The following is a 115,343-nucleotide window of genomic DNA, read 5'->3' as shown; positions in this document are numbered from 1 at the left end:
GAAAGATTAGGGTGTGGTCCCCGGTCGTATTCAGTTTTAATTCATAAAAACCTTCAGCATTTGTGGTCGTGCCTATGTTTCCATTTTCGGTATAAATATTAACGTAGGGAAGTGGTTCACCTTCTTCGTTACTTACCTTTCCCGTAACCTGGGAAAAGCTTTGAAAATTAATAACAAGAAAGAGAATGCAAAAAAAGTTTTTAAACATAGAGGGGGTTTAATATTAAGAGGTACAGGGCCTATTTTATATGAAATTCAACATATAAGGTGGCATTTACCCGTACATTTCCAGTATTGATTGAAATAGAATTGCCTGCTGATTGTTCGGCAACCTCAGCCATAGCGGCATCACTACTCGCACCGCGATTATTGGGAAGTGATGAGGTTATAGAAACATTCCCGATTTTTAATAGTTCCAAATCTTCTTCAGGAATTTCAGCTATTAATTTTTTAGCCAGCACTTCGGCTTTGTGAAAAGCTTTGATATAAGCTTTATTTTCAAGGCTATCCAGTTTGGAATGAGAATAGCTCAATCCGTTTAAATTAAGATTTCTATTTTCTAACAATTCCGAATAAATTTCATCCAGTTTATCCAGGTCTTTCACCTTTACATTAATAGAGGTAGCACTGTTATACCCCTGGAAAACCTGAGAATTATTTGCCCATCTATAACTTTTATTCATGGAGATCGCGGTGGTTAAAAGATCTTCCTTATCAATTCCATAATCCAATAAGCTTTGCGTTAAAGCATTTGATTCATCAACAAGACATTGTTTGGCCCCTTTCACCGTAGGTTTCAAACAATTAAGATAAATAGTGAATTCCGCCATGTCTGGAGTGGTCTCAATTTCTCCTGAACTTTTGATCATCATGGTTTTAAAATTGGCATTCGACTCGATACGGTCATGAGCACACGAGGAAAGTAATATCAAAAGGCCCAATCCAATTATTCTATTCATAGCGCGGTTTTATTGCTAAATAACGTAAAAATGTAAATATTACTTATACTCCTTCTTGATTCTATCCATTCTACGCTTATTATCACGGTCTTTAATCGTTTCGCGTTTATCAAATACTTTTTTTCCTTTGGCCAGGGTGATCTGCATTTTGGCTAAACCACGGTCATTGATGAATACTTTAAGCGGAATAATGGTTAATCCTGAATTGGTAACTTCTTTTTCCAGCTTTCTTAATTCTCGTTTTTGAAGCAGAAGCTTGCGTTCACTTTTGGGATTGTGGTTAAAATGGGTAGCATGGGAATATTCTTCGATATGCATATTGATCACGAAAAGTTCCCCATTATGGAATTCACAAAAGCTTTCGGTAATACTGGCTTTTCCCTGACGGATCGCTTTAATTTCGGTTCCGGCAAGTTTTATCCCGGCAATATATTTATCTAAAAATTCGAAATTGAACTTCGCTTTCCTATTCCTAATATTAATGGCATTCTTCATACGCCCACAAAAATACAAGCTTTCGTCTAAAAATTTCCTAATGCGAATTTAAAACTTCTCTGAATAGGGCTTAAATTTCTATATTTGTGCTCCGAGATCGTATTTTATGAAAAAGTTATTCCCCCTGTTTTTACTTTTAGCTTTTATAGCCTGCTCAAAAAAATCTAAAGATCCAAGTGCACAGGAAATTGTTAACAAAGCAATTGAAAATACCGGCGGGGATCTTTATTCCAACGCTGAAATTTCCTTCACCTTTAGAAATAGAAATTACCGAAGTATCCGCAGAGGCGGAAAGTTTTTATACGAGCGAACCATGATCGATTCTATTGGAGATACGATAGTAGATAAATTGAGCAATGTTGGTTTGGAAAGGATGGTAAATGATTCTGTGGTAGAAGTAGCAGATTCTCTGGTAATGCCTATAAGCAATTCGGTAAATTCCGTGCATTATTTTGTACTGATTCCATTTGGATTGGATGCTCCCGCGGCGAATAAAAAATTGTTGGGGAAAGACAGTATTTTTGATAAGGAATATTACGAAATTGAAGTTACCTTTTCAGAGAAGGGTGGTGGTACAGATCATGAGGATGAATATGTTTACTGGATCGATACGCAGGATTATAGTATCGATTATCTTGCTTATAATTTTGAGGTTAATGACGGCGGAATACGGTTCAGAAAAGCGGTAAATCCAAGAATAATTGAAGGAATTAAATTTGTTGATTACGAAAATTATAAATATCGTAAACTGGAAACCCCATTAAAGGCCCTGGATAGTCTTTTTGAAACCAATGATCTTGATAAGGTTTCAGATATTATAACTGAAGATATTAAAGTAAAAATTGGCCGCTAATTAATGTACAAGACTTTATGTGTCTTTTTCCCGTCAGGAAGTATCTCCACGATAAATAAAGCGCCATTCTGCGAATCGTCTATATTTTCATAAACGGAATCTCCTAAAATAGCATTTACAAACATGGGAGTGGTATTACTATGACCTACCACCAGGATCGTTTTCCCTTTAGTCCCAGCTTCAAAATCCTGATCAAATAATTTATTCGGGTCATAACCCAAATTTTTTAATTTTTTTGAATTAGCTGTGGGCATAGCGGTTTGCATGGTTCTTTTATAGGGAGTACTATAAATGGCGTCAAATTTTACCGCATCAAAAACTTCGGCCCATTTATTCGCTCTTTCCATACCTTCAGCATTTAATTCCGGATCTTCATTTGTAGGATCACTGCGATCCTTTTCCGCATGCCTGATCAAATAGTAGGTGGTGATCTCTTCGGAAGCTTCTTTCTGGACATTTGTACATGAACTGAAGGCAACGAGTAAAATTAAGAGGAGCTTTTTCATATTATTTTTTGAATTTTATCTGAAGTAATATAAACTGGTTCAATTGCTTCACAAAGGAATTAAAGTTATTATCGGAAACCAATATCAAACTTTGTTGGCCATTCTCAAGTTTTGGCCCCAGCGTCATCCCTTCAATATTATCGATTATTTTATTGGTAAGTTGCTTTTTTACCTTTTTAAAATTAAACCGAAGTTGCTTCTCTGCAAACCTGTATTTTTCTCCTTTCAATTGTTCCAGGTTGAGAATATTGGTAGCATTTTCGGCATTTACGCTAAAGATTTTTATGGTGTTTCCGTGAGAACCATAACCTGCGGAATAGGACCTTTCCATGATTAGAAATTGATCCGGTTCATATTCAATAATCTCAACCGCTCCATTTACGGCGAAGTAATTAATGGGCAATTTGGCAATCCCGTCAAGGTTATAGGCAAATTCCTTGACCGCATTTCCTTCCAGATCATATTTGGTAATTCTAACAGGCGTTTTTGTGGGGAACACCTTAGATTTGGAACCATCTTTTTCCAGGACGGTTTCAGTAGCCACCCAGTATCCCAATCCATCAGCGCTTTTCGATAATCCTTCAAAAACACCGTTATTTCTTGGATGTTGTTTACCTTCGGCGGTAAAATGAGCAGGAATTTTGAACTGATTTTCAATCTTACCTTCTGTAGAAATAATATAGATTCCCGGATCATTTTGGTTGGAAATTAGACCCTCGCTGCTCACGATAAAATTGCCGTTTTCCAACACACGAATCCCTTCAAGGTCTAAAACCCGATGCGTTGTTTTTTCAATTTTTAACACTTCGGAAAATCTTATGATATCTATCTTATTATTGAAAATGTCAATCTGTAATTTATAAATTCGTGGAAGGGAGGAATCATCACAAACTAAATAATAATTGCCCTGAAAATAGTCAATTCCGGAAAGTCCGCCAATTTTGGTTTCTTCAAATTGAACTTCCGTAGGCTTGAGTACATATTCATCCAGAAATTTAATTTCAATATCTTCCGTATGAACTTTCCTGGAAACCCCACAGCCTGAAAGCGATACCAATAAAATTATTAAAAGATATATTTTCATAAATTCAAAAATAACAATTGTTTAAGATAATTATGTGAGATTCTTAGGAATGCTTAAAGTTTGATAATAGTAATTTAGGATACAACAATAAATCAAAAGTTATGAATGATGATCAATTAGAAGGTAAGTGGAAACAAATTAAAGGAGAATTCAAACAGAAATACGGAAGTATTACTGATGATGATTTCACTTATGCCGAAGGAAAATTTGACGAAATGCTCGGTCGTATGCAGGAAAAAACCGGTAAGACCAAAGAAGAGTTAAAAAGGGAAATAGATAGATGGTAGTTGAAACCCATCATATATTAAAAAAGGCGATCAAAATTTTGATCGCCTTTTTTATTGAATAAAAAATTTCTTGAAATCGACTATCCCCGAGGCAGAGCCGTCGGGGAATTATTTAAATTAAAACTAAAATTATTTCTTTTCTTCTAACTGCTCCTGATTTCTAAAAACCAGTTCATCATTAAATTCATCCAGCAGAATAATACTGTCAGTTGTAATGTCCCCGGAAAGGATTTCTTTGGAAAGTTTATTCAATACTTCCCGCTGAACCACCCTTTTTACCGGTCTTGCGCCAAATTGTGGATCGAATCCCCTCGCAGCAAGAAAATTGATAGCCTCTTCAGTAGCATCTAAAACAATTCCCTGTTTCCCCAGCATTTTCTGTACACCTTTAATCTGAAGTTTTACGATCTGTCTTATGTTTTTGTGAGAAAGCGGACTAAACATCACGATATCGTCGATCCTATTGATAAATTCCGGACGCACTGTTTGTTTTAAGAGCCCCAGTACTTCAACTTTGGCCGCTTCCATTGCAGTATCGGCATCCTTAATCGTTTCATATTTCTCCTGAATAATATGGCTTCCCATATTCGAAGTCATTATGATGATGGTATTCTTAAAATCGGCTACACGACCTTTATTATCGGTTAAGCGACCTTCATCCAGCACTTGTAACAAAATATTAAAAGTATCTGGATGTGCTTTTTCTATCTCATCTAATAAAACCACAGAATAGGGTTTTCTTCGAACGGCTTCCGTAAGTTGTCCCCCTTCATCATAACCCACATATCCCGGAGGTGCGCCTACCAATCTACTCACGGCATGCCGCTCCTGGTATTCACTCATATCGATCCTGGTCATCGCAGACTCATCATCAAATAAATATTCAGCAAGCGCTTTGGCTAACTCGGTTTTACCAACTCCGGTAGTACCAAGGAATAAAAAAGAACCAATTGGCCTGTTTTGATCCTGTAGTCCGGCACGGCTTCTGCGCACCGCATCACTCACGGCGATGATCGCTTCTTCCTGTCCAACCACACGTTTATGTAAATCCTGTTCCAAATGCAGCAATTTCTCGCGATCGCTTTGCAACATTTTGGTTACCGGAATTCCGGTCCATTTTGCCACCACTTCGGCAATATCTTCATTAGTAACTTCTTCCTGAATTAAGGATTTTCCATCTTTCTGTTCCGCTACCTGTTTTTGAAGTTGCTCCAGTTTTTCCTGGGCTTCTTTAATTTTTCCGTAGCGAATTTCCGCAACTTTACCATAATCTCCTTCACGCTCTGCTCTTTCAGCTTCAAGCTTGAAATTTTCGATATCCGACTTTGTATTCTGAATATTATCTACAATTTCTTTTTCACTCATCCAGCGCGCATGCAAATCGTTTCGCTCTTCCTTGAGATTAGCAAGATCTGCTCGTAAAGACTTTAATTTAGATTCGTCTTTTTCACGTTTAATCGCCTCGATTTCTATTTCCAGCTGCATGATCTTTCGATCCAAAACATCAAGTTCTTCTGGTTTGGAATTGATTTCCATTCTTAATTTGGAAGCGGCCTCATCCATCAGGTCAATCGCTTTATCTGGCAGAAATCTATTCGTTATGTAGCGTTGCGATAATTCTACCGCGGCGATAATCGCTTCATCTTTGATCCTTACTTTATGATGAGTTTCATATTTTTCCTTGATTCCGCGGAGGATAGAAATAGCACTTTCCACATCTGGTTCTTCCACGATCACTTTTTGAAAACGTCGCTCCAAGGCTTTATCTTTTTCAAAATATTTCTGATATTCATCCAGTGTGGTCGCTCCAATCGCTCTCAGCTCACCTCTGGCCAATGCTGGTTTTAAAATGTTGGCTGCATCCATTGCGCCCTGGCCGCCTCCGGCACCCACCAGAGTATGGATCTCATCAATAAAAAGAACAATATTTCCGTCGCTGCCGGTTACTTCTTTAATCACGGCTTTCAATCGTTCCTCAAATTCACCTTTGTATTTAGCCCCGGCGATAAGTGCCCCCATATCCAGGGAATAAATCCTCTTATCTTTTAGGTTTTCCGGAATATCCCCATCTACAATTCTATGGGCCAATCCTTCAGCAATGGCAGTTTTCCCGGTTCCGGGTTCACCAACCAGCATGGGATTATTTTTAGTCCTTCTGGAGAGGATTTGTAAAATTCTGCGAATCTCTTCATCCCGACCAATTACGGGGTCCAGTTTTCCTTCCTCCGCAAGTTTATTCAGGTTACGTGCATATTTATCCAGGGAATTGTAAGTTTCTTCTGCGCTTTGGGAAGTCACCCTATCCCCCTGGCGTAACTCATCTATTGCAGCTCGCAAACCTTTCTCAGTAGCGCCCTGATCTTTTAAAACCTGTGCTACTTTACTGGAAGATTTGAAGATTGCCAGGACTAAATGCTCTATGGAAACATATTCATCGTTCATCTTTTTGGCAATAGTAGAAGCTTCATTTACCGTTTTGGAAGCTTCCCGGGAAAGCATGATATCGCCTCCGCTCACCTTCGGAAAACTTTCTAAATTCCTATCGAGAATTTGAGAAAAAAGATTTACGTTAATGTTCAGTTTTTTCAGCAAAAATGGGATCACATTTTCATCTACCATCATCATGGCTTTGAAAATATGCTCGTTTTCTATTTGCTGGTGGCCCATCTCCTGCGCAAGCTGCTGTGCCTGCTGAATAGCCTCCTGTGATTTTATAGTAAAATTATTAAAGTTCATTTTCTAAATTTTTAATTCCATAATTCAATTTATATACCAGCTCCTTAAAATGCCATAAAGTCAGACACGATGCGGTTTTTAAAGACAAAAAGGCAGTTTATATTAATTTAATGAGAATAATGCTAATTTGATTATAAGCTCGATTTTAAGATGGGGAATAGCATCCTATAAAGAACCTGTATAGATCATTATCATTAAACTAATTGCATAAATAATATATGGAATAAAATGGAAATGAATTTAAATCCATGGTCACAATTCTTTCTAAAAATTAATGAAGCATTTATTTCATTTCAATATTCGTGATTAAACTTTTATCTTCGCAAAAAAAGAAATGGGATTATTTGATAAAATGTTCAATGCTGAAAAGAAAGATAACCAGGAAATGAAGAACAAAACTCCGTGGATTGATCTTAATTCTATAGATCAGTTGGATGAGATTGAGAACAGGTCTGAAGAAAGGACCGTAGCTATTTTGAAACATTCCACTACCTGTGGGATTAGCAGAATGGTTTTAAAAATGTTCGAATCAGATTATGATCTGGATAAGGACGAAGCTATAGATCTTTACTTTTTAGACTTAAAATCTCACAGAGATATTTCCAACGCCATTGCAGAAAAATTTAGGGTAAGACATGAAAGTCCGCAGTTGATCGTTCTAAAAAATAGGGAAGTAGTGCACCATTCTTCTCACCAGGCTATTTCAGCAAATAAATTGAAAGAACTGGTTTAATTTCCGAGTTGTCATCCTGAACTTGTGTCAGGATCTACAAAGATGTAAAATAAAAAATCAAGAAGCTGAAACAAGTTCAGCCTGACTCAAAATATTGAAGATAAAAAGCCCGGTTTTCTACCGGGCTTTTTATCAAATAAATTATTTCTTTTTCGGTTGAAATACAGGGAGGAGTTTGGTGCTTACTTCTCCAAAGCCTATACGCCTGTCTTTTCCTTTACAGTATCCACGCATGATTACTGTATCATTATCCTGAATAAATTTTCGTTCCGAGCCATCTTTCAATTTTATGGGTTTTTCACCGCGCCAGGAAAGTTCCAGCATCGATCCATATGTGTCTGGGGTAGGTCCTGAAATTGTTCCTGAACCCATCATATCCCCTGAATTTACCGGGCAACCATTAATGGTATGATGCGCAAGTTGCTGACTCATATTCCAGTACATATGTTTGAAATTAGATTTACTCACCACCGTTTCTTCTTTGTCCTCCGGCTGAATGGAAACTTCTAAATGAATATCAAAACTTTTCTTTCCTGAAAATTTTAGGTATGGCAATAATTCTTTTTCCGGCTCGGGGCTTTTAATTCTGAAGGGTTCCAAAGCATCCATAGTGACAATCCATGGAGAAATGGATGAGGCAAAATTCTTTGCTAAAAATGGCCCTAAGGGCACATACTCCCATTTTTGGATATCCCTGGCACTCCAGTCATTAAACAATACCATCCCGAAAATATACTCTTCAGCCTCATCAACCGGAATAGGTTCACCAAGATGATTGGCATCTGTGGTGATAAAGGCCATTTCCAGTTCAAAATCCACTAATTTGGAAGGGCCAAAGACAGGTTCAGTAGCACCAGCAGGCATGGTTTGTCCTTGTGGTCTATGCACCGGAATTCCGCTGGGAATAATGGAAGAACTTCTTCCGTGATAACCTACCGGAATATGAAGCCAGTTTGGCAACAAGGCATTATCGGGATCACGGAACATGGTTCCTACATTCGTGGCGTGTTCTTTAGAAGAATAAAAATCGGTATAATCTCCTACCTGTACAGGCAGTTGCATTTCAATTTCATCTAAAGTAAAAAGCACGGTATTACGATGATCTTTATGGTCTTTTAGCTTTGTGTTTTTTTCGTCAAAAATTTCAGCAATTCTATTTCTAACCAGGCGCCAGGTCTTTTTTCCGTCAGAAATAAAATCATTCAGGGTATCCTGTAAAAAAATATCATCGGTTAAAGGAATTCCTTCGAAATAACCCAGTTGATGGAGAGCCCCAAGGTCTATGGCGTAATCGCCAATTCTGGTTCCTATAGTTATTACATCATCACGGGTAAGGAATACCCCAAAAGGAATGTTTTGGATAGGAAAATCGGTGTCTTCCGGAATTTCCAGCCAGGTTTTTCTTTTTGGATCGTTTGCTGTAATAGGCATATGAAATGTTGGTTTTTTGTTAAAATCTATTCATCCAAATATATTATTTTAATGTAATTAACCGAATGTATTTGCTACTTTTGTCGAATATTTAACGTAAAAAATAGTGATGCAACGAGACTCTCAGATTTTTGATCTAATTGCGCAGGAGAAAGAGCGCCAACTAAATGGATTAGAACTTATTGCAAGTGAAAATTTTGTAAGTGATGCTGTGCTTGAAGCAGCAGGATCTGTCTTAACCAATAAATATGCTGAAGGCTACCCCGGAAAGCGCTACTATGGTGGTTGTGAGGTGGTAGATAAGGTTGAACAACTTGCCATTGATAGATTAAAGGAATTATTTGGAGCAGAATATGCGAATGTGCAACCACATTCCGGTTCACAGGCAAATACGGCAGTTTTCCATACCTGCTTGAAGCCGGGGGACAAATTCCTTGGTTTTGATCTGGCGCATGGCGGACATTTAACACATGGTTCCCCGGTGAATTTCTCAGGGAGATTGTACAATCCTGTTTTTTACGGGGTAGAGAAGGAGACCGGTAGGCTGGATTATGATAAAATTGCAGAACTGGCCAAAAAAGAAAAACCAAAAATGATTATCGCGGGAGCTTCAGCTTATTCGCGTGAGATCGATTATAAAAGATTTAGGGAAATCGCAGATAGCGTTGGAGCAATATTATTTGCTGATATTGCCCATCCTGCGGGCTTGATCGCCAAGGGTCTATTAAGTGATCCTTTACCACATTGCCATATTGTTTCATCAACTACACATAAAACCTTACGTGGGCCAAGAGGAGGAATTATCTTAATGGGCAAGGATTTTGAAAATCCCTTTGGTGAAAAATTGAAAAATGGAAATCCAAAAATGATGTCCGCAATGCTGAATTCAGGGATTTTTCCCGGAAATCAGGGAGGACCCCTCGAGCATATTATCGCGGCTAAAGCGGTGGCTTTTGGCGAAGCGCTTACGGAAGAATTTTTGCATTACACCGTACAGGTAAAGAAAAATGCGGAAGTCATGGCCAAAGAATTTGTGGACAAAGGCTATGATATCATATCCGGCGGAACCGATAATCATATGATGCTGATCGATCTTCGGAATAAAAATGTGAGTGGAAAAGAAGCGGAGGAAGCTTTAGGTAAAGCTGAAATTACCGTGAATAAAAACATGGTTCCTTTTGATGATAAATCACCTTTTGTGACTTCAGGAATTCGCATTGGCACGGCGGCAATCACCACCCGTGGTTTAAAAGCAGCTGATATGAAAACCGTGGTAGATCTTATCGATCGCGTGATCCAAAATATCGACAATGAAACGGAACTGGAAGCAGTAAAAGAAGAAGTTCATAGTTTGATGGAGGGAAGGCCACTTTTTAAGATGTAGGGTAATTTAAAGTTCAAAGTTCAAAGTTTCAGATTTTGAATTTTGAATTCGAAATTTTCCAGCATCTAGCCTCTAACTTCCAACTTATTTCTGAAACAGGCTGATCATTTCTGCTGAAATCTTTGCGGGTTTTTTAGTTCCAGCATGCATTAAGCACCAAATCGTTTTTGCTTCCAAGATCACCTGCCCATTTTCTATATTTTTAATGATCACATGTCTTTGTGAAGTCACATGCGTGGTTTCATCAACATAGGTTTGCATGGAAAGCTGGTCAGTTAGAAAAGCCTGTTTTTTATAATCGATCTCATGTTTTACCACGATCCAGAAAAAATCTTTTTTTTGCTCTTCCGTAGCGCGCGATTCCCAATCTTCTTCTGCAACATCCTGTACCCATTGCACAAACTGTACATTATTCACATGCTGCTGATTATCTAAATGTGATTTTTCGACAGTAAGGGTCTTTTCGTAAATATCGGGATTTACCTCCATTATTTTTCGATAAGTCTAATTTCGAAAACTGTATCCCACCTTTTTCCGGTGACAAAGATCTGATCGGTTTCCGGTTTATAAGCGATTCCGTTTAAAACATCATTATTGGTATCGAGGCTGGATTTATTGCCAATTTCATCTATAAGACCTTTAAAATTGATCAAGCCTTCTATCGCCCCATTTTTAGGATTGATGATGGCTACGCTTGGGAATTGGTAGGTATTTGCATAAATTTTCCCCTGGATCCATTCCAGCTCGTTGAATTTAGATTTTACTGAAGTATTGGTGGTTGGCTGGATATAATAGGTTTCCGTCATGTTTTCTGGATTAAGGATCCAGATCTTTTCTGTGCCGTCACTTTTATAGATTTTTTGGCCATCATTGCATAAACCCCATCCTTCTTCACTTTGATTATAGGCGAAACTGCCGGTTTTTTTGAAATCATTCAGATTATAAATAAATCCTATACCTTCTTTCCAGGTAAGCTGATACAATTTGTCATTCAAGATCGTGAGGCCTTCTGCAAAATACTGCTCATCTATTTTTATCTCCTCCAGCACTTTCCCGTCTTTAAGCTGTACTTTTCTCAATTTAGATTTTCCATATTGCCCAATACTTTCATAAAGGGTGTCACCATGAAATTCAAATCCCTGCGTATACGCTTCAACATCATGCGGATAAGTATTTATAATTTCGTAGGTGTAAATTTTAGGAGCAACATTGTTTAAAATTTTTAGATCCTTTTTTAAACTATCTTTTTTCCCTTCATAATAAACTATTGCAGTTAAGGATTGATTTCCAAGTTTCGCTTTATTAAGGTCTAACTGAATGTGATCCAACTTTCTTGAAGAAGACATATAATCCTTGCCAATAAATACCGCTACAGAATCTACTGTTTTTTGCTGATCATTTTTGATGGAAAAAGTTAGGGTTTCGTTATTGACAATAGTTGTTTTTCCATCGATTTTTAAAGAAAAATCAGATTTATTCTTACCGGAATTACTTCCGCAGGAAAAAATAAAAAGGTTTAAAATTAAGAGTAACAGGAAGTTAAAAAATTTCTTCATCACATGGGATTAATTAGGTCGCTAAAATAGCCAATTCACCTAAAAAAATCCTTGCCTAAACATACAAAGATTGTATATTTGCACCGGCAAGTCCCACACAACCAGCTCCTGCTGAATCCCCCAGGGCGGGAACGCAGCAAGGGTAGGCGGTCGTAGCGGTGTGATGTGGGTCGCTTGCCATTTTTTGTTTCTACACAATTCCTAAATTTATTGCATATTTGTGCGATATGGCTCAAGGAAAATCTTCAAAAAAGGTAGTTTTTATAACTGGTGCTTCTTCAGGGATTGGTAAATCTATTGCCAACTATTTAGCTGAAAAAGGATTTATGGTTTATGGAACCAGCCGAAACCCAAAACCCGATACTTCGTTACATTTTAGTCTTATACCACTGGATGTTACGGAAGAGAACACCATAAAATCAGCAATTTCTAGCATAGTCGAAAAAGAAGGGCAAATTGATGTTTTGATCAATAACGCCGGGGTTGGCATTACTGGCCCTATCGAAGAAACTCCTGAAGATGAAATCAAAAAAGCTTTTGAGACCAATTATTTCGGTCCACTTAATATGATCAAACATGTTTTACCGGTAATGCGTAATCAAAATGTAGGATTGATCATTAATATTACTTCTATTGCCGGATATATGGGTCTTCCATACCGCGGAATTTATTCGGCCACGAAAGGTGCTTTGGCTATCACCACAGAGGCTTATCGTATGGAGTTAAAACAATTCAACATCAAAATGACCAATATCGCTCCAGGAGATTTTGCTACCAATATTGCTGCCGGAAGATATCATGCGCCATTGCTGAATTCTTCGCCATATAAAAAAGATTACGGTAAAACCCTGGAGATCATGAATGAGCATGTGGATGCGGGAAAGGATCCTGATATTATGGCCAAAGCAGTTTACGAAGTTATTCAAACTGAAGAGCCGGCAGTACATTATAAAGTAGGGGAGTGGCTTCAGAAATTCTCCGTAAGGCTTAAGGGGATTCTTCCCGATAAAATGTATGAGAAAATGTTGTTGAAACACTATAAATTGTAATTTTGAATTTTACGAAATAAAAACTTAAAATAAACTTATTATGAAATTTTTTATAGATACCGCAAATCTTGATCAAATTAAAGAAGCCCAGGATTTAGGTGTATTAGATGGCGTTACCACAAATCCTTCTCTAATGGCGAAAGAAGGGATTACCGGGAAAGACAACATTTTTAAGCATTACACCAAAATTTGTGAACTGGTAGATGGGGATGTGAGTGCTGAAGTTATTGCGACAGATTTTGATGGTATTGTAAGGGAAGGTGAAGAGCTTGCTGAACTACACGAGCAAATCATCGTGAAAGTTCCTATGATCAAGGAAGGGGTAAAGGCCTTAAAATATTTCAGTGATAAAGAAATCAAGACGAATTGTACGCTTGTTTTTTCAGCGGGTCAAGCCTTACTGGCAGCTAAGGCAGGTGCCACATATGTATCACCATTTATTGGAAGACTGGATGATATTTCCACAGATGGTTTAAACCTAATTGCAGATATTCGTTTGATCTATGATAATTATGGTTTTGAAACCCAAATCCTGGCCGCTTCCATAAGACATACCATGCATGTTATCGAATGTGCCAAATTAGGTGCAGATGTGATGACCGGGCCGCTTTCTTCTATAGAAGGATTGCTAAATCACCCTTTAACCGATAGTGGTTTGGAGAAATTCCTGGCAGATTATAAAAAAGGCAATCAATAAAAAATATCAACTTCAGAAAAGAAAAGCCACTTACATGTGGCTTTTTTGTTCTTTAATAAATTTTTGAAGTTCAATCTCGAACTCCGGAGTTCCAAACTGTGTGTCTCCAACGGCAATAGTTCCGTCAGGATTCACCAGAAGAACTTTATTGAGGTATTTTTTATAAGATACTTTGCTATTTAAGCGGTTAGAAATCTGGTATTCCGATGCCTTATCATAGTCGAAAGTTTCTAAAGTCCTTAACCATTCTTCCCGCTCTCCCATATCCAGATTGATACCATTAAATTCAATCTCCGGATATTTGATCCTTAGATCTCGAATAATTTTATGTTGCCAGCGATGGTGGGCAGGCGAATATAAAGACCACGCATAATTTACGGTAGGTTTGTTTATCACTTCCCCCCAACTTGTTAATTCCCCCTGAGCATTAGTTATCTTGATTTCGCTTAGACTTGAACCTTTAAAATAGCTCTTTTGCATATCAGCCAGATCTACCGCCTCCTGATATTTAGAATATTCTATCCTTTTTAATAATTGAAGAATGGAGTCTATACGGTTATCATTTTCAGCTTTGGTAATACTTTGTTGGGCAAGCCGGTCTATAAACTCATTTTTTAATGTGCGTAGGGTAGAGATGGAATCTATTAATTCCATTCTCCTGGCCATATTCTTGAAACTGTTCAAATTAAAACAATCGGGATGATCGTTTTCATCTTTCGTACAACGCTGGATCGATTTATTCTTCAGATAATCATCGATAAGATTCGTATAAACGTAGTAATCTTCCAATTTGGAATCACTGAAATTGATATCTTCTCTATATTTAAAGAAGGAATCAGGAAAATCATCAGCCAGTCTTTTATAATATTTATGGATCAAAAGGCTATAGCGCTCTCTCAGGTCATAATATTCATAGTCAATGGTTGATCTTGCAATCTCAAAAAATTCTTCTGAAAAGTCTGCACGATCACTTAGTTCTTCTAAGTCTTTAATTCTTTTTTCTTTAATAGAATCGGTTATAACAGCGAAGTCTTCTGGGGGGATTTTATAATATTTAAGAATAAGATTATTATCCTTCTGATTCTTCAAAAACATATCCAGTAAAAAACTGCTTTTTTCTGAACCTTTTCCACTAAAGTTTAAGGTGTTGTCGAAATCGATCGTATTAACATAAATAAGGACACTATCGCCTGGTTCAAGGTACATGATCTGACTTTCAGGCATATGTTTAAATGCATAAATACCTTCAGAAAGGGTGTCGTAACGTTTGCCGAATTGATTTCTGCGGTTTAAATATAAAGTATCAAAAGACTTATTCGAACGACTTAATACGATATAATCGGTTTCAGGATTTTGAATTTGCCCACCTATGTAGATGGAATCATCATTGGAATTTGAATGATTGCATCCACAAATTAGGAGAAATATACCCAGAAATGTGAGAAATCGATAGATCATAAAATGTATTGGGACCGAAGCCTGTCGGAATAGACTTCGAATTATGCCAAATATATTGGTAGGTTATAAATTGCCATGTTAATCGACCGTTAAAACATATTTTTAAAACGTTAATATTTCGCTTTAAGCTTGATTATAATTACTTTTGCAAAAAAATTACTTTTATGCTTTCAGTTTCTAATCTTTCAGTACAATTCGGTAAAAGAATTTTATTTGATGAAGTGAATACTGCCTTTACACAGGGCAATTGTTATGGGATAATAGGAGCCAACGGTGCCGGAAAATCTACCTTTCTGAAAATCCTTTCAGGAAAATCTGATCCTACTTCGGGTCATGTACATTTGGAACCAGGAAAAAGAATGTCGGTTCTGGAACAGGACCATAATGTGTATGATGATTATCCGGTTTTAGAAACAGTGCTTCGTGGGAACCAACCGCTTTTCAAGGTTAAAAGTGAAATGGATGCGCTGTATGCCGATTATTCCGATGAAAATGCAGACAGGATTGGGGAACTTCAGGTAAATTTTGAAGAAATGGACGGCTGGAATGCTGAAAGTAATGCGGCAGCCATGCTTTCTAATTTAGGGATAAAAGAAAATGTTCATTATACTCTGATGAAAGACCTGGACGGGAAACAGAAAGTGAGGGTACTTCTAGCGCAGGCCTTATTTGGAACGCCAGATGTGTTGATCATGGATGAGCCTACGAACGACCTGGATTATGAAACCATCTCCTGGCTGGAAAATTTCCTGGCAAATTATGATAATACCGTAATTGTGGTTTCCCATGACCGGCACTTTTTAGATTCAGTTTGTACACATATTTCTGATATCGACTTCGGGAAGATCAATAACTACAGTGGAAATTATACCTTTTGGTATGAGTCTTCCCAACTTGCCGCAAGACAAAGAGCTCAGCAAAATAAAAAAGCTGAAGAAAAGAAAAAGGAACTTCAGGAATTTATTTTAAGATTTAGCGCCAACGTTGCGAAAAGTAAACAGGCCACTTCCAGAAAGAAAATGATCGAAAAACTAAATATTGAAGATATCAAGCCTTCCAGCCGAAGATATCCGGCAATTATTTTCGATAGGGATAGGGAAGCCGGGGATCAAATCCTGAATATTGAAAATCTAAGCGCAAGCTTAGAAGGGGAAACACTTTTTAAAAATATAAATATTAACCTGGCCAAGGGTGATAAAGTAGTAGTGTATTCTAAAGATTCCAGAGCAACTTCTGCTTTTTATCAAATTATAAGCGGAAACGAAAAACCTGAAGGGGGGAAATTCTCCTGGGGGGTTACCACCTCACAATCTTATTTACCAGCAGATAATTCAGAATTTTTTAATAGTGATTTAACCCTGGTAGACTGGTTACGGCAATGGGCAAAAACTGAAGAAGAAAGGGAAGAAGTCTATATTCGTGGCTTTCTTGGAAAAATGTTGTTTAGTGGGGAAGAAGCCTTGAAAACCTGCCGGGTACTTTCCGGAGGTGAAAAAGTAAGGTGTATGCTAAGCCGAATGATGATGACTCGTGCCAATGTGCTCATGCTGGACGAACCTACCAACCATTTAGATCTGGAATCTATTACCGCATTCAACAATTCTTTGAAGAATTTTAAGGGAACTGTGCTTTTTACCACGCATGACCATGAATTTGCGCAAACCGTGGCCAATCGTGTGATCGAATTAACGCCGGGTGGGGTAATTGATCGTTATTTATCTTTCGATGAATATATGAGTGATAAATCTATTAAAGAGCAAAGAGAAAAAATGTATGCCGTAACGGCATAATTGTTTTATTCTGATATAAAAGCCTGAAGTTGACTTCAGGCTTTTTTTATAGAAAACCTTCCAGCAGCCAGTATTTATTTCAATTCAAAAAAACCTGCATCCCGGTGAGGAAATGCAGGCAATAACAGTATTATCCCAGTTAACACTAACCATCAAAGCTAACGGCACAATACTGTAAGTTCCGGAACTCAATTTAAAGACCTGAAGTTGGCAGAATTGTTACACTTTTTTTTATTTACATTTATATAATGAAAAAGAAAACACTTGTTTTAGGGGCTTCCCTAAATCCTGCAAGGTATTCCTACCTGGCCATTGAAAGGCTTACGCGGTACAACCAGCCCGTTGTGGCAGTTGGTTTAAGAAAAGGAGAAATTTTTGATGTAGCTATTGAAAATGAACAGATTGATTTTAAAGATGTTCATACAATTACGCTATATCTCAATGCAAAGAGGCAAACCGAATATTATGATTACATCCTTTCCTTAAATCCAAAAAGGATCATTTTTAACCCGGGAACTGAAAATCCTGAGCTTTATAATTTGCTGCGGAAAAACAACATCAAATTCGAAAATGCCTGTACATTAGTGATGCTTTCTTGTAATCAATACTAATCCCAGAAAGGTTAGAAAACCATTCAGAATTAAAATAAAGAAACCAAATTCAAAGCCAAACCAGGCCAGGCTGTGCATGCTTATAAAATAAGATAAAACTGGGGCAGCGATGGCAACCAGTGGCACAAGTTTGTCTTTTACCTGCAGTTTTGTGAACAACCCAAAACTATACAGGCCTAACAATGGACCATACGTATAACCGGCAAACTGGAATAATTTATTGATCACACTTTTATCGGCAATGGCATATTTGAAGATGAGCATCACGATGATTAATAAAAGTGAAATAGCAATATGAATTTGTTTTCTGACTCTAATTTGTTTTTTCTCATCATACTTTTTTTCAATATCCAAAATATCGATACTAAAGGAAGTTGTTAAGGCAGTAAGAGCACTATCTGCACTGGAATAAGCCGCGGCAATAAGTCCCAGGATAAAAAATATAGCCACCGCCAGTCCTAGTTCCCCGCTCGCGGCGATAGCAGGAAAAAGGTCATCTTTCTTCTCGATAACCCCATTAATTTCAGCATAATCTGTAAGTAATAAACCTAGTGCCAGGAAGAGAAAATTGGCAAAAACAAGCACAATGGTAAACCAAAGCATGTTCTTCTGGGCATCTTTTAACGAGCGGCAGGTTAGGTTTTTTTGCATCATATCCTGATCCAGCCCGGTCATCACAATGGCTATAAATGCACCCGATAAGAATTGTTTCACGAAATGATCCTTACTTTTCCAGTCGTCAAAGAAAAAGATTTTGGAATGCTCGCTTTCGCTTAGGTAATTGAAGAAACTTCCCAGGGTGATCCCCAGGTTTTCAGAAATAAAATAAATGGAAATTCCCAGAGCCATTAACATAAACAGCGTTTGCAGGGTATCTGTCCATATAATTGTTTTAATTCCGCTCCTAAAAGTGTATAGCCAAATAAGTAATATAGTAAGAGTAACAGTTACATAATAGGGTACACCCATCGCATCGAACACGATTAATTGCAAAACATTCGCTACAAGGAATAACCTAAAACTCGCCCCAACAACCCTTGATAAAAGGAAAAATGAAGCCCCGGTTTTATAAGAAGCATTCCCAAACCTACTTTCCAGATAGGTATAAATCGAGGTAAGGTTCATCTTATAATAGAGCGGAAGAAGCACCTGGCCAATGACAGCGTAACCCACAGTATAACCAAGGACTACCTGGAAGTAACTAAACGAATCTGCTTCCACCGTGCCGGGAATCGAAATAAAGGTAACGCCGCTTAAAGTAGCGCCAATCATTCCAAATGCAACCAGGTACCATGGAGCCTGTTTATTCGCCTTGAAGAATTCAGCATTACTTCCTCCCCTACCTGTGAAAAATGAGATAGTAATTAAGACAATAAAATAGAGGGCGATAAGGATTAATACTTGATACGGCTGCATGCAAAAAAGTTAGAGTGGGCAATTTACAAATTATGTACAAAGTAAATTCATGAGTCAAAAAAATCATAAATTCGCGTATGGATTTTTCTTCAAAATTATTGGAGCAGGCAGTAGATGAGGTTTCTCAATTGCCAGGGATTGGGAAAAGAACTGCTTTAAGATTGGTACTCCATCTTCTGAAACAACCGGAAAGCCAGACTGTCCAACTTTCAGAAGCCCTGCTGAATTTGCGAAAAAACATCAAACTCTGTGAAAATTGTTTCAATATAAGTGATACACAGCTTTGCGAGATTTGCGCGAACACTTCCCGAAATTCAGAAATTGTATGCGTGGTAGAGGATATTCGCGACGTGATGGCTATAGAAAACACCAATCAGTATAGAGGATTGTATCACGTTTTGGGTGGAAAAATTAGTCCCATGGATGGCATTGGGCCTTCGCAATTAACCATAAAGCCACTTATCGATAAGGTGCAGGCAGGGAAAGTGGAGGAGCTCATTTTTGCTTTAAGTAGTACGCTGGAAGGTGACACGACCAATTTTTATATTTTCAAACAAATAGAAAGATTGGAAGTGAAAACATCGACCATTGCCCGCGGAATTTCGGTGGGTGATGAACTGGAATATGCTGATGAGATCACGCTGGGTAGAAGTATTACCAACCGCATTCCATTTGAAAATTCACTAAAGAATTAGCTGCTTTTTAAATTTTTTAGATTCTGGAAATTCCTAAAAACATTTTAATATGGACTTTTGAAATCGTAATTTTAGGAGAATTCGTAAGGGATTCTTAATGAAAGATTATCATTAAAAATTAAATTTATTGAATTTTTAATATTTTAAAATTCTTTATTTCATTAAATTCGCAATTGGAGAGCTTAAAATCAATCTTGATTTAACAATATGGCAAAATTTGAATTGAAATTACCCAAAATGGGTGAAAGTGTAGCTGAAGCTACCATTACAAACTGGTTAAAAGAAGTTGGGGATACTATAGAAATGGACGAACCTGTTCTTGAGATCGCTACAGATAAGGTAGATAGTGAAGTGCCCAGTGAAGTTGATGGAAAGCTCATAGAAAAACTCTTTGAAGCTAACGATGTGGTAAAAGTTGGTGATACCATTGCCATTATTGAAATTGAAGGAGATGCGCCGGAGGATAATGATGATTTTGAAGATTCTTCAGATGAACAGAATGATGAGGCTGTAGCTGAAGTAGCATCTTCAGTAGAAAATGCAAAAACCCATACCGCTGCGCCTTCAAAATCTGACTTTTCCGAATCAGATAAATTCTATTCACCTTTAGTAAAAAATATTGCTAAAGAAGAAGGGATCAGTATTGAACAGCTTGAAAAGATTCAGGGATCTGGTAAGGATGGGCGGGTGACCAAAAATGATATTTTTGATTATATAAAGAATAAAGGAACTGAACCAAAGTCTGTAGCGACATCTTCTCAAGCTAATGGCGAATCAATCGATACGAAAAGATTGGAGAAAACGGTGGCGAAGCAGGAAGAAATTATTATTTCAGGAGAAGACCAGATTATTGAAATGAGCAGAATGGGCAAAATGATCGCCCATCACATGCAGGAAAGTATTAAGACTTCAGCACATGTTCAGTCTTTTATAGAAGTTGATGTAACCAATGTCTGGAATTGGAGAAATAAACATAAGAATGAATTTCAGAAGAGGGAAGGAGAGAAATTAACCTTTACGCCAATCTTTATGGAAGCGATCGCTAAGGCGATACGGGATTTCCCCTTGATCAACATTTCCGTAAATCCCGAAGGTACTAAAGTCATTAAAAAGAAAGATATTAATATCGGGATGGCTGCGGCTTTGCCCGATGGTAATTTAATTGTGCCGGTTATCAAAAATGCCGACAGGTTAAATCTTGTGGGGATGGCAAAAGCGGTAAATGATCTTGCCAGCCGTTCCAGAATGAATAAATTAAAACCAGATGAAATCCAGGGTGGGACTTATACCGTAACCAATGTGGGAACTTTTGGAAGTATTATGGGAACTCCCATTATCAATCAGCCGCAGGTGGCAATTTTAGCACTGGGAGCGATTAGAAAAATGCCGGCCGTAATTGAAACCCCGGAAGGTGATTTTATAGGGATTAGATATAAAATGATCCTGTCGCATAGTTATGATCATCGTGTGGTAAACGGCGCAATGGGCGGACAGTTTGTTCAGCGGGTCGCACAATATCTTGAAGGATTTGATAAAGACCGGGAAATTTAAATTTCCGTATAAATAAGAAAAAGTCACTTTTTAGTGGCTTTTTTCTTTTTCCGGAGAATTATTTTAAAAGCGATGCTTCCAAAAATATCCAAAGTTTCAAATTATAGTAACTTTGTATAAAATCAATTAAAATGGAGCTTAAGCTTATCAAACCCATCTGCTTTTTCGATCTTGAAACTACAGGTACCAATATTTCAAAAGACCGCATCGTTGAAATTGCGGTTTTAAAGGTTTATCCTAATGGAAATAAAGAAAGTTATCGCTGGCTGGTAAATCCTGAAATGCCCATCCCCAAAGAAGTAGTGGCAATTCACAAAATCACTGATGAGATGGTGGCCAATGAACCCACTTTTAATCAGCTGGCTTCAAAAGTTCATGATTTGATCAAAGGCTGTGACCTTGGTGGTTATAATTCCAATAGGTTCGATATCCCTTTACTGGCAGAAGAACTGTTGCGCGCCGGTATCGATTTTGAAATGAAAAATGTAGTGGCCGTAGATGTACAAACGATTTTTCATAAAAAAGAACAACGCACCCTTTCTGCTGCCTATCAGTTTTACTGTGGGAAAGACCTTGAAGGCGCACACACCGCTGAAGCCGATACCGAGGCAACTTACGAAGTTTTAAAATCACAGCTGGATAAATATGACGATCTTCAAAATGAGATGAAATGGCTGGCAGATTATAGCGCCCGCAAACGTTTTGCCGATTTTGCCGGATTTATCTCCTATGATAAAAAAGGGAACGAGGTTTTCGCTTTCGGAAAATATAAAGGTAAACTCGTGGAGCAGGTCCTGGAAGATGAACCGGGATATTTCGGCTGGATCCAAAATGCCGATTTTCCTTTATATACCAAAAAAGTCTTAACGGCCATTAAGCTGAAAAAACTCAATAACAAACTTTCCTGATTGAATTCTGTTGCTTTTCCTGTTTCTGAATATTGGTATGTTCGCCCAGACACTAAGCTTAGGGTTCATTTTTTATTATCCGTTAACAGGCTGGCTTCCTGTGGATAACTGGGAGTTTTCTGAAGAGGTTTCCGGAAGGGGTTATGTGGTCCCGGTTTTTAAAATTAAATTGACAGATTAGTTATGAAAATAATTTGCGTTGGCCGTAACTATACGGAACATATCGAGGAATTACAGAACGAGAAACCTAAAGATCCAATTCTTTTTATGAAGCCGGATACTTCGGTCTTACTGAAAAAACAGCCTTTTTTCATTCCAGATTTTTCTGATGATATACATTATGAAGCTGAAGTTTTGATAAAGATCAATAAGATTGGAAAACATATTCAGCAAAAATTTGCCCATAAATATTATGATGAAATTGGTTTGGGACTGGATTTTACCGCGAGGGACCTTCAGGAGCAATTAAAGGAAAAAGGCCTGCCCTGGGAAAAAGCAAAGGGTTTTGATGGAGCGACAGTGATAGGCGAAAAATGGCTTAAAAAATCTACATTTGAAAATATAGACCATTTAAATTTTGAACTTCATAAGAACGAAATGATGGTTCAAAAAGGCGATACACGAAAAATGTTGTGGAAAATTGATGAATTAATTGCCTATATTTCGACTTATTTTACCTTAAAGATTGGTGATATAATTTTTACGGGAACACCTGCAGGAGTTGGAAAAGTTGCTCCGGATGATGTCCTTATAGGTTATCTTGAAGGTAATAAAATGTTTTCAATTAAAATTAAATAAGATTTCATGAGTAATTATAATTTGGACGAGGTTAAAGAAATGGCTGGAGGCGATGATGAATTTATGCTGGTGGTGGTTCAAACATTTTTGGAAGAAATTCCGCCAGACGTAAAGGCCATGGAAGAAGCGATCGCTAATGATAATCCTTCCTTATCTTATCAATATGCCCATAAAATGAAACCAAACCTGCAAATGTTCGGTCTAAATCTTATGGACCAAATCAAGGTTATTGAAGCCTGGTCCAAACAAGGGCAACGTAAGGGTGATGTTCCGGAAGCCGCTCAAATTATTTCGAAAAAGGTGGATCTTGCCTGTGAACAATTAAAAACTGACTTTGATTTGTAATGCTGGCTGAAATTATTACCATTGGCGATGAGATCCTCATTGGCCAGGTCCTGGATTCAAATTCTGCCTATATTGGGAAAGAGCTCAATAAAATAGGGATTTCAGTTTATCAAATAACTTCTATTCAGGATGATCGTAAACAAATTTTAAAAACACTAGCAGAAGCTTCACAACGTGTTGATATAATTCTTATCACAGGTGGTTTAGGTCCTACTAATGACGATATCACTAAAAAATGCCTTTGTGAATTTTTTGATGATACACTGGTTCGGGACGAAAAAACCCTTCGCCATATTGAGCATCTTTTCGAGAAATATATAGATACCCCAATATCAAATTTGAATCGAGATCAGGCATTATTACCTTCAAAAGCGAGCATTCTGCATAATGAATATGGAACCGCCGCTGGAATGTGGTTTAATGAAAACGCTAAAGTTTTTATCTCTATGCCCGGAGTGCCTTATGAAATGAAGGGCTTAATGGAGCGAGAGATCATTCCTAAACTTGTGGAAACATTCGATAGGCCTTATATCATCCATAAAACCATTATAACCCTTGGGCTTGGTGAAAGTGCGATTGCTGAAAGGATAGAAAAATGGGAAGCCAACCTTCCGGTAGCGATCAAGCTCGCATACCTTCCAAATTTAGGTATGGTAAGGTTAAGGTTAACCGCTAAAGGAGAAGATGAAGCTCACTTAAAAGATATTATAGAAAATCAGGTGACTGCCTTATATGAATTTATTGGAGATATTATATATGGTTTTGAAGATGAGGATCCTATAGAGGTGGTGATTAGTCGCAGACTAACAGAAAGAAAATGGAGCCTTTCTACTGCTGAAAGTTGTACAGGTGGAAGGTTAGCAACAAAATTTACCCAGGCGCCGGGGTCTTCCGTTTGTTTTATGGGTAGTATGGTTTGCTATGCCACGGAATCCAAAATAGAGCTGCTGGGAGTACCTAAAGAACTCATAGAAGAAAAATCTGTGGTAAGTGAAGAGGTGGCGAAAGCAATGGCAAAAGGTGCACGAGATAAATTCCATACTGAATTTGCGGTATCAACCACGGGTAATGCCGGGCCAACCAAGGGGGATAGTGATGCTGAAATAGGGACTGTATTTATTGGTATTGCCACACCTGAAGGCGTCACTGCCCATAAATTCATGTTTGGGAACCACCGGGATAAAGTCATAGGAAAATCTGTAAATAAGGCTCTGGAACTATTACAGAAAAGTATCCTTAACTATAAAGCTAAAAGCTGAGCTTCCCATAAATTCTTTAAGAAACTCAGAAAGGATCATAAGTCTGGGCCATGTTTTACTTCAATACTTTAGAAAGGCTGTTTTTCAACCCCTTGGTAGGTGCTTCTGGAATAGGCATTCTCACGATTGAGCCACTTTAAAAGAGGTGTAAAATATTTTTTTAGATATTGTTGTTGGTTAGGTAAAAAAACCGTTAATTTGCAGCCTGTTTTGAAATAACGAGAAAAGTATAGAGCAATGTCAAGAGTTTGTGAACTTACCGGGAAAAAAGCTATGGTTGGGAACAATGTTTCTCACGCTATGAATAGAACAAAACGTAAATTTAACGCCAACTTAGTTAAAAAACGTTTTTTCATTCCTGAAGAAGACAGATGGGTTACACTTAAAGTGTGTACTTCTGCATTAAAAGATATCAATAAAAAAGGCATTTCTGCCGTAATTAAAGAGGCAAAAGCCAAAGGATTCCTTACTAAGTAATCCTGGCGATAAAAATATTTCACGATGGCAAAGAAAGGCAACAGAGTTCAGGTAATCTTAGAGTGTACAGAGCACAAAGAATCAGGGAAACCAGGTACTTCAAGGTATATCACTACAAAAAATAAAAAAAACACACCGGATCGTATTGAGTTGAAGAAATTCAACCCAATTCTTAAGAAAATGACGGTTCATAAAGAAATTAAATAATATAAGTCATGGCAAAGAAATCAGTAGCATCTATCCAAACAGGATCTAAAAGATTAACCAAGGCAATAAAAATGGTTAAATCTGAAAAAACCGGCGCTTATGTTTTTGTTGAACAAATCATGGCTCCTGAAGACGTAAATGACTTTTTGAAGAAGTAAGGTACTTTTCAGAATGATATAAGAAAGCCGTTTAGATTTGATCTAAACGGCTTTTACTTTTTATGTATATTTACGCCTCTGTTTTCCGAAGGTTTTTTAGCCTTCATAAGATCAAAAACCTGCCAATTAAATGAGTTTATTTAAAAAAATATTTTCTAAAGAGAAAAAGGAAAATCTTGATAAAGGACTGGAAAAAAGCAAAGCCAGTTTTTTTGATAAAATGAGCAAAGCCGTCGCCGGAAAAGCCAAAGTAGATGAGGAAGTTCTGGATGATCTGGAAAATGTGCTTATAAGCAGCGACGTTGGTGTGGGCACAACCATTAAAATCATTAAAGCCATTGAAGAGCGTGTGGCCCGGGATAAATATTTAGGGACAGATGAGCTTAATCTTATCCTTCGCGAAGAAATAGCCGCACTGCTTTCTAAAACCAACAGTGGCGATGCTACAGACTTTTCTCTTCCGAACGATAAACGACCCTATGTGATCATGGTCGTGGGTGTGAACGGTGTGGGAAAAACAACCACTATCGGTAAATTAGCTTATCACTTCAAAAAATCCGGCCATAAGGTTGTCCTGGGAGCTGCAGATACGTTTAGGGCTGCAGCCATCGATCAATTACAGGTGTGGGCAGATAGGACCGGTGTTCCCATTATCAAACAAAAAATGGGTAGTGATCCCGCTTCCGTAGCTTTTGATACCGTACAAAGCGCGGTAAAGATGAATGCCGATGTGGTTCTTATAGACACGGCGGGAAGGCTGCATAACAAGGTGAACCTGATGAAAGAACTTACCAAGGTGAAAATGGTCATGCAAAAAACCATTCCAGATGCGCCTCATGAAGTTTTACTGGTTTTAGATGGTTCTACCGGCCAGAATGCTTTTGAGCAGGCAAAACAATTTACGGCGGCCACCGAAGTAACTTCACTGGCGGTTACCAAACTCGATGGAACTGCTAAAGGCGGCGTGGTGATTGGTATTAGCGACCAGTTTCAAATCCCGGTAAAATATATTGGGGTTGGCGAAGGATTGGAAGATCTTCAGGTGTTCAATAAATATGAGTTTGTAGATTCATTTTTTAAATAAAAGTATATGCTTAAAAAATCTGCCTTATTTCTTTTTGGTTTTCTCTTGATAGTATCCTGTAAAAATGATCCCAAAGAAATTGATAATTCTGAAACTGAAATTCAGTCAACTCAGGATTCTATTGAAGAAATTGAATATAAAGTGGTGGATTCAAAATTTATTCAGAAGGATTCATTTTGGAAGAATTTTGAAGCAGATCTGGAGAATTTTTCTGAAGACAGGTATAAAGTACTTTACGATAAAGTTTTTGAAAAATCGATCCCGGAAATTCAGCAGGCAGTAAAGGCCGGTGATATTAGTTATGAGGAAATCGCCCTATTTTATTTAAGCAGAATTAATGCATATGACCGTGAAGGAGATCTTTCGCTGAATTCTATCATATCCCTGAATCCAAATTTGCTGCAGGAAGCCAGGAAGAAAGATGAGGAACTTAAATCTAATCCAGAGCAACATATGATCTATGGAATTCCGGTTCTTTTAAAAGACAATATAAATACGGCCAATATCCCCACAACTGCCGGTGCAGCAGCGCTGCAAAATAATAAGGTGGAAGATGCCTTTATCGTGCAGCGATTAAAGGCGAATGGCGCTTTGATCCTGGGAAAAGCAAACCTTAGCGAATGGGCTAATTTCTTTTGTGAAGACTGCCCGAATGGCTTCTCTACAGTTGGCGGCCAAACGCTAAATCCGTATAAACGTAAATATTTTGACACCGGTGGATCCAGTTCAGGAAGCGGGGTGGCAGTTTCAGCAAATTTTGCCCCGGTTGCCGTGGGATCTGAAACATCGGGATCGATTTTGTCTCCAGCAAGTCAAAATTCGGTTGTAGGTTTAAAACCCACTATTGGTTTATTAAGTCGGGGCGGGATTGTTCCTATTTCCAGTACGCTGGATACTCCCGGCCCTATGACGAAAAGCGTGGTAGATAATGCTATTTTGCTTTCAGCCATGACAGGAAAAGATTCCAGGGATTTTGCCTCGGTGAAAGCGAATAAAAACCCATTAGATTACTTTAAGGATTTAAAAACTGCAGATTATAGCGGAATACGTTTTGGCGTGATGAAAACCTTAATGAAAGATACTTTATATAAAAAAGCAGTAGCCGAGTTAAGAGCTGCCGGCGCTGAAATCGTTGAATACGAAGCTCCGGAAGTAAATTTGCCCAACTTCCTAAGGTTGCTTAACCTTGATATGAAAAACGATCTTTCTACATATTTTAAGGAATATGGCGGAGATAAAAATTATAAGGATATCCAGGACGTGATTGATTATAATTTAAAAGATTCCACGGCCAGAGCGCCATACGGGCAATACTATTTCTTCGGAATTGTAAATGATTCTGCTTCCACCAAAGATTTTGCGGCGATTAAGGATACACTTTCCACTAATGGTAAAATGTTCTTTGATGAACCTATGCAACGATTGAATTTAGATGCGGTACTTTCTATCAATAACTATCACGCAGGTTATGCCGCGGTTGCGCATTATCCTGCGATCACATTGCCAATGGGTTATTCTGAATCTGGAGAGCCAAAAGGCCTCACTATAATTGCAAAGCCATTTGAGGAGCAGAAACTTTTGCAGTGGGCTTATATTTATGAAAAACGAGCTGCAGCCAGAAAACCCCCAAAGGCTTACGATGAATAGAAATTCAGAAAAATATCTTATTTTAATTTCCAAGATCATCTTCTTCTACTGTACATTCTATGTGATTATGAAAATTCTGGCCATTTTTCAGGGTGCCTGGGTTGCGCCCAGCCTGGTGCTTGCTATTCCTTACTTAGCCTTTGCTATTGCCGGTGCCTATATGGTGAAGACAGATAATTATTCATGGATTTACGTAATCGCCGGGGTTATTTTAATAAGTGTAGTGCGGTATTACGAAAAAATATGGATGCTTCAATTACATAACTATTTCAACTAAATGCAGATGCCCGGTGGTCATAAAGTGAAATCTTATCCTGAAATAGTCTATTTCAATGGGGAATGGATGAAATATGATCAGGCAAAAATTTCGGTCTTTGATCGCGGATTTATGTTTGGGGATGGGATCTATGAGGTGACGCCTTTTTATGAAGGGAAAGCTTTCGGACTTCAGGAGCATCTGGCTCGACTTCAGTATTCCATGGATGAAATTATGATAGAACTGGATGCTGCCAGTTTGAAACCAATTATGGTTGAAGCGATCTCCAAAAGTGGATTGTCCAGTGCAGATGCCGCCGTCTATATCCAGGTTTCAAGAGGAGTTGCTCCCAGAACGCATTATTTTCCAGAAGACGTAGAGCCAACCATACTTATCTATGCTTTTCCTGCTTCCCTGAAAGCTTTTGAAAACAAACAATGGAGCGTGTTGGTTTCTGAAGATCTCCGGTGGCATCGTTGTGATATTAAATCCACTTCATTGCTGGCAAATGTAAAGTCTAATACTCAATCACATCGGCTCGGATTGGATGAGAACTTACTATTACGTAATGGTTTGTTTACGGAAGGATCTCATTCTACGATTTTTTTTATTAAGAATAATGTGGTTTATACGCATCCGGAGGGACCGCAGATACTTTCAGGGATCACCCGGAAATTTGTTATGGAGATCTGTAAGGAGCTGAATATTGACGTCATAGAAGAAGCCTTCCCTTTTTCCCACCTGAATACAGTAGATGAAGCTTTTTTAACCGGAACCACAACCCAGGTGATGGCGGTAAAAGAAATGTTCACTGATGGAAATAAGATCTACGATAAACCTGAAATTGGTTCACTTACCCGAAAGATCCAGCAAGCATTTATTCAGAAAACAAGGAATCTTTAGGAATTGGTCATTCTTTTATGACGTTATATTTTTTCAGGATTGGTAAAACCTTTTCCAAAGGTATTCCCTTAATTGTCCGTTTTTTATAACCGGTCATGGTTTCAGCCATAAACAAAGAATTCAGGATAGCTTCTTCCGTAGCTTCAATAGCGCCCATGAAAATTGGGGACATGAGATCATTAGGGACCAGGGTTCTTTCCTGCAGATTAAAATCGGTTTTATAGGGAATTCTATTCTGTTCAGAAGTGGAGAAAGCGATCACGTAATCGCCGCTTCCGTTAGACTCGATTCCACCGGTCTTTGCGAGTCCCAGAATTGCTCTTTTTGCGAGGCGTTTGAGATTTCTACTATCCAAAGGAGCATCTGTAGCTACCACAATCATACAGGAACCATCAGCGCTATTCATGATCCTGTCGCTAAAACTGAATTGACCCATTTCTTCTCCTACCGGAGCTCCATCGATTTGCAGGTTTCCGCCAAAATTGGTTTGTACAAGCACACCTATGGTATAGCCGCCGAGACTTTCAGGTAGTTTTCTGGAAGCCGTGCCTATGCCTCCCTTGAAGCCGAAACAAATAGTTCCGGTTCCTGCCCCCACGTTGCCTTCCATTACATCTGAGCCGGCATTTTCTAGAGCTGAGATGATATCTTCTGTTTTAACATGCTGACCTCGAATATAATTTAAATAACCGTCATTGGTTTCGCCCACTACTGCATTCACCGATCTCACGTCTTTATTTCCCTCTTGATTCAGCACATAACTAATTACTGCGTTTATTCCGGTAGCAACATTCAGCGTATTTGTAAGGATTATCGGCGTTTCAATATTCCCGAGTTCTTCAATTTGCGTAGTTCCCGCGAGCTTTCCGAAACCATTGCCAACAAAAACTGCCGCAGGTACTTTTTGCTGAAAAATATTCTGGTCATGTGGCAGGATCGCCGTCACTCCGGTTCTAATAGAATCTCCTTTTATAAGAGTGGTATGGCCTACTTTTACTCCGGCTACATCTGTGATTGAGTTTTTAGTTCCCGGCGGTAGAACTCCCGGTTTAATTCCAAGATCCCGGGCACGCTGTTGGGAAACTGCATTAAAATTAAAAAGAACGCAGCAGAGTAGGAGCAGAAGAAAATGTTTCATTCCGGTAGATTTTTAAGTATTTGAAGATACAAAACCAAAACTTAGTTTCCTTGAGTCTTTAAGACTTACGACTTATGCTTCTTGAATTCTAATTTTAGATTGTATCTTTGCAGCCGCTTAGAATTTCTTTTATGAGTAATTCCAAGTTCAAATATAGAGGAGTAAGTTTATGAGGACGAAGTCATTAAAGAAGAACAGGATTAATGTAGTCACCCTTGGTTGTAGCAAAAATGTCTACGACAGTGAGGTGTTGATGGGCCAGTTAAAGGCCAATAACAAAGATGTTGTTCATGAAGAAGATGGGAATATTGTCGTGATCAATACCTGTGGCTTCATCGATAATGCGAAAGAACAGTCTGTAAACACCATTCTTGAATTTGTTGAAAAGAAGGAGCAGGGTGAAGTTGATAAAGTTTTTGTTACCGGTTGTTTAAGTGAACGCTACAAGCCAGATCTTCAGAAAGAAATTCCTAATGTGGATCAATACTTCGGAACTACAGAATTACCCGGATTATTAAAAGCCCTCGAAGCCGATTATAAGCATGAATTACTGGGCGAGCGATTGACCACAACCCCAAAAAACTACGCGTATCTTAAAATTGCTGAAGGTTGTGATCGGCCATGTTCATTTTGTGCTATTCCGCTTATGCGTGGGAAACACAGATCCACTCCTATTGAAAACCTGGTAAAAGAAGCTGAACACTTAGCTGCAAACGGAGTAAGGGAACTAATTCTGATTGCCCAGGATCTAACTTACTACGGTCTTGATATTTATAAAAAACGCAATCTTGCCGAACTTTTGGAAAACCTTATAAAGGTTGAAGGGATCGATTGGATTCGGTTGCACTATGCATTTCCTACTGGTTTCCCTTTGGATGTTTTGGACGTGATGAAGCGGGAGCCTAAAATTTGTAATTATCTAGATATTCCGCTACAGCATATTTCCGATGATCTTCTGAAATCCATGCGTCGTGGAACTACCCATAAAAAGACTACAGATCTTCTGAAAAAATTCAGGGAAATTGTGCCAGGCATGGCTATAAGGACCACGTTAATTGTGGGATATCCCGGGGAAACCGAAGCACATTTTCAGGAATTGAAAGAATGGGTTCAGGAAATGCGTTTTGAAAGACTGGGTTGTTTTACCTATTCCCATGAAGAAAATACACACGCTTATAATTTAGTTGATGACGTTCCACAGGCAATAAAGCAGGAGAGAGCGAATGAAATCATGGAAATCCAGTCTCAAATTAGCTGGGAACTAAATCAGCAAAAAATTGGAAAAATCTTCAAAGTTATTGTAGACCGCAAAGAAGGAAATTATTTTATTGGCAGAACCGAACATGATTCCCCAGATGTGGATAATGAGGTTTTAATTGATGCGACTGAAATTTACCTGAAAACCGGGGAATTCTACGATATTAGAATCAACGATGCGGCAGATTTTGATCTCTATGGTGAACCTGCAGAACAGGTTGAGAAAAAGCTTTCCAGAAAAGATCTTAAAATTCAAACGCTATAATTAAGAGGTAGTTTCGGTATTTTTATTTTTTCTATAATCGATCAGGACATAGATCCCATAAATCACTATTCCGGCTCCTCCTATCCAATACAGGCCATTTTTTAACTGGTCTATATCTTCCGCGAAGTAAGCAATTGCAAAAGAAAGGGGGACAATTCCGGTTAGGGTGGCAAAAATAAATTTTTTATAATCCATCGTAAGCATTCCCGCAATAATACTAATGGCGTCATTAGAAAGAAATGGTGACACTCTAAAAATTGCAATCGTCCAAAAACCATAGTTTTTGACCCAGTAACCTACTTTTTTGTGCGTAGATTTTCCGATAATCTTTTCCAGACGTTCTTCACCTAAGAATTTTCCCATATAAAAGGCGATGCTGGAGGCACAAAAAACCCCTGCGATGGAAATGAAGGCCCCGCCCCAGAAACCATAAGCCAAAACTGCCACAATCATAGGCAACCACGAGGGAAAAACCACTAAGAAGATCTGGAGGATCATGACCAAAATAATAGCCAGCGGTCCCCAAAAACCAAAACCTTCAAAATGCGATTTTATTTTTTGTTCATCCTTGCTCCACAAAATATTCCAGGTTTCGTTGATGAAATCCTGGAAAGGAGGATAAACGAAATATAAGATGATGAGAATAGCAATAATTCCACCAGTAAGAAAATAGGATGATTTTTCAGACAAATCGGGACTTTTATATAATTATTCTTCGGAAGGATTTAATAAAACCGGTTCACCATAGCCAAGTTCATTTAGCTTGCTTAACTGAGTTTCAGCATCACCCACAATTAAATAGATCATTTTATCTGGATTCACATATTTTCTGGAAAGTTCCTGAATATCCATAATACTGAGGTGCTCAACTTCGGCTTCACGATTTTTCACATAAGCATCATCGTATCCAAATTCATTAATTTCGGCAAGCATATTTAATTTAGAACCTAGGGTTTCAAATTCTCTGGCATTGCTCTTAATCATATAGCTTTGGGTAATCTCGAGATCCTGGGCATTAAATTTTTCAGGATATTCTTTAAGGATCTGTATGATCAGCTCTGTCGCTTCATAGGTAATATTAGAACGTACACCACTCGTGATCACAAATGGCGCAACAAAGCTCTGGTCCTCAAATCTCGATCTAATTCCATAGGTATAGCCTTTCCCTTCGCGTAGTTCCTGGGTTAATTGTGAAGCAAAACTGCCTCCGCCCAAACGATAATTCATAACTTCTGCAGCATAAAAATCTTTATCGGTTGCAGAAAGGGCAGGAGCGCCAAATGCCAGCACCGATTGTTTTGCACCCGGAACATCATAAAAATAAATTTTTGATGCTGCGGGAGCTACAAATTCTTCTACCTCCGGGATAACTACCTGTTGTGGTGGCCAGTTTGCTGAAATAGCTTTGAGAGCATTTTCAGCATCGTTTTTTGATATCGCCCCGGTTATTAAAAAGCTACTGTTTAACGGAGTAAGATTGTTTTTATAAAAACTTTTTAAATCCTGTAGGCTTATAGATTCAATTGTTTCTGGTGTTCCCAGTTCATTGAACGCAAGGATCGATTTATCACCATAGACAAGTTTTTTAAACTCATTTTGGGCGATACTGTTAGGATCCCCTTTTTGTTCCTGTAGCGAACTTAAGGTTTGTTGCTTGATCAATTCAAATTCTTCTTCATCCCATCTGGGCTGCAATAATATTTCCTGAACCAGTTTCATCGTGGGAACAAAATTCTTGGCCAGTGTATTACCATAAATGGAAATTTTTTCCGTGTTTGCTCTGGCATAAATATTAGCACCCAGCAATTCAATCGCTTCTTCAAGTTCAGCCGGAGTTTTGTTCTCGGTCCCTTTGGTCATCATACTGGCAAGCAGGTTCGAAATTCCCGCGTTTTCTTTATTCTCCAGGAGTTGTCCCCCTTTTATATCGAGGCTAAATTGTACCAAGGGGACTTCGTTATTGGTAATGCCTAAAATCTTTAAGCCGGAAGGCATATTTACTTTCCAGATCTCGGGAACTTTAAGTTCTGGTTTACCATAATAAGGTGGTTCCATGCTCCTGTCAAAACTGGAAGTTGTCTTTTCATAGGTAACCTTTTCGTTTAGATCAAATTCTTCCTCGGCTCCTTCAACGATTTTCTCCTCTATAACTTCAGCTTCAACCGAATTTTCCACTGCCAGTTCTATTTCCCCTTTCGGAACAAAACTGGTCATGACATACTTTTTGCTTTTGATGTATTTATTGTAAACCCTCATCACATCTTCCGCGGAAACCTCTAAAAGTTTATCCACCTCTTTATTGATAAAATTGGGATCATCAGCATAGATTTGATATTGGGCTAATTGAAATCCCTTGCCTAAAACACTGGACAATCCATTATAGAAACTGGTTTCCTGTCCCGCTTTTATACGTTTAAGATCATCTTCTGAAATTCCATTTTTTTCAAATTCTGAAAAAACTTCGGTGATCGCTTTTTCCACAAGATCCAGATCCTTTCCTTCGAAAGCCCTAACCTGAAGCATTAGCTGCCCGGCCAGTTCTGAAGTGTAATTGTACATTCTCACCCTGCTGGTCAATTTTTCTTCTTCTACCAGTTTTTTATACAGAGGCGCGTTTTTACCCTGAGACAAATACTGGGTCAAAATTTCCAACGCGAAAGAATCTTCATGATAGGAATACACCGAAGGCCAGGCTATGGTCAATTCCGGCAGTTTGGCGAAATTATCTTCGTAATATAGTTTCTTGTTTTTGGTAAGTTGTACCGGCTGTTTTTTGAAGTCTTCTATTTGTTCCCCGGCGGGAATTTCATCGAAATATTTATGCACCCATGTAATAGCCTGTTCTTTGTTGAAATCGCCGGCGATGGTCAAAATCGTATTATTGGGAACATACCAGGTATTATAAAAATCTTTTACATCCTGCAAAGTCGCGTTTTGAAGATCTTCCAAACTACCAATTACCTGCCAGTGGTAAGGATGATCTTCGGGATACAGATTTTTGTCGATTATATACATGGTATGGCCATAAGGCCTGTTATCAACTCCCTGTCGTTTTTCATTTTTAACGACTTGTTTTTCCTTGGCCAGCACAGGATCTGTAACGGTATTTATAAAATAGCCAAGCTTATCAGCTTCTGCCCAGATCATTTTTTCCATAGCGTCACTGGGAACGGTTTGAAAATAATTGGTGCGATCGCGGCTGGTGGAACCGTTGGCTCCGGAACCTCCAATTCTGGAACTCATTTTATCAAGTCCGCCTTTGCCTAAATTTTCAGATTCCAGAAAAAGCAAATGTTCAAATAAATGCGCGAAACCGGTCCTTCCTGCTTTTTCTCGGGCAGATCCTACATGGGCGGTAAGTGCCACCGCGACCACAGGATCTGATTCATCCTGATGCAGAATCACTTTTAAGCCATTTTTAAGGGTAAAAGTTTCAAAATCTACCTGAAAATTTTCAGAAGTATTTTGTGCATAAAGCGTTGATTGCAATAAAAGAAAAGCGACGAAAAAACCCAGGTTTTTCATGATCTATAAATCGTTAAAACTGTTATTATTCACAAAGAAAATGGAATTTACAAAGAATAGTTTTCCATTTTCCCAAAACGCCCTAAAAAGTGGATTATCTACCATGTAAATAAAGCTTCCGCCTCCCATGCGTTCTTCACCAAAAACAAGTGAATTTTTAAGGCCTTTTTTGGCATTATCCCCGGCAAATCCAGAAACTACTTTGGGATCTTTAATATACGCGACATTGTAGCCATCATTCAGCAAGGCATAACTATCGCTGTTTAATTTCAGGGTGAAATAGGTATCATCATATCCAAATGCCATGGGATGGGTGGCATCCACCTGGGTTTCTATAATACTTCCGGTGATCAGGTCTTTAATACTCTCCCGCTCGCGATCTGCATAGGAAGTTAAATTTCCTTTTTTTAAGGTGTCTTTTGGAGTTATTTTATTTTCTGAAATATCAAAATCTTCACTATCGGCGAACGAAGCGATGGCATTTCCTATAGCGATTAGTTTTCCTCCATTTTTTACCCAATCTGAAACTTTTTTGGTCGTATCCTCATCCAAAATATCCCCGTACCTTCCTGTAGGCATGATAAGAATATCAAATTCAGATAGGTTGATGTCTGCAAAATAATCGGTGCCAATTGGCGTAACCGGATAATTTAATTCCTGCTCAAAAAAGTACCAGATCTCCCCAAAATTTAATGAAGAAGTTCCAGCACCTCTTAATAATGCAACTTTCGGATTGTTGATTAACTGCATAGATGACGATCCAAAATCGGGGCCTTCATCGGCGAAAGAAGATTGGGCCGGACTCAGTTTTCGGTTAAATTCATTTGCAATTTCTACAACCTTCTCATCAAAATTTTCCAGATCAAGATTATCACTTTTAGTAATTAAAAGGCTTCCCCGTCCATATTGTTCTCCACCATTTTTAAAAGGCACTTCACTAAATCTAACTTTCACATCAGCTTTAATAAGCGCGGCCAAAAATCGTGCGTCTTCCATGGAAGTCCACTTGGAGATATAACCCGCGCCTTTTGCAGCGGTGACATTATTAATTTTTTCAACTTCATTTTTAGTATTTCCTGAAATAAGTTTAGTGGAAGCAATAGATTCCAATCCATACGCATAAGGCAAACTCCACGCAGTGATATCATAAGTTAGCGAATCCTGCAACATGGTTTGCGGCTCAAAAAGCACTTTTACCATTTTCCCTTTGGGCTGGTTTGTAGAAACCACCAGGGTTTGTTCAGTTCCCTGAAAATTTCCTTCTTTGCCCGAATTATACTGATAGCCACTTATTTTTCCGGAACCCGTATAGCCATAATTAATTTCATGCCTGTCGAGCAATTTCTTTAAAATTCTGATTTTATCAGCGTCACCTTTTAAAGCATACGATTTATAATTTATATTCTCATTCTTAAAGAAACTTCGGAATTGTTTATTAAGTTCTTCGGCGTTTTGTGAGGCAACCTCTACCGTAGAAATCCCGGTGGTGAAATGATGATTAAGCCGATCTTTTAAGGTCAAAACTGAAGCTTCATCGGTTTGTATCCCCAATCCTGCCATTCCGTTCCCGGCCTGTTCGTAGGTCATTCCCACGGCCCCCAGATAGGTAGGATAGGTATCCCCATAACTTGGGTATAACAAATCAAACCTTTCTCCGGTAAAATAAAGCCAGCCTTCCTCATCAAAATATTTTGCATGATTTTTCCCGATTTTAGTCTGAAAATCTATTTGGAATGGAGTAATAATTTCATGAAATGGCTTTGCTGCAGGAGCAAAATAATAGGGATCATTAATTCCCTGTTCATGAAAATCTACATGGATATGTGGCAGCCATTGGTTATAAATTTTCAGCCTTTGCTGTGTTTCCACCTGTGTAGCCCAGGCCCAGTCACGGTTTAAATCAAATAGATAATGGTTGGGCCGTCCTCCCGGCCAGGGTTCATCATGCTCCGCGGCGGCCTGGGAAGTATTATATGGGCTGGCCTTTACCTGATTGTACCAGTTAGCGTAACGATCACGCCCATCAGGATTTACACAAGGATCAATAATAACGACGGTATTTTGCAAAAAATCCTTGCGGTTGGTGACCAGTTCGTAGAGCGTTTTCATAGCGGCTTCGGTACTGGAAGCTTCATTTCCATGTACATTATAACTTAACCATACAATCGCTTTGTCAGGTTTGGAATCTCCAGTTTCTAAGCCGGCATTTTGCAAGTGTGCAGTTCTAATTTGTTCCAGGTTGGCTAAATTTTCTTCCGAAGAAATGATTGCATAAGAAAGTGGCCTTCTTTCATTGGTTTTACCATAAAACTGATAGTTGACCAAATTTGAATTTTCCGCGACATGTTCAAAATAGCGAACCACATCAGCATGCCTCGAAAACTGCGCTCCTAATTCGTAGCCTAAAAATTCTCGCGGATTTTGTAATTGTCCGTATGTGGTTATAGAAAACAGAAGGAATAATAAAAAAAATGAGAAGTGATTTTTCATGTGTTAAATCTTGTTGATTTCTGGTATGATGGTATTGGAGCCCTAATTAACTAAAATTTTGTGAATAAAATAGCTAACTTCGGTATCTTTGCACCTCAATTGAATTTTATGCCAAGCGATTGTATTTCGTATTCCGAAACCAATTATTTCTCACCATTAATTCTGGATTATCTCGATCAAAAAAATGAATTAAAACAATTTTATAATAGATTCCCCCATCTGGATAATTTTTCAGAACAGATCGCTGAAAAGAGTAAAAATTATGATCATTCCATAAGAAAAGACCTCGTGCTTACTTTACAAAAGCAATATAAGCATCTGGAAATTTCAGAAAAAACCCGGGAGAATATTGACCTTTTAAAGAGGGACAATACCTATACGGTCATCACCGGGCACCAGTTAAACCTTTTTACGGGCCCGCTTTACTTCCTATATAAGATCGTTTCCACGATCAATCTTGCAGAACAGCTTTCTGAAAAATATAAAGAGCAAAATTTTGTTCCCGTCTATTGGATGGCCACCGAAGATCATGATTTTGAAGAAATTAATTTTTTCAACTTAAACGGAAAGAAATTTAATTGGGCAAATGCTGAAGAAAAAGCAGGTCGCGCTCCGGTAGGCGTTTTATCTACTGAAGGTTTGGAGGAGGTATTTAAACTTTTTGCTGCGGAAATAGGAGCCGGCAAAAATGCTGAATATCTCAAAGACTTATTCAGAAAAGGATATCTGGAACATGATAATTTAACCGATGCTACCCGGTTTATTGCCAATAAACTTTTTGGTAAATATGGTTTGGTAATCCTTGATGCGGAAGATAAAAACCTGAAAAAGCATTTTTCAGCGCAGGTGAAGAATGAATTATTTGAGCATGTTTCCCTGGAAAATTCTTCAAAGTCTATTGCGAAACTTGAGGAATTGGGCTATTCAGTGCAGGTGAACCCTAGGGAAATCAATCTTTTTTATGTTACTGAAGATTTTAGGGAGAGAATTATTGCAAAGGAAGATAAGTTTTATGTTAATGACACTAATATTTCCTGGATCCGAGAAGATATTGAAAGTGAAGTGAACAATCATCCGGAAAAATTTAGTCCCAATGTAATGTTGCGGCCGCTTTATCAGGAAGTGATCCTACCAAATCTCTGTTATATTGGCGGGGGTGGAGAACTGGCCTACTGGCTGGAATTAAAGAATTATTTCGAAGCTGAAAATGTTTGTTTTCCTATGTTGCTGCTACGGAATTCCGCTTTACTCCAAACCGAAAAACAGGATGAGAAAAGGCAAAAACTGAATATCGATCTTAAGGAACTCTTTCTTCAGCAACACGAACTCATCAATAGAAAAGTGCGAAAAATATCAAATATTAATATAGATTTTGGTCCGCAAAAAGAACATCTTATTGAGCAATTTCAGGCTATGTATGAAATTGCAGAGAAAACCGATCCTACTTTCCTGAATGCGGTAAAAGCTCAGGAAGTGAAGCAACTCAAAGGCCTTGATCATCTGGAAAAGCGTTTGCTAAAAGCGCAAAAGCGAAAACTTAAAGATGAAGTCGAGCGCATTGCAAAGCTCCAGAATGACCTTTTTCCCCATCATAGTTTACAGGAAAGGCAGACCAACTTTTCAGAATTCTATCTGGAATATGGCGAAGAATTGATTTCAAAATTAAAAGAAGAATTAGATCCTTTACACTCTCAATTTAAAGTGCTCACTTTTGGAAAAAAATAAAATGCATTCCATAGATATGGATCTGGTGGAAATGACCCTGGACGTCATGAAATATGCTATTGGTAGAATTTCCAATATCACCCCGGAACTAGGAAGTCCCAAAAAAGAAGAAGAATTATTGAAAATGGTGGGTGAAACCATCACTCCTGAAGGGATTGGTGGCGAAAATGCGTTCAAATTATTTCGGGATGTGCTGGTAAAGGCAACGGTGCCTATAGATCATCCCAGGCATCTGGCCTTTGTACCCGCTGCACCAACAAGGGCAGCCATAATGTTTGATCTGGTAACCTCTGCCTCTAGTATTCACGGAGCGTACTGGATGGAAGGTGCCGGTGGAATTTTTTGTGAAAACCAGGCGATGAAATGGCTGGTTTCCTTAACCGGTCTGCCCGATTCTGCATTTGGGGTTTTTACCAGTGGAGGCACTGCCGCAAACCTTTCTGCACTGGTCGCAGCACGGGATCATTTTAGAAATACGCATCCTGAAACCAGATCAAAAAAGGGGATTATCATTACTTCGGAAGGAGCGCATAGTTCCATTAATGCGATGGCAAAAGTGATGGATGCTGAAGTACATGTTGTGGAGACAGAAAAAGATTTTTTTTCAGGAATGGATCTTCAGAAGGCATTAAAGGTTTTGAATAGTGATTTGCGAGAGCGAATTTTTGCTGTGGTTGCTACCGGCGGAACGACCAATGCCGGAATTATTGATGATCTTAAAGGCATTGCTGAAGTTTGTGCTTCTGAAAAAATCTGGATGCATGTAGATTGTGCTTATGGAGGAGGAGCGCTTGCGGCAAAGTCGGTTAGAGATCTGTTCAATGGAATTGAGAAAGCTGATAGTATTACAATAGATCCACATAAATGGCTTTTTTCGCCATATGATTGCGGTGCGGTCATTTATAAAAATCTGGAAATCGCCAAAAATGCCCATTCCCAAAAAGGAGCTTATTTGGATATTTTTAAAGATGAAGGAGCGCAGGGATTTAATCCGGCAGATTATCAAATTCAGCTTACCAGAAGGTTGAGGGGAATGCCATTATGGTTTTCGCTGGCCATGCATGGCACCAAAAAATATCAATGGGCGATAGAACGGGGAATTGAACTGGCAAAAATCGCAGAGAACAAAATAAAGCAGAATGATCTTCTGGAATTAGTTCGCCCTGCAGGCCTTTCCGTAGTATTATTTAAAAGAAAAGGTTGGAATGCCGATGATTATAAAGAATGGACCTATAAAAATCACCGGGACGGTTTTGCCCTGGTAACGCCTACCAAATGGAAAGAAGAAGATGTGATACGATTTTGCTTTATAAATCCTGATACTACGGAAGACGATATAGATCAAATCCTTGAAACATTGAAGTGAAAACTGGAAGCTGGAATCTGGAAAGTAAAAGCCCCTGTCACATTGAGCGCAGTCGAAATGTGCAACTTGGAAGTTGGAAACTAGAAACTAGAAACTGGAGGCTGGAAGCTTAAAACTTGAAACTAATCTAGACGTGAAAAGAGAAAAGTTGAAATATCTGTCACATTGAGCGCAGTCGAAATGTGCAACTTGAAGCTGGAAGCTGGAGGCTTGAAACTAGAACTTGAAACTAATCTAGACGTGAAAAGAAAAGAGAAAAGTAAAAGCCCCTGTCACATTGAGCGGAGTCGAAATGTGCAACTTGGAAGCTAGAATCGTCACTGCAGGAGCTATGCGACTGAAGCAGTCTCTTAATTATCGATAAAATTAATCAGCGCGCAATGAATCACAAAAAGGTTCAGGAAAATTCGTGAGGAAATGTAATAATTACTAATCAATTTCGTAATCCAGTCGCATAGTGATGCTGGCGGTTTTGTTCTTGTCTATCGTATTGTAAGCACCACTCCAGCTATAATCTTCCCCGCTGTTTTGCCCGGTAATTTGAAAAACCCCCATACTGGCATTTTTTAAATCTCCTAAACTTCCGCCGCTATTTTCAGCAATTTTTTCCGCACGTAGCCTGGCGTCTTCCGTAGCTTTCGAGATCATCTGAATTTTGAGGTCAGATATTTTTGTATAATAATACCTGGGAGGCTGAGAATTGAATTGAACACCTTTATTCAATAATTCGGTAATTTCCCTGGAAACCTGTTCGATCAATTCAACATCTGTAGATTCGATTTTGACGCTTTGCGAAAGTTCATACCCGGTAAAAATACTCCCTACAAAATTGCCATTTTGATATTGATTTTCCTGAAGTTCCCTGGTATTTACCGAGTTAAAAACAATATTATTTTCTTTGATGCCTTTATTGATTAAATAATCACGCACTACCTGCTTATCGCTATTTAAGTTTTTATAAGCCTCTTCAAGATTGGCACTATTCCTACTGAAAGTACCTTCCCAAACAATAAGGTCTGAGATAAAATTTTCACTGCCACTTCCGGTAACGGAAATAACCCCATCTGGATTTGCTCTTGATACATAGGCATTACCTAATAAATAAGCTCCTATGATAATTGCGATAGCAAAAATAAGTGCACCTATAAACTTCATAAACTAGGGTTTGATTCAAAGATAGAATGAAAATTACAAAGAAGTTTTATTTAATTCATCCCAAAGATGATTGGAAACGTCCAATTTCGTACTTTTTAAAGTCCTCGCTATCAACTCATCTGAAGCACCCAATTTTTTTAAATGCTTTTTAATCGCTACTTTAACACAGGCGAGGATCTGGAATTGCTCAATATTGTAAATAGCAGTGTGAATAAAGATTTCGTCTAAAACAATAATACGGGTAGTAAGACTAATCTCGTAATCCTTAACATCTTTTTTGGAAGAAAAATAATAGTCCACCTGAACCTGATTCATGCCTTCTAATACCGTATAGGGTTCCGGAGCATAAATATCATTGGCTTGAGGATTACAATTCATGAAAATATATTTTGGATAATATTAAGAATTTTATAATTATAAAATTCCCTCTAATAAAAATTAGGAGTTATCAGATTAATTATAATGCGAGAAATGATAATAAATTATTTTTTCGACAGATTCTGGGCTAGTTTTTTAGCTTGAATTTCTATTTTTGCACATGCAAAATAATGTACTAATTCTTGACTTTGGTTCTCAATACACCCAACTAATCGCAAGAAGGGTAAGGGAACTTAATATTTACTGTGAAATTCATCCATTTCATAAAATTCCTGAAGATCTTTCCAGTTTTAAGGCGGTAGTATTATCTGGTAGTCCGTTTTCAGTGAGGGGGGAGGATGCTCCACATCCAGATCTTTCAAACATAAGAGGAAAATTGCCAATTCTGGCGGTTTGTTATGGAGCGCAGTATTTTGCACATTTTCATGGGGGAGAAGTAGCCCCTTCCAATATTAGGGAATATGGCAGGGCAAACCTTTCTGTGATCAAAGATAACGAGGTTTTATTTGAAAATATCAAGGAAAATTCTCAGGTATGGATGAGCCATAGCGATACTATAAAAGATCTTCCCACCAATGCGGTAAGACTTGCCAGTACCGCAGATGTCTTAAACGTTGCTTATAGAATTGACGGTGAAGAAACCTATGCTATCCAGTTCCATCCGGAAGTTTATCATACTACAGATGGGAAACAGCTCCTGGAAAATTTCCTGGTAAAGATCGCGGGAACAGCACAGAGTTGGACTCCGGGGGCATTTGTAGATCTTACTATACATGAATTACGTGAAAAGATTGGAGACGATAAAGTAGTGCTTGGTTTAAGTGGGGGAGTAGATTCCTCTGTGGCTGCGGTATTGCTGCATCAGGCCATTGGTAAAAATCTATATTGCATTTTTGTAAATAACGGTTTACTGAGAAAGAACGAATTTGAAAGCGTTCTCCATCAATACAAGGATATGGGACTTAACGTAAAAGGTGTTGATGCCTCGGCACGTTTTTTGGAAGCGCTAAAAGGACTTTCCGATCCGGAATTAAAAAGAAAAGCGATTGGAAACACGTTCATTGAAGTATTTGATGATGAAGCCCATGAAATTTCAAACGTTACCTACCTTGCTCAGGGAACAATTTATCCTGATGTAATAGAATCGGTTTCAGTAAACGGGCCTTCAGTAACTATAAAATCCCACCATAACGTGGGTGGGTTGCCAGACTTTATGAAACTGAAAATTGTGGAACCTTTACGTATGTTGTTTAAAGATGAAGTGCGTAGAGTGGGAAAAGAACTGGGCATTGATAAAGATTTACTGGGCAGGCACCCCTTCCCGGGACCGGGACTGGCTATTCGCATCTTAGGGGATATTACTGAAGAAAAAGTCAGGATTTTGCAGGAAGTAGATCATATTTTTATTCAGGGGTTAAGGGACTGGATGTTATATGATAAAGTTTGGCAGGCAGGGGCGATGTTGCTTCCCATTCAATCTGTTGGAGTAATGGGAGATGAAAGGACTTACGAGCAGGTGGTGGCCTTAAGAGCTGTTGAATCTACAGATGGAATGACAGCAGACTGGGTAAATTTACCTTATGAATTCTTACAAAAAACTTCAAATACAATAATTAACAGGGTAAAAGGCGTTAATAGAGTGGTATACGATATCAGTTCCAAACCACCGGCAACTATAGAATGGGAATAATCTTATTCTGAAAAAATTTCAACCAAATAAAATGAAATATCTTTTAATAGTAAGTTTTCTTTTTCAGTTTTTCACCACTTCGGCGAATGCGCAGGCTTATAAATATCATACCGTAAAGAAAGGAGAGAATGTTTTTAGAATAGCCCAGGAATATAAAATTTCTGAAGAGGAGATCTACAAATACAATCCTGATGCAAAGAATGGAATTCAGGTAAATGAAAAACTGGTCATTCCGGTAAGTAATACTACTTCTACCCAGACTCAAACTTCTTCTGAAACAGCATTCGTAGAACATAAAGTTGCTAAAAAAGAAACCTTATATAGACTTTCCAAGCAATATAATGTTAGTATCGATGATATTAAGCGGTTCAATAAACATCTTTATTCTGAGGAATTAAAAACCGGGGAAACTGTAAAGATCCCAACGGGTCAAATTTCTGAAAGTTCAGTTGCTGAGGCTATTTCTGAAAGCAAACCTGTAACTCCAACCAGTACTTCCAGTTCCAATCCAAGCCCAACCCCATCTGCGGGAACCCAGGTGATGCAAACCGGCAAAACTAGGGAACATATTGTGCTTGAAAAGGAAACCAGGTATGGCATTGCCCGCAAATATGGGATGACTGTGGCCGAGCTTGATGACATGAATCCGGCCGTAGAGATGCTCCAGCCAGGAATGATGATTCGTGTGGGGACCGATGTTTTAAAGGATGAACCTGTTATTATTCTGGATGATCGTTTTGAATTCTACGAAGTAAAACCACAGGAAAATTTATTCAGATTATCACAACGATTTGGCCTTAGCCAGGATTCTTTGAAAGAATTGAATCCTGCTTTAAAAGACGGCTTAAAATATGGGATGATCTTAAAGGTTCCGGTAAAAGGTGGAAATTCAAATTCAGGAGAGATGAGTTACACGGGTACCGAAAAGAAAAACACCAAAATGGACCTTCGTAAAAACATCAACAACCGGAGCGCAAAGGAACTGGTAGTTTTGTTGCCATACCATCTCAATAAAGTTCAGGATGATTCTATTTCGAATTATAAGGATATTATCATGAATGAACGCGTGGTGAGAATTGCGCTGGATTTTTACAGTGGTGTTCGTATGGCGGTGGATGATGCAAAATCGATGGGAATTTCTACCAATCTTAGAACTTTCGATACCAAGCAAACTGCCGGGGAAGTCATTAATTTAATCAATAGCCAGAATTTTAGGAATGTAAATGCGGTGATTGGGCCATTATTGCAGGAAACTACAGAAGCAGCTGCATCCAGGCTGGAAGGACAAAATATCCCTGTGATCAATCCGCTTTCTAATCGAGAAATGAGAGGTTATAAAAATTTATTCCAATCCAGGCCCACCGAAGAAATCATGCGTTATGCGATGATGGATTTTATAGCGGCGAACTCTTCCGGTAAAAATGTGATCATTATTGCCGATCCAAAGAATGCTTCCATTAAATCCCAATTAAGTAGCATGATGCCGTCTGCCCGTTTTGCCGATCCTTCAGGAAATGCAGTTTCAGAACAAAAGCTTGCATCGATGATGAATTCTGGAAAAAACTGGGTGATCCTGGAAACCGATAATTTAAATTTAATTAGTAGTGTCACCTCTTCGCTGAACAGGCAGGCCAGGAACCATGATATTACTTTATTAACTACCAGTAAGAATAATGCCTATGATAACGACCTTATCTCCAATAATCATCTTGGAAAACTTAAGTTTCATTATCCCAGCGTAGACAAGGAATACGATACGGAGAGGACTAAAGACTTTATAGATGAATATGAAAAGCGCTTTGGAATTGAACCTAATCAATATGCCGTAAGAGGTTATGACCTCACTTTAGATGTCTTATTAAGACTGGCATCTGCCAATAATCTTTATGAATCCTTTGAAGCTTTTCCGGGATATACAGAATACTACGAAAGTAAATTTCATTATTTGCCAAATGCCGAAGGCGGTTATATTAATGATGCTTTATATATTTTAAAACTGAATGAAGATTTAACCATATCCAATGCCGATGACTTCTAAAGTTAAATATCTGGGCGGCCTTCGCACGGAAGCCGAACACTTACAAAGTGGAAATAAAATAATCACAGATGCTCCCGTAGATAATCAAGGGAAAGGGGAGGCATTTTCTCCCACAGATACCGTGGCAACTGCTCTGGCAACCTGTATGCTTACCATTATGGGCATTAAAGCTGAAACTCATAAAATCGACCTAAAAGGTACTACTGCTGAGGTTACAAAAACGATGGCAGCAGATCCCCGAAGAATTTCAAAAATTGAAGTGAAAGTTCACCTGTCTCAGGATTATGGGGAAAAGGTGAATAAGATCTTAGAGGACGCGGCAAGGACTTGTCCCGTTTTTTATAGTCTGCACCCCGATATCGAAAAAGAAATCAGTTTTAAATTCTAATGAAAACCTGGATCTTTTCTTTTTTGTTTTTTTCTGCTTTGAATATTTTTTCTCAGCAAGGAGAGAAAAAATATATGTGGAATGAAAGACCTGTTTTAACCTGGGATGATTTTAAAGCGAGTCCGGATCCTGAGAGTCCTTTTGCGGCAAATACCAATTCCGGAATAAGTTTTACGTGGAATTATAGTACTTCAAAGGGACAGCCTGAGTTGATCCATCAGGTTTTTAGCAATTTTTATCCGCAATATTCATGGGTAAAATCTTCGGAAAAAGATGCTTATCTCCTGGCCCATGAACAGGCCCATTTTGATATTTCTGAAATCTACGCGAGGAAGCTTAGAAAGGCCTTACAGGAATATGAAATTGGCAGAAATATTCGAAGAGACCTGAATGGTATTTATCAGAAGATGGAAAAGCAGCGGGATGTGATGCAAAGAAAATTCGATAAGGAAACAGATCATAGTGAGAATACCGAAGCGGAGATGAAGTGGAGAAAATTTATCACTACAGAACTAGAGCGACTTGAAGCTTATTCAAAATAAAGAGCGCTCATTTCTTTTTGTGCAGCTTTGAATTCTTCCATCATTTCCTGAACAATATGTGCCGCGGGTTTTATCTTATGGATCAATCCTGAAATTTGACCAATTTCAAGTTCGCCTTCTTCAAGATCTCCTTCAAACATTCCTTTTTTGGCTCGCGCCCTGCCCAGGAGTTCAATTAGCTCTGTTTTTGAAGGATTGGTAGTATAAAGCTGCTGAACATCTTCGTAGAATTTATTTTTCAGCAATCTTACAGGAGCAAGTTCCTTTAAAGTTAAAATAGTATCTCCTTCTTTGGCATCTACTATCCGTTGCTTGAAATGATCATGGGAAGAAGCTTCGGGTGTAGCTACGAATCTGCTGCCAACCTGTACGGCATCTGCACCTAAGGCCATGACGGCAAACATTCCTCTACCGGTGGCAATGCCGCCTGCAGCGATCAAAGGAATATGTATTTTCTCTTTTACCATGGGTATAAGCGCCATTGTGGTGGTTTCGTCCCTTCCATTGTGGCCGCCCGCTTCAAAGCCTTCAGCAACTACCGCATCTACTCCGGCTTCCTGGGATTTTAAGGCAAATTTCACACTGCTTACCACATGTACCACCTTGATTCCATGATCCTGCAAATGTTTGGTCCAAACCTTGGGATTTCCTGCAGAAGTAAAAACAATATTCACTTTTTCCTGAATGATAATCCCCATTAACTTGTCGATCTCGGGATAAAGCATGGGAACATTTACCGCGAAAGGCTTAGTGGTCGCTTTTTTACATTTCTGAATATGTTCTTTAAGGATCTCAGGATACATAGAGCCCGCACCAATAATTCCCAGTCCACCGGCATTGGAAACTGCACTGGCAAGTTTCCAGCCACTTGCCCAGATCATTCCTGCCTGGATAATTGGAAATTGAATATCGAAAAGGGAAGTTATTCTATTGTTGCTCATTATTTTTATGTATATCCGTTTTCTGCCCTAAAGTTCTTTCGTCACCCTGAATTTATTTTAGGGTCTCCATATTACATTGATTTACATTGAAATGAGATTCTGAAACAAGTTCAGAATCTCATCATTTTTCAGTTTAGGATGCTTTACGGACAAACAATTATTTTTTTATGATAATGCGGGATTCGTTGAAATTATCTTTTTCAAACATAGCAATATAAATCCCTCTGGAAAAACCGGAAAGATCAATTTGCTCCTCAACTTGATCTCTTTCAAGAATTTTTCTGCCAATTATATCAAAAATAGTAAGATGGTAACCTCCGGTTTCCGGTGCTCTGAAATTTAAAAAATTTTCAACCGGGTTGGGAAATATGACCAGTTCTTCGCTGGTAAAAACTTCATTTTGCAAATTTTCATAGGCCAGGGCAAAATTTGGAATTCCGTAACCGATTAAATTATTTGGATTGGCCGCATTGGAAGAAGATTCCCGAATGAGATCCATAATTTTATAATTTGAAAGTTCGGGGTTTGCCTGCCAAAAACTTGCGGCAGAACCTGCCATAAGCGGACTCGAAAAGGAAGTTCCACTAACCGCCACCAGTCTGTTATCTGGCGTTAGCACGACAACTTCAGATCCCTGCGCCATCACATCTGGTTTAATGCGCCCATCTGCAGTAGGCCCAACTGAACTAAATGCCAGCCTGTTTCTATCTGGATCTACCGCTCCCACAGTCAGCACATCCGCATCGGCGGGGGCGCCAATTCCCGGGAAAACATCACTTTCCCCACTGTTTCCTCCGGAAACCACGACCAGGATTCCTTTTTCCGAAGCGATGGAAGCTCCACGGGAACTAAAAGCAGTTTGACCATCCATGTCTTGTGCGGTATAGTTATAAGCGGGATTATCAAATAAGGCATAAGAGAGCGATGAGTTAATAACGTCTACTCCCAAACTATCTGCCCGCTCTGCAGCTTCCACCCAATAGCTTTCTTCTACCGGAGTTTCAGTAGCTGCAATTTCGGTTCTGAAGAGGTAATAAGCAGCGTCTGGTGCAGTTCCCACAATAAATTCTTCAATAAAACCTGCCATATTAGACAAAACCAGGGTCCCGTGATTGTTAAGTTCAGGATTGTTAAAATCATTTGATCTGCCCGGGAAATCGAAACCGCCCAGTAATTTCCCTTCATTTCTTATCTTTTCGAATCCTGATAGTGTATTTACATTCGGGAAACCGGCATCCAGAACGGCGATGATCATGCCTTCCCCGGTGAGATCATTCTGATGTAAAAAATCGGTTCCCAACATATTTACCTGATTTTCAGCAAAACCATAATCATAACTGATACTGGTTTCCAATTTCACTTTTCCGTAATTATTAGTTAGCTGGCTTCTAGTATTTAGATTATCATCAGCATATTCTATGGAAGAAACAAACTCCAATTCTTTTAATTTTTCAATTTCTCCTAATTCTCCAATAACATGCACGCAGTTTAGCCATTTCGATTTTGATTTCACGGCGATATCCTGAAAAGACTTAATTTCAGCGAGATAAGATTCGTTTACAGGCACGTCCCGAAAATCAATAGCTATGGAATGTCGCGATTTTCTCTGTACGGCACGCGCACTTAAAATAGATAGTGGATTGCTTATGGAAGCTTCTACATTAGGCTTGTCTTTAAAATAAACCCAGGCATGCTCTTCCTGCCCGAAAGTGGTAAATGAAATAAAAATAAATAGTAAAAGGAATTTTTGCATGCGCTGCTAAGATATCACTCCGGAGCCAATTAATTCGTCTTCCAGATACCAGGCAACGAACTGGCCTTCAGTTATAGAGGCCTGTGGCTCTTGAAAGACAATATACATGCCGTTTTCTGTTTGATACAAAGTGGCTTCCTGTAACGGCTGGCGATACCTAATCCTGGCTTTTACATTCATTTCCTGATCTGCCTTCAGGCTTAAATCTTTTCGAACCCAGTGAATTTCTTCAGTATTTATAAATAGGGCTTTGCGATAAATACCGGGATGATTTTTTCCCTGTCCCGTATAGATCACATTTTCTTCCACATCGGTATCAATTACAAATAATGGTTCGGGAGTTCCTCCCACAGCTAAACCTTTGCGCTGCCCTTTGGTGAAATAATGTGCACCCTGATGTTTTCCAACAATTTTACCCAGGCTAGATTGATATTGGTATTTTTTGGAGAGGTATCTCAATTCTTCAATTTTTGAATCGAAATCTACTTTCTCTTCGGAAAAGATTTCAGTATTGGCAGGAACTTCCACTATAACCCCTTCTTTCGGCTTTAATTTCTGCTGAAGGAAATCTGGTAAGCGTACTTTTCCAATAAAACAAAGTCCCTGCGAATCTTTCTTATCGGCAGTAATTAAGCCCTGTTCCGAAGCAATTCTGCGCACTTCAGATTTTTGCAATTCCCCGATAGGAAAAAGGGTTTTTGCTAATTGTTCCTGGGTTAACTGGCAAAGGAAATACGACTGATCTTTATTTTGATCTTTCCCGGCAAGGAGTTTATAAATCGTTTTGCCATCTTTTTCAAATTCGTCTTTTCGGCAATAATGACCCGTCGCCACATAATCTGCACCTAAAGAAAGCGCGATTTTCATGAAAACATCGAATTTGATCTCACGATTACAAAGCACATCGGGATTGGGAGTGCGGCCTCTTTCATATTCGTTGAACATATAATCTACGATACGTTCTTTATATTGCTCGCTGAGGTCTACTGTCTGGAAGGGAATTTCAAGCTTTTCGGCAACCAGCATGGCATCGTTTGAATCGTCCAGCCAGGGGCATTCATCAGAAATGGTAACCGAATCATCGTGCCAGTTTTTCATAAAAAGGCCAATAACTTCGTATCCCTGTTCCTTTAAAAGATACGCAGTGACACTAGAATCTACGCCTCCCGATAACCCTACAACAACTTTTTTCATGAGAAACCTTAATTCTAAATTTATAGACTTTGAAGAAGTCGGTTTTAGATTGGCAAAATTACGAAATAAAAAAAGGCAGCAAAAGCCGCCTTTCTATAATCCAATATCAATGAACTATTTTTCGAAAACTAAAGATGCATTTAATCCTGGAATACTTGGTACAAATGTAAATCGAGTATCACTATTGAAAGTTACCGTACCGGTTACATCACCATATAACGGGATAGCAAAGGTATATTGATTGCCGTCCTTGCTCCAGCCACCACTTCCGGGGTCAAAATCGCAACCACTTTCTGTATTGGCATAAAATTCAGAAGTAGCCGTATTATCCGCATTAAAAGTAATATTTGATTGGGAAGTACAATCATCGATAGTGTAGCCGGGAGCGTTATTTGCTTCAACCAGAAACCAGGTACCCACGATGTTGCCATCTTTGGAACTATCGTCATCATCGCTACACGAGGTTAGAACAGATAAGCTCACAAGTAATAAAAAGATCTTTTTCATAATTTAATTTTTAAGTAGGTTACTAATTAATATTCTATTTCTTCTTTCAATATTCCATTTTCAAATTCTTTCCAGGTCCCTATTTTCTTTCCTCCGGAATAATTTCCCTGTCTTAAAATATTTCCCTGAAGGTCGTAATATACGGCTGATCCATCTAATTTGCCATTTTTAAAATTAATTTCTTTATTCACTTCCCCACTCTCAAAGTAGGTGAAACTTGCACCTTCCTTTAGACCTTCGGTATAATTTGTCTTTTCGGCTAAATTTCCATTAGTGTAGAATGTTTGCTGAAGTCCGTGCAGGGAATCGGCTTTATAATTTTCCAGCATCATGATACTATCAGATTCCTGATGGTAATATTTCCATTCCCCTTCACGCTTTTTATCAACCGCATTTCCCTCGCTAATCACTTTTCCTTTCTGCGTATAATATTTAATGGCAACTGTATCGCTATTTTTATCAAAATTCATGATTGCAGAAGGATGCGCAGATATTCCTTTTTGATAAAATTTGAATTCACCAACTTCTTTTCCGTGATCAAAAGTTCCTTCAAATTTAGGAGAATTAGTGCCTTCAAAATTCACTTTCCAAAGTCCGTTCCTATTGCCTTCAGCATCCTTTTGATTGACCTGGGCAAAGCTTAAAAATGGGATTAGAAAGAAGAAAAAGCTTAATTTATTCATGTAGATTTTAAGGCAGGTTTGCATTATAACTGAAATTAGCTGATTTTATTATATAGAAAAACCCTGCCAAACTAAACTGGCAGGGTTTTTTCTGAAATTTTTATCGAAATTTTACTTTCCTTTCTGCTTGCTTTGTTGCTTTTCAGCCTGCTCCATCATATCCTGAAACTTCTTCGTAAACTTGTTCTGCTTCCTTGGCTTTTTCTTGTTCTCCTGAATCTTTGCGTGGATTTTTTCTTCATCAATGATCACATGTTTGATCACTAACATAATTCCAATTGTAATCAGGTTACTGGTGAAATAGTATAAGGATAAACCACTCGCGTAATTGTTGAAGAAAACCAACATAAAAACAGGGGAGAGGTACATTAAAAATTTCATGTTTGGCATACCCGGCTGCTGATTTGCCTGCATACTTTGTCCCGTAGTCATGGTCATATAAAAGAAAATCGCTACCGATGCCAAAATGGGGAATAAACTCACGTGATCTCCATAAAATGGGATTTTAAAAGGTAGTTCGGCAATCACATCATAACTTGAAAGATCATCTGCCCACAAAAACGGTTTTTGCCTTAACTGAAATGCACTGGGGAAAAACTGAAACAATGCATAAAAGACCGGAATTTGCATCAAGGCAGGTAAACATCCGCTCATAGGACTCGCACCGGCTTTGCTGTAAAGCTTCATCGTTTCCTGTTGCTTTTTCATCGCGTTATCTTTGTACTTCTCGTTAAGCTCGTTGATCTCCGGTTTTAAAACCTTCATTTTAGCCTGGGATAGATACGACTTATAAGTAACCGGGGATAATACAATCCTCACTACAATGGTCATTACAATAATCGCAATCCCATAACTTGGAAGCACGCCGCTTAAATATGAAAAGAAAGGTATAAAGAGATATTTATTGATCCATCCAAAAATCCCCCATCCTAATGGAATAACTTCATCAAGGTTACGATCATAATCATTTAGAATCTGATAGTCTGACGGGCCATAATACCAGTTCATATTATAATTAAGTTCGCCCCCTTTTAGTTCCAGCGGAAGCCTAGAAGCAAAAGTTTTTGTAAAAATTGTATCAATTTCTTCGTCTTCTACCAGGTTTTCAACTTCAAAATTTCCAAGTTTAAAGGAGGTATCCGTTAATAAAATGGAAGTAAAGAAATGCTGGCGATAGGCGATATAATCGATGTTTTCTTCCTCATCATCGCCATTGCTTAAGTTGTCATCATCTCCTTCATATTCGTAAATTAGATCGGTATACCTGTTTTCATAGGAGATACTTTTTGCATGGCGGTAACCTTTCAATTTCCAATCTAAAATAGGGTCCTGAGAGGAATTAAGAACTTTGGAAAGGCCTTGCGAACGCATATTGAAATCGAGCATATATTCTCCCGGCTTCATGGTATAGCGATATTCCAGAAATTCATCTTCAGAAACTTTTAATTTCATGGAAAGAATCTGGCTGCCGTTATTTTCGATAAGTTCCGGTTCGAAGAATAGATTTTCAGTATTTAATGTCCTCCCATCTGTAGTTCCAAAATTTATATTAAAGCTGGCATTCCCATCCTTGATCAAGTGAACAGGAATAGAATCAAATGTCTTGAATTTCTTAAGCCTTGCTTCTTCTATATACCCACCTTTGTTGGAGATCTTCAGCTCTAATACATCATTTTCTAAAGTAGTAGAACCGCTGGTTGCAGAGGGGAGGGTTTCAGAATATCCAAAAGCTCCTAATCTTCTTTGTGCATTTGCCAGCGAAGTAGAATCAGACTTTATCTCGTTATCGTCCTCAAATGAATTTTCATTGGATACCTGCGTATTAGATTCAGGATTTTCAACCTGTTCCGTTTGTGTTTCATTATCTACTGCGGTTTCTTCCGAAGAATTGTTGTAGAGCATCCAGAGAAGGAGTGCTCCTATAAGTAAAAATCCAATGATTGATTGGACGTCAATTTTCTTTTCTTCCATTACTTAATTTTGCTTAGCCTGCAAAAGACAAAAAAACAACCAATTATTGTTTTTGTGCCAACTTGGCATTTTTAACTTTTTTTGCGTGTTCATTTGCAGCCTTAACAAAGGATACAAAAAGTGGGTGAGGATTTGCAACTGTACTTTTATATTCCGGGTGATATTGTACCCCCACGAACCAGGGATGATCTTCCAGTTCAATCACTTCAACCAAACCGGTTTCAGGATTGATTCCCGATGATTTCATGCCCGCATTTTCAAGTTGCTCTTTGTATTTATTATTATATTCATAACGATGGCGGTGCCTTTCTTTGATCTCTTTGGTGCCATAAACTTCATAAATAATAGTATCTTCTGAAAGTTCACAATCCCAGGAACCCAAACGCATGGTGCCGCCTTTATGCGTGACCTCTTTTTGTTCTTGCATAAGATCGATCACCGGATGTTTGGTGTCCGGATTCATTTCGGTAGAATTGGCCAATTTCAGCTGAAGCACATTGCGAGCGAACTCGATAACTGCCATTTGCATTCCCAGGCAAATTCCGAGGAAAGGAAGATTGTTTTCACGCGCATAACGCACGGCATCGATTTTTCCTTCAATCCCACGTTCCCCGAAACCGGGGGCAACCAGGATTCCGTCCAGATGACTTATTTTATTATGGATCGTATTTTCATTGATGAATTCTGAATGAATATATTCCACATTTACATACACCTCATTTTCGGCACCCGCATGAATAAATGATTCTAAAATCGATTTATAGGAATCCTGAAGTTCCACATATTTCCCAATCAATCCTATATGTACTTCGTGCTTGGGGTTTTTATGCCTTTTTAGAAACTGGTTCCAGCGATCTAAATTTGGAGTACTGTCATTTGGCAATTCAAGTTTTTTCAACACAACCGTATCCAGGCCTTCCTTCAGCATCATTCCGGGAACATCATAGATGGTTGCCGCATCGATACTCTGGATCACCGCTTCCTGGCGAACATTACAAAAAATGGCCAATTTTCGCCTAATATCATCTGAAAGTTCATGCTCTGTCCTACATACCAAAATATCGGCTTTAATCCCGCTTTCCATCAGTGTTTTTACAGAATGCTGGGTTGGCTTTGTTTTTAGTTCCCCCGCAGCAGATAAGTAGGGGACCAAAGTTAAATGGATCACCAGGGCATTAACATCACCAAGTTCCCATTTTAACTGGCGAACTGCTTCGATATAAGGTAAAGATTCAATATCTCCCACAGTTCCTCCAATTTCAGTAATAACAAGGTCAAAATCCCCATTTTTACCAAGAAACTGGATCCTTTCCTTGATTTCATTCGTAATATGAGGAACTACCTGAACAGTTTTTCCAAGAAATTCACCTCGCCTTTCTTTATCGATAACGCTTTGATAAATTCTTCCGGTGGTTACATTATTAGCCTGGGAAGTATTTACGTTAAGAAAACGCTCATAGTGCCCAAGATCAAGATCGGTTTCTGCTCCATCTTCAGTTACATAACACTCTCCATGTTCATAAGGATTTAGCGTCCCCGGGTCTACATTAATGTAAGGGTCCAGCTTCTGAATAGTGGTCTTAAAACCGCGCGCCTGTAATAATTTTGCAAGCGAAGCCGCAATAATTCCTTTTCCAAGGGAAGAAGAAACACCTCCGGTTACAAATATGTACTTGGTTTCGGCCATCGCTTTGTGATTTGTTGCATTGTTTATTCAGGGCGCTAAATTACAAAGAAGAATAGAAAATCCTGCTAATTTGAGAAGCTAATATTAAGAGGTTTTTAACGGCAGGAAAACCTTGAAATTAAGGTTGGGGATACCGCTTTCTTATTTCGAAAAGCAAACTTTCCAGGCTGTTGATTTTCATCTCGTGAACCTGTCGTAGCTGGTCACCGAGTTTACCCTGGGGAAATCCTTTTTGACTGAACCACACGTAATATGGCTCAGGAATATTTGATAAATACTGGCCTTTGTATTTGCCAAAAGGCATTTTGGCGTAAGCCAATTCAATTAAAATTTTCGAATCTGGTACCAGCAATTATCCCGTTTTTAAATAGGTGGAAAGTTCTGAAAATTTATCGCGGTTCATCGGTTTTTCCATATATTTAACAACATTCTTGAAAGTGGAAGCACGGGTTTTGTCTATCTCACTGGTGCTGGAAGACAAAATGATAATGGTATGTTTTATATTTCTTTGCTGCAATTCCTCCAAAAATTGCCATCCGTTCATTTTAGGCATGTTAAGATCTAAAAAAATGATGGCATCTTGTTCTTCTGAAATTTTTTGAAATGCCATTACGGGATCGGTAAAGTCAAATACATTCTCCGAAAAACCTTCAATTTCAAGTAATTTTTTAGTAATGAAATTTGCAATAGGCTGGTCGTCTACCAGGTAAATCTTTTTCATAACTCTGAAGCCTTTAAATGCCCTAATTCTTTGGTGGCAGTTTGAATGACTTCTTTTAGGACATCGTCCATTTCTGCAACAGATTGTTCTAATTTTGGGATCAATTCACTTCTACAGGATTCATCATCAAAAAGTGCAAAGAGTTGAATTACTCCCTGGATTCGTGATAAAGGTTCTCTAACGTTATGTGCATTCAAAGCTGAAATGTGCAATAATTTCGCATTCTTCTGGGCGATCTCCTTAGTCCTCTGGGTAATGATCTCTTTTTGATTTTCCACAATTGACTGAATTTGATGGTTTTTTTGTTTAATAGTTTTATAAGCTTCGGAAAGGTTCTTATTCCTATCAGCTAATTGTTTTTTTAGATAAAGTTCATGGAATTTGGCCTGAATGCTATCTACTACAAGATTTAAAATATCTATATCTCCCGTAGCAAACATCTTTTCATCATCTGCCAAAAGAGATACACTTATTTTATGATCATATTTATTAAAGCACCATCCCCAAAGCACGGGGTTGCACATGGGAGTTAAATCAAATTTATCTTTAATAAGCCTTTCGGGGATTTCGAATGTATAAATTGGAATTTCATTTTCGAAGAGATTGTTTTCATAATCTAATAGGGCATCGTTTTCAACGATATTATACCAGATCTTATTTTTAGCGATTTCGAAAACAAAATATTTGCCTTTTTGCTCCATAGCTATACGAATTACCCTAAAATTTAAAAGATATTTTAGGTGCCTCGTACAAACTTCACCCACTTCCTTCAACGATTTACATCTATTGATATCATTGGCAAATTTGGAAAAAGCTTCATAGGATATCCTATAAAGCTGTGAGGTGTTTGAAAGTAGGTTGCTCATTAAATTTGGGGTGAGACTTATTCCGGGGTTTCCATCAATTCATTATCGATCTTAATACCAGAGACATCGGCGATGGTGTTTAACATATTCACCAAATCTGCCTGTGCCATAAGTTCCTGGATTTCACGGGGGGAAAAACCTGCGTCTTCTAAGGATTCAAAATCTGCTTCCGTTATTTTATCATGATTCAATGCCGCCTTAGTAACCACATTTACCGCAGTTTTGTAACTAACCGGCATAGATAGGGAGGTTAGATTTTCAGTAGCTTTGAAACCCGGTTCTTCAGAAATCATAGCACTCATACTATCAGCAAAAATACCATGTGCATGTGAACAATACTGGCAATTTCTTTCGTTGGAAACATTATAAATAATCAATTGCTTTAGCACATTTGGAACCTGCCCTTCCATTAAAGTGTTCTTTAATTTGCTCCAGTTTCCCTGTAATAAAGTGGCATTGTCGCCCTGGCATTTAAACCAGTTTAATACAAAAGGAAGTTGTAGGGTTTTTTTTGTGTCGTCGTAAATGGCTTTTACTTCAGGAGTGGCTTCTTCATAAGGCACCATTTTGTAACGCGACTGTACTTGGGGTAATGTTTGTTCCATATGTAGGAAATTAATTTCACATAATTTTATAGAGGTTAATATGCAAAAAATATCGATAAAAAAACAAATTTATTCGAAATTTTTAACATTCTGTATAGTATTAGTGCCTTCCATGCAATTTATGTGGGATAAATCCTATAATTATGGGAGTTAAACTTATGATAATAATTACTGAAACATAGCGGCAATCTTTAGTTTTGACCCACCAAAAAACAAAAAAAAATGGCAATTTTCGGCTCGATTATAAAAAGTTTAATTGATATAAAAGACACCTTTACTTCTGAAAATAATCCGGTAGAAGAACAACTTGAAGTTTTGAGTATTTTACTGGATAAAGCAAAAAATACTGCTTTCGGAAAACATTATGACTTTGCAGGGATTTTAGAATCTGAAGATATTCCCAAGGCTTTTGCCGAAACAGTTCCCTATTTCGATTATAATAAGCTAAACGAACAGTGGTGGAGTAAATATCATGAAGGTGAAGAGAATGTTACCTGGCCGGGAAAACCTCCATATTTCGCATTAAGTTCCGGTACTACCGGGAAAGCCAGTAAAAAAATACCGGTTACCCAGGATATGGTCAATGCGATACGTGCCGCCGGAATCAAACAGGTGAGTGCCTTAAGCCATTTTGATCTTCCGCCAGATTTTTTTGAAAAAGAGATTATGATGCTGGGAAGTTCTACTGATCTTGTGAAGGAAGACGATCATGAAGAAGGGGAAATTAGCGGAATTAGTGCAAGTAATATTCCTGGCTGGTTTCAGGGATATTATAAGCCGGGGGTTGATATTGCCAAAATTGATGACTGGGATGAGCGCGTGACCGCCATAGCTGAAAATGCAAAAAACTGGGATATTGGAGCCCTGAGTGGGATTCCTTCCTGGATGGAACTAATGCTGAAAAAAGTTATCGAATATCATAAAGTGGATAATATTCATGAGATCTGGCCAAATCTGCAGGTGTATGCTTCCGGAGGTGTGGCTTTTGAACCTTATGAAAAAAGTTTTAATGCCCTGTTAGGGAAACCTGTGGAAGTGATCGATACATACCTTGCTTCAGAAGGTTTTTTAGCCTATCAGAATAGGCCAGGGACACACGCGATGAAATTGATCACCGATAATGGGATCTATTTTGAATTTGTTCCTTTTAAAGCTGAATATATAAATGAAGACGGTTCAATAACAGATAATGCCCCGGTCATCACTATTGCCGATGTTAAGAAAGATGAGGAGTATGTGTTGCTAATTTCTACGGTGAGCGGCGCATGGAGATACTTGATAGGCGATACCATAAAATTTGAAGATGTTGAAGCCCAGGAAATACGCATCACCGGGAGGACCAAATTTTTTCTAAACGTTGTGGGCTCTCAACTTTCCGTGAATAAAATGAATGATGCCGTACAGGAACTTGAAAAAGAATATGATATCAAAATACCTGAATTCGTTGTCGCCGCCAAGAGATTTGAAGAAGATAACGAATACTACCATTATTGGTATTTAGGCACCGAAGATTCTGCTGATAATGAAAAGCTTGCCCATTCGCTCGACGAGGCTTTAAAAGAAGCTAATAAAAATTATAGTGTGGCAAGGTCGAAGGCTTTACACGGGGTGAAAGTAAAAACCATCTCTCCAAACCTTTTTCACGAATGGAATGCGAAAAACAAGAAAATGGGTGGACAGGTAAAGATGGAAAAAGTAATGAACGAAGAGAAATTCAAAGAATGGGAAAATTTTATTGCAGAACAAAATCCTTAATCTACCGCAAGTTCTTCTTTTTCTTCATGAATTTCATCAATAAGGACCAGTATTTCTTCCTGGGAAAGATAGAGGCTCTTAATCCTGTTTTTATAGGCATCAGATAGATCTGCATGGTTCAGGATAAAGTCTTTTGTGGCGATAATATTTTCTCCTAAACCGTGGTTTACAGCATATACGTCTGCCATTCTTTCCGCTTCGCGGATATAATTTTTGGAAGTAATATATTTTATTCCAAACCATACCAGATTCAGGCCAGATCGGTTTTGATAATCCATCACGTGGCCCAGTTCATGCCCAATCCAGCCTATTAAAACATCTTTAGGCACGGTATGCACACTAAATTCCTGGTCTTCAATATTAAATTGTTTACTTATATAAATAGTGTAACCCCTATTCTTTCTCTTTTTAAATATTCCTCCAAAATTTGGCTGAGCCTGCATAAAAGACTTCTTAATCTTGTCTTTAAACCGTAATTCAATAGGGGTATTTCTTAATTCCGGGTAATGGGATAAGGCAACATATGCTTCTCGCCATATAGTATCCGGAACAATTTTATTGGTGAATTTTAGGCTATCTTTCTGCTTCATAACTTGGGAATAGGATAATGAACATGCGAAAATTGCAATAATGATTAAAAATTTATTACGCCATCTTTCGTGCATCATGGTTTTGTTTGAGGTGTTGAATAATCATGGGTTCTAAATTAGACAAAACCAATGCCAAGCTCTGTTAAACATATATAAAATAATATAAGGCCATTAACATTGGGGCAAAGTTTCAGAAAGAGTTTTTAGTTTTTCACAATTTAAGACGAATTCTTAGTTACCTTTTCGTAGGCATTAATCCAGTCTTCCAGAGTCATCTTTTTTGTTAACTCAGCTATTAATTTATAAGGGATAATTTCAGGATTTTTAAACCGAATACAACTTTTTCCCATATCGGGATTTTTACCAACCTCTTTTTTGTATTCGGAAATAAACCATTTCAGTAATTTTTCATCTGCGTAAATTCCAAAATGATATAAAGCAATATAGTTTTTTTGTGAAGCAAGATTTAAAAAGGGTAACGGAAGTTTGGGGTCACAATGATAACCCGAAGGATATTTTGATTGTGGCACCACCCAGCCTATCATATTGTAATTCAAAGTTTCTTCAAAACCTGAAGGAATATGAGCATTAATTATTTCACGTATTTTTTTTACAGCCACCTGCCTTTCTGCCGGTAGCTTACTGATATAATCCTCGGGAGACGTGGCTTCGATTTTCATCCTTAAAGGTTTCTGAATTATAAAAATAAGGATTTTTAATATTCTTTTCTGAAGGGTTTTAAAGCGAAAATTCCAAAAATTGGCCCTAAGGACAAAATTATGAAAAGATTCTTTTGTTCAATAGAATTCAACAAAAGAGTAATTAATTGAATACTTAAAATGGTGATGGCAAAGCCAATACAATTAACGATGGTTAAAGCAGTTCCCCGGTTTTCTGCAGGAGAATTGTGGGCTACCAGGGTTGAGAATAAAGGAGAGTCCCCAACAACCACAAATCCCCAAAAGATCAGGAAAAGAATAAAAATCCCTTCAGATGCGAAAACAAAAAACAGGGAGGAGGCCAAGCAACAAATTCCTGATAACGTCAAAAAACCGCCTGCTACTTTTCTGGTACCTAATTTTTCTGAAAGATATCCGGCCAGGATACAGGCCACAGTTCCGGAAGCAATAATTATAAATGACCAGAGTGAAATATTGAAGTGGGTAAATGGATGATATTCCTGATAGATTTTTAAGATAAAGGGTATAAAGGCCCAAAAAGCGTATAACTCCCACATATGTCCAAAATAACCAAAAGCTGCAGCTCGAAACCTTTCAGTTTTGAAGACCTTGAAGAAGAGTGCTGTATCAAATTTCGATCTTTGGGTCCTGTAAGGGCCATTGGGCACAAAAAAATAAATAAGAATACCACCGGCTAGTGCTAAAAAAGAAGTCGCCATAATTACGGTTTTCCAGGGCAGGGCGTTAGATCCCGAGATTTCATTGAGCAAATGGGGGAGTGCAGTTCCCAAAACAAGTGCACCTACAAGAAATCCCAAAGATTTCCCGAGACCTTTATCAAAATAATCTGAAGCGATTTTCATTCCTACGGGATAAATTCCGGCAAGTGTAAATCCCGTGAGAAATCGAAATATCATTAAACCTGTAAATGAGTTTTCTTCCCATAAAATTCCAAGGTTAATGAATGCGCCGCATATTGCACAAATAAAGAAAACTTTTGAAGGGGAAAACCTGTCTGCAATTGTTAAAAATGCGAAAAGCAAAGTGCCAAAAATAAAACCGAATTGAACTGCAGAGGTTAAATGCCCCACCGCATCTTCAGATAAATTAAAATTTAAAACCAGGTCTTTCATTACTCCGTTGCCTGCAAACCATAATGAAGTACAGAAAAATTGCGCAATTACAATTATGGGTAATATTCTTGAAGTGGGTTTCAGTAGCAATTATTAAATAAATTCCTGGTTATTATTAGTAAGTGTATGTTTTTCTTTTCCGGTATGTTTTGTGGCAGCCGGTTCAAAAAGCATCATATGGACTTCCTCCACGGCAATGGGTTTGTGTTCAACACCTTTTGGAACTATGAGAAATTCATTTTCATTAATTTCTACTACTTTATTCCGAAATTCAATTTTTAAAGTTCCTTTGATAACGTAAAAGAGCTCGTCTTCATCTTCATGGGAATGCCAGATAAACTCGCCTTTCAATTTCGCTAGTTTTACCTGTTGCCCGTTTAATTCTCCCACGATTCTTGGATTCCAGTGATCCTGAAACACTGATAATTTTTCTTTGAGATTAACTTTTTCCATTTTATTATCTAGTTAAAGGTTAAAACCCTGCAATTTCATTGCAGTTACTTTAGTTTCTATAAACGTCTTGTCATTTCGACAGAGCGAGGAACGAGTGACGAGAAATCTTATAATAATGAGATTCCTCTTCGTACCTCATTCGGAATGCCTTGCTAACTTTAAAAAGAATTTCATTTTTTTATTTTCAAACTATGGACTTTCAGTCCATCGTGGTTTATTCTTTTTGAGGCATTAGCCAGAGATAAGTTTCCAAAAATCCTTCCCTCCATAGTTTTTCATTATGCTCCCCATCTTTTACGATTTTCACCTGAAAGTTACTTTCAGCCAAACCTTTCGACTCTAGTAATTGAAGCATTTTTTCAAGATCGGTGACCATGTCTTCAGATTCTTTATCCCCAACCAAAAAATAATATTTAGTATCCGGGATCTCATTTTCTGAAACATAGGTATAAATCTCATCACTATACCAAAAACTTGGAGAATACACCCCGGCGAAGCCAAACACTTCCGGAAAATAAAATGTTGCATAAAAAGAAGTTAGACCGCCTAAACTGGATCCCCAGATCCCGGTATTTTTTCTATCGGGTAAAGTTCTATAGGTTGCATCTATATGTGGTTTTAAGGTATTGCGAATAAAATTCAAATAATCTATGGCCTTCCCGCCACCGTATTTTTCATTTGGAAATGGGGTTAATTCTTCCAGCCTTTTTGCATTACCATGCTCGATCCCAACGATGATCGCTGGCGGAATTCGTAAACTATCCAGGCTTTCATCAACATTCCACTCGCCTACAAATGATGTTTCATTATCAAACAAATTTTGGGCATCATGCATATAAATCACCGGGAAAGTTTTTTCAGCATCATTATAAGCCTTGGGCAGATAAACCCAAATCTTTTTAATGGTATCTAATTGCGGGGCTTCGATACTAAATGTTGAAACCTGTGGTGATGCCGAATGTTGCGCTAAAATTGATTGCGTTACTAACCAAAAAAGAGAACAAATTTTTAGAGTCTGTTTCATATAATTTTTAGGAATATCATTCTTCAGCAGCGCATTCAAAACATTTGATTAAACTTTCTGAAATTTCCAGTTTTTCTGAACCTTTTAAAGCAGCTGTTAGATAAGGTTGTTCTTCAATAATTTCATGAAATTCTCTTGCGTATTTAACCAAATTGACTCTTCTGTTTTTGAGTTTATCAGCAATTTCTTCCTGGTCTAATGCTGAAATTTCCTTCGGCCAGACCTTGAACGCCTCATCAATCGACCTGTTATTCAGCAATGACTGAAGGTTTTCAGCTTCTTTTACAAAGAGTTCTTCCGAAGCACCTTTCAAAAAATAAATATCAAAAGGATAGACCAGTCCCGGCATATAATCGATGTCCATTTCAAAAGGCCGCACTAAAGGTTCTATATTTTTATTAGTAACAATTTCAGGAATAATGCCGTCCAGTTTAAAAAATGCATTGTCGCGATCTCCGGGTATGGGAATAGCAATTGTTTTCTCTCCATTTTTCTGAATTGCCCATCCCCACTGCTCAGCATGCCGGTCCCAGTCTCCAATAAGAAGATCGAACAATCTGGCCCGGATTAGCGCAGCTTTATCAATATGTAGCCGATTCTTTAAGGTTGATTTTAATTCCTGCAGTTTATCAGTTTCAACTATACCTGAGATATTGGGCAATGGAGTCCAGTTTTTTTTGCTTTCAGTCTCAAATTCTAACAGGTAAATTCGATCTCCAAATTTGTCATTATATTTCTTTAAAGCATTTTGTTTGGGAACAAAATACATTTTAGGAGAGGTGTGGGGAACTTCTGCAATATTGGCCAAAGAAGCTGCCAATATTGCCCCATAGGGATGTTGACCCGAAATTCCATCCACAATAATATTTTCAAGGTAGAGGTCTTTTGCTACATCCGGGATCAATTTTTTTGGATCCTTGTTTACGCTCCTCAATGTATACATGATCCCATCTTTGGACAATAATTTTAAAGAGTGGGTTTGTTTTCCCCCTCCCTTTTTTATTACCTCCAAACCTCCTTTTAAAGTATCTAAATTGGCTACGGGAAGTTTTACCGGAACGGCCCAGGTTTTTCTATAATTTTCCCCTTGCATCATATTTTTTAAAAAATTGCCCTCATAGAGTGTACTTAGCGCAACCAAAACAGAATCATGTTTTTTAAGATCTAATTTATCCAGATCATCCAGATTTTTGATAGTACAGGTTTCAAAATTTTTATCAGTACTCCTCGCTGAAAAATAAGTAAGGGCGATAAAAGCGATTACAATTACCAGGATGGCGAGAAGTATTTTTTTCATTTCGCAATAAATTTCAATAAGCCAATATATCAATTTTAGAACTTTTAATATTCCCGTTTTCGATTGAAAAATTTCCAATAACTTAGGAAGAAATTTAAACCGAAATTTTTAAATGGATTATTTGCTCATTACCACAATTTTAGTAAGTCTTGCTGCCCTTTTTGGATTTATAAATGTGAAGTTTTTAAAATTGCCGAATAGTATTGGTTTAATGCTGGTTACTATTATTTTCAGTTTACTTATTCTGGGAATTAGTGTTTTTGATTCAACTCTTTTGAATCTGGAAAAATATATCATTACCAGTATCGATTTTGAAACTGTCCTGCTTGATGTAATGCTTAGTTTTCTATTATTTGCCGGAGCCCTGCATACCAATTTCGAACAGCTCAAAATTCAGCGTTGGCCAATTTTGGTATTTTCCACCATTGGGGTTTTGGTTTCCACATTTTTAGTGGGAACAGCCATGTTCTATATCCTGAAATTTGGCCCCCTTCCCGTGGATTATATTTATTGCCTGTTATTTGGAGCTTTAATTTCCCCAACCGATCCTATTGCCGTGCTGGGAATTTTAAAACAGGCCGGGGCACCTAAAAATCTTGAAGCTAAAATTGTTGGGGAATCCTTATTTAACGATGGAGTAGGAGTGGTAGTCTTTTTAACGATCTATAACATTGCTACAAAAGGCCCTGATGAGATGCACGTAGATACTATTTTAGAGCTTTTTGGAACTGAAGTTTTAGGAGGTATTGCCATTGGTTTGCTTTTGGGGCTAATTACCTATAAACTCATGAAATCGATCGATGATTATGATATCGAGGTAATTATTACACTTGCCGCGGTCATGGGAGGTACAGCGATTGCCCATTATTTCCATTTTTCAGCGCCACTGGCCATGGTTACTGCCGGGTTGATGGTAGGTAATGATACCGTGCGGGCAACATCCATGTCTGAAATCACCGAAACTTACGTAGATAAATTCTGGGAGCTGGTAGATATTCTTTTAAACACAATCCTCTTTGTTTTGATAGGAATGGAAATGTTGGTGCTTACCTTAGAGGTTAATTATATGATAGCAGGATTAATAGCCATTCCGGTAGTTCTTGTATGCAGATATATTTCCCTGATAATTCCTGTGCAGTTCTTTGAGAAAAAATTGAATTTTGTGCCTAAAACCAATCTTATTATGACCTGGGGTGGGTTAAGAGGTGGAATTTCAATAGCCTTAGCTTTGAGTTTAACCCAGGAAATGCACCGGGAACTCTTCCTGGTTGTGACTTATTTTATAGTGATTTTCTCGATCCTGGTTCAGGGACTTACCGTGGGAAAATTAGTAAAGAAAGTTGCATTGAATCCGGAATAATTAATTTTTTTCCACAAGCTTCCCCAGGGAAGATGTAAGATCCACTTCAATCTGATGCCTGGTAAGATCGTCAAAAGTCTCGCGCTCACGAATCAAATGAGCTTTTCCCTCATACCATAAAACTTCCGCCGGGCGATATCGTGAATTAAAATTACTGGCCATTGAAAAACAATAGGCCCCGGCATTGCTAAAACTCAAAATATCCCCTTCTCGTATTTCTGAAATTCTGCGATTATTTCCGAAAGTATCTGTTTCACATATATAGCCCACAACGCTATAGAAACGATCTTTTGCCTTTGGGTTCGAAATGTTTGTAATTTCATGGTGAGAACCGTAAAACATAGGTCGTATCAAGTGATTAAACCCGGAATCGATTCCGGCAAAAACCGTGGAGGTGGTTTGTTTGATCACATTTACCTTCGCTAGAAATTTTCCCGCATCGCTTACCAGATATTTACCGGGTTCAAAAGCTAAAGCCAGTTCCCTCCCATATTCTTTACAGAAATTTTCAAATTTTTCAGTGAGCTGAAGGCCAAGTTCTTCAATATCGGTTTCTATATCTCCAGGGCGATAAGGTACTTTAAACCCACTGCCAAAATCGATAAATTCAAGTTCTTTGAAATTTAAAGCAGCCTCAAATAAGATTTCAGAAGCATAGAGAAAAACACCAATATCGAGAATATCACTTCCGGTATGCATATGAATTCCGTTAATGTGCATCCCGGTATTCTCCACAATTCTGAGTAAATGGGGCATCTGGTGAATACTTATCCCAAATTTTGAATCGATATGACCCACTGAAATTTTGGAATTTCCACCTGCCATTACATGCGGGTTAATTCGAATACAAACAGGTGTTTTTGGGTGTTTGCTTCCAAATTGTTCTAAAACCGAAAGATTATCAATATTAATCTGCACGCCCAATTCCACAGCCTGTTCTATCTCTTCTAAAGCAACTCCGTTGGGTGTATAAATAATTTTAGAAGGGTCTACCCCGGCTTTTAAACCTAATTTCACTTCCTGAATAGATACCGTATCGAGACCGCAACCAAGCGAATTCAAAAGTTTTAAAATTGAAATATTGGATAGGGCCTTTACAGCGTAATGAATTCTTAATTCATCAACCTTAAAAGCATTGGTTAATCTTTGATACTGTGAGATAATTTTTTCAGCATTATAAATATATACAGGACTTCCAAATTCTTCAGCTACGGAAAGTAAATTTTTATGGGTCATTCCAATTCTAATTTTCGGTAAAAATATGTCAGCAAATTCATGTTAAGCAAGTAATATTATAAATATAACTGATTTGTACAAAATGTTATATTAATAAAATCAGCAACTACTTAAAGCCAGTTCTTTGGCGTGCTTTCTTCTTATTAGAATTACGCCAATGGCAATAAAAATTCCTGTTCCGGCCATCGCTGCACCCACATATTGAGCAGAAACTATTCCGTAACCCGCTGCAATGGGAAGTCCCGCTAGATAAGCCCCACTGGCATTTCCCATATTAAAAGCACTTTGGTTAAGCGATGAGCCCAGCATTTCTGAACCTTTGGAGGAATTGATCACCGCCATTTGTACCGGAGCGGCAATACAAAAGGCGATCACCGGAATGATAAATGTCATGATTAAAACCCCAACCTGATCGTAGGCTAAATGAGTATTTACGAGAAGTGCGAGCACCATAAAAATCAAGGCGATTAAAACGGCTTTGATAGGAGTGAACATTTCAGCAAGTTTTGCTCCAATAAAATTACCGGCAACCATCCCAAGTCCGGCGAGTATCATAGCATAATTCACCACATTTTCAGAAAGGCCGGCCACGTCTGTGATTAATGGTGCGATATAGCTATACCACGCAAAAAATCCTCCGGTTCCAATAGTCGTTAATAATATGACCATCCAAACTTCTGTTTTTTTCAAGACAGCAAAATCCTTTTTAATTCCTTTGGAAGGGTCAGCAGGAAAATTTGGCATCCAGAATTTTATACTTAAAATGGCCATGATCCCTACAATTCCAACGGCTAGAAAGGAAATATTCCAGCTGAAGTTCTGCCCCAGCCAGGTTCCCAGAGGGACACCTATAACATTAGCAACTGTTAATCCAGTAAACATGATCGCAATAGCCTGGGCTTCCTTGCCGGGTTTGGATAATTTTCCTGCAACCACAGCACCAATCCCAAAGAATGCGCCATGGGGCAAACCAGATAAAAATCTGGTAATCATTAACAGGGTATAAGAATTTGAAAAAGCCGACAGCGTATTGAACACCGTAAACCAGATCATTAAAAAGAATAAGACTTTTTGTGCGGGATATTTGCTCCCGAAGATGGTAAGTAAAGGTGCGCCAACCACAACCCCAATGGCATAAGCTGAAATAAAATGACCGGCTTCCGGGATACTTATATTTAAAGCTTCAGCGACTTCAGGCAAAATTCCCATAATCACAAACTCCGTCATTCCTATTCCAAACCCTCCAATGGCAAGTGCTAAAAGTGCTTTTTTCATAGCTAAAAAGTAAACTCAAAATTACAATGGAATGTTCAGCAAACCTTATAAAATCTATATTTTCTACGAGAAGGTTTTCGTAAATTGAAGTAAGATTTCAATATAATTTAGAAGAATCTAAAGGAATTAGAGCGGTCCTAAGAACATCAAAAAATATTGGTACACTAGGATGTATTTATTACTTTTGCCATCCACTTAATAATACAGAAGAAACCTGATTATGAATATACACGAATATCAAGGAAAAGACATTTTAAGCAGTTTCGGCGTACGTGTGCAACGAGGTACTGTTGCCAAAAGTCCGGAAGAGGCTGTGGCAGCTGCTAAGGAACTAACCGAAAAAACAGGAACCGGATGGCATGTTATTAAAGCCCAGGTTCATGCGGGTGGTCGTGGAAAAGGTGGCGGTGTGAAACTAGCCAAGAATTTGAAGGAAGTTGAGGAAATAGCCGGTGAAATTATAGGGATGAACCTGGTAACCCCCCAAACTTCTGCTGAAGGTAAAAAAGTTCACCAGGTCTTAGTTGCTGAAGATGTTTACTATCCCGGCGATAGCGAGCCGGAAGAATATTATATGTCTGTGCTGTTAAACAGAGCGACTGGAAAAAATATGATCATGTATTCTACAGAAGGTGGAATGGATATCGAAACCGTAGCAGAAGAAACTCCTCATCTTATCTTTAAAGAAGAGATTGACCCTGCTACAGGATTATTAGGTTTCCAGGCAAGAAGAATTGCTTTTAATTTAGGACTTAGCGGAAAATCATTTAAAGAAATGACAAAATTCGTAATGTCCCTGTACGAAGCTTTTGAAAAGTCTGATTCATCTTTATTTGAGATCAATCCGGTTTTGAAAACGAGTGATGATAAGATCATGGCTGTAGATGCCAAGGTTACTTTGGATGATAATGCCCTTTTTAGACATTCAGATTATGCTGAAATGCGTGATATTAGAGAAGAGAATGCAACAGAGGTTGAAGCACGTGAAGTTGGTTTAAATTATGTGGATCTTGACGGAAATGTTGGATGTATGGTAAATGGTGCCGGTCTTGCAATGGCCACAATGGATTTGATTAAAATGGCCGGGGGCGAACCTGCTAACTTTTTAGATGTTGGTGGTACAGCAGATGCAAAAAGGGTAGAGGAGGCATTCAGGTTGATCCTGAAAGACGATAATGTGGAAGCGATCCTGGTAAATATCTTCGGTGGTATTGTTCGATGCGACCGTGTAGCCCAGGGAATTGTTGACGCTTATAAAAATATGGGTGATGCTATAAAAGTTCCAATTATTGTAAGATTACAGGGAACCAATGCCGATCAGGCCAAAGAAATAATTGACAATAGCGGACTTAAAGTGTATAGTGTAATACAATTTCAAGAGGCTGCTGATAAGGTTCAGGAGGTTTTGGCCTAATCTTATATCAACATAGAATTTGAAGCCCGGCAACTAGCCGGGCTTTTTTTATACTAAAAAATAAATAAAAATGTTTATATAATATGTAACAATTCAATTTTACAGTCGTCTTTTAATAGAGACTAAGAAGTTTAATATGAAGATTATCAGTTTATTATTAGTTTTTTTATGCCTGAATGTCATCGCAATAGATGTCCTCTTCAGCACAAAAAAAGATCGATTAACAGTTTCGGCAAATATTAAAGAGGAGGCGGTTGATATGTATTTTAAATATCGTTTTTATCAAATTGATGCGGAAGATAATCAGCGTAAACAAAATGTTACTTCGTGCTGTTCATGCATTCATACATAATTTTAAAGTTTGTTTAGTTTAGCCACTAAAAAAAGCCCGGGAAAATTTCTCCGGGCTTTTTAAATGATATATGTTTAGGTTTTACATTTCTGGATACCAATCTAGAAGCTCGACTTGTATTTTTGAATTTCCTTCATTCACTATCTTTTTGAACTTTTCAATATCTGCAAGTCCATTTTTTCCACGATAATGGTAGGGGATTACTTTTTTAGGTTGAAAAGCCAGTACCCCAGCTGCGGCGTCTTCTACAGTCATGGTGTATGGTAAGTTCATAGAAACTAATGCCACATCTATATTTTCAAGATTTCTCATTTCGGGAATATCTTCTGTATCACCTGAGATATAAAGAGTAAAGCCGTCTTTTTCTACCAAGTAGCCATTTCCCCGACCTTTAACATGCATGGCATCTTTAGTTTGGGGTAAATTATACATAGGAATGGCCTTAATATGAAATCCATCAATCTCGTAGTTTTCGCCATTGGCCAATACTATAAGATTTGCCTGTAGATCTTGCGGTAGATCTTCTTTTACAGCTTGCGGGACAATGATTTTAATACTATCTAATTCTAAACCCTGAAGGGTTTCAGCATTCATATGGTCACCGTGAATATCTGTGATCAATACAAAATCTGGTTTTTCTGCATTGGCGAAAGCTTCAGCTCCCCCTACAGGATCTGTATAAAAGGTTTCTTTACCCCAATTAAAGACAGCTGTAGCGTGTGAAATTGGTTTAATATCCAGGTCGTAAGAATCTTCCTGTTCATTAACTTCCGGCGATTTGTTTTCAACCATACCTTTTTTCGCCTTTTCTCCATTCGATTTCTCATCATTTTTGCAGGACTGAAAAATTGCCAAAATGCTTAAAAGTAAAATTGTTCTTTTCATGGGGACTTAATTTTATACAAATGTATAGAAGCTAAGGTTTAGAGCTTTAGAATTAATAAAGCTTTAAGACAGGTTTAATTCCATTTTAATATCGCCCCGGGTATATGGATTACTTTCTTCTATAGCGATTTCAATAAACCCATATTTTCTATAAAGGTGAATGGCATTTTCAAGTTTTCGGTTGGAATATAAAATCAGCTTTCTCCAGGAATGTGATCGCGCAAAATCAATTCCTTCTTTTAATAGATAATTCCCCCATTGTTTTCCTCTTTGCTCCTTTAAAATGGCCATTTTGGTTAATTCAAATACCCCTTCTGAAATTTTCAAAAATGCAAGACAGCCCAAAATTTCATCCCCTTCTTTTAGAAATAAGATATTTCCACCAGGACGAATAATAATTTTTTCAGGATGGCCTAAAACTTCTTCATCATAGGATTCCACCCAGAAAAATTCTTCCAGCCATTGAAGGTTCAAAATTTTAAAATCTTTAGCGTATTTATTATTCCAGGTAATAATTTCCATCAAATTAATCTTAGAAAACAAAACTATAAAATTGAAGTTTTAGGATGAAGGTTTCTCTTTTTAAAATCTTCTATCTTTATATATTCGTTATACAAAACCAGCCAGTATGAAATCTCTTTCCAGAACCTTTGTCTATTTCTTTATTCTCTCCTTTATATTTTCTTGTAAAATTGGTACGGAGAGTGAGCTGGAATTGGAAAAAGTAGAGAGTAAGATTGAGATTCTCCCTCCAGATGAGCTTTACGGAAATTTATTTTATGATGTTCAAAATAAATCTATTTACGAGGATAGTAAAACTTTTGTAGACGCAATTCCCCAGGAGAATGTAGGATTGATAAGGCAACGTTATATGATGCTGGATGATACCTCTGCTTTAGCTATAGAAGATTTCGTAGATCAGCATTTTGAGGTTCCGGTTTTTTCTGAAGATTTCAAAACCGATTCTTCTTCGGTTAAATCCCATATTCAAAAATTATGGAAGGTTTTAAAAAGGCCGGCAGATGATAAAATTTCGGGTACATTAATTCCGCTACCAAAACCATATATTGTTCCCGGGGGGAGGTTTCGTGAAATTTACTATTGGGATAGCTATTTTACCATGCTGGGTTTACAAGAAGATGGCGAAACTGAAACGATCCAGAATATGGTTGATAATTTTGCCTACCTTATTGATGAATATGGTTTTATACCCAATGGAAACCGAACTTATTATTTAGGAAGATCCCAACCTCCATTTTTTGCCATGATGATCCAGGTTCTGGCTGAAATTAAGGGAGAGCGGGTCTATGCAAGGTATTTACCTGAACTTGAAAAAGAATATAATTTCTGGATGAATGGCAGTAATGCTATTGGTTCCGATAATTGTTATCGTAGGGTGGTTAAAATGAACGGAGGCGAAATACTTAACCGGTATTGGGATGATTTAGATACGCCCAGACCTGAAAGTTATCGTGAAGATGTAAAAACTGCTCAAATCGCCGTGGCCAAAAATCCCACACTTACCGAAGAAGCCGTATATAGAAATTTAAGGGCAGGAGCAGAGTCGGGCTGGGATTTTTCCAGCAGGTGGCTTTCCAGGAATGCTGCCGGGGAATTTGATTTGTCCACCATCCATACTACCCATATTGTACCTGTAGATCTAAATTCCCTGATTTATAATCTGGAGAGAACTATTTCAATTGCCGCGAAACAAGCTGGAAATGCTGAAAAATCTCAATTATTTCAGGATAAAGCTGCACAGAGAAAGCAGGCAATTCTGAAATATTTTTGGAATGAGCAAGAACAGTTTTTTATGGACTATGATTTTCAGCAACAGGAAAACACCCGTAAGTTATCTTTAGCCGGGGTTTATCCCTTATTTTTCGAAATAGCTACAGAAGGGCAGGCAGATGCGATAGCTCAGAAAATTAAAGAGATTTTCTTAAAACCAGGAGGAGTTGTAACAACTCCTTATAATACAGGCCAGCAATGGGATGCTCCCAATGGCTGGGCGCCTTTACAATATGTAAGCATTAAAGGACTGGAAAATTATGAAAAAATAGAATTGGCCAATACCATTAAAAATAACTGGTTAGCTTTAAACAGGAAAATTTACAAGAGTACTTACAAAATGTTGGAAAAATATAATGTGGAAGATTTGAGTAAAGAAAGTGGCGGAGGGGAATATCCAACTCAGGATGGATTTGGATGGACAAATGGAGTCTTTCAAATACTCTCATCGAAACAATAATAACTATGGAAAACATAAAAATTTATATAGAATATATCGCGAGAATTATAGAGATAGGCGGTGTTTTGACTATTTTAATAGGTATTATTTTAGCAGTAATAAAATTCCTTTTGTCTAAACAGGGAATTGAAGGCAGATCTTATAAACTTTTGCGTAAGGAACTGGGAAAGGGAATTCTCCTGGGACTTGAAATTCTCGTGGCTGCAGATATTATTGCTACTGTGGTTACAGAGCCTACGATGGATCGCGTGCTTACGTTAGGGGTAATTGTTATTATTCGAACCTTTTTAAGCTTATCTATAGAATTAGAGATTGAAGGAAAGTTTCCCTGGCAGGGCGTAAGATCTATGGAGCAGCGTAACGAAAAGGTAAAGGTATAGGCTATTTTCTGATAAAATCTGAGATGAAATAAGAAATTGCTTTTCCAGTTAAGACTGAATTCTTCTTATCTGGAATCGCTTCACAAATATGAAAATAACAGCAATTCTTTTCCTTTTTTACTTCTGAAATAAAACCCCGAATTTGATCTACACTAAAACCTGAAGGAGACATAGCGCTGCTATTAAAATTTGCAATGACATCACAATCTAATTCGAAACCAAAATTGCCAGATGACAAAGGTTTCAGAAATTCCCTAAAAGCCCGGGTGATCTTATTAGAGCTTTTATTTAAACCTTCAAATAACATATAATTCAAATTTTCCGAGAAGTCCATTTCTTCAAAAATATACTCCGGGGTGTAGTTTTTCTGCAAACCAAAAACGTAATATTTGTTTAGAAATCCACCTGCAATGGCGTAGCTAAAAGCATTTCCGCTATGCCTGTGTTCCAAAGTTCGCAAATCTGAATGTGCATCGATATTGAGCACATTGATGGGGTTTTCTAAGGCTTTGGATGCGCCTTTAATATTACCGTAAGCATTATTGTGACCGCCCCCAATGATAATAGGTATTTTTCCGACTTCATTGATCTTTTCAATTACTTCAGTAAGGATTTGATCAATTTGTTTCACCAGATCACCCAATTTCTGATAATAATTAGGATCTTTTTTATCTAGATTACCGGCTTTATTATTAAACTCTGCACAATCAATCTCTCCAAGTAATATTAAATTTTCTCCGGAATTAAATCTGTTCTGCTGAAGGTTTACTAAAGATTGCAGGGCAATTTTCCAGGTATTGGCAGCGCCTGCATTTCCATAATTTGCGCGAATGCCGATATCTTCAGGAATTCCGAGAAGGACATATGCTGCAGGTTCTTTTTTTAAGTCTTCGATGGATTCAACAAAAGAGAGTTTTTCTCCAAATTTCGTTTCGCCTTTACGATCGCTTATCAGGTGGTCGATATTCCGTTTGGTATAAATTTTTAGTCCTTCCATTATATGATGCTTTTCCCGTTTATATAAACCTGTTCTATATTATTGGAACCAAAGGAATAAGGCAAATAGGTATAAGATGGAATTGGTTTGGTGACCATGAAATTTGCTTTTTTTCCCCTGGTAATACTTCCATGGGTTTTACTTAATTCCATTGCGTAAGCAGCATTTATGGTAGCAGCGTTAATAGCTTCTTCCGGCAGCATTTTCATTTTTATACAAGCAAGGGAAACAACCAGGTTCATATTTCCACTGGGAGTACTGCCCGGATTATAATCGGTCGCGAGGGCCAAAGGCAGTCCGGCATCAAGAAGATCCCTTGCCGGGGTATAAGGTATGCTTAAAAATAGGGAGCAGGAGGGAAGTGCCACCGGCATCGTTTCAGATCCTTGCAAAACTTTAATATCTTCCTCTGTCAAAACCTCCAGATGATCTACACTTAAAGCATTATTCTCAACTCCCGCCTTTATTCCTCCAATAGCATTAAATTGATTTACGTGAATCTTTGGTTTTAAACCGAATTTTGCTGCGGCTTTTAATAAACGATTGGTGTCCTGTACAGTAAAGTATCCTTCTTCACAAAAAATATCAATATATTCAGCTAAGTTTTGTCTCGCCACTTCCGGCAGGATTTCTTCAATCACCAGGTCCAGATATAATTTTGGTTCTGCTTTAAATTCCTGCGGAATAGCATGTGCGCCTAGAAAAGTAGATTTAATAGGGAGATCATAATTCTGTTTGAGTTTTTTTATAACCCGTAGCATTTTTAATTCCGCATCTTCCGTTAAACCATACCCGGATTTAATTTCAACTGCCCCGGTGCCCATTTTCATGATCTCTTCCAATCTTTGAGCAGATTGGGTATACAGGTCATTCTCAGAAGTATTTTGTAAAGTTTTGGCACTATTTAAAATCCCCCCGCCACGCCTGGCGATCTCTTCATAACTAAGTCCGTTAATACGGTCAGCAAACTCCTGTTCGCGGTTTCCTGCATACACCAGGTGTGTATGGGAATCACACCAGGTTGGTAATACGATCTTGCCTGCAGCATCTATAGTTTTATCAGGGTGTAATTCCGGTAAGTTATCCATCGAGCCAAAATCAGCAATGGTATCATTTTCAATTAATAACCATGCATTTTTGATGGTAGGAAGTATTTTCATCCCGCTTCCTGAAACTTTAAGGACGTCCTGATCCCTTACCTGCAGTAGTTCTTTGATATTGGTTAGCAGTAAAGTCATATTTTATTGGGATTGATCGTTCAATGAATGCAACAATTCAAAGATATAAACTCAACTTAAAATAATACATTTTCTATTCTTCTTTAAAATAAAAAAGCCACTCATCTATTTATAATTAGATAAGTGGCTTTAAATTCCTCACTTTAAATCCTGATTAAAAATCATGGGAAAATTCATAATCGCACAACATCACCCTGAACTTGTTTCAGGGTCTGCTTTACTATTTTCATAAATTTCTTAATCATATAAAATAAGATTCTTAAAAATTTCAGGATGACGTTCATTAAAAGCTAAAGCGTGTGTTCCGCCAATAATTTCTGAACTTCATAAATGTCTACTTTCTTGTTAAAACGCTTAGATATAGAAGGTGTTTGCTCTCCCGAGATCCAGATCTTTAACTCAGCATCCAGATCAAAACTACCTGCAGTTTCTACGCTGAAGCGGGTAATACTTTTATACAAAACTGAAAAGTATTCAACTTTACTTCCGGTTAAGCCCTGAACATCTACTAAAATGAGGCGTTTATTCGTGAAAATAAAGGTATCCCTGATAATTTTAAATCCGGCTTCTATCTCTTCAGAAGGGATCAATAATTTTCCATATTCCTTCTGAAGCGTTCCTTTTTCTATAGCTCCGGCGTTTCCTAAAAGCGAAGACAGTATACTCATACTAGTTCTTTAAAGATTTCATATCGATCACAAATCGATATTTTACGTCTGAATTTACTACCCGCTCATAGGCCTCATTAATATTCTGAATATCGATCATTTCAATATCTGAAACAATATCATGCTCCCCGCAAAAATCAAGCATTTCCTGGGTTTCCTTAATTCCACCAATCAAGGAACCGGCAAGTCTCTTTCTTCCCATAACCAGGCCGCCTCCATGAATGTCAACTTCGTCAATAGCTCCCACAAGGGTCATGGTGGCATCGCGTTTTAATAAACTGATATAAGGGTTGGTGTCGTGACCTACAGGAACAGTATTCAGGATAAAGTCAAAGCTCCCCTGATGTTTTTTCATTTCCTCCTCATTTTTAGAAATTAGGACTTCATCTGCGCCCAGCCTTTTAGCATCCTCAGCTTTTCCAGGCGACGTTGTGATCATTACCGTGTGAGCGCCAAGGGCACTGGCAAATTTTACGCCCATATGGCCAAGGCCTCCAAGGCCTACGACTCCTACTTTGTCCCCTTTCTTAACATTCCACTGTCTCAGAGGCGACCAGGTAGTAATACCTGCACAAAGCAAAGGAGCAACCGCCTTAGCATCTAGATTTTCTGGTATTTTTAAAACGAAATTTTCTTTTACCACGATAGCTTCGGAGTAACCGCCATAAGTATGTCCGCCAAGATGTTTATCCTCTCCATTATATGTAGCGACCATCCCCTTTTCGCAATATTGTTCCAGGTCATCTTTACATGAAGCACATTCCTGGCACGAATCTACCATACAGCCAACGCCAACAAGGTCCCCCTTTTTATAATTTTTTACATTTTTTCCAACTTCAGTAACCCGGCCAATGATCTCATGCCCGGGGACTACGGGGTATTGGCTGTTTCCCCAGTCGTTTCTAACCTGGTGTATATCACTATGACAAACTCCGCAGTAATCAATTTCGATCTTTACATCATCTGCTAAAATTTCTCTTCTCTCAATATTAAACGGTTCTAAATCGGCATCGTTAGATTTTGCCGCATATGCATTTACATTCTTCATTTATTCAAATTTTGATTCAACTCGAAAGTTACCCAAAATAGCAGGCATTACCTTGAGATTGAGACAGGTTTAACTTTAATTAACGTCTGTGTGCCTTGAATGCTAAAGCTGTTTTCAGGAAAGGACTTTAACAGATTTCTTAGTACCTTACGGCTCTATTTTTCAAAAATCTAATTATGAGTAAATATAAAGGCATCAACACTATATGTACACATGTTGGTGAATTAAAAGATTCTGAATATAAAGGAGCTGTTTCACCGCTCTATATGTCTACTTCTTATGCTTTCGAAGATGTGGAGGTTAAAAGATACCCACGATATTTCAATACGCCTAACCAGGTTGCGCTTGCCAAGAAAATCGCTGCTTTGGAACACGGAGAAGCTGCATTGATATTTGGTAGCGGAATGGCTGCGGTAAGTACTTCACTTATGGCCTTTTTGCAAAAAGGAGATCATGTGGTTTTTCAGGATGCCCTTTATGGGGGAACCAGTAATTTGGTGAATGAAGAATTTACAAAATTCGGCATCGAATATTCTTTTGCGAAAACCTGTCAGCCAGACGATCTTGAAGCTGAAATCAAATCGAATACAAAGGTAATTTACGTAGAAACACCTTCAAATCCTTTGCTCCAAATTACCAATCTTAAAGCTGTAGCCGAAATTGCTCAAAAGCATGGATTGGTGAGTATGATCGATAATACATTTGCCTCGCCGGTAAATCAGAACCCCATAGATCTGGGGATCGATATTGTGATTCATTCCGCAACAAAATATATGGGTGGTCATAGTGATATTCTTGCCGGTGCAGTGGTTGCTTCTGAAGGTCAAATAAATCAAATTTTTCAATTGGCTAAAAATTTTGGGGGTAGCCTGAGCGATTATACGGTTTGGCTCTTGGAAAGAAGTTTGAAAACGATGGGCATCCGGGTGAAAGCCCAAAATGAAAATGCCATGAGGCTTGCAGAATTTCTCATGGGCCATCATCAAATTGAAAAAGTATATTATCCGGGTTTGGAATCGCACCCAGGTTACGATATTGCCAAAGAACAAATGCATGGTTTCGGCGGAATGCTTTCATTTGAATTGAAAGAGGGTTTAGACGCTTCGGCATTTATGAAAAACTTGAATCTCATTAAACCTTCGATGAGCCTTGCCGGCGTGGAAAGTACTATTTTACTGCCCACTAAAACTTCTCATGCTTTATTGACTGAAGAAGACAGGGCCAAGCAAAATATTAAGGATGGTTTACTTAGGTTTTCAGTAGGTATTGAAGATACGGAAGATCTAATGGATGATATCAACCAAAGTTTAAAAACCATAACCAACCAATCATAATATGAAATTAGATATACTGGCAGTGGGTTCGCATCCTGATGATGTGGAGCTAAGCTGCTCAGGCACTATTGCAAAAGAAGTTGACCGGGGGAAGAAAGTTGGGATTCTCGACCTAACCCGAGGGGAATTAGGTACCCGGGGAACTGCGGAAATAAGAGATCAGGAAGCTAAAAATGCTGCTGAAATTCTAGGCGTTTCCATGCGCCATAATCTGGAATTTAGTGATGCTTTCTTTGAAAATAATACGGCGCATAAACTTGAAGTGATCAAGATTATTAGAAGGTATAAACCGGAAATTGTGTTATGCAATGCCGTTCATGATCGCCATATAGATCACGGGAAAGGAGCGAGGCTGGTAAGTGAAGCCTGTTTTTTGAGCGGACTTCGTAAAATAGAAACGATCCTGAAGGGAAATAAACAGCAGGCATGGAGACCTAAGCACGTTTTCCATTATATCCAGTGGAAAAATATGGAACCTGATTTTGTAGTGGATATTTCCGGATACATGGATAAAAAAGTGGAATCTGTTTTGGCTTATAAATCGCAGTTCTTCGATAAAGATAATAAAGAGCCAAATACGCCCATTTCCAGCAGTAACTTTCTGGATAGCATTACTTATCGGGCAAGAGATCTTGGAAGATTGATAAATACGGAACACGCCGAAGGTTTTATAACAGATAGGAATGTTGCCGTAGATTCAATCTTCGACCTTATTTAATTGAATTTTTTTCTTTGGGAAATTATAGAAATAACTTACATTTGCCACCGCTAATAAATGGTGATTGTAGCTCAGTTGGTTAGAGCGCCTGATTGTGGTTCAGGAGGTCGCCGGTTCGAACCCGGTCTTTCACCCTTTTTCGAAGCTCCTTAGAAATAAGGAGCTTTTTTTTTGAAATTTACTAGTTCAGAAATAAAAATAATTATTAACGCAACTAATCCATCATTCTCCCATCTATCAAAAAACTAACTATTAATTATGAATAAAATTTTGACATCCATCGCAATTCTTCTCACTATTACGTTGATTTCCTGTGAAAAAGATGAGAAAGCAGAAGAAGCCTTACAGGTAGTAGATTTCACCTCCTCAAATCTTGCCGGTTCCTGGAAACTAACGGAAACCTCTATTAGTTCTGGAGGGGAAGCTAACTGGGAGACTATTTCTAATGGTGCAAGTTTTACTTTTCAGGCTGATGGTACTTTTACCACTAATTCCATACAGGACTGTACAGGAGAAAATTTCTTACTGGAAGATGATCTGCTTATTCTTCATTACGATTGTGAATTATCCCAGAATGAAGAAATTACAGAAAAGACGGTTGCCTTTAATATGATTTCTTTCTACAATAGACAAATGATCCTAAGTTTACCCGGTTGTATTGAAGATTGTCTTTATAAATATTCCCGTATAGATTAATACACAAGAATATATTTCCCCAGTTTCAAAATCTTATTTTTGCTCTAAATTTTCCTGTATGAACTTCAGAAAAGAGCAATTAAAAGCCTTAGACCGCCTACTTACGATCATGGATGAGTTACGCGAACAATGCCCATGGGATCGTAAACAAACCATGGAATCGCTAAGGCACCTCACCATTGAGGAAACTTATGAATTAGGTGATGCCATTCTGGACGGGGATATGGAAGAAATTAAAAAGGAACTTGGCGATGTATTGCTTCATCTTGTTTTTTATGCGAAGATTGGAAGTGAAACCAATGATTTTGACATTGCCGATGTGGCGAATTCAATCTCTGACAAATTAATAAGTCGCCACCCGCATATCTACGGAGATGTAGAGGTTGAAAATGAAGAAGATGTTAAGCGAAACTGGGAAAATTTAAAGCTGAAGGAAGGTAAAAAGAGTGTACTCGAAGGAGTTCCGAAATCCCTGCCGGCATTGGTCAAAGCGAATAGAATTCAGGATAAAGTTGCCGGGGTAGGTTTTGATTGGGAAGAGCCACGACAGGTTTTTGAGAAACTAAAGGAAGAACTGGAAGAACTTCAGCATGAAGTAAATGAAAACAATCAGCAGGAAATTGAAGCTGAATTTGGTGACGTTTTGTTTTCCATGATCAATTATGCCCGGTTTCTAAAAGTAGATCCGGAAAATGCTTTAGAACGAACCAATAAGAAGTTTATAAAGCGTTTTCAGTATTTAGAAAATAAAGCTGCTGAAAACAACAAAGCTTTAAAAGACATGACACTTGCCGAAATGGATGTGTTTTGGGATGAAGCAAAAAAAGCCTGAAATAATTCAGGCTTTTTTTTAAGATATCTAGGCTTCTAGTAAAGGGTTTTTACCTGTCTCAGCTTTTCCTGCCATACTTCAAGATCTGCCTTGTGATTAGCAATATTTTTATGAACGTCCTGTACTAAAGGATTTGCATCATCTACATTAGAAAAAAACTGCAGGTTGTTTTCTAACTGTCTAATTTCAGCTTTTGTTTCCTCGATCTTTTTAGTTAGGAAATAATGCTCATTCCTAATTTTTTTATCATCATCAGCATCATCCAAAGCCTGGATCTTGTTTTCGTATTTCATCATTTCAGCTTTGGTATTATCAACATCCAGTTTATTGAAAAGCTGATCAAGTGTTTTATTGAACTTTCCTTCAATAAATCGCTTATTGTAAGGCACTCGTCCAACCTCTTTCCAGGCATTGATCTTTTCTTTAATTTTTGCCAAATCTTCTTTCTTTTTCCCGGAAAGTTCCATTCCCTTAAGGCTGTCCAGGATCTCTTTTTTAGCATCAAAAGCATCCATTTCCTCTTTATTCTCTTCATCTTTTTGACTGTGCATACGGTCAAAATAGAAGTTACAGGCTGCTTTAAATTCTTTCCAGATTTTATCACTATCCTTTCTGGGTACGTGGCCAATCTTTTTCCAATCGGTTTGCACCTTTTTCATCAAAGGAGTTACTGTTTTAAAATCGTCACTGTCTTTGTTTTCCTGGGCGATTTTGATGAGTTCTTTTTTCTTTTCAAGGTTGTCATACTGGTCCTTTTTCAGATTTTTATAGTACGCATTTTTATTGCGGTTAAATTTGCGAACATTTCCTTTAAAGGCATCCCAGGTATCCTGATTTTTAGCCCTGGGTACTTTCCCTGCTTTAAAGAATTCATCACGTAAGGCTTCAACTTTTTTGATTTGTTGTTGCCATTTGCTATGGGAATCATACTCGTTTTCAGCAATTTCTTTGATCTGCTCAACAATGCGCATTTTATTCTCCCAGTTCTTTTCGTAATGCTCTTCAAGATTATTATAATAATCCTGCCTTTTATCATGAAGATCTTTGGTGGCTTTGCTGAAGCGCTCCCAAATATCATCCCGATATTGTTTTTCAACAGGACCTAACTCTTCTTTCCACATTTTATGCAGCATCTGCAACTCACGAAAAGCCCGGTTCACATCATTTTCCTGGGAAAGTTCTTCTGCGCGATTAATTACTTTTAGCTTTTGCTCGAGATTGTATTTGAAATCCATATCCCGAAACTCCCTGTTCAAATGCAGGAAATCATAGAAATTTTCTACATGGTGGTGGTAAGTATTCCACACCGTGTTATACTTATCACGGGGGATAGGACCTGCAGTTTTCCATTTGTCCTGAATATCCTTAAAATGATTGTAGGTAGTATTGATATTTTCTTCTACCCCCAATAAACCTTTCAATTCTTCAATAAGCTCCAAACGACGGTTCAGGTTTTCGTTGAGGTCTTTTTTTAGTCGGCGGTAATAATTATTGCGTTGTTCACGATAATTGAAATATGCCGTATTAAATCTTTTCTGAAGTGGCGTAGAGTAGTGGAAGTCAATAATATTTCCGCCTTCAGCTAAAAAATCTTCTTTTTTCTCTTCCAGTTCTTCGTCAAACTTGGCATTAAATTCAGTTCGTATTTCTGCCACATGCTCTTTAATAGCCTGAATTTTCTCGTTTTTCAGCAATTTCTCCAATTCCTCGGTCAATTGCTCCTTGGTCATGGAATGATAATCTTTTTTCTCAATATCATGACGTGCGGTAGCCGTTTCGTCTTCACTGTCTTCAGCTACGGCATTATCCATATCATCCTGGTGGGATTTATTGGATTTTTTATTTTCCTGCACTACCGCATGGCCTATTTCGCTGTCTAAATCTTCATCATCTTCATCCTTTTTAGTCTTATCTTTTTTTGAATCTGCTTCTGAAAGCATCGCGTCTTCATGATCGGTTGAATCTTCCTGAGGTTCTTTTTTTTCTTCAGTTTTAGCTTCTTCTTTTAAAACTTCCGGTTCTTTAAAAAATGGATTTTCAGGATTTCCTGCATCATCTTCCAGGTCTTTATAAGGATCTTCCTCAGGATTGTTATGTTCTTTAGATTTTCTGTTTGACGTAGCTTCACCGGAAGCCGCTTCATCTACCATCGCATCTTCCAGATGATTTGGATCTGTTTCAGTTTCCTTAGAATCTTCAATTTTTGTATCTGGTTGGTCATCAACAGGTTCAGCCTCCATTTTTGGATTTTTTTCAGCTGAATTATCTGTTCCTGAATTAGTTACAGATTTTTTGGGTTCCTCTGCTGAAGTGTCCTCTTTCTTGTTATCATCTTTTTGTTGAGACATATCTTTCAATGTTAAGGTTCGTAATTAATTCTTGAAAGATAACAATACCTCGAAAATTGGGCAAGGGAATGAATCTATTTATGGGTGAAGGTATATGGTTGGAATGATTTATTGATTCCATATTTTCCAGGCCTCATCTGCCTGAATTTCTAACATTTTAAGACCGTTTAGAATTGTGGCGTTCCTGTTTTCAGCATTTTTGAGCAGGGCAGTCTTTTCAGGGTTATAGATAAGATCAAAAATTAAATGGTTTTGAGTGATAAGATCAAAGGGAATATTTGGATGAAGCTGGATCTCCGGGAAAGTACCCAGAGGAGTCGTATTGATGATAAGCTGATGCTCCAGCATTAAATTTTTATCCAATTGTTCATAAGAAATCTGATCGCTTTCCGGATTTCTGGAGACAAAAGTAGATTTAATTTTGAGTAGTTTCAAACCATAGGCAACCGCTTTTGATGCGCCCCCGGTTCCCAGGATCAATGCTTTTTGATGATACTTTTTCAGGTGGGGTTTGATAGCTTCAGTAAAACCTATAAAATCGGTATTGAAGCCAATAAGCTTCCCGTCTTTAAATTTTACAACATTCACGGCATTGATCTCCCGTGCATGCGTATCTAAATGATCCAAAAATTTAATTACTTCCTGTTTGTAGGGAATGGTAACGTTTAATCCTGATATATCATTTCTTTTTAAAAGCTCAGGTAATTTTTCTATATTCTGAATGTCGAAATTTTTATAAACTGCGGCTATTTCCTCTTTTTCGAATTTTTCATTAAAATAAGTTCGTGAAAAAGAATAGTCGATATTTTTACCAAGTAACCCGAATGTTCTCATAAGGCCTTATTTCGGTTTTCGTACCAGGCTAATCCCAGGACGATAAAAGCTCCTATTATCATATAGAAAATTGCCAGATAGGTATTGATGATCCCAAAATCTGGCCAATATCGATCATAATTATCGATGATCAAATGTCCCTGGCGGTCGTGGAGAAATTCACCATTTTCAGCTATTTTATATATTTTTTCTTTCCATGGCCAAACCACCCCCAGGGAACCCGCAATAAAGCCAATTATTACCGCAAAGGTTTCCTTTTTATAGCGTTTTAGGACATATCCCAATACATGGGAAAGGGAAACCAGTCCCGCTAAAGAACCAGTGGCAAAAACCAATAAGACTTTAAGCATGCGCATTCTTTCTTCATTTTGCAGAAACCCAAAATCGAGTGCGATTATTTCAGCAAGAGTATCATAAAGAGCATTAACTGAATCTACCAGAAGCAGTACATAATTTCCAAGGAGAATAAGAATAAAAGAACCGGAAAGTCCGGGTAAGGTCATTCCAGAAACGCTTATCATCCCGCAGAAAAAGACAAAGAATAAATTATCATTTTCCTTTGCCGGCTCTAAAAAGCTAATGGCAACTCCGCCGCATATTCCCAACACCGCGAATAAAATTGAATTCCGGCTCCATTCCTCAAAATCTTTACTGATGTAATAAATCGAGCCAATGATCATCCCAAAGAATGCCGACCATACATACAATTCATAATGAACAATGAGATAATCGAGCAATTTTGAAACACTAAAATAACTGATAAGCATTCCCAGAATCAGCAAACTTAGAAACTTCCCATTGATATATTGATAGAAGCTTTTAAACCTTCCCGATATTAATAATTTGAATGCTTTTAAATTTACTTTTTGAAGGGAGTAGATAAATTCTTCATAAAAACCGGCAACAAACGCAACAACACCACCAGATACGCCAGGTACTTTGTTTGCTGCCCCCATGACCAAACCTTTGAGAACGAGTAAAAATTTGTCTTTTGCCGTTCTAGTTTGTTCCATCTACCTCTACAGGTTTTTTAGTGGCTACCCATTCCAGGATAAGTATTAGAAGAAAACCGGTAAGCATCAATGCAAGGGCGGTAATAGTTTGAGGGTTCCCATCATAATTCCAGGGCATTACCACCGCTTCTTTAACGACCACTTCTTTGTCCCCAAAAATTTCAGTTTCCAGCGCCTCTTTCCAGGGCCAAATCTTTTTAAGGGAACCTGCGATAAACCCGGTCAATACCGCCAGGGTTATGGTGCTATAATGCACAAAAAGCCATTTTAATATTTTGGAAAAGGAAAGTAAGCCAAATACGGCGCCAGCAGCAAAAATTGCCAGGGTTTTAAAATCAAAATCATGGGCAGCTTCAGTAATCGTCTTATAGGCGCCAAGCAAAACCAGGATAAATGCTCCGGAAATTCCCGGAAGTATCATGGCACATATCGCAATCGCTCCAGCTAAAAATAAAAATGGGATACTGGTATTTTCAGAAAGACCTGGAAGACTCACGATAAAATAGGCGAGGGCAGCTCCCAAAAACAGGGCAACAACAACTTTAAAATTCCATTTTGGGATTTGTTTTCCAACATACCATATACTGGCAATTACTAGCCCGAAGAAAAAAGACCAAATTAAGATAGGATGATTTTCCAACAGGTAATTTGCCAGGCGCATTACGGTAAAGACACTAATTAGAATTCCGGCGAAAAGTGCGATGATAAAATTACCATTTAGTTCTTTCCACATGGCCGCAAAACCCTCTTCTTTAAAAGTTTTAAAAAGGCTTAGTTTTACACCGCTTATTGTAGAAATTAGTTCCTCGTAAATTCCTGAAATAAAGGCGATTGTACCTCCGGAAACACCGGGAACAACATCTGCGGCTCCCATAGCCATACCTTTAAGGCTTATGGAAAGGTAATCCTTTAAGCTTCGCTCCATGCTAAAATTTTATGAATTTGCCCAAAGGTAGCAAAATTACTAAGAGAGCTTTACGAAGGAATTTATAATTTGTTTTACACTTTTTCTATTGAAAATCTTCGGAAATAATTCTTCAATAATGATATAGTATTCAGAATCGATCTGTAAAGCATTGTTTAAATGAAAATAGCCTTTTTCCCCTTGATTGCTTTTGAAGAATAATCCGGCCAGCCTGTATTCAACTTCAGCGCTATCGGGATAAAATTCCAATGCCTGAAGCATACAATTAATAGCAGTGTCAAATTCCCCTAGACCAATTAAAATATCGCATCGTCGTATCCAGGTCTCTAATTCGTAATTTCCCAGTTCAAGACTTTTTCGATAGCCATGTTCGGCTTCCTCGTAAAATTTTAGACGATTATTGATCTTCGCATAACGTTTCCAGTAAAGTACATTTTCCTCGTCGATATTAATTGCCTTGTTGATATAATAAAGTGCTTTTTGGAAATCCAGTTTTTTAATGTAGAAATCGGTAATAGCAATCCAGCCTTTATCCAAAAGCGGATCTTCATGAACCGTTTGCTCATAATTTTTTAGCGCCAGATCATCGCAACTTAACTTTTCGAAACATTTTCCAATTCTTAAATAAGCAAAAGAAGTTGGATCGTCCAGTTCAAGGGTAATATTGTAATTTTCAATAGCTTCATTGTAGCGCTTCAATTTCTCTAAAACCTTTCCTTTTTCAAGGTAAGCGCCTACAAACCTGTCATCACTGATAATGGCAAAATCAAAAGCAGCCAAGGCTTTTTGATATTCTTTTAGATCAAAATACTGCTTGCCTACCTGATGCCAGGCGACCTCACAATATGGATTTTTGTTTAAATAAAGATTCAAATATTCAATGGCTTCTTCCTTTTGCTCCAGGAAATCGAAACAATACATAACATTATAGAGGGCCGAGTAATCTTCATCATCTTCTTCCAAACACTTCATAAAACTATACTTGGCATTTTCGAAATCTTCCAGGAAAAGATATTCCATACCAATTAAAGAAAAAATTTCAGCATCTTCCAAAGTAATTTCCAATGCTGCTTCGAGCATTTTTATCGCGTCTTTATGCTGATCACGTTTGGAATAAATTTGTGCTTTTTGAATGTAAATCTCTTCATTTGAAGCTTCCAGTTCTTTTAATTCATTTAGAATGCCATCTGCTAGATCTAATTTATCCTCAAAAACAAGGATTTCAACTTTAAGCAGCCTCAAATTCACCGATGCGGGATGCTGAGCCAGTCCTAATTTCACAGCCTTTTTCGCAAGCGAAAATTTTCCATTCTCTAAATAGTGATGGGTAATATTCTCGAATTCATTAGAATCAAAGAATAAAACATCATTTGTTTTAAGCATGGATTCAAATTTGGAAAGGGAGAAATTGTCTTCTTCGTTATGGCTCAATTGCATAAGCGTAGGTTTATGGGATTTCTTCTGAACTAAAGTTAAAAATGATTGAAGCTATACTTTGTTAAATGTTATATTGTTGTTAACAAATTAATTAACATTCATGCATTCCTTTCTCAAGTTCATCAAGTAAGTCAACAATAATGCCACAACCCTTACGTAATTCTTCAGAAGAAATAGTTAAAGGCGGGGTGATGCGAACTGCCCTCTTTTCAAACAGTAACCAGAATAAGATAAGTTCCCTGTCTTTTGCGAGGAGGATCAAAGAATCGGCAATTTTGGCAGTTGTCATTATTAGAGCCAACATTAGACCTTTTCCTCTAATTTCTAAAATCAGTGGATGTTTTAAGGTTTTTCGAATCAATTCTTCCTTTTCCAAGATTTGCTGAACCAAAGATGTTTCAGTAATTTCTTTAAGGTTCGCCAGGCAGGAGGCAGCAATTAAAGGATTTCCACCGAAAGTGGTGATATGACTTAATTTAGGATGATCCATTAAAAGGTCCATTAATGCTGATGACGCCGTAAAGGCGCCAACGGGCAATCCACCACCCATCCCTTTGCCGAGGGCAATTATATCTGGAACAACATCGTAGTTCTGGAAACCAAATAGTTTTCCGGTTCTTCCGAATCCGGGTTGGATCTCATCAAGGATCATTAAAGCCCCAACCTCCTCACAGCGGGATTTCACCTTTTTCAAATAATTATTGACGGGCATTATAAAACCAGCCCCGCCCTGAATGGTTTCCAGGATAATAGCAGCGGTTTTAGTAGTAATAAGAGAAAGGTGCTCCTCATTATTAAATTCCACAAAGGAAATATCCCCAACTAAAGGTTTGAATGGTTCGGTGCGTTCTTCAAAATCCATAAGACTTAAAGAGCCCATGGTATTACCGTGATACGCATTTTTAGCCGCGATAATTTCTGATCTTCCTGTCGCCCGACGAGCAAGTTTTAAAGCCCCTTCAATTGCTTCGGTACCAGAATTTACCAAATAAGTCTTGTTTAAAGTAGGGGGTAAATTTGCATGGAGCAATTTTACGAAATCTATAGCCGGGGCCTGGGCATACTCGCCATATACCATTACATGCAGATATTTTTCTGCCTGTCCTTTGATAGCTGAAACAATTTTGGGGTGACAATGTCCTAAACTGCAAGCGGAAACACCGGCAACAAAATCCAGATGTTTCTTCCCGTCTGTTGTAAATACAAAAGAACCCAAAGCTTTTTCAACTTCCAAACCCAGGGGGTGAGGAGTTGTTTGTGCCTGATATTTTAAAAAATCTTCTATCAACGAATTGAATCTTTAATGACCTGTGTAGAATCTTTTGGCTTCAAACTTTCCTGAATTTTAGGCTTTTCAATTTTTAAGGAATCTGTTTTAAATTGAAGAGTGTCTTCATCCCTGTTCTTAAGAATATCGGGTTTTAAACGTGAGTTTTCATTTAGTAATAAGTCATTATCTTCTCTTTCCTCAAAAAACTCTTCCGGCTCTTCAGGAAGGGGAATACCTTTTATTTTAGTAAGTATGGGTGTAGATTCCCCTTCAAATAAACCTTCTTTGGTAAGGATCCTTTCCCCGCCCCGCCAATTGAATCCGCTAAGTAATCTGCCATTTTTAGGAAGATCAGCTTCAGGATATATTTTTCCGTCAACCTGATTATGATAATAAATATCCTCAATTTTTTGGTCGACAAAAAATATTTCAATTGAACTGGCCAGGGCTTTATTAATCCCAATAAGATCATCGGAATCATTCCGCATGTAATTAAGGGTTTCCGTATTTTTATTGATATATACCCGGTGCAATTCATTTTCATTAAAATAACCTATTAACTCCAGTCCTTTCACCTGGTTATAGCCTTCGATGCTATCTTTTTGTATCAAAAATGCATTCTGAAATACCCGAAGGCTGTCTAATTGTTCCGTTTCGGGATTGCTTTGCAGATGGATACTATCACCAGTCATTTGATTAAGGCCAGACCAGAGAATTGGTTTTCGGGTTGCGTCACCGGCATTTAAATTAATCAATTTTGTTAATCCCGAACTTTGATCGGAATAAAGAGAATCACTTCGCCCGCTCATATCGGTCTTAAAAATTCTTACATCATAGAATCCTCGTAGGATACGTTTTTCTGGCTTTCCTGTGATCATAATGGTATCACTATGAATAAACAAGGAATCCTTATCCTGTAAACTCGCGGCGAGTGCCCTCTTAGTGATAAAAACCGAGTCTTTATCCCGAAAAACCTCCGCATAATGGCCTGTTACAAGACTTTTATTCACGGTATCCGTTACCCTAATATTATTTGTTGCTGAAGCGAAGCTATTCTCCCGATTAAAATATAAACTATCCCCTTCAAGGATCCTGTTGTTATAATCTATACGGCTGTTCTTTACAAAATGGCCTTCATCGTTTCGCGTATCATAAAAACCCCGCTCACAATAAACCGTGCTGGTCTCACTTTCTATTGTTGAAGGTCCATAGAGATAAGCGTGGCCAGATACTGAATAAAAATCGATTTGTTCACTATTAATGATATATTCAGGATTTGTCACTACCACTTCCCTAATAAAGCTGTATTTGTCTTCCTTCATAAAATAGCGTCCTATTTTACTGGTAAGAACACTTGAGGTATCTGTCACTTTTCCACCGCTTCTGTAATAGGCCTGCTGCTTTAGCCGGTCGAAAAACAGGCTATCAGTTTCCAGGGTGGTTTGTGGCCGGATCATTTTAACCCTTCCACTGGCAAAGGCAAATTCAGTATTTCCATTATATTCCGCATAATTACTGGTCATAGTTACCGTATCCCCCTGTTGCATCCTTATATTCCCATAGGCTTTAAAAAAATTAGCAGTTTGATAAAATACGGCATTATCACACCAGACTTCTATTCCGTCATGTTCAAAGAAGACCTGATTTTCAACTTTACTTAATCTAATGGTACCAGGATATCTTTCTTCATTTTTTAATTGCCTATCTGCCTGAAAAGAAATTGCCTGCTTACTTTGAGCAAAAACCTGGGGGAAATTTAAAATTGTAAAAAAGAATATAAATAAAGCTTTTTGTTTCAATGGAAAATTTTTTCAAAAGTAATTAAAAATGAAGACTCAACTTGATCATCTTGCTATGCTTTTACACATATTAGCGAAAGGTCATGGTTAGACATTCCTTAAGGAAAAGAGAAAAAGAGGTATAAATTGCCAAAGATTTCTCAAAATAAATGCTTTTAAGACAACCTTAACTCTTCGAATCAAACCGTAGCAGGGTATCCTTCGTATGTTTCAGTGAAACTAAAATTTATTTAATTATGAAAAAACCCTTAGTTAAGGTAGATATTGTCGAAGATTCTACTGACAAATCGAAAAAAGGTTCTCGTAGAAAATTCATCAAGTTAAGTGGGCTCGGTATTGCCGGTTCCAGCTTTTTGCTTTATGGATGTAGCGCGGATGATATGTTTAATCCAGAACAGCCCGTTGAGGGAATGACTCCTAATCCAGAACCGGAGCCAGAACCAGAACCACCAGTTGATGCAGTATTTGATTTAGGTAGCGGAAATTTAGGAATTTTAAATTATGCGTTTGCTTTAGAGCAATTAGAAGCTGCTTTTTATACTGAAGCCGTAGCCGGTTCTTATTATACTGGTCTTGCTGCTGATTCTGAAGAAAAGCAAATCCTTGAAGATACCTGGTACCATGAAGTAATTCACAGAGAATTTTTTAAAACAGCAATTGGTGCTGCCACTGCAGCCACTCCTGAAGCAATGCTTCCAGATTTAGAATTTGATTTCTCTTCAGTTGATTTTACTGATAGAGCTTCTGTTTTAGGAACAGCTTTAGTTTTAGAAGATACTGGTGTATCTGCTTATAATGGAGCTGGAAAGTTAATTGATGTTGATGCTGAAAATGGTGGAACTTATCTATTATTGGCAGGAAAAATTGTATCTGTGGAGGCAAGACATGCTTCAGCTTATGCAGATCTTCTTGAACCAAATACCACAGCTTTCGCAAGGGATGAAGTTTTAGTATCCATTAGTGGAGTAGGCCCGGCCTTCGATAAAGCTACACCTCCTGGAGATGTATTAGCCGCGGTTATTGATACTGGCTTTGTTCAAACAGAATTTACAGCTACACAATTACCCACTGAGTAATTAACCAACATTAAAAAACAAAGAAAATGAGTTTTATAAAAATATTAGATAAAATATCTGACAAAACCTCTCTGGATGCGAGTGCATCTCGTAGGGATGTCTTTAAGCAATTTAAATCTTTTGGAAAAGATGTCACCATGGCTTCAATTCCATTTGGTTTGGCTGCAACCAGCAAAAATACAAAAGCTGCCAACGCTGCTTTTGTAACAACAGCTATGCAGGCATCGCCAACAGATGTATTGAATTTTGCATTGACTTTAGAGTACCTTGAAAAAGAATACTATAATATCGCTATAGATACTGATGGTTTAATACCATCTGAAACAAAGGATATTTTTGCACAAATTTCTAAGCACGAAGATGATCACGTAGCTTTTCTTCTGGCAGCTCTAGGAGATGCCGCTGTACCAAAACCAACATTTGATTTTACAGGTGCACCAGGTGGATTGGCTTTAGACCCTTTTGAAAACTATGATACGTTTTTAGCCTTATCTCAAGGTTTTGAGGATACCGGAGTGCGTGCATATAAAGGACAGGCAGGAGCCTTGGCAAATGATAATGCACTTTTAGAATACGCCTTGCAAATTCATTCGGTTGAAGCAAGACATGCTTCTAAAGTAAGAAGATTAAGAGGACAAAAAGGCTGGGTAACTGGTGGAGATGCCGCAAGTAATGGACTTCCAGATGCCTTTAATCCAATTTATGCCGGAGCTACACCTGAATCTAATTTGGTACAGGGTGGAGTAGATCTTTCTGGAATGTTCGCTGACTTTGGCGGAGACCAGGCAGTTCAAGAAGCATTTGACGAACCTTTAACAATGGAAGAAGTACTGGCAATAGGTGGTTTCTTTATTGTTGCAGATAGCGATAGTTAATCTATCCTAATTATATATTATTAAGAAGGCTGCCAATTGGCAGCCTTCTTTGTTTTTAGAAAAATTCAAAAATATTATCGTTGGATGGTTTGAGTCCTATCGGGTCCTACGGAAACTATTTTTATAGGTGTTTCCAGTTCTTTTTCAAGAAAGTCCACGTAGTCATTAAACTCCTTAGGTAATTCTGAAGAATCTTTCAATCTGGTTAAATCTTCTTTCCAGCCTTTCATTTCAGAATAGATTGGAGTAACATTTTCTTCCTCAATATTAAAAGGGAAATGTTTAATGGTTTCGCCTTTATATTTATAGGCCGTACAAATTTTCAGTGTTTTAAAACCACTTAGTACATCACCTTTCATCATAATTAATTGAGTAATACCATTTACCTGCACAGCGTATTTTAAGGCCACAAGATCCAGCCAGCCACACCTTCTTTTTCTTCCTGTGGTCGCGCCAAATTCGTTGCCTACTTTACCCATTCTTTCTCCTACCTCGTCAAATAATTCTGTAGGGAAAGGTCCGCTTCCAACTCGGGTGGTATAGGCTTTAAATATTCCAAAAGCCTCCCCAATTTTATTCGGAGCCACACCTAGTCCTGTACACGCTCCTGCAGCCGTAGTATTGGAGGAGGTTACAAACGGATAGGTACCAAAATCGATATCGAGAAGGGAACCCTGGGCACCTTCCGCTAAAATAGTTTTCCCAGCTTTTATGGCCTGTTGAAGATATTCTTCACTATCAATAAAAGTCAATTTTTTTAAAGTTTGTACCGCTATCCAAAATTCCTTTTCAAGATCCTCCAGATCATATTGAACATCTGCTTCATAAAAAGCAATCATTTTTTCATGCTTATCAGCCAGGGAACGATATTTTTCTTTCCAATCGGCCATTTCAAGATCTCCTACACGTAAACCATTCCTTCCGGTCTTATCCATATAAGTAGGACCAATTCCCTTTAAAGTAGAGCCGATTTTAGCTTTCCCTTTGGAAGCTTCAGAAGCTGCATCCAATAACCTATGCGTAGGTAGAATTAGGTGGGCTTTTCTGGAAATTAAAAGTTTGGGAGTATAATCAATATTATGCCTGGCAAGATTATCCAGCTCCTTTTTGAAAATTACCGGATCGATTACCACGCCATTACCCACTAAATTCACGCTATTTTCATGAAAAATACCAGAGGGGATTGTATGTAAAACATGTTTTTGACCATCGAATTCTAAGGTATGGCCTGCATTTGGACCGCCCTGGAAGCGCGCAATAATGTCATATTTCGAGGTAAGGACATCTACAATTTTACCTTTTCCTTCATCGCCCCACTGGAGGCCTAGTAGTAAATCTACTGCCATGAATTATGTCTTAATTGGTTGATTTTTTATTTCCGTAAAAGTATAAAGAGTGTTTTGTGATCTCTATATCGAAAACCTCTTCAATCGTTTGTTTAATACTTTGAATTCGTGGATCACAAAATTCAATTACTTCTCCGGTATCTGTTAAAATGATATGATCGTGCTGCCTGTCAAAATAAGATTTTTCATATTGTGACTGATTTTGACCAAATTGATGCTTTCTTACCAGACCGCATTCTAAAAGCAATTCAATAGTATTATATAAGGTAGCACGACTTACGCGGTACTTTTTATTTTTCATTTTGATATAAAGGGATTCAATATCAAAGTGATCATCTGAATTATAAATTTCCTGGAGTATGGCAAAGCGTTCCGGTGTTTTCCGGTGCCCTTTATCCTCAAGATACTTGGTAAAAACATTTTTAACGACCGCCTGATCGTTCTTATTTACTACTTTTTTACTCATAATAGAATTGCAAATGTAGAAGATTATTCACGGCTGACCTTGTCTATGCCGTTAATTTTTTTCAGGCGTTGAATTATGGTATTAAGGATATTGTTGTTTTTAACCACAAGGGTAATCCTCCCGCTAAACACTCCATCTGAACTGTCGAAATTCAGGTTTTTCATGTTTACATTCATATTACTGGAAATTTCTTGTGTAATTTCACTCACCAGTCCTAAATTATCAATTCCTTTTAAGCTGATAACCGCAACAAATTCCTGTTGAGAGCTATCAATCCATTTTGCCTGAATAATGCGGTAAGCATAGTTACTTTGTAATTGTAGCGCATTAGGACAATCTTTTTTATGCACCTTAATCCCATCGCTCACAGAGATAAACCCAAAAACATTATCACCGGGAATGGGGTTACAGCAATTCGCCAGTTTATATTCAAGTTTTTCCTCTTCTTTCCCAAAAACCAGCTGATCGTATTTCAGCGTAATTTCTTCTTTATTAAGATCTGCTGAAATTGCAGGTTTTCGAATCTTATTTTTAAAATAGCTTACAAAAGCGTTGCTGCGGGAAGAGGCGAATTCCTTCAGCATTTTATTATCTATTTTGCCAACTCCAACACGGTAAAACAGGTCAAGACTTGTCTTTAAATGAAAGTGGTTTACCAGCTCGTTAATGGTATTTTCATTAAACTGAATTTTTTGCGATTTTAGTTTTCTGGCCAGCACCGCTTTCCCATCTTCCGCAATTTCCTTTTTCTCATCTTTTAAAGATGATTTGATTTTTGCCCGGGCTCTTGCAGTATTGGCATAATCCAGCCAGTTCACATTTGGTTTGGCATTTTCCGAAGTGATAATTTCCACCTGGTCACCGCTGTGTAATTCATGGCTTAAGGGGACCAGTTTGTTATTCACACGCGCTCCCCTGGTATGTAAACCAATTTCTGTATGGATACTGAAAGCAAAATCCAGCGGAGTAGAACCTTTTGGTAATGATTTTAAATCTCCCTGCGGGGTAAATACAAAGATTTCTTTGGAATAGAGGTTCAGTTTGAACTGTTCAACAAAATCAACCGCATTTATTTCAGCATTTTCCAAAGCTTCCTGAAGTTTAGTTACCCATTCTTCAAAACCTCTTTCTTCATTATCACTTCCCTGTTTGTACTTATAATGTGCGGCATAACCTTTTTCAGCAATTTCATTCATACGCATGCTGCGAATTTGCACTTCCACCCAACGACCTTTTGGCCCCATCACGGTAATGTGCAAGGCTTCATAGCCTGTAGATTTGGGAGAAGAGATCCAATCCCTTAATCGGGTGGGGTTAGGCCGGAAATGATCTGTAACAATGGAATAAATTTTCCAGGCGAGAAATTTTTCGTTTGAAGGCTCACTTTTATAAATAATTCGAATCGCAAATTTGTCATAAACCTCTTCAAATGAAATATTCTGACTAATTATTTTTCGATTAATAGAATAGATCGATTTTGGCCTGCCTTTTATTTCATACTGCAACTCCTCCTTATCTAAAGAATCCTGAATTACTTTACTGAATTCCTTGATGTAGGTGTCCTGCTGTTCTTTACTTTCTTTAATTTTAGTGAGAAGCTCGTGGTAAATTTCCGGTTCGGTGTATTTTAAGCCAAGATCTTCCAGTTCGGTTTTAATGTTGTAAAGCCCAATTCTATGCGCTAAAGGAGCATAGATATACAAAGTTTCTGAAGCGATCTTAACCTGTTTATCAGGTCGCATCGCATCCATGGTTTGCATGTTGTGAAGGCGATCGGCTATTTTTATGATGATCACCCTTACGTCATCATTCAGCGTGAGCAGCATTTTTCTGAAATTCTCAGCCTGCAGGGAAACATCCTTATCCTTTTTTAAACTGGAAATTTTTGTAAGGCCTTCCACAATTCGGGCAACGGCATCACCAAACATTTTCCGGATATCCTCAAAAGTGTAAGAGGTATCTTCAACAACATCATGTAATAAAGCGGCAGAAATAGAAGTTGCGTCAAGACCAATTTCTGAAGCCACAATTTTAGCAACAGCGATAGGGTGGAAGATATAGGCTTCCCCAGATTTACGGCGCTGGTCTTTATGTGCGTCTACCGCAACATCAAAAGCTTTACGAATAAGTTTTTTATCATCTTCGGAAAGTGTTTGATAACTTATACGCAGCAATTCCTTGTATTGCCTGGCAATTTGTTTGTTTTCTTTTGCTATTGCAGCCTCTGTCATCCTCTAAAAATACAATTAAGATTAAAATGAAGCAACTATAAACCAGATTTCAAATTTCGGGTTCGTTGTAATAAACTGGGATGTGAATAATGCCAAAAAACATAAGCTTTATGCGGAGTAAGATTGCTTAAACTATTTTTTGAAAGCTTTTTTAAACTTGAAATTAAAGCATTTCCGTTATAAGTTGAAGACGCAAAATCATCTGCCTGATACTCAAATTTTCGGGATAGATAATTCATGATTAAACTGGTAATTTCTGAAATAGGTCCGTATAAAATTCCGAAGGCAACCAAACCAATATGAAAACTGGGCGTTTCTACACCTAAAGCTTTGGAAAGGATAGGATTTCCAACAAACAAGGATAATAGCCACAGGGTAAAACCAGTGGTTAGAATGGAGACGATTAGGTTTATAATGATGTGGTTTTTCTTATAATGTCCAACTTCGTGCGCCAGGACTGCGACAATTTCCTCTTCTTCCAAATCATTGATTAAGGTATCATAAAGCGTAATTCTTTTCTCTTTGCCAAAACCTGAAAAATAAGCATTTGCCTTCGTACTCCTTTTCGAACCATCGATCACAAATATATTATCCAGTTTAAACCCAACTTTCCTCGCATAAGCTTCAATTTTGTTCCTTAAAGAACCATCTTCCAAAGGCGTTTGTTTATTAAAAAGGGGAACGATGAGTTTAGCATAGAACATATTCATGAATATGGAAAATACTGAAACCAGGATCCAGGCATACCACCAGAAGTTCTCCCCGGCAAGTTCATAAAACCAAACGATCAAAGCTAAAATCCCACCTCCAATAAATGCCATCATTAATAAACCTTTCAGCTTATCAAAAATGAAAGTTTTCATAGTGGTTTTATTAAAACCGTATTTTTCCTCAATAACAAAAGTGCTGTAATAGGAAAAGGGCAACATGATCAAATCACTCACAAGCATAATAATTCCGAAGAAAATAAGCGCGATCACAATATTATTTTCTGAATAACTTCTGGCAATATCATCTACGAACTCAAAACCATCCAGAAATATAAAACCCAGGGTTAGCAGAATGGAAAAAGTGGATGAAATCAAGCCGAATTTAAACCGCTCTTTTTTATAGTTCTGGGATTTTTCATATTCTGTCTGGTCATATACATCGTCCAGCTCTGCCGGAATGGGATCATTAAAATGCCGGGCATTGATAGCGTCCAGGATTTTATCCAATACAAAACTAATAATGATGATGCCAATGATGAGGTTAAAAAGGATTTGGGAGTTCAAGATTTTTTAAAAGTTTAAATGTTTAAAAGTTCAGAGTTCAAAAGTTTAAAGTTTCAGGTCTATTTTGTCACATAGAGCGTAGTCCAAATGTGCCAAAAATAATCTATAGATTTCAAATATTTCGTTGTCTTTTTGCTTCAAAAATCAGGATCCCTGCCGCGACCGAAACATTCATGGAATCTATTTCTCCTTCCATGGGAATATGGATATTCTGAGTCGAATTTTCGATCCATTCATTACTCAGTCCGGTAGATTCTGTGCCTACTATAATTGCAGTTGCCCCGGTAAAATCGGTTTTCAGATAATTTTGCGAAGCTTGCAGCGAAGCTGAATAGATTTTAATATTTTTTGAGTTTAAAAAATCAATAATTTCCAGGGTTGAACCTGTACACACCTTGTTGGTAAAAACGCAACCCACACTGCTACGGATAATATTTGGATTATAAAGATCGGTTTTAGGATTTGCAATAATCACCGCGTCCAGGTTGGCAGCATCTGCCGTTCTTAAGATGGCCCCAATATTTCCCGGTTTTTCGGGTGCTTCGGCTACTAAAATCAACGGATTTTTATTTTCGAATTTTAAATCTTCAAGTTTAAATTCATGAATTTTGAAAATGGCCAGCAAACCTTCGGTACTACTCCTGTAAGCTAATTTTTGGTAAACTGCATCGCTTAATTCGGTGATTTCAGCTCCATGCTCCGGGTTTAATTTAGACAGTTCCATCACCGTTTCAAATGCGATCATTTCCGGCACATAATAGATATTGATTGGCTCATACCCGCCTTTAAAGGCAAGTTCAATTTCCCGCCTACCCTCCACTACAAAAGCATTTTCTTTCCGGCGATTCCGGGATTTTTCCTGAAGTTGAAGCACCCATTTCACTTCATTATTCTGCAAGCTGGTAATTTTTTTAAGCATGGGTAAATTTAGCTTTTTTTGAAAAAGAAAAACTCCCGCCAGAGCAGGAGTTTTAATGATTTTCAATCAGTATTTATTCCTTTTTATCTGAATTATCCTGATTTTTATATTTATTGGAATAACGTTTCCATAATTCTGTTTGATGGGTTTCCAGGCTTAATTCACGCCCATCAATAAAAGCATGCGATAAAATGTTAGTTCTCATGTCTAAAGCATCCCCTTCTGAAATAAATAAAGTAGCCGACTTACCCGCCTCTAAACTTCCATAATTTTCATCAATTCCAAGGATTTTTGCGGCATTCAGGGTGATCAATTCCAAAGCATGTTCTTTATCCATTCCTAATGCGGCCACTGTACCGGCGTAAAAGGGTAAATTTCTGGTGTTCATTCTTTCCATTTGTCCGCTGCTTTCCAGGGAAACCATCACTCCGGCATCATCCAGAAGTTTTGCTAATTTATAGGGATAATCATAATCTTCGTCATCCTGATTTGGCAAAGAATGCGGCCTGTTCACCAGCACCGGAATATTATTTTCCTTTAATTGACGGGCCGCGCCAAGCGCATGATACCCGCCCACGATCACAAAATGATTGATATTTTGTTCTTTTTTAAACTGAATAGCATCCAGAATTTCTTTTTCACCATCTACATGTACAAAGACTTTCTTTTTCCCCTCAAAAACAGGTCGCATCGCATCATAGGCAAGGTTGGTGTAATCACTGCCAGATAAATAAGCTTTGGAAGACGCAAAGAAATCTGATAATTTTTGAATATCTGAAGTATAATCATCATTAGCTTTTAACCCGCGTTCTTCACCGGCCCACCATCTTCCCCTTCTATAAGAATTTGGCCAGTTAATATGCAAGGCATCGTCTTCTTTCACCACCGCATCTTCCCAATTCCAGGCATCAAATTGCACCACGGAAGAGGTACCGGAAATCAAACCTCCACGAGGGACAATCTGACCTAAAAGTACTCCATTGGGCCGCATAGATTCTACAATTTTGCTTTCAGCATTGTAGGCAATCAAACTACGGATATTAGGCAAAATTTCACCAATTTCATCTTCATCATCAGTAGGTTTTACTGCATCGATTTCTACCAAACCAAGAGTAGAATTTGGAGCAATGATTCCGGGATACACATGTTTGCCTTTTGCCTGGATAATTTTTCCGGGGTATTGCATTTTAGTGCTGGTCACCGGTTGTATTCGTGAAATTTTTCCGTCCTCAAGAATGATCAGGCTGTTTTCCATAACTTCCCCATTTCCAAGGTGAGCTGTTGCCCCAACGATCGTGATCGCTTCAGTTTGAGCTGGTGCCGGAGTTTGCTGGGCAACCCCGCTTTTTATTCCGAATAAAATAATTATGAGACTCGTTATATTTTTAAATTTCATCTTATCTAAATTTTAGTGTACCTCTTCTAATAGGTTACAGTGAACCTTTTGCTCTTCCTTCTTCTTAACCGGCTGGGTTTTTACGCCGCTGTTCTTCGCTTTCAGCATATCACTAATTAGCTCGTTGCGTTCTTTCTTAATTTCTTCACGCATTGCTTTATCTTTTTCAATATCAAAATAAACCACCCCTTCAATCATCGTCTTTTCCGGAATCGCGTAAATAGAAAGAGGATGGTTGTTCCAAAGGACAAGATCAGCCTGTTTTCCGGTTTTTATACTTCCTACCAGATCATCAACATGCAAAAGTTTCGCGGGATTGATAGTCACCATTTTCCACGCATCTTCTTCGCTCATTCCACCATATTTAATGCTTTTCGCGGCTTCCTGATTGAGCCTTCTACTCATTTCCCCATCATCACTATTAATTGCTACCGTGATGCCCACTTCGTTCATGATCGAGGCGTTATAAGGAATGGCATCATTCACTTCATATTTATAAGCCCACCAGTCTGAAAATGTAGAAGCACCCACACCATGTTCTTTCATGATATCTGCAACTTTATACCCTTCCAGAATATGCGTAAAAGTGTTGATATTAAACCCGAATTTTTCGGCCACTTTCATCAGCATATTTATCTCACTCTGAATGTAAGAATGTGAACTTACAAAACGATCTCCATTCATGATCTCTACCAATGTTTCCATTTCAAGATCTTTTCTGAAGTCCTTATCTCCGTTATTTTTCTTTTTTTCATAGGTTTTAGCCCTGCTGAAATAATCGGTGAAAACCTGCTCGACCCCCATTCGTGTTTGCGGAAATCTTACCCCGCCGCCCCAATTCGCCTGCTTTACATTCTCACCTAAGGCGAACTTAATAAAAGGAGGAGCCTGTTCGAAGATCATATTTTCAGGAGTTTCACCCCACTTTAATTTTAAAATGGCTGAACGACCACCGATTGGATTTGCTGATCCATGCAATAACTGAATCGTAGTCACCCCGCCGGCAAGATCCCTGTAAATACCCATATCTGAAGGATCGATCACATCTTCCATTTGCACTTCCGCGGAAGAATTCTGTCCGGCTTCATTGATTGCAGATGCGGCAAGGTGTGAATGTTCATCAATAATCCCTGCGGTCAAATGTTTCCCGGTTGCATCGATCACTTTTGCCCCACCGGCATTAAGATCTTTTCCCACTTTCGATATCATGCCATTTTTGACCAACACATCGGTATTTTCCAATACACCATCATCTTCACTGGTCCATACGGTCGCATTTTTGAATAACACATTTTCCTGTTTGGGCAGTTGTTTAAATCCGTAAGCAGAATTTGGAAAGGTGACAGGCAATATTTCAGGTTTTTCCTTATCCTTTTTTTCTTCCTCTTCTTTATCCTTTTTCTCTGCGGTATCAGATTTTGCTTTTTTGGTCGCGGTAAAGCTGGTTTCAGAACCATCAGGCATGAATGCTTTTCCGGAAATATTTTCTGAAAGATCCGGGACGTGTGCCACCAATCGAATAAATTCAGTTTTAGTGCTATCTGGAGAAGATATTAAAAGGTTCATCCAGTTATCAGAAAAACTGATCTTTGTACCTAATTTTTTATCATCTGTCTTCACTTCAGCTTTTGGAGAAGAAGGTTCTCCGGTAATGCTAAGTTCATAAGATTCACCTTTAAGATTCAAATCATATTCACCGGTAATATTGGTCACATCCATGTTACTCAACACTTTCTTTTTCCCCTGCACCCAATTTTCATAAAGTGTGGTTTCTTTTTCGAAATAATCCCCGGAAGTGATAATAAAGTTCGCCCAGGCACCGGTCTTTATCGCTCCCAGTTCAGCAGATTTTCCTATAGTTTTCGCCGGGACCGTCGTTAACGCGGCAAGGGCATCTTCTTTGCTTAAACCATATTCGATTGCTTTTAAAAGGTTGGTTTTAAAATCTTTTTCAGCATCAAGAGAATGGGTGGTTAAGGTAAAAGGAATAGCCTTTTCCGCAAGCATCTTTAAGTTTGCCGGTGCCTGGTTCCATTGTTTCATTTCCGCAAGACTGATATATTCAGCCATATACGGGTTTTCTACATCATAAGCATCTGGAAATTTTAGGGGGACGATATAGGTTGCGCCGGAGCTTTTTACTTTATCCAGCCGCTGATATTCATTTCCGCTTCCAAGAATTACATACTGGATGCCAAATTCATCCCCAACCTTATCGGCTCTAAACTCGTCCAGAAGATTGTCTGTGGCAAAAATTTGAAGCAGATTTTTATTTTTATTCAATGCTTCCAGGGCGAGATCTTTATTATCGGCATTTCCATTGGCATACCATTGCGCATCCATATAGGTTTGGCGAAGCAAGGCCATCGCACCCATAATAGAAGTAGGGTAGGACTGTCTCGAAAGCACACTTTTATCAAAAGACAAATATTGGCCAGATCGTTCATTTAAGATCCGGTCGCCTTCCATAGCATCCGGAGTTAGTGCTACCAGCATCCCGGAGCCACGAATAATACCATCCGGAACATGGGTGTTTACCACTCCAAAACCAGCTTTTTGCAATTTTTCAGCTTCTTTATCATCAAAATTGAAATTGGAAATCGCGTCGATATCAGGACGAATATGATCGTTCCAATAAAAACCTTCTCTACTGGCATCATATTGAGGAGAACTTCCGCCTTCAGCACGTTTTAATTTTTCAATTCCAAAATCTGAATATAGATCGATAAATGAAGGATACACTTCCTTTCCTTCCAGATCGATCACAATACTATTTTCTGGAACATTGATATTTTTTCCTACGGCTTTAATTTTACCATTCTGAATAGAAAACATCCCGCTTTCAATCACCGTTTGGGGATCTACATGGATCCGGGCATTTTTGAAAACGGTAAAATTGGTATTAGGATTGGTAACACCATCGTTTTTCGGGAAATATTCCTGTGCATTTAACTGAAAAAGGCAGCAGAAAATCCCCAAAATCAACAATTTTAATCTCATAAATTCTGATGATTTTGAATAATAAATAGGCTTGAAATTTTTAAGAGCTTTAAAGTAATAAAAATTGGAGGATCTAAGGCAAACTTAGAGGTTATTCCCATCCTCACCGTAATAATTTACCAGAAGCGCCACTACGTAACTGTAACTTTTCAAACCATCGGCCTGATTATTTGCTTTCAGATATTGATGATACGTAAGCTGAAACAGTGGTTCAAAAGGATTTTGATGTTTGAGCCAGAATTCATGCACTTCCCGATAATTCTCTAAAATCCCGGGATTTATGGTTTTTTTTACTTCCTGAAATTTTTCCTGGTCGCGCAAATACAATTCACTTAAACAATAATTCAACGCAAACGTAAATCCGGAATACCGGAAATAAGGGTCGGGATGATTTAAGGTAGCCAGGCAGGCGATGAAATTGGCCTCATTCTCTTTGGCAAAACCTAACTGATGCCCAATTTCATGAGATGCCGTCGTAGGGATTTTATAAGGAACGATAATGGAGTTTACCTGAGCTTCGTTGGTTAAAGGGTTCAAATAGCCATTGAAACCCATATAGCTTAAAGGTATACTGTAAAGGGATCTTTTTAGGGCCTCACTTCGATATTCAAGTTCGGGGAAATCATTTTTCAAAGCTAAGTAACCGTCAATGGTTTTGTTGAAAAGGTCATTTTTAGAAAATTCAAATGCTACTTTAACTGAATCATTTTCAGCTAATTCATCATGTAATGTATTGGACTTTTCAATAAGTCTTTGCGTAAGTGAAATAAGTTGCTCCATAGTATAATCATTTTCAATCTCCAGACTTTGGTGCAGCGGGAGGCGATAATAATTAAAACCCCAAAAAAGATTAAAACAGAAATAAATAATAGAAAGCGAGGCAAGCGCGTCTACCAGCCATATTTTTGGATTTCTAAATCGCTGTTTAATGCGGCGCACCACCCAAAATATCAATGAAATAATTAAAGCAGCGTATAAAAAATCACCCAGGGAAAAAGGCAGAAAACCTAAGGTAAAACGCATCGCCCTGGAAATATAAGGGTAAATTCCCAGGGAATAATAAATCTCCACAAACTGCGGGAAACCAGACAGTATTTTGATAAAAATGATCTGTAACGGAAGCAGGATAGCGAGAAAGAGGGTGGACTTTTTTAGCACAAAATTGGTTTAGAATGAATTAAAGCTTTTCAAATTTAAGGGAATCGTGCAAATCCAATACCTTTGTGGGAATTAAAAAATGAAAAGTTAGATGAATGAAGCTATCAGGGCATTAGAGCCTAGAGAATTATGGAATAAATTCGCCGATCTTAACGCAGTACCCAGACCTTCAAAAAAGGAGGAAAGGGTGATCAATTTTATAAAAGAATTCGGGAAAAATCTTAACCTGAAGACTAAAGTTGATGCTGTGGGAAATGTGGTGATCAAAAAGCCTGCAACCAGGGGACTGGAAGATCGTAAAACCGTGGTTTTACAAGCGCATCTGGACATGGTTCATCAAAAGAATAACGATACTCAATTTGATTTTGAGTCCCAGGGCATAGAGATGAAAATTGAGGGGGACTGGGTAAAAGCGAAAGGAACCACTCTGGGAGCCGATAATGGCCTTGGGGTGGCCACGATGATGGCAATTCTGGAAAGCGATACTTTGGAGCATCCCGCTTTGGAATGTTTGTTTACGATAGACGAGGAAACCGGGATGACCGGCGCGAAAAATTTGGATCCCGGTATCCTTGAAGGTAAAATCTTATTAAACCTGGACACCGAAGAAGATGATGAAATAGGAATTGGTTGTGCCGGCGGGGTAGATGTTACGGCCACCCAGGATTATAAAGAAGAGAATTTACGGGAAGGATATACTGCATTTCAATTAAAACTGAAAGGTTTACAGGGAGGACATTCAGGGATGGAGATTATCAAAGGCTTGGGGAATGCCAATAAGCTGATGAACCGTTTGCTTTTTGACCTGCCGGAAAGTTTTGAAATGAAAATCTCAGAAATAAATGGTGGCGGATTACGAAATGCCATTCCCAGGGAAAGCCAGGTGGTCCTGGCTATGAAGAATTCTGAAGTAGATGCGTTTAAAAGTGAAATTCAAAAGAGGACTTCAGCGATTGCTGGAGAATATTCTTCTTTGGAGCCAAACTTACATGTTGAAATTGAAACTACGCAGCTTCCGGAAAAAGTGTTCCCAATAGATTTTCAGCAGCAATTATTGAGCGCCATAGAGGCTGCCCATAATGGTGTATTTCGAATGAGCCCGCAAATTGAAGGTTTGGTAGAAACCTCAAATAATGTAGCTAATGTAAGAGTGAAAAACGGAAAAGCGGTTATTAATTGTCTTACCAGGAGTTCAGTAGAATCTTCCAGAAATAACCTTTCAAATTCTTTAAAAGCGGTTTTTAATCTGGCTGGTTTTAAGGTGGAACTATCTGGGGAATATCCGGGATGGGCTCCAGACAAAGATTCAGATATATTGAAAGTACTGGACAAATTATACCAGGAAATAAATGGTGAAAAGGCACATATCGCTGCCTGTCATGCCGGCCTGGAGTGTGGGATTATTGGTAGTCACTATCCAGAAATGGATATGATTTCTTTTGGACCCACCATCAAAGGAGCTCATTCTCCAGATGAAAGAGCGTCGATTTCTTCAGTCCAGAAATACTGGAAATTTGTGATCGAAGTCCTAAAAAATATTCCGAAGAATTAAATTTTTAACTGATTGAATTAAACAAGAAACCCGGCCATGACCGGGTTTTTTTTATTTTGCGGATACAGATGATTATTCAGCGATATCTACAAGTTCCATTCTAAAGATCAGGTTGGTGTTTGGCGGAATACTGCCATAACCATTGGTGCCGTAAGCTAATTCGCTTGGAATGAAAACAACAACCTTGTCTCCAACTTTCATTTGTTGAATAGCATCCCTAAAACCCTGGATCATGGGAGCATCCGGGCCATAAGCCACAGAAATTGGTTGATATCCCATTCCCTGCTCACGCCTGTGGTCATACATATTATTTTCTTTGGCGACATCTATCATGTTGGAGTCAAACAAAGTTCCATCTTCAAAATAGCCGGCATAGTTGATTAAAACCTGTTGCCCTATTTTAGGTTGTTCGCCTTCACCTTTTTGTTCGTAATAGATTTTTAGGCCACTATCTAGTGAATCTGCCTTCAACTTGATTTCTTCAAATTTTGTCTTAGTTCCCGAAGCCATGGCAGCGATTTTTTCCTGCTCTGCTTTTTGGTCATCCTCTATCTTTTTTAAACTGGATTCCATTTTGGCAGGAGCATCAAAATTTTTGGCAGCTTTACCTTTCCGGATAATATTGATCTCGTTAATCGTAACATCTTTTGTTGGTTTATCGCGAGGGCCGGTCTCTACCTTCCCAATAGCTTCAAGAACATCCATACCCTTTACTAATTTCCCAAAAACCGTATGTTTATTATCGAGTTGTTTCACCGGGGCAAGGGTGATAAAAAACTGACTTCCATTTGTTCCCGGACCTGCATTGGCCATAGATAGAATCCCTTTAGAGTCATGACTTAAAGAATCCTGAAACTCATCCGGAAATTTATAACCGGGCCCACCGCTCCCCGTCCCGGTAGGATCCCCGCCCTGGATCATAAATCCGTCTATAATACGGTGAAAGATCAAGCCGTTATAGTATGGTTTTCCTCCATAGGAACTATCGGCCATTTTATTATTTCCTTCAGCAAGGGATACAAAGTTTCCTACGGTTAATGGCGTTTCTTCAAAATAAAGTTCGGCAATCATTGGTCCCATAGAGGTGTTGATCTCAGCATAAAGCCCATCCTCTAAATCGGGATAATCTTCTTTGCATGAGGAGAACAACCCGGATATGATTGCTATAAATAAAAAAATATTCTGTGTTTTCATTGTTAATTAGTGATTTGGTTATCGTTTTCTTTTTTTATATCGAGTAGGGTTACTTTTACATTGAGCGGCAGATTGGTGCCAATTTTTTTCTTATCACCATAATAACCATAAGCTTTATGAGACGGGAACAAAAATGTTAGGGTTTCTCCTTCCTTCATTAATTTTAAACCCTGGCGCAAACCGGTGAATAGTTTCTCTTTGTCTATAGCATATTCCCGGGTAGGAATTTCTCCTTCAGCATATATGGGATCACCTTCAATAGAAGCGATGGAATAATCGAATACGACCACATCACCAAATTCGGGTGTTTCCGTATTTAAACTATCGGTATTTTTGTTGTTATAATAGTACCAAAATCCATCTTCAGAATTTAGATATTCATTGCTGGAATCGGCCTGAATAATTTCCTGGATTTCTTCCTCTTCTTCCGCGATCATTTTTTTATTCAAAGCAACGGACTCATCTATATAAGATCCGGTTTTTTGGGAGACAGGATAACGCGCTTCAGGTGATTTACAGGCCTGAATTGCTAAAAATAGAAGAAGTAAAACTCTTATTTTCATGATGTTAATTCTTCACGATACTGTGGTAAGATCTCATTGAACTTTTGAATGGTTTCTTTTAAGGAAAGGTCACTTTTCCCACCCGCAGCGTTTATATGGCCGCCACCTTCAAAATGAGCACGCGCAAATTTATTTACATTAAAATCACCTTTTGATCTAAAAGACATTTTCACGAGGTCCTCATTTTCTTTTTCAATAAAGATCACTGCGAAAATGATGTCTTTTAAAGAAAGTCCATAATTCACAAAACCTTCAGTATCGCCTTTTCTAAAATGATGATTTTGAAGTTCCTCCTGGGTGAGACTGATATAGGCTGTTTTAAGCTCATAATTCACTCGAAGATTTTTAAGGGCAGTTCCCAATAATTGTAATTGATTTTCTGAAAAGGTATCAAAGACATTATTGTGGATCGTGCTATTTAAAGCGCCTTTGTCGATAAGATCAGCTACGACACGGTGTGTATCTGCAGAAGTTGAACTAAATCTAAAAGAACCGGTATCGGTCATGATCCCTGTATAAAGACAGGTAGCAATTGCGGGTGTGATTTTTTTGGCCGCCCTAAGTTTTACGATGAAATTATAAACCATTTCACAGGTAGAACTCATTTCTGCATTGCTATATACATAATGTGCATAATCTGAAGGTTCCTGATGATGATCTATCATGACAAAAACTGCCTTAGAATTTATCAAGGGTTGTTGCAAATCTCCACATCTGGATAAATTGTTGAAATCGAGGGTAAAGATGATCTCTGCTTCAGCAATTAACTCATGCGACTTTTCTTTCTCATTTTCATAAATAATCACTTCACCATTTCCCGGCAACCATTTTAAAAATTCCGGATAATCATTGGGAACGATCACATGCGCATTATGACCTTTATCTTTAAGAAAATGCATGAGACCTAAACTTGAGCCAATGGCGTCACCATCGGGTCCTTTATGTGGTACGATCACGATATTTTCTGCCTTAGCAAGTTCAGAGGTGATCTCGAGTATTCTTGTATCAATCATATCAGTCGATAAATATACGATTATTTAAAACCTGCAAAATTATGGAGGCTGAAATTTTCCTGGTTTTATGAATAAATCCACCTAAAATCTTAAACCCTATTTTGTTGATTTACAGATTAGCTACATTATTTATTATATGTCTTGTATATGCATAAGAATTATTTATTTTTGCACGAAATTTAAAAACCATACGATGGCAGAAAATAGAACTTTTACCATGATTAAGCCAGATGCAGTTGAAAGCGGGCATATTGGAGCAATCTTAGAGCAAATATCAGCTTCTGGATTTAAAATCGTGGCGATGAAACTTACACAAATGACCCAGCATGACGCTGAAACTTTTTATGCAGTACATAAAGAACGTCCGTTTTTTGGGGAATTAGTAGAATTTATGACTCGCGGACCAATCGTTGCGGCTATTCTTGAAAAAGAAAATGCAGTGGAAGATTTTAGGACATTGATAGGAGCAACAAATCCTACAGATGCAGCTGATGGAACGATTAGAAAGAAATACGCCAAAAATGTTGGGGAGAATGCTGTACATGGAAGTGACAGTAACGAAAATGCGAAAATTGAAGGAGATTTTCATTTTGCGGGAAGAGAACAATTCTAACCTGATCGATAATATTAAAAAAAGGGTGATCGAATATTCGGTCACCCTTTTTTTTTATCTTAGAATTAATTTATTTATCAGTTGTTTTCCCATTTCCTCATTCAGGATTTTGATGATCTTTTCCTTACCGTAGCTTAGTTCTTCCCTTAACACCGAGGAAGAAAGTTCTACATACAAAATACCATTTTTCAATTTGAGGGACGTGGTATATTTTTTAATAGCAGGTCCCATTTGTTGTTCCCAAACATCCTTTACCTTTACCTGATCGAGTCCTTTATCGAGCTTATTTTCATCTACGAAACTCTTCAGGAGATCGCCAAGTTTCATTTCTTCATTCTTTCTTTTTCTCATCACCAAGGTTTAATAGGGGTTCAAAACGTTTATAATAATAAATTTTTCCTTCTTTGTTTTTTGTGACCAACACATCAGGCGAGGTTTCCAGAATTTCTTCTTCCCATGTATTAAATGGAGTGGAATATTGAAAAAATAATTGCTCACCTCTTATGTCAATTTTTATATTTTCTTCGGAATTTGTCTTCAGGAAACCTCCATCCAGTTTGGGTTGTAGTTTTTTTCTGAATCCAAGAGAGTCCTTAATTTCAATAAAATCGACATACTGGCTTAATCCAAATTCTACCACGGAATCTTTTTCAACTTCTACTTTTTCAATTTGCCAGTAGCCGTCTATATACTGAAGCATTTCTTCCGGGGAATTTTTTCCGCAGGAAATAAAGAGGAACAGTAGAAGTAACGAAATTCTTTTCACAATTTAAAGATTTTATAAGACTGATTGCTGGTTTTTACCACTTTCTCGGTTCTGTCGGCATGCGTGTCACTTAGGAAAATTTGTCCCAATTGATTGGTGGCGACCAAAGCGACAATATGCGCCACCCGGTGTTCATCGAGTTTATCAAAAATATCATCCAGTAATAAAATAGGATTTACTTTGCTAATCCTCTTTATAAAATCGAATTGAGCAAGCTTCAGGGCAATTAAAAATGATTTTTGCTGGCCCTGGGAACCAAATTTTTTAATGGGATGCCCCGTAATTTCAAAACTTAGATCATCTTTGTGAATTCCTACAGAAGTGTACTGTAAAGCCATATCTTTCTGCAGGTTTTCTTCAAGTAAATTTGCCAGATCCCTATCAAATAACTGACTCTTATATTGAATTTCCACATTTTCTTTATTATTGGTTATTTCAGAATAACGCTTGTTGAAAATGGGAATAAATTCTTCTAAAAAATGCTTTCTTTTTTCAAAAAGATCCTGACCTAAACTGGTCATCTGGAAATTATAAACTTCCAGCGTATCACGATCAAAAGTATTATTCGCTGCAAAATATTTCAGCAAAGAATTTCTTTGGGAAACGATTTTGGTGTACTTCAGTAAATTATTTAAATACTGCTGGTCGCTTTGTGAAATCACGCCGTCCATAAATTTCCTGCGCGTTTCAGAACCTTCGATTATGAGATCGCGATCTGCCGGGGAAATGATGACGGTGGGAATAAAACCAATATGATCACTTACTTTTTCGTATGCTTTATTATTTCTTTTTATAATCTTTTTCTGACCTTTCTTGGCACTTACCAGGATTTTTTCCGTTTTATCATTTTTCTCAAATTCACCTTCCACGACAAAAAAATCGGCGTTATGATTAATATTTTGCGAAGTGATTGGGTTGAAATAACTTTTTCCGAAGGAAATGTGATAAATACTGTCTAAAACATTCGTCTTTCCAATCCCATTATTGCCAACAATGCAGTTTATTTTTTCATCAAAATCGAATTCCTCTGCGTTGAGGTTTTTGTAATTAATTAAGTTAAGATGTTTTAAATGCATAAATTGCTGTTTTTCAGCATATAAAATATATAAATTGGAATGGAATGGTAAGTTCCAAAAGGATACGAAATTATTCAAAAAATACAAATATTTTCCCTTTTAATTTTCACAAAATATTATATTTTTGCCACGCATTAAAAAGATGATATGTCAACGTACAAAAAAAGAGGATATAAGCCGTCAAATAAGGAAGAACGAAATAAAGCAGTTGAAGAAGAATCAACAACAGCTGAAGTTTTTAATTCGTTAGATGAAGGAGCCAGCAGGACAGAAACCTGGGTGGCAGACAATCAAAAGTATATCTATATTATTGTGGGAGTGGCTATTGTAGCGGTTTTAGGCTACCTTGGATATACCAGATTTGTACATGAACCAAAACAAGTTGAGGCTGCCAATGAAATGGCCCAGGCTCAGAATTATATGGCCGCAGCCTTAACTGCGGGCGCAACCGAAAGTGATTCTTTATACAACCTTGCTTTAAACGGCGGGGAAGGAAAATTTGGTTTTCTTGATATTATCGATAACTATGGAGGCACCGATGCGGCAAACCTTGCGCATTACAACGCCGGTTTTGCTTATTTGAGAATTGGCAAATATCAGGAAGCGATTGAGCAATTAGAAGATTTTAATAGTGATGACGAAATATTTTCGGCATTAGCGACTGGTGGAATAGGAGATGCGTTTATGCAACTGGACCAGCCAGATGAAGCTTTGGGATATTACGAAAAAGCGGCCAAGATGAGGACCAACGAATTCACTACTCCAAGATTTTTGTTGAAAGCAGCAATCACTGCTTTGCAATTAGGAGATGGTGAAGCTGCGGAAGAATATCTTACCAAAATCCAGAATGATTATTCTGAAACCCCTGAAGCTGAAAAAGTTCCTGTTTATTTAGGACAGGCCCGTGCAATGACAAATTAATTATGGCTACAGAAGGTAAAAACCTTTCCCAATACGACAAAAATACAATCCCAAATGCGAAAGATTTTCGGTTTGGGATTGTTGTTTCTGAATGGAATGAAGAAATCACCCAGGGTTTGTTCCAGGGGGCATTTGATGCTTTTACAGAGAATCACGTTCAGAAGGAAAATATCGTACGCTGGAGTGTTCCCGGGAGTTTTGAACTTATCTACGCCTGCAAGAAAATGCAACAAACTTTTGAAATGCTTGATGCGGTAATTGCTGTAGGTAGTGTGATCCAGGGAGAAACAAAACATTTTGACTTTGTTTGTGAAGGTGTGACCCAGGGAATTAAAGACCTTAATATCCAGTCAGACATTCCGGTGATCTTTTGTGTTCTTACAGATAATACCTATCAGCAATCCTTAGATAGAAGTGGCGGCAAGCATGGAAATAAGGGAACTGAAGCGGCTATTGCCGCTATAAAAATGGCGCAATTGCGAAAGGACGCTCATTTCTACAAAGGTTAGGTTTTAAATGGTATTATTCTTGAGATTCTATTTAACTTCAGAAGCCTTCGGAATTTCGAGTCATTTTGAGTAAATTTGGATCACTTTAATAATCTGCATTTTGAAACTTGGTTTAAACACAATAAGAAAGAATACCCGTTACAATTATACTCCCCGTTATTATAAAGGGAAGGATAATGGTAATATCTACGATTTCGAATCTAAATTTCAAAAGTTCAGGAACACCACGAATTCTAATGATTTTGGATCCCAATGGGCTGAAGCCAGAGAAAGCAGTAGGCATAGGGGCAATCGTAGTATCAACAAAACGGTGGTATATATTGCTATCATTCTGATTTTTATTTTTTTGTGGATCATAGATTTCGATTTATCCATATTCTCGAGGCCCGTTAAATGAGTGATGTAATTCAGCTGTTACCAGATCATGTCGCCAACCAAATCGCTGCCGGCGAGGTGGTACAAAGACCTGCTTCGGTAATAAAGGAACTCCTTGAAAACTCCATAGATGCAAAAGCAGGTAAGATCCAGGTGATTATAAAAGATGCCGGGAAAACGCTTATCCAAATTATTGACAATGGTGTGGGGATGTCTAATACAGACTCCCGAATGAGTTTCGAACGTCATGCTACTTCCAAAATCAAGATCGCTGATGATCTTTTTAGCTTAAAAACTAAAGGTTTTAGAGGTGAAGCATTAGCTTCCATCGCCGCCATCGCTCATGTTGAATTAAAAACAAAGCATGAAGATGATGAAATTGGGAGCTGCATTAAAGTGGAAGGGAGCAAAGTGGTTGCTCAAGATCCATGCGTGACCCCAAAGGGTACATGTATCAGCGTAAAAAATTTATTTTATAATATTCCGGCGAGAAGAAACTTTTTAAAGTCTGATAATGTCGAAAGCAGGCATATTATTGATGAATTTCAACGAGTCGCCCTGGCCCATCCCGATATTAGCTTTTCCCTAATCCATAATTCCAGCGAGTTGTTTCAATTACCTGCCTCAAATTACAGGCAGAGGATCACCAATATATTTGGAGGAAAAACCAATGAAAAGCTGGTTCCGGTAGAAGAAGAGACTGAAATTGTAAAAATTTCAGGATTTGTGGGGAAGCCTGAATTTGCTAAAAAGAGTAGGGGGGAACAGTTCTTTTTTGTGAATGATCGATTTATAAAAAGCCCGTATCTCAACCATGCGGTGCAGGCATCTTTTGAAGGACTTTTGAAGGACAGGAGCTATCCCAGTTACTTTTTGTATTTGAATGTGGATCCAAAGTCTATTGATATTAATATCCATCCTACCAAAACAGAGATTAAATTTGATGATGAACATTCTTTATATGCTATTCTGAAAAGTGCGATAAAACATAGTTTAGGTCAGTTTAATGTTGCGCCCTTGCTGGATTTTGAAAGAGATTCTGAACTGGATACTCCTTATGATTTTAAAAATAAGTCGGCTGAAGCTCCAAAAGTGGAAGTAGATCGAAACTTTAATCCCTTTCAAAATGAGGGCTCCAGAAATTCGGGATTTTCAAGTGGGGGATATAGAAAAGAGAATGCTACACAGTGGGAAAGTATTTATTCAGGATTACAACAGGAAACTTCAGGGGATATAGATATCAAACAAATTGAATTCGAAAGCGAAGAAGTCACCGGGAAATTATTCGGAACGAAGGAGGAACAAAATGAGAAAAGTACTTTTCAGCTTCATAAGAAATATTTAGTATCTACTTTAAAAAGTGGGTTGCTGGTGATAGATCAGCATCGGGCCCATATGCGTATTTTGTATGAGGAATTTCTCAAAAATATAACCGCTTCAGCAGCGGTTAGTCAGCAATTATTATTTCCGCTTAAATTACAATTCAGTCATCATGAGATTGTGATGCTCAAAGATATCAAGGAATCACTGGAACAAACCGGTTTTATTTTTTCTGAAATT

At 38.1% G+C, this 115,343-nt stretch carries 108 protein-coding genes, 1 tRNA gene and 1 other RNA gene (2 of these 110 cut by a window edge); 47 read left to right on the top strand and 63 right to left on the bottom strand.

What is annotated here, in order from left to right; translation table 11 throughout:
* The 3 genes in view from DHD80_RS00850 to smpB are tightly spaced (at most 39 nt apart) and all read right to left on the bottom strand, a layout consistent with a single transcriptional unit that may run on beyond the window.
* A protein-coding gene (locus tag DHD80_RS00850) for a DUF5686 and carboxypeptidase regulatory-like domain-containing protein (RefSeq protein WP_251738988.1) crosses the window boundary here: on the bottom strand, nt 1–208 show its 5' portion. Its footprint begins 2,258 nt before the window's first position; 208 of the gene's 2,466 nt are visible here — the first part of the coding sequence; it begins with the start codon at nt 206–208; the stop codon falls past the left edge of the window.
* A gap of 31 nt (nt 209–239) precedes the next feature.
* Nucleotides 240–959, bottom strand: a complete 720-nt coding sequence (locus DHD80_RS00845; protein ID WP_251738987.1) for an SIMPL domain-containing protein — start codon at nt 957–959, stop codon at nt 240–242.
* 39 nt (nt 960–998) lie between these two features.
* Entirely contained in the window at nt 999–1,454 is a 456-nt protein-coding gene (gene smpB / locus DHD80_RS00840) for an SsrA-binding protein SmpB (protein ID WP_251738986.1), read from the bottom strand.
* Between the two features lie 106 nt (nt 1,455–1,560).
* On the opposite strand from smpB, the gene DHD80_RS00835 reads away from it, so the two are divergent.
* The gene (locus tag DHD80_RS00835; RefSeq protein ID WP_251738985.1) at nt 1,561–2,307 is read left to right on the top strand and encodes a DUF6503 family protein; all 747 of its coding nucleotides are present in this window, start codon (nt 1,561–1,563) and stop codon (nt 2,305–2,307) included.
* Here DHD80_RS00835 and DHD80_RS00830 read toward each other — a convergent pair.
* Both DHD80_RS00830 and DHD80_RS00825 read right to left on the bottom strand, forming a co-directional pair.
* Nucleotides 2,304–2,813, bottom strand: coding sequence for a phosphoglycerate mutase family protein (locus DHD80_RS00830; RefSeq protein ID WP_251738984.1), 510 nt, complete (start codon nt 2,811–2,813; stop codon nt 2,304–2,306). The genes DHD80_RS00835 and DHD80_RS00830 overlap by 4 nt on opposite strands.
* A 1-nt stretch (nt 2,814) precedes the next feature.
* Nucleotides 2,815–3,897 carry an esterase-like activity of phytase family protein gene (locus tag DHD80_RS00825; RefSeq protein WP_251738983.1) on the bottom strand — a complete coding sequence of 361 codons (1,083 nt, stop codon included), beginning with the start codon at nt 3,895–3,897 and terminating at the stop codon, nt 2,815–2,817.
* Nucleotides 3,898–3,998: 101 nt separating this feature from the next.
* On the opposite strand from DHD80_RS00825, the gene DHD80_RS00820 reads away from it, so the two are divergent.
* Nucleotides 3,999–4,184 carry a CsbD family protein gene (locus tag DHD80_RS00820; RefSeq protein ID WP_251738982.1) on the top strand — a complete coding sequence of 62 codons (186 nt, stop codon included), beginning with the start codon at nt 3,999–4,001 and terminating at the stop codon, nt 4,182–4,184.
* A gap of 129 nt (nt 4,185–4,313) precedes the next feature.
* Here the strand turns inward: DHD80_RS00820 and clpB are convergent, their stop codons facing one another.
* Complete coding sequence (gene clpB / locus DHD80_RS00815) at nt 4,314–6,920, bottom strand: ATP-dependent chaperone ClpB (protein ID WP_251738981.1); 2,607 nt, start codon at nt 6,918–6,920, stop codon at nt 4,314–4,316.
* Nucleotides 6,921–7,254: 334 nt separating this feature from the next.
* Here clpB and ytxJ point away from each other — a divergent pair, with 334 nt between their 5' ends.
* The gene (gene ytxJ / locus DHD80_RS00810; protein WP_251738980.1) at nt 7,255–7,653 is read left to right on the top strand and encodes a bacillithiol system redox-active protein YtxJ; all 399 of its coding nucleotides are present in this window, start codon (nt 7,255–7,257) and stop codon (nt 7,651–7,653) included.
* Nucleotides 7,654–7,794: 141 nt separating this feature from the next.
* Here ytxJ and fahA read toward each other — a convergent pair whose 3' ends face one another.
* On the bottom strand, nt 7,795–9,084 hold the full coding sequence (fahA, locus tag DHD80_RS00805) for a fumarylacetoacetase (RefSeq protein ID WP_251738979.1): 1,290 nt from the start codon (nt 9,082–9,084) through the stop codon (nt 7,795–7,797).
* 109 nt (nt 9,085–9,193) lie between these two features.
* Here fahA and glyA point away from each other — a divergent pair, with 109 nt between their 5' ends.
* On the top strand, nt 9,194–10,468 hold the full coding sequence (gene glyA, locus DHD80_RS00800; RefSeq protein WP_251738978.1) for a serine hydroxymethyltransferase: 1,275 nt from the start codon (nt 9,194–9,196) through the stop codon (nt 10,466–10,468).
* An 84-nt stretch (nt 10,469–10,552) separates the two neighbouring features.
* On the opposite strand, the gene DHD80_RS00795 is transcribed toward glyA, so the two are convergent.
* Both DHD80_RS00795 and DHD80_RS00790 read right to left on the bottom strand, forming a co-directional pair.
* The gene (locus DHD80_RS00795) at nt 10,553–10,957 is read right to left on the bottom strand and encodes an acyl-CoA thioesterase (protein ID WP_251738977.1); all 405 of its coding nucleotides are present in this window, start codon (nt 10,955–10,957) and stop codon (nt 10,553–10,555) included.
* A complete protein-coding gene (locus DHD80_RS00790; protein WP_251738976.1) occupies nt 10,957–12,024 on the bottom strand; it encodes a glutaminyl-peptide cyclotransferase in 1,068 nt (355 codons plus the stop codon). Before DHD80_RS00790 ends, DHD80_RS00795 begins: the two co-directional genes overlap by 1 nt.
* Nucleotides 12,025–12,108: 84 nt before the next feature.
* Here DHD80_RS00790 and ffs point away from each other — a divergent pair.
* The 3 genes from ffs (at nt 12,109) to fsa (ending at nt 13,770) form a co-directional block, all read left to right on the top strand.
* An RNA gene (ffs, locus tag DHD80_RS00785) (signal recognition particle sRNA small type) lies at nt 12,109–12,207 on the top strand.
* A gap of 44 nt (nt 12,208–12,251) precedes the next feature.
* Nucleotides 12,252–13,073: an SDR family oxidoreductase gene (locus tag DHD80_RS00780; protein WP_251738975.1), complete on the top strand. Its 822-nt coding sequence runs from the start codon at nt 12,252–12,254 to the stop codon at nt 13,071–13,073.
* 40 nt (nt 13,074–13,113) lie between these two features.
* Nucleotides 13,114–13,770, top strand: a complete 657-nt coding sequence (gene fsa / locus DHD80_RS00775) for a fructose-6-phosphate aldolase (protein WP_251738974.1) — start codon at nt 13,114–13,116, stop codon at nt 13,768–13,770.
* A gap of 30 nt (nt 13,771–13,800) precedes the next feature.
* On the opposite strand, the gene DHD80_RS00770 is transcribed toward fsa, so the two are convergent.
* Nucleotides 13,801–15,228 carry a hypothetical protein gene (locus DHD80_RS00770; protein WP_251738973.1) on the bottom strand — a complete coding sequence of 476 codons (1,428 nt, stop codon included), beginning with the start codon at nt 15,226–15,228 and terminating at the stop codon, nt 13,801–13,803.
* Nucleotides 15,229–15,392: 164 nt separating this feature from the next.
* Between DHD80_RS00770 and DHD80_RS00765 the strand changes: the two genes are divergently transcribed.
* Together DHD80_RS00765 and DHD80_RS00760 are read left to right on the top strand one after the other, a co-directional pair.
* The gene (locus DHD80_RS00765; protein WP_251738972.1) at nt 15,393–17,018 is read left to right on the top strand and encodes an ATP-binding cassette domain-containing protein; all 1,626 of its coding nucleotides are present in this window, start codon (nt 15,393–15,395) and stop codon (nt 17,016–17,018) included.
* A 248-nt stretch (nt 17,019–17,266) separates the two neighbouring features.
* Entirely contained in the window at nt 17,267–17,629 is a 363-nt protein-coding gene (locus DHD80_RS00760; protein ID WP_251738971.1) for a CoA-binding protein, read from the top strand.
* Here the strand turns inward: DHD80_RS00760 and DHD80_RS00755 are convergent.
* Nucleotides 17,600–19,045 carry a sodium:solute symporter gene (locus tag DHD80_RS00755; RefSeq protein WP_251738970.1) on the bottom strand — a complete coding sequence of 482 codons (1,446 nt, stop codon included), beginning with the start codon at nt 19,043–19,045 and terminating at the stop codon, nt 17,600–17,602. The two genes, DHD80_RS00760 and DHD80_RS00755, sit on opposite strands and share 30 nt — an antisense overlap.
* A gap of 77 nt (nt 19,046–19,122) precedes the next feature.
* Between DHD80_RS00755 and recR the strand changes: the two genes are divergently transcribed.
* The 13 genes from recR to DHD80_RS00690 all read left to right on the top strand — a co-directional run bounded on the left by recR (nt 19,123) and on the right by DHD80_RS00690 (nt 29,333).
* On the top strand, nt 19,123–19,740 hold the full coding sequence (recR, locus tag DHD80_RS00750; protein ID WP_251738969.1) for a recombination mediator RecR: 618 nt from the start codon (nt 19,123–19,125) through the stop codon (nt 19,738–19,740).
* A 207-nt stretch (nt 19,741–19,947) separates the two neighbouring features.
* A complete protein-coding gene (locus DHD80_RS00745) occupies nt 19,948–21,291 on the top strand; it encodes a dihydrolipoamide acetyltransferase family protein (RefSeq protein WP_251738968.1) in 1,344 nt (447 codons plus the stop codon).
* A 131-nt stretch (nt 21,292–21,422) separates the two neighbouring features.
* Nucleotides 21,423–22,199 (top strand): 3'-5' exonuclease, encoded by a 777-nt coding sequence (locus DHD80_RS00740; RefSeq protein WP_251738967.1) that lies wholly within the window; start codon nt 21,423–21,425, stop codon nt 22,197–22,199.
* A gap of 183 nt (nt 22,200–22,382) precedes the next feature.
* Nucleotides 22,383–22,997, top strand: coding sequence for a fumarylacetoacetate hydrolase family protein (locus tag DHD80_RS00735; RefSeq protein ID WP_251738966.1), 615 nt, complete (start codon nt 22,383–22,385; stop codon nt 22,995–22,997).
* A gap of 6 nt (nt 22,998–23,003) precedes the next feature.
* A complete protein-coding gene (locus tag DHD80_RS00730; protein WP_251738965.1) occupies nt 23,004–23,342 on the top strand; it encodes an Hpt domain-containing protein in 339 nt (112 codons plus the stop codon).
* Complete coding sequence (locus DHD80_RS00725; RefSeq protein ID WP_251738964.1) at nt 23,342–24,601, top strand: competence/damage-inducible protein A; 1,260 nt, start codon at nt 23,342–23,344, stop codon at nt 24,599–24,601. Before DHD80_RS00730 ends, DHD80_RS00725 begins: the two co-directional genes overlap by 1 nt.
* A 237-nt stretch (nt 24,602–24,838) precedes the next feature.
* A complete protein-coding gene (gene rpmB / locus DHD80_RS00720; RefSeq protein WP_251738963.1) occupies nt 24,839–25,078 on the top strand; it encodes a 50S ribosomal protein L28 in 240 nt (79 codons plus the stop codon).
* Nucleotides 25,079–25,102: 24 nt separating this feature from the next.
* The gene (gene rpmG / locus DHD80_RS00715) at nt 25,103–25,285 is read left to right on the top strand and encodes a 50S ribosomal protein L33 (protein ID WP_251738962.1); all 183 of its coding nucleotides are present in this window, start codon (nt 25,103–25,105) and stop codon (nt 25,283–25,285) included.
* 8 nt (nt 25,286–25,293) lie between these two features.
* Complete coding sequence (locus DHD80_RS00710; protein WP_251738961.1) at nt 25,294–25,443, top strand: DUF4295 domain-containing protein; 150 nt, start codon at nt 25,294–25,296, stop codon at nt 25,441–25,443.
* 130 nt (nt 25,444–25,573) lie between these two features.
* On the top strand, nt 25,574–26,527 hold the full coding sequence (gene ftsY / locus DHD80_RS00705; protein WP_251738960.1) for a signal recognition particle-docking protein FtsY: 954 nt from the start codon (nt 25,574–25,576) through the stop codon (nt 26,525–26,527).
* A 6-nt stretch (nt 26,528–26,533) separates the two neighbouring features.
* Nucleotides 26,534–28,174: an amidase family protein gene (locus DHD80_RS00700; RefSeq protein ID WP_251738959.1), complete on the top strand. Its 1,641-nt coding sequence runs from the start codon at nt 26,534–26,536 to the stop codon at nt 28,172–28,174.
* Nucleotides 28,167–28,451 carry a hypothetical protein gene (locus tag DHD80_RS00695; protein WP_251738958.1) on the top strand — a complete coding sequence of 95 codons (285 nt, stop codon included), beginning with the start codon at nt 28,167–28,169 and terminating at the stop codon, nt 28,449–28,451. The genes DHD80_RS00700 and DHD80_RS00695 overlap by 8 nt, the downstream gene beginning before the upstream one ends.
* Nucleotides 28,452–29,333, top strand: coding sequence for an aminotransferase class IV (locus DHD80_RS00690; RefSeq protein WP_251738957.1), 882 nt, complete (start codon nt 28,452–28,454; stop codon nt 29,331–29,333).
* A gap of 7 nt (nt 29,334–29,340) precedes the next feature.
* On the opposite strand, the gene DHD80_RS00685 is transcribed toward DHD80_RS00690, so the two are convergent.
* On the bottom strand, nt 29,341–30,471 hold the full coding sequence (locus tag DHD80_RS00685; RefSeq protein ID WP_251738956.1) for a P1 family peptidase: 1,131 nt from the start codon (nt 30,469–30,471) through the stop codon (nt 29,341–29,343).
* Between the two features lie 169 nt (nt 30,472–30,640).
* Here DHD80_RS00685 and rimO point away from each other — a divergent pair, with 169 nt between their 5' ends.
* Complete coding sequence (rimO, locus tag DHD80_RS00680) at nt 30,641–31,993, top strand: 30S ribosomal protein S12 methylthiotransferase RimO (RefSeq protein WP_251738955.1); 1,353 nt, start codon at nt 30,641–30,643, stop codon at nt 31,991–31,993.
* On the opposite strand, the gene DHD80_RS00675 is transcribed toward rimO, so the two are convergent.
* Genes DHD80_RS00675 through DHD80_RS00665 form a run of 3 tightly spaced genes read right to left on the bottom strand, consistent with a single transcriptional unit; the run spans nt 31,994 to nt 38,008 of the window.
* Nucleotides 31,994–32,683 (bottom strand): VTT domain-containing protein, encoded by a 690-nt coding sequence (locus DHD80_RS00675; protein ID WP_251738954.1) that lies wholly within the window; start codon nt 32,681–32,683, stop codon nt 31,994–31,996.
* Between the two features lie 18 nt (nt 32,684–32,701).
* Nucleotides 32,702–35,518, bottom strand: a complete 2,817-nt coding sequence (locus DHD80_RS00670; protein ID WP_251738953.1) for a pitrilysin family protein — start codon at nt 35,516–35,518, stop codon at nt 32,702–32,704.
* A 3-nt stretch (nt 35,519–35,521) separates the two neighbouring features.
* The gene (locus tag DHD80_RS00665) at nt 35,522–38,008 is read right to left on the bottom strand and encodes a M14 family metallopeptidase (RefSeq protein WP_251738952.1); all 2,487 of its coding nucleotides are present in this window, start codon (nt 38,006–38,008) and stop codon (nt 35,522–35,524) included.
* A gap of 108 nt (nt 38,009–38,116) precedes the next feature.
* On the opposite strand from DHD80_RS00665, the gene bshC reads away from it, so the two are divergent.
* Both bshC and DHD80_RS00655 read left to right on the top strand, forming a co-directional pair.
* The gene (gene bshC, locus DHD80_RS00660) at nt 38,117–39,733 is read left to right on the top strand and encodes a bacillithiol biosynthesis cysteine-adding enzyme BshC (protein WP_251738951.1); all 1,617 of its coding nucleotides are present in this window, start codon (nt 38,117–38,119) and stop codon (nt 39,731–39,733) included.
* A 1-nt stretch (nt 39,734) separates the two neighbouring features.
* Nucleotides 39,735–41,099, top strand: a complete 1,365-nt coding sequence (locus DHD80_RS00655; protein ID WP_251739318.1) for an aminotransferase class V-fold PLP-dependent enzyme — start codon at nt 39,735–39,737, stop codon at nt 41,097–41,099.
* A 429-nt stretch (nt 41,100–41,528) separates the two neighbouring features.
* On the opposite strand, the gene DHD80_RS00650 is transcribed toward DHD80_RS00655, so the two are convergent.
* Nucleotides 41,529–42,254, bottom strand: coding sequence for an SIMPL domain-containing protein (locus DHD80_RS00650; protein ID WP_251738950.1), 726 nt, complete (start codon nt 42,252–42,254; stop codon nt 41,529–41,531).
* A gap of 33 nt (nt 42,255–42,287) precedes the next feature.
* On the bottom strand, nt 42,288–42,632 hold the full coding sequence (locus DHD80_RS00645; RefSeq protein WP_251738949.1) for a hypothetical protein: 345 nt from the start codon (nt 42,630–42,632) through the stop codon (nt 42,288–42,290).
* A gap of 160 nt (nt 42,633–42,792) precedes the next feature.
* Here DHD80_RS00645 and guaA point away from each other — a divergent pair, with 160 nt between their 5' ends.
* The 4 genes from guaA to DHD80_RS00625 all read left to right on the top strand — a co-directional run bounded on the left by guaA (nt 42,793) and on the right by DHD80_RS00625 (nt 47,290).
* Complete coding sequence (gene guaA / locus DHD80_RS00640) at nt 42,793–44,322, top strand: glutamine-hydrolyzing GMP synthase (protein ID WP_251738948.1); 1,530 nt, start codon at nt 42,793–42,795, stop codon at nt 44,320–44,322.
* A gap of 31 nt (nt 44,323–44,353) precedes the next feature.
* Nucleotides 44,354–46,360: a LysM peptidoglycan-binding domain-containing protein gene (locus DHD80_RS00635; RefSeq protein WP_251738947.1), complete on the top strand. Its 2,007-nt coding sequence runs from the start codon at nt 44,354–44,356 to the stop codon at nt 46,358–46,360.
* Entirely contained in the window at nt 46,350–46,748 is a 399-nt protein-coding gene (locus tag DHD80_RS00630; protein ID WP_251738946.1) for an OsmC family protein, read from the top strand. Before DHD80_RS00635 ends, DHD80_RS00630 begins: the two co-directional genes overlap by 11 nt.
* Before the next feature lie 74 nt (nt 46,749–46,822).
* Nucleotides 46,823–47,290, top strand: coding sequence for a DUF922 domain-containing protein (locus DHD80_RS00625; RefSeq protein WP_251738945.1), 468 nt, complete (start codon nt 46,823–46,825; stop codon nt 47,288–47,290).
* Here the strand turns inward: DHD80_RS00625 and DHD80_RS00620 are convergent.
* The 11 genes from DHD80_RS00620 to DHD80_RS00570 form a co-directional block, all read right to left on the bottom strand.
* Entirely contained in the window at nt 47,278–48,231 is a 954-nt protein-coding gene (locus DHD80_RS00620) for a nitronate monooxygenase (RefSeq protein ID WP_251738944.1), read from the bottom strand. The two genes, DHD80_RS00625 and DHD80_RS00620, sit on opposite strands and share 13 nt — an antisense overlap.
* Before the next feature lie 157 nt (nt 48,232–48,388).
* Nucleotides 48,389–49,984 (bottom strand): S8 family serine peptidase, encoded by a 1,596-nt coding sequence (locus DHD80_RS00615; protein WP_251738943.1) that lies wholly within the window; start codon nt 49,982–49,984, stop codon nt 48,389–48,391.
* Between the two features lie 6 nt (nt 49,985–49,990).
* Nucleotides 49,991–51,178 carry a tRNA 2-thiouridine(34) synthase MnmA gene (gene mnmA, locus DHD80_RS00610; RefSeq protein WP_251738942.1) on the bottom strand — a complete coding sequence of 396 codons (1,188 nt, stop codon included), beginning with the start codon at nt 51,176–51,178 and terminating at the stop codon, nt 49,991–49,993.
* A 114-nt stretch (nt 51,179–51,292) separates the two neighbouring features.
* The gene (locus tag DHD80_RS00605) at nt 51,293–51,685 is read right to left on the bottom strand and encodes a lipocalin family protein (protein ID WP_251738941.1); all 393 of its coding nucleotides are present in this window, start codon (nt 51,683–51,685) and stop codon (nt 51,293–51,295) included.
* A gap of 26 nt (nt 51,686–51,711) precedes the next feature.
* Nucleotides 51,712–52,368, bottom strand: a complete 657-nt coding sequence (locus DHD80_RS00600) for an aspartic peptidase (protein ID WP_251738940.1) — start codon at nt 52,366–52,368, stop codon at nt 51,712–51,714.
* A gap of 111 nt (nt 52,369–52,479) precedes the next feature.
* On the bottom strand, nt 52,480–54,339 hold the full coding sequence (yidC, locus tag DHD80_RS00595) for a membrane protein insertase YidC (RefSeq protein ID WP_251738939.1): 1,860 nt from the start codon (nt 54,337–54,339) through the stop codon (nt 52,480–52,482).
* A 43-nt stretch (nt 54,340–54,382) separates the two neighbouring features.
* Complete coding sequence (locus DHD80_RS00590) at nt 54,383–56,026, bottom strand: CTP synthase (protein WP_251738938.1); 1,644 nt, start codon at nt 56,024–56,026, stop codon at nt 54,383–54,385.
* Nucleotides 56,027–56,144: 118 nt separating this feature from the next.
* Nucleotides 56,145–56,375, bottom strand: a complete 231-nt coding sequence (locus DHD80_RS00585; protein ID WP_251739317.1) for a DUF3820 family protein — start codon at nt 56,373–56,375, stop codon at nt 56,145–56,147.
* Nucleotides 56,376–56,378: 3 nt separating this feature from the next.
* On the bottom strand, nt 56,379–56,747 hold the full coding sequence (locus tag DHD80_RS00580; RefSeq protein ID WP_251738937.1) for a response regulator: 369 nt from the start codon (nt 56,745–56,747) through the stop codon (nt 56,379–56,381).
* Nucleotides 56,744–57,613 carry a histidine kinase gene (locus DHD80_RS00575; protein WP_251738936.1) on the bottom strand — a complete coding sequence of 290 codons (870 nt, stop codon included), beginning with the start codon at nt 57,611–57,613 and terminating at the stop codon, nt 56,744–56,746. Before DHD80_RS00575 ends, DHD80_RS00580 begins: the two co-directional genes overlap by 4 nt.
* A 17-nt stretch (nt 57,614–57,630) precedes the next feature.
* Entirely contained in the window at nt 57,631–58,218 is a 588-nt protein-coding gene (locus tag DHD80_RS00570) for a carboxymuconolactone decarboxylase family protein (RefSeq protein ID WP_251738935.1), read from the bottom strand.
* A gap of 222 nt (nt 58,219–58,440) precedes the next feature.
* Here DHD80_RS00570 and DHD80_RS00565 point away from each other — a divergent pair, with 222 nt between their 5' ends.
* Nucleotides 58,441–59,973 (top strand): GH3 auxin-responsive promoter family protein, encoded by a 1,533-nt coding sequence (locus DHD80_RS00565; RefSeq protein ID WP_251738934.1) that lies wholly within the window; start codon nt 58,441–58,443, stop codon nt 59,971–59,973.
* On the opposite strand, the gene DHD80_RS00560 is transcribed toward DHD80_RS00565, so the two are convergent.
* The 6 genes from DHD80_RS00560 to DHD80_RS00535 all read right to left on the bottom strand — a co-directional run bounded on the left by DHD80_RS00560 (nt 59,970) and on the right by DHD80_RS00535 (nt 65,150).
* Nucleotides 59,970–60,563, bottom strand: coding sequence for a hypothetical protein (locus DHD80_RS00560; RefSeq protein WP_251738933.1), 594 nt, complete (start codon nt 60,561–60,563; stop codon nt 59,970–59,972). The genes DHD80_RS00565 and DHD80_RS00560 overlap by 4 nt on opposite strands.
* A gap of 218 nt (nt 60,564–60,781) precedes the next feature.
* A complete protein-coding gene (locus DHD80_RS00555) occupies nt 60,782–61,243 on the bottom strand; it encodes a DUF1801 domain-containing protein (protein WP_251738932.1) in 462 nt (153 codons plus the stop codon).
* A 35-nt stretch (nt 61,244–61,278) separates the two neighbouring features.
* Nucleotides 61,279–62,460, bottom strand: coding sequence for an MFS transporter (locus DHD80_RS00550; RefSeq protein ID WP_251739316.1), 1,182 nt, complete (start codon nt 62,458–62,460; stop codon nt 61,279–61,281).
* A 9-nt stretch (nt 62,461–62,469) separates the two neighbouring features.
* Nucleotides 62,470–62,829 (bottom strand): cupin domain-containing protein, encoded by a 360-nt coding sequence (locus DHD80_RS00545; protein WP_251738931.1) that lies wholly within the window; start codon nt 62,827–62,829, stop codon nt 62,470–62,472.
* Nucleotides 62,830–63,043: 214 nt separating this feature from the next.
* A complete protein-coding gene (locus DHD80_RS00540; protein WP_251738930.1) occupies nt 63,044–63,853 on the bottom strand; it encodes an alpha/beta hydrolase-fold protein in 810 nt (269 codons plus the stop codon).
* 16 nt (nt 63,854–63,869) lie between these two features.
* Nucleotides 63,870–65,150, bottom strand: a complete 1,281-nt coding sequence (locus tag DHD80_RS00535; RefSeq protein ID WP_251738929.1) for a hypothetical protein — start codon at nt 65,148–65,150, stop codon at nt 63,870–63,872.
* 112 nt (nt 65,151–65,262) lie between these two features.
* On the opposite strand from DHD80_RS00535, the gene DHD80_RS00530 reads away from it, so the two are divergent.
* On the top strand, nt 65,263–66,510 hold the full coding sequence (locus DHD80_RS00530) for a sodium:proton antiporter (RefSeq protein ID WP_251738928.1): 1,248 nt from the start codon (nt 65,263–65,265) through the stop codon (nt 66,508–66,510).
* On the opposite strand, the gene lysA is transcribed toward DHD80_RS00530, so the two are convergent.
* Nucleotides 66,511–67,746, bottom strand: coding sequence for a diaminopimelate decarboxylase (gene lysA, locus DHD80_RS00525; RefSeq protein ID WP_251738927.1), 1,236 nt, complete (start codon nt 67,744–67,746; stop codon nt 66,511–66,513).
* Nucleotides 67,747–67,845: 99 nt separating this feature from the next.
* The gene (locus DHD80_RS00520) at nt 67,846–69,021 is read right to left on the bottom strand and encodes an MFS transporter (protein WP_251738926.1); all 1,176 of its coding nucleotides are present in this window, start codon (nt 69,019–69,021) and stop codon (nt 67,846–67,848) included.
* 220 nt (nt 69,022–69,241) lie between these two features.
* On the opposite strand from DHD80_RS00520, the gene sucC reads away from it, so the two are divergent.
* The gene (sucC, locus tag DHD80_RS00515) at nt 69,242–70,435 is read left to right on the top strand and encodes an ADP-forming succinate--CoA ligase subunit beta (protein ID WP_251738925.1); all 1,194 of its coding nucleotides are present in this window, start codon (nt 69,242–69,244) and stop codon (nt 70,433–70,435) included.
* 433 nt (nt 70,436–70,868) lie between these two features.
* On the opposite strand, the gene DHD80_RS00510 is transcribed toward sucC, so the two are convergent.
* Together DHD80_RS00510 and DHD80_RS00505 are read right to left on the bottom strand one after the other, a co-directional pair.
* Complete coding sequence (locus DHD80_RS00510; RefSeq protein WP_251738924.1) at nt 70,869–71,672, bottom strand: MBL fold metallo-hydrolase; 804 nt, start codon at nt 71,670–71,672, stop codon at nt 70,869–70,871.
* Nucleotides 71,673–71,735: 63 nt separating this feature from the next.
* Complete coding sequence (locus tag DHD80_RS00505) at nt 71,736–72,194, bottom strand: GNAT family N-acetyltransferase (RefSeq protein ID WP_251738923.1); 459 nt, start codon at nt 72,192–72,194, stop codon at nt 71,736–71,738.
* 106 nt (nt 72,195–72,300) lie between these two features.
* Between DHD80_RS00505 and treA the strand changes: the two genes are divergently transcribed.
* Nucleotides 72,301–73,923, top strand: coding sequence for an alpha,alpha-trehalase TreA (gene treA, locus DHD80_RS00500; protein WP_251738922.1), 1,623 nt, complete (start codon nt 72,301–72,303; stop codon nt 73,921–73,923).
* Between the two features lie 5 nt (nt 73,924–73,928).
* Entirely contained in the window at nt 73,929–74,303 is a 375-nt protein-coding gene (locus tag DHD80_RS00495) for a DUF1622 domain-containing protein (protein WP_251738921.1), read from the top strand.
* A 1-nt stretch (nt 74,304) separates the two neighbouring features.
* Here DHD80_RS00495 and DHD80_RS00490 read toward each other — a convergent pair whose 3' ends face one another.
* The 4 genes from DHD80_RS00490 to DHD80_RS00475 form a co-directional block, all read right to left on the bottom strand.
* The gene (locus DHD80_RS00490) at nt 74,305–75,300 is read right to left on the bottom strand and encodes a formimidoylglutamase (protein ID WP_251738920.1); all 996 of its coding nucleotides are present in this window, start codon (nt 75,298–75,300) and stop codon (nt 74,305–74,307) included.
* Nucleotides 75,300–76,538 carry an imidazolonepropionase gene (gene hutI / locus DHD80_RS00485; protein WP_251738919.1) on the bottom strand — a complete coding sequence of 413 codons (1,239 nt, stop codon included), beginning with the start codon at nt 76,536–76,538 and terminating at the stop codon, nt 75,300–75,302. Before hutI ends, DHD80_RS00490 begins: the two co-directional genes overlap by 1 nt.
* Before the next feature lie 290 nt (nt 76,539–76,828).
* Entirely contained in the window at nt 76,829–77,206 is a 378-nt protein-coding gene (locus DHD80_RS00480) for a PH domain-containing protein (protein ID WP_251738918.1), read from the bottom strand.
* A 1-nt stretch (nt 77,207) separates the two neighbouring features.
* On the bottom strand, nt 77,208–78,254 hold the full coding sequence (locus DHD80_RS00475; protein ID WP_251738917.1) for an NAD(P)-dependent alcohol dehydrogenase: 1,047 nt from the start codon (nt 78,252–78,254) through the stop codon (nt 77,208–77,210).
* Nucleotides 78,255–78,430: 176 nt separating this feature from the next.
* Between DHD80_RS00475 and DHD80_RS00470 the strand changes: the two genes are divergently transcribed.
* The 5 genes from DHD80_RS00470 to mazG all read left to right on the top strand — a co-directional run bounded on the left by DHD80_RS00470 (nt 78,431) and on the right by mazG (nt 81,834).
* Nucleotides 78,431–79,588, top strand: a complete 1,158-nt coding sequence (locus DHD80_RS00470; RefSeq protein WP_251738916.1) for a PLP-dependent aspartate aminotransferase family protein — start codon at nt 78,431–78,433, stop codon at nt 79,586–79,588.
* A 1-nt stretch (nt 79,589) separates the two neighbouring features.
* Nucleotides 79,590–80,306 carry a bacillithiol biosynthesis deacetylase BshB1 gene (gene bshB1, locus DHD80_RS00465; protein WP_251738915.1) on the top strand — a complete coding sequence of 239 codons (717 nt, stop codon included), beginning with the start codon at nt 79,590–79,592 and terminating at the stop codon, nt 80,304–80,306.
* 59 nt (nt 80,307–80,365) lie between these two features.
* Nucleotides 80,366–80,441, top strand: a tRNA-His gene (locus DHD80_RS00460).
* A gap of 123 nt (nt 80,442–80,564) precedes the next feature.
* On the top strand, nt 80,565–81,002 hold the full coding sequence (locus DHD80_RS00455) for a hypothetical protein (protein ID WP_251738914.1): 438 nt from the start codon (nt 80,565–80,567) through the stop codon (nt 81,000–81,002).
* A 58-nt stretch (nt 81,003–81,060) separates the two neighbouring features.
* Nucleotides 81,061–81,834 carry a nucleoside triphosphate pyrophosphohydrolase gene (gene mazG / locus DHD80_RS00450; protein ID WP_251738913.1) on the top strand — a complete coding sequence of 258 codons (774 nt, stop codon included), beginning with the start codon at nt 81,061–81,063 and terminating at the stop codon, nt 81,832–81,834.
* Nucleotides 81,835–81,869: 35 nt separating this feature from the next.
* On the opposite strand, the gene DHD80_RS00445 is transcribed toward mazG, so the two are convergent.
* The 7 genes from DHD80_RS00445 to DHD80_RS00415 form a co-directional block, all read right to left on the bottom strand.
* Complete coding sequence (locus DHD80_RS00445; RefSeq protein ID WP_251738912.1) at nt 81,870–84,182, bottom strand: DUF349 domain-containing protein; 2,313 nt, start codon at nt 84,180–84,182, stop codon at nt 81,870–81,872.
* Nucleotides 84,183–84,290: 108 nt separating this feature from the next.
* The gene (locus DHD80_RS00440; RefSeq protein ID WP_251738911.1) at nt 84,291–85,016 is read right to left on the bottom strand and encodes a shikimate dehydrogenase; all 726 of its coding nucleotides are present in this window, start codon (nt 85,014–85,016) and stop codon (nt 84,291–84,293) included.
* Nucleotides 85,013–86,029, bottom strand: a complete 1,017-nt coding sequence (locus tag DHD80_RS00435) for a DUF368 domain-containing protein (RefSeq protein ID WP_251738910.1) — start codon at nt 86,027–86,029, stop codon at nt 85,013–85,015. The genes DHD80_RS00440 and DHD80_RS00435 overlap by 4 nt, the downstream gene beginning before the upstream one ends.
* Nucleotides 86,016–86,954: a DUF368 domain-containing protein gene (locus tag DHD80_RS00430; RefSeq protein ID WP_251738909.1), complete on the bottom strand. Its 939-nt coding sequence runs from the start codon at nt 86,952–86,954 to the stop codon at nt 86,016–86,018. Before DHD80_RS00430 ends, DHD80_RS00435 begins: the two co-directional genes overlap by 14 nt.
* A 39-nt stretch (nt 86,955–86,993) precedes the next feature.
* Nucleotides 86,994–88,391, bottom strand: a complete 1,398-nt coding sequence (locus DHD80_RS00425) for a tetratricopeptide repeat protein (protein ID WP_251738908.1) — start codon at nt 88,389–88,391, stop codon at nt 86,994–86,996.
* A gap of 91 nt (nt 88,392–88,482) precedes the next feature.
* Complete coding sequence (locus tag DHD80_RS00420) at nt 88,483–89,679, bottom strand: aminotransferase class III-fold pyridoxal phosphate-dependent enzyme (RefSeq protein WP_251738907.1); 1,197 nt, start codon at nt 89,677–89,679, stop codon at nt 88,483–88,485.
* Nucleotides 89,676–91,460 (bottom strand): OstA-like protein, encoded by a 1,785-nt coding sequence (locus DHD80_RS00415; protein ID WP_251738906.1) that lies wholly within the window; start codon nt 91,458–91,460, stop codon nt 89,676–89,678. The genes DHD80_RS00420 and DHD80_RS00415 overlap by 4 nt, the downstream gene beginning before the upstream one ends.
* 236 nt (nt 91,461–91,696) lie before the next feature.
* Between DHD80_RS00415 and DHD80_RS00410 the strand changes: the two genes are divergently transcribed.
* Together DHD80_RS00410 and DHD80_RS00405 are read left to right on the top strand one after the other, a co-directional pair.
* The gene (locus DHD80_RS00410) at nt 91,697–92,536 is read left to right on the top strand and encodes a ferritin-like domain-containing protein (RefSeq protein WP_251738905.1); all 840 of its coding nucleotides are present in this window, start codon (nt 91,697–91,699) and stop codon (nt 92,534–92,536) included.
* 26 nt (nt 92,537–92,562) lie between these two features.
* Nucleotides 92,563–93,411 carry a ferritin-like domain-containing protein gene (locus DHD80_RS00405; protein WP_251738904.1) on the top strand — a complete coding sequence of 283 codons (849 nt, stop codon included), beginning with the start codon at nt 92,563–92,565 and terminating at the stop codon, nt 93,409–93,411.
* Between the two features lie 74 nt (nt 93,412–93,485).
* On the opposite strand, the gene DHD80_RS00400 is transcribed toward DHD80_RS00405, so the two are convergent.
* The 8 genes from DHD80_RS00400 to DHD80_RS00365 form a co-directional block, all read right to left on the bottom strand.
* Nucleotides 93,486–94,757 carry an adenylosuccinate synthase gene (locus DHD80_RS00400; protein WP_251738903.1) on the bottom strand — a complete coding sequence of 424 codons (1,272 nt, stop codon included), beginning with the start codon at nt 94,755–94,757 and terminating at the stop codon, nt 93,486–93,488.
* 10 nt (nt 94,758–94,767) lie between these two features.
* A complete protein-coding gene (locus DHD80_RS00395; RefSeq protein WP_251738902.1) occupies nt 94,768–95,223 on the bottom strand; it encodes a transcriptional repressor in 456 nt (151 codons plus the stop codon).
* Nucleotides 95,224–95,246: 23 nt separating this feature from the next.
* A complete protein-coding gene (locus DHD80_RS00390; protein WP_251738901.1) occupies nt 95,247–97,454 on the bottom strand; it encodes a RelA/SpoT family protein in 2,208 nt (735 codons plus the stop codon).
* Between the two features lie 35 nt (nt 97,455–97,489).
* On the bottom strand, nt 97,490–98,728 hold the full coding sequence (locus tag DHD80_RS00385) for a M48 family metallopeptidase (protein WP_251738900.1): 1,239 nt from the start codon (nt 98,726–98,728) through the stop codon (nt 97,490–97,492).
* A gap of 112 nt (nt 98,729–98,840) precedes the next feature.
* Entirely contained in the window at nt 98,841–99,647 is an 807-nt protein-coding gene (locus DHD80_RS00380; protein ID WP_251738899.1) for an RNA methyltransferase, read from the bottom strand.
* A 73-nt stretch (nt 99,648–99,720) separates the two neighbouring features.
* A complete protein-coding gene (locus tag DHD80_RS00375; protein ID WP_251738898.1) occupies nt 99,721–101,043 on the bottom strand; it encodes an amidohydrolase family protein in 1,323 nt (440 codons plus the stop codon).
* A gap of 12 nt (nt 101,044–101,055) precedes the next feature.
* A complete protein-coding gene (locus DHD80_RS00370) occupies nt 101,056–104,043 on the bottom strand; it encodes an amidohydrolase family protein (RefSeq protein WP_251738897.1) in 2,988 nt (995 codons plus the stop codon).
* Between the two features lie 84 nt (nt 104,044–104,127).
* Nucleotides 104,128–105,201 carry a DUF3810 domain-containing protein gene (locus DHD80_RS00365; protein WP_251738896.1) on the bottom strand — a complete coding sequence of 358 codons (1,074 nt, stop codon included), beginning with the start codon at nt 105,199–105,201 and terminating at the stop codon, nt 104,128–104,130.
* Nucleotides 105,202–105,292: 91 nt separating this feature from the next.
* Here DHD80_RS00365 and DHD80_RS00360 point away from each other — a divergent pair, with 91 nt between their 5' ends.
* Entirely contained in the window at nt 105,293–106,753 is a 1,461-nt protein-coding gene (locus tag DHD80_RS00360) for an aminoacyl-histidine dipeptidase (protein WP_251738895.1), read from the top strand.
* 72 nt (nt 106,754–106,825) lie between these two features.
* On the opposite strand, the gene DHD80_RS00355 is transcribed toward DHD80_RS00360, so the two are convergent.
* From DHD80_RS00355 to DHD80_RS00345, 3 genes are read right to left on the bottom strand one after another with little or no spacing between them, the layout of a single operon-like run.
* Nucleotides 106,826–107,947 (bottom strand): peptidylprolyl isomerase, encoded by a 1,122-nt coding sequence (locus tag DHD80_RS00355; RefSeq protein WP_251738894.1) that lies wholly within the window; start codon nt 107,945–107,947, stop codon nt 106,826–106,828.
* A gap of 2 nt (nt 107,948–107,949) precedes the next feature.
* Complete coding sequence (gene gldI / locus DHD80_RS00350) at nt 107,950–108,510, bottom strand: gliding motility-associated peptidyl-prolyl isomerase GldI (RefSeq protein ID WP_251738893.1); 561 nt, start codon at nt 108,508–108,510, stop codon at nt 107,950–107,952.
* Nucleotides 108,507–109,523: a bifunctional oligoribonuclease/PAP phosphatase NrnA gene (locus DHD80_RS00345; protein WP_251738892.1), complete on the bottom strand. Its 1,017-nt coding sequence runs from the start codon at nt 109,521–109,523 to the stop codon at nt 108,507–108,509. The genes gldI and DHD80_RS00345 overlap by 4 nt, the downstream gene beginning before the upstream one ends.
* A 193-nt stretch (nt 109,524–109,716) precedes the next feature.
* On the opposite strand from DHD80_RS00345, the gene DHD80_RS00340 reads away from it, so the two are divergent.
* Complete coding sequence (locus tag DHD80_RS00340; RefSeq protein WP_251738891.1) at nt 109,717–110,136, top strand: nucleoside-diphosphate kinase; 420 nt, start codon at nt 109,717–109,719, stop codon at nt 110,134–110,136.
* Nucleotides 110,137–110,190: 54 nt separating this feature from the next.
* Here the strand turns inward: DHD80_RS00340 and DHD80_RS00335 are convergent, their stop codons facing one another.
* Genes DHD80_RS00335 through recF form a run of 3 tightly spaced genes read right to left on the bottom strand, consistent with a single transcriptional unit; the run spans nt 110,191 to nt 111,978 of the window.
* The gene (locus DHD80_RS00335; protein ID WP_251738890.1) at nt 110,191–110,487 is read right to left on the bottom strand and encodes a DUF721 domain-containing protein; all 297 of its coding nucleotides are present in this window, start codon (nt 110,485–110,487) and stop codon (nt 110,191–110,193) included.
* Nucleotides 110,468–110,902 carry a lipocalin family protein gene (locus tag DHD80_RS00330; protein ID WP_251738889.1) on the bottom strand — a complete coding sequence of 145 codons (435 nt, stop codon included), beginning with the start codon at nt 110,900–110,902 and terminating at the stop codon, nt 110,468–110,470. The genes DHD80_RS00335 and DHD80_RS00330 overlap by 20 nt, the downstream gene beginning before the upstream one ends.
* A complete protein-coding gene (gene recF / locus DHD80_RS00325; RefSeq protein WP_251738888.1) occupies nt 110,899–111,978 on the bottom strand; it encodes a DNA replication and repair protein RecF in 1,080 nt (359 codons plus the stop codon). The genes DHD80_RS00330 and recF overlap by 4 nt, the downstream gene beginning before the upstream one ends.
* A 147-nt stretch (nt 111,979–112,125) precedes the next feature.
* Here recF and DHD80_RS00320 point away from each other — a divergent pair, with 147 nt between their 5' ends.
* The 4 genes from DHD80_RS00320 to mutL all read left to right on the top strand — a co-directional run.
* Complete coding sequence (locus DHD80_RS00320; protein WP_251738887.1) at nt 112,126–112,899, top strand: tetratricopeptide repeat protein; 774 nt, start codon at nt 112,126–112,128, stop codon at nt 112,897–112,899.
* 2 nt (nt 112,900–112,901) lie between these two features.
* The gene (gene ribH, locus DHD80_RS00315) at nt 112,902–113,408 is read left to right on the top strand and encodes a 6,7-dimethyl-8-ribityllumazine synthase (RefSeq protein ID WP_251738886.1); all 507 of its coding nucleotides are present in this window, start codon (nt 112,902–112,904) and stop codon (nt 113,406–113,408) included.
* 100 nt (nt 113,409–113,508) lie between these two features.
* On the top strand, nt 113,509–113,805 hold the full coding sequence (locus DHD80_RS00310) for a hypothetical protein (protein WP_251738885.1): 297 nt from the start codon (nt 113,509–113,511) through the stop codon (nt 113,803–113,805).
* Nucleotides 113,802–115,343, top strand: partial view of a DNA mismatch repair endonuclease MutL gene (gene mutL, locus DHD80_RS00305; protein ID WP_251738884.1) — the 5' portion only. The gene runs 309 nt beyond the window's last position; 1,542 of the gene's 1,851 nt are visible here — the first part of the coding sequence; it begins with the start codon at nt 113,802–113,804; its stop codon lies off the right edge, out of view. Before DHD80_RS00310 ends, mutL begins: the two co-directional genes overlap by 4 nt.

The organism is Gramella sp. AN32, from assembly GCF_023718305.1.
GTDB lineage: Bacteria > Bacteroidota > Bacteroidia > Flavobacteriales > Flavobacteriaceae > Christiangramia > Christiangramia antarctica.
Note: the sequence above shows the minus strand (reverse complement) of the source record. Positions and strands in the feature narration are given on the sequence as shown.

What these genes read in the sequence shown, in the direction of transcription:
- DHD80_RS00695 (WP_251738958.1), top strand. Translation starts at nt 28,167, where the DNA reads ATGAATAGAAATTCAGAAAAATATCTTATTTTAATTTCCAAGATCATC.
- DHD80_RS00435 (WP_251738910.1), bottom strand. Translation starts at nt 86,029, where the DNA reads ATGGAACAAACTAGAACGGCAAAAGACAAATTTTTACTCGTTCTCAAA.
- DHD80_RS00820 (WP_251738982.1), top strand. Translation starts at nt 3,999, where the DNA reads ATGAATGATGATCAATTAGAAGGTAAGTGGAAACAAATTAAAGGAGAA.
- DHD80_RS00430 (WP_251738909.1), bottom strand. Translation starts at nt 86,954, where the DNA reads ATGGAGCGAAGCTTAAAGGATTACCTTTCCATAAGCCTTAAAGGTATG.
- rpmG (WP_251738962.1), top strand. Translation starts at nt 25,103, where the DNA reads ATGGCAAAGAAAGGCAACAGAGTTCAGGTAATCTTAGAGTGTACAGAG.
- DHD80_RS00505 (WP_251738923.1), bottom strand. Translation starts at nt 72,194, where the DNA reads ATGGAAATTATTACCTGGAATAATAAATACGCTAAAGATTTTAAAATT.
- DHD80_RS00590 (WP_251738938.1), bottom strand. Translation starts at nt 56,026, where the DNA reads ATGGCCGAAACCAAGTACATATTTGTAACCGGAGGTGTTTCTTCTTCC.
- DHD80_RS00580 (WP_251738937.1), bottom strand. Translation starts at nt 56,747, where the DNA reads ATGAAAAAGATTTACCTGGTAGACGACCAGCCTATTGCAAATTTCATT.
- DHD80_RS00405 (WP_251738904.1), top strand. Translation starts at nt 92,563, where the DNA reads ATGAGTTTTATAAAAATATTAGATAAAATATCTGACAAAACCTCTCTG.
- DHD80_RS00360 (WP_251738895.1), top strand. Translation starts at nt 105,293, where the DNA reads ATGAATGAAGCTATCAGGGCATTAGAGCCTAGAGAATTATGGAATAAA.
- DHD80_RS00535 (WP_251738929.1), bottom strand. Translation starts at nt 65,150, where the DNA reads ATGAAAAAAATACTTCTCGCCATCCTGGTAATTGTAATCGCTTTTATC.
- DHD80_RS00700 (WP_251738959.1), top strand. Translation starts at nt 26,534, where the DNA reads ATGCTTAAAAAATCTGCCTTATTTCTTTTTGGTTTTCTCTTGATAGTA.
- mnmA (WP_251738942.1), bottom strand. Translation starts at nt 51,178, where the DNA reads ATGAAAAAAGTTGTTGTAGGGTTATCGGGAGGCGTAGATTCTAGTGTC.
- DHD80_RS00770 (WP_251738973.1), bottom strand. Translation starts at nt 15,228, where the DNA reads ATGATCTATCGATTTCTCACATTTCTGGGTATATTTCTCCTAATTTGT.
- DHD80_RS00745 (WP_251738968.1), top strand. Translation starts at nt 19,948, where the DNA reads ATGGCAAAATTTGAATTGAAATTACCCAAAATGGGTGAAAGTGTAGCT.
- DHD80_RS00395 (WP_251738902.1), bottom strand. Translation starts at nt 95,223, where the DNA reads ATGAGTAAAAAAGTAGTAAATAAGAACGATCAGGCGGTCGTTAAAAAT.
- DHD80_RS00480 (WP_251738918.1), bottom strand. Translation starts at nt 77,206, where the DNA reads ATGAGTATACTGTCTTCGCTTTTAGGAAACGCCGGAGCTATAGAAAAA.
- DHD80_RS00650 (WP_251738950.1), bottom strand. Translation starts at nt 42,254, where the DNA reads ATGAAGTTTATAGGTGCACTTATTTTTGCTATCGCAATTATCATAGGA.
- DHD80_RS00645 (WP_251738949.1), bottom strand. Translation starts at nt 42,632, where the DNA reads ATGAATTGTAATCCTCAAGCCAATGATATTTATGCTCCGGAACCCTAT.
- glyA (WP_251738978.1), top strand. Translation starts at nt 9,194, where the DNA reads ATGCAACGAGACTCTCAGATTTTTGATCTAATTGCGCAGGAGAAAGAG.
- ftsY (WP_251738960.1), top strand. Translation starts at nt 25,574, where the DNA reads ATGAGTTTATTTAAAAAAATATTTTCTAAAGAGAAAAAGGAAAATCTT.
- DHD80_RS00655 (WP_251739318.1), top strand. Translation starts at nt 39,735, where the DNA reads ATGCATTCCATAGATATGGATCTGGTGGAAATGACCCTGGACGTCATG.
- DHD80_RS00375 (WP_251738898.1), bottom strand. Translation starts at nt 101,043, where the DNA reads ATGAAATTTAAAAATATAACGAGTCTCATAATTATTTTATTCGGAATA.
- fsa (WP_251738974.1), top strand. Translation starts at nt 13,114, where the DNA reads ATGAAATTTTTTATAGATACCGCAAATCTTGATCAAATTAAAGAAGCC.
- DHD80_RS00370 (WP_251738897.1), bottom strand. Translation starts at nt 104,043, where the DNA reads ATGAGATTAAAATTGTTGATTTTGGGGATTTTCTGCTGCCTTTTTCAG.
- DHD80_RS00735 (WP_251738966.1), top strand. Translation starts at nt 22,383, where the DNA reads ATGAAAATAATTTGCGTTGGCCGTAACTATACGGAACATATCGAGGAA.
- DHD80_RS00665 (WP_251738952.1), bottom strand. Translation starts at nt 38,008, where the DNA reads ATGAAAAATCACTTCTCATTTTTTTTATTATTCCTTCTGTTTTCTATA.
- DHD80_RS00740 (WP_251738967.1), top strand. Translation starts at nt 21,423, where the DNA reads ATGGAGCTTAAGCTTATCAAACCCATCTGCTTTTTCGATCTTGAAACT.
- DHD80_RS00835 (WP_251738985.1), top strand. Translation starts at nt 1,561, where the DNA reads ATGAAAAAGTTATTCCCCCTGTTTTTACTTTTAGCTTTTATAGCCTGC.
- treA (WP_251738922.1), top strand. Translation starts at nt 72,301, where the DNA reads ATGAAATCTCTTTCCAGAACCTTTGTCTATTTCTTTATTCTCTCCTTT.
- DHD80_RS00710 (WP_251738961.1), top strand. Translation starts at nt 25,294, where the DNA reads ATGGCAAAGAAATCAGTAGCATCTATCCAAACAGGATCTAAAAGATTA.
- DHD80_RS00355 (WP_251738894.1), bottom strand. Translation starts at nt 107,947, where the DNA reads ATGAAAACACAGAATATTTTTTTATTTATAGCAATCATATCCGGGTTG.
- DHD80_RS00340 (WP_251738891.1), top strand. Translation starts at nt 109,717, where the DNA reads ATGGCAGAAAATAGAACTTTTACCATGATTAAGCCAGATGCAGTTGAA.
- ytxJ (WP_251738980.1), top strand. Translation starts at nt 7,255, where the DNA reads ATGGGATTATTTGATAAAATGTTCAATGCTGAAAAGAAAGATAACCAG.
- DHD80_RS00425 (WP_251738908.1), bottom strand. Translation starts at nt 88,391, where the DNA reads ATGCAATTGAGCCATAACGAAGAAGACAATTTCTCCCTTTCCAAATTT.
- DHD80_RS00795 (WP_251738977.1), bottom strand. Translation starts at nt 10,957, where the DNA reads ATGGAGGTAAATCCCGATATTTACGAAAAGACCCTTACTGTCGAAAAA.
- yidC (WP_251738939.1), bottom strand. Translation starts at nt 54,339, where the DNA reads ATGGAAGAAAAGAAAATTGACGTCCAATCAATCATTGGATTTTTACTT.
- DHD80_RS00520 (WP_251738926.1), bottom strand. Translation starts at nt 69,021, where the DNA reads ATGAAAAAAGCACTTTTAGCACTTGCCATTGGAGGGTTTGGAATAGGA.
- DHD80_RS00410 (WP_251738905.1), top strand. Translation starts at nt 91,697, where the DNA reads ATGAAAAAACCCTTAGTTAAGGTAGATATTGTCGAAGATTCTACTGAC.
- DHD80_RS00530 (WP_251738928.1), top strand. Translation starts at nt 65,263, where the DNA reads ATGGATTATTTGCTCATTACCACAATTTTAGTAAGTCTTGCTGCCCTT.
- DHD80_RS00495 (WP_251738921.1), top strand. Translation starts at nt 73,929, where the DNA reads ATGGAAAACATAAAAATTTATATAGAATATATCGCGAGAATTATAGAG.
- smpB (WP_251738986.1), bottom strand. Translation starts at nt 1,454, where the DNA reads ATGAAGAATGCCATTAATATTAGGAATAGGAAAGCGAAGTTCAATTTC.
- DHD80_RS00400 (WP_251738903.1), bottom strand. Translation starts at nt 94,757, where the DNA reads ATGGCAGTAGATTTACTACTAGGCCTCCAGTGGGGCGATGAAGGAAAA.
- DHD80_RS00635 (WP_251738947.1), top strand. Translation starts at nt 44,354, where the DNA reads ATGAAATATCTTTTAATAGTAAGTTTTCTTTTTCAGTTTTTCACCACT.
- DHD80_RS00575 (WP_251738936.1), bottom strand. Translation starts at nt 57,613, where the DNA reads ATGAGCAACCTACTTTCAAACACCTCACAGCTTTATAGGATATCCTAT.
- DHD80_RS00755 (WP_251738970.1), bottom strand. Translation starts at nt 19,045, where the DNA reads ATGCAGCCGTATCAAGTATTAATCCTTATCGCCCTCTATTTTATTGTC.
- DHD80_RS00320 (WP_251738887.1), top strand. Translation starts at nt 112,126, where the DNA reads ATGTCAACGTACAAAAAAAGAGGATATAAGCCGTCAAATAAGGAAGAA.
- DHD80_RS00540 (WP_251738930.1), bottom strand. Translation starts at nt 63,853, where the DNA reads ATGAAACAGACTCTAAAAATTTGTTCTCTTTTTTGGTTAGTAACGCAA.
- DHD80_RS00600 (WP_251738940.1), bottom strand. Translation starts at nt 52,368, where the DNA reads ATGAATAAATTAAGCTTTTTCTTCTTTCTAATCCCATTTTTAAGCTTT.
- DHD80_RS00685 (WP_251738956.1), bottom strand. Translation starts at nt 30,471, where the DNA reads ATGAAACATTTTCTTCTGCTCCTACTCTGCTGCGTTCTTTTTAATTTT.
- mazG (WP_251738913.1), top strand. Translation starts at nt 81,061, where the DNA reads ATGAACTTCAGAAAAGAGCAATTAAAAGCCTTAGACCGCCTACTTACG.
- DHD80_RS00845 (WP_251738987.1), bottom strand. Translation starts at nt 959, where the DNA reads ATGAATAGAATAATTGGATTGGGCCTTTTGATATTACTTTCCTCGTGT.
- DHD80_RS00455 (WP_251738914.1), top strand. Translation starts at nt 80,565, where the DNA reads ATGAATAAAATTTTGACATCCATCGCAATTCTTCTCACTATTACGTTG.
- bshC (WP_251738951.1), top strand. Translation starts at nt 38,117, where the DNA reads ATGCCAAGCGATTGTATTTCGTATTCCGAAACCAATTATTTCTCACCA.
- sucC (WP_251738925.1), top strand. Translation starts at nt 69,242, where the DNA reads ATGAATATACACGAATATCAAGGAAAAGACATTTTAAGCAGTTTCGGC.
- gldI (WP_251738893.1), bottom strand. Translation starts at nt 108,510, where the DNA reads ATGAAAATAAGAGTTTTACTTCTTCTATTTTTAGCAATTCAGGCCTGT.
- guaA (WP_251738948.1), top strand. Translation starts at nt 42,793, where the DNA reads ATGCAAAATAATGTACTAATTCTTGACTTTGGTTCTCAATACACCCAA.
- DHD80_RS00490 (WP_251738920.1), bottom strand. Translation starts at nt 75,300, where the DNA reads ATGGAAGGACTAAAAATTTATACCAAACGGAATATCGACCACCTGATA.
- DHD80_RS00605 (WP_251738941.1), bottom strand. Translation starts at nt 51,685, where the DNA reads ATGAAAAAGATCTTTTTATTACTTGTGAGCTTATCTGTTCTAACCTCG.
- recF (WP_251738888.1), bottom strand. Translation starts at nt 111,978, where the DNA reads ATGCATTTAAAACATCTTAACTTAATTAATTACAAAAACCTCAACGCA.
- ribH (WP_251738886.1), top strand. Translation starts at nt 112,902, where the DNA reads ATGGCTACAGAAGGTAAAAACCTTTCCCAATACGACAAAAATACAATC.
- hutI (WP_251738919.1), bottom strand. Translation starts at nt 76,538, where the DNA reads ATGACTTTACTGCTAACCAATATCAAAGAACTACTGCAGGTAAGGGAT.
- DHD80_RS00620 (WP_251738944.1), bottom strand. Translation starts at nt 48,231, where the DNA reads ATGAGCAACAATAGAATAACTTCCCTTTTCGATATTCAATTTCCAATT.
- DHD80_RS00730 (WP_251738965.1), top strand. Translation starts at nt 23,004, where the DNA reads ATGAGTAATTATAATTTGGACGAGGTTAAAGAAATGGCTGGAGGCGAT.
- DHD80_RS00625 (WP_251738945.1), top strand. Translation starts at nt 46,823, where the DNA reads ATGTGGAATGAAAGACCTGTTTTAACCTGGGATGATTTTAAAGCGAGT.
- DHD80_RS00615 (WP_251738943.1), bottom strand. Translation starts at nt 49,984, where the DNA reads ATGCAAAAATTCCTTTTACTATTTATTTTTATTTCATTTACCACTTTC.
- DHD80_RS00725 (WP_251738964.1), top strand. Translation starts at nt 23,342, where the DNA reads ATGCTGGCTGAAATTATTACCATTGGCGATGAGATCCTCATTGGCCAG.
- DHD80_RS00380 (WP_251738899.1), bottom strand. Translation starts at nt 99,647, where the DNA reads ATGCTTAAAAAAATTACCAGCTTGCAGAATAATGAAGTGAAATGGGTG.
- DHD80_RS00345 (WP_251738892.1), bottom strand. Translation starts at nt 109,523, where the DNA reads ATGATTGATACAAGAATACTCGAGATCACCTCTGAACTTGCTAAGGCA.
- DHD80_RS00630 (WP_251738946.1), top strand. Translation starts at nt 46,350, where the DNA reads ATGACTTCTAAAGTTAAATATCTGGGCGGCCTTCGCACGGAAGCCGAA.
- DHD80_RS00475 (WP_251738917.1), bottom strand. Translation starts at nt 78,254, where the DNA reads ATGAAGAATGTAAATGCATATGCGGCAAAATCTAACGATGCCGATTTA.
- DHD80_RS00790 (WP_251738976.1), bottom strand. Translation starts at nt 12,024, where the DNA reads ATGAAGAAATTTTTTAACTTCCTGTTACTCTTAATTTTAAACCTTTTT.
- DHD80_RS00560 (WP_251738933.1), bottom strand. Translation starts at nt 60,563, where the DNA reads ATGAAGCAGAAAGATAGCCTAAAATTCACCAATAAAATTGTTCCGGAT.
- DHD80_RS00670 (WP_251738953.1), bottom strand. Translation starts at nt 35,518, where the DNA reads ATGAAAAACCTGGGTTTTTTCGTCGCTTTTCTTTTATTGCAATCAACG.
- clpB (WP_251738981.1), bottom strand. Translation starts at nt 6,920, where the DNA reads ATGAACTTTAATAATTTTACTATAAAATCACAGGAGGCTATTCAGCAG.
- fahA (WP_251738979.1), bottom strand. Translation starts at nt 9,084, where the DNA reads ATGCCTATTACAGCAAACGATCCAAAAAGAAAAACCTGGCTGGAAATT.
- DHD80_RS00760 (WP_251738971.1), top strand. Translation starts at nt 17,267, where the DNA reads ATGAAAAAGAAAACACTTGTTTTAGGGGCTTCCCTAAATCCTGCAAGG.
- DHD80_RS00440 (WP_251738911.1), bottom strand. Translation starts at nt 85,016, where the DNA reads ATGAGAACATTCGGGTTACTTGGTAAAAATATCGACTATTCTTTTTCA.
- DHD80_RS00445 (WP_251738912.1), bottom strand. Translation starts at nt 84,182, where the DNA reads ATGTCTCAACAAAAAGATGATAACAAGAAAGAGGACACTTCAGCAGAG.
- DHD80_RS00335 (WP_251738890.1), bottom strand. Translation starts at nt 110,487, where the DNA reads ATGAGAAAAAGAAAGAATGAAGAAATGAAACTTGGCGATCTCCTGAAG.
- rimO (WP_251738955.1), top strand. Translation starts at nt 30,641, where the DNA reads ATGAGGACGAAGTCATTAAAGAAGAACAGGATTAATGTAGTCACCCTT.
- DHD80_RS00765 (WP_251738972.1), top strand. Translation starts at nt 15,393, where the DNA reads ATGCTTTCAGTTTCTAATCTTTCAGTACAATTCGGTAAAAGAATTTTA.
- DHD80_RS00390 (WP_251738901.1), bottom strand. Translation starts at nt 97,454, where the DNA reads ATGACAGAGGCTGCAATAGCAAAAGAAAACAAACAAATTGCCAGGCAA.
- lysA (WP_251738927.1), bottom strand. Translation starts at nt 67,746, where the DNA reads ATGACCCATAAAAATTTACTTTCCGTAGCTGAAGAATTTGGAAGTCCT.
- rpmB (WP_251738963.1), top strand. Translation starts at nt 24,839, where the DNA reads ATGTCAAGAGTTTGTGAACTTACCGGGAAAAAAGCTATGGTTGGGAAC.
- recR (WP_251738969.1), top strand. Translation starts at nt 19,123, where the DNA reads ATGGATTTTTCTTCAAAATTATTGGAGCAGGCAGTAGATGAGGTTTCT.
- bshB1 (WP_251738915.1), top strand. Translation starts at nt 79,590, where the DNA reads ATGAAATTAGATATACTGGCAGTGGGTTCGCATCCTGATGATGTGGAG.
- DHD80_RS00830 (WP_251738984.1), bottom strand. Translation starts at nt 2,813, where the DNA reads ATGAAAAAGCTCCTCTTAATTTTACTCGTTGCCTTCAGTTCATGTACA.
- DHD80_RS00825 (WP_251738983.1), bottom strand. Translation starts at nt 3,897, where the DNA reads ATGAAAATATATCTTTTAATAATTTTATTGGTATCGCTTTCAGGCTGT.
- DHD80_RS00690 (WP_251738957.1), top strand. Translation starts at nt 28,452, where the DNA reads ATGCAGATGCCCGGTGGTCATAAAGTGAAATCTTATCCTGAAATAGTC.
- DHD80_RS00510 (WP_251738924.1), bottom strand. Translation starts at nt 71,672, where the DNA reads ATGAAAAGAACAATTTTACTTTTAAGCATTTTGGCAATTTTTCAGTCC.
- DHD80_RS00780 (WP_251738975.1), top strand. Translation starts at nt 12,252, where the DNA reads ATGGCTCAAGGAAAATCTTCAAAAAAGGTAGTTTTTATAACTGGTGCT.
- DHD80_RS00470 (WP_251738916.1), top strand. Translation starts at nt 78,431, where the DNA reads ATGAGTAAATATAAAGGCATCAACACTATATGTACACATGTTGGTGAA.
- DHD80_RS00545 (WP_251738931.1), bottom strand. Translation starts at nt 62,829, where the DNA reads ATGGAAAAAGTTAATCTCAAAGAAAAATTATCAGTGTTTCAGGATCAC.
- DHD80_RS00565 (WP_251738934.1), top strand. Translation starts at nt 58,441, where the DNA reads ATGGCAATTTTCGGCTCGATTATAAAAAGTTTAATTGATATAAAAGAC.
- DHD80_RS00555 (WP_251738932.1), bottom strand. Translation starts at nt 61,243, where the DNA reads ATGAAAATCGAAGCCACGTCTCCCGAGGATTATATCAGTAAGCTACCG.
- DHD80_RS00570 (WP_251738935.1), bottom strand. Translation starts at nt 58,218, where the DNA reads ATGGAACAAACATTACCCCAAGTACAGTCGCGTTACAAAATGGTGCCT.